General features: G+C 61.5%; 80 protein-coding genes (1 of these 80 cut by a window edge). 31 read left to right on the top strand and 49 right to left on the bottom strand.

Annotated features, from left to right (window positions below; translation table 11 throughout):
- Nucleotides 1-17 precede the first annotated feature (17 nt).
- The 5 genes from AC1DX3_RS19310 to ppc all read right to left on the bottom strand — a co-directional run bounded on the left by AC1DX3_RS19310 (nt 18) and on the right by ppc (nt 5011).
- Nucleotides 18-593: a hypothetical protein gene (locus tag AC1DX3_RS19310; RefSeq protein ID WP_476990966.1), complete on the bottom strand. Its 576-nt coding sequence runs from the start codon at nt 591-593 to the stop codon at nt 18-20.
- A 104-nt stretch (nt 594-697) separates the two neighbouring features.
- On the bottom strand, nt 698-1216 hold the full coding sequence (locus AC1DX3_RS19305) for a hypothetical protein (RefSeq protein ID WP_476990965.1): 519 nt from the start codon (nt 1214-1216) through the stop codon (nt 698-700).
- Nucleotides 1217-1238: 22 nt separating this feature from the next.
- Nucleotides 1239-1847, bottom strand: coding sequence for a DUF6940 family protein (locus AC1DX3_RS19300; RefSeq protein ID WP_476990964.1), 609 nt, complete (start codon nt 1845-1847; stop codon nt 1239-1241).
- A 73-nt stretch (nt 1848-1920) separates the two neighbouring features.
- Nucleotides 1921-2166, bottom strand: a complete 246-nt coding sequence (locus AC1DX3_RS19295) for a hypothetical protein (RefSeq protein ID WP_476990963.1) — start codon at nt 2164-2166, stop codon at nt 1921-1923.
- Between the two features lie 169 nt (nt 2167-2335).
- Complete coding sequence (gene ppc, locus AC1DX3_RS19290; protein WP_476990962.1) at nt 2336-5011, bottom strand: phosphoenolpyruvate carboxylase; 2676 nt, start codon at nt 5009-5011, stop codon at nt 2336-2338.
- Here ppc and AC1DX3_RS19285 point away from each other — a divergent pair.
- The 5 genes from AC1DX3_RS19285 to AC1DX3_RS19265 all read left to right on the top strand — a co-directional run bounded on the left by AC1DX3_RS19285 (nt 5010) and on the right by AC1DX3_RS19265 (nt 11972).
- Nucleotides 5010-5171, top strand: coding sequence for a hypothetical protein (locus tag AC1DX3_RS19285; protein ID WP_476990961.1), 162 nt, complete (start codon nt 5010-5012; stop codon nt 5169-5171). The two genes, ppc and AC1DX3_RS19285, sit on opposite strands and share 2 nt — an antisense overlap.
- A 67-nt stretch (nt 5172-5238) precedes the next feature.
- Nucleotides 5239-5802, top strand: a complete 564-nt coding sequence (locus tag AC1DX3_RS19280; RefSeq protein ID WP_476990960.1) for a hypothetical protein — start codon at nt 5239-5241, stop codon at nt 5800-5802.
- Nucleotides 5803-5919: 117 nt separating this feature from the next.
- Nucleotides 5920-8523, top strand: a complete 2604-nt coding sequence (gene pepN, locus AC1DX3_RS19275) for an aminopeptidase N (protein ID WP_476990959.1) — start codon at nt 5920-5922, stop codon at nt 8521-8523.
- A gap of 93 nt (nt 8524-8616) precedes the next feature.
- The gene (locus AC1DX3_RS19270; RefSeq protein ID WP_476990958.1) at nt 8617-9189 is read left to right on the top strand and encodes a response regulator; all 573 of its coding nucleotides are present in this window, start codon (nt 8617-8619) and stop codon (nt 9187-9189) included.
- A 140-nt stretch (nt 9190-9329) separates the two neighbouring features.
- Nucleotides 9330-11972, top strand: coding sequence for a sensor histidine kinase (locus tag AC1DX3_RS19265; RefSeq protein WP_476990957.1), 2643 nt, complete (start codon nt 9330-9332; stop codon nt 11970-11972).
- A gap of 3 nt (nt 11973-11975) precedes the next feature.
- Here AC1DX3_RS19265 and AC1DX3_RS19260 read toward each other — a convergent pair whose 3' ends face one another.
- From AC1DX3_RS19260 to AC1DX3_RS19170, 19 genes are all read right to left on the bottom strand, one after another.
- Nucleotides 11976-12497: a periplasmic heavy metal sensor gene (locus AC1DX3_RS19260; RefSeq protein ID WP_476990956.1), complete on the bottom strand. Its 522-nt coding sequence runs from the start codon at nt 12495-12497 to the stop codon at nt 11976-11978.
- A gap of 67 nt (nt 12498-12564) precedes the next feature.
- Entirely contained in the window at nt 12565-13002 is a 438-nt protein-coding gene (locus AC1DX3_RS19255; protein ID WP_476990955.1) for a hypothetical protein, read from the bottom strand.
- On the bottom strand, nt 12999-13613 hold the full coding sequence (locus tag AC1DX3_RS19250) for an RNA polymerase sigma factor (protein WP_476990954.1): 615 nt from the start codon (nt 13611-13613) through the stop codon (nt 12999-13001). Before AC1DX3_RS19250 ends, AC1DX3_RS19255 begins: the two co-directional genes overlap by 4 nt.
- A 270-nt stretch (nt 13614-13883) precedes the next feature.
- Nucleotides 13884-16844, bottom strand: a complete 2961-nt coding sequence (locus AC1DX3_RS19245; RefSeq protein WP_476990953.1) for a bifunctional [glutamine synthetase] adenylyltransferase/[glutamine synthetase]-adenylyl-L-tyrosine phosphorylase — start codon at nt 16842-16844, stop codon at nt 13884-13886.
- A 114-nt stretch (nt 16845-16958) separates the two neighbouring features.
- Complete coding sequence (locus AC1DX3_RS19240) at nt 16959-18473, bottom strand: sensor histidine kinase (protein WP_476990952.1); 1515 nt, start codon at nt 18471-18473, stop codon at nt 16959-16961.
- A 197-nt stretch (nt 18474-18670) separates the two neighbouring features.
- On the bottom strand, nt 18671-19342 hold the full coding sequence (locus AC1DX3_RS19235) for a response regulator transcription factor (protein ID WP_476990951.1): 672 nt from the start codon (nt 19340-19342) through the stop codon (nt 18671-18673).
- A 228-nt stretch (nt 19343-19570) separates the two neighbouring features.
- Nucleotides 19571-21133, bottom strand: coding sequence for a Do family serine endopeptidase (locus AC1DX3_RS19230; protein WP_476990950.1), 1563 nt, complete (start codon nt 21131-21133; stop codon nt 19571-19573).
- Between the two features lie 154 nt (nt 21134-21287).
- Nucleotides 21288-21791: a cytochrome c-type biogenesis protein gene (locus tag AC1DX3_RS19225; protein WP_476990949.1), complete on the bottom strand. Its 504-nt coding sequence runs from the start codon at nt 21789-21791 to the stop codon at nt 21288-21290.
- A 6-nt stretch (nt 21792-21797) separates the two neighbouring features.
- Nucleotides 21798-23795 (bottom strand): heme lyase CcmF/NrfE family subunit, encoded by a 1998-nt coding sequence (locus AC1DX3_RS19220; protein WP_476990948.1) that lies wholly within the window; start codon nt 23793-23795, stop codon nt 21798-21800.
- A 10-nt stretch (nt 23796-23805) separates the two neighbouring features.
- Nucleotides 23806-24300, bottom strand: coding sequence for a cytochrome c maturation protein CcmE (gene ccmE, locus AC1DX3_RS19215; protein WP_476990947.1), 495 nt, complete (start codon nt 24298-24300; stop codon nt 23806-23808).
- Nucleotides 24300-25388, bottom strand: coding sequence for a c-type cytochrome biogenesis protein CcmI (ccmI, locus tag AC1DX3_RS19210; RefSeq protein WP_476990946.1), 1089 nt, complete (start codon nt 25386-25388; stop codon nt 24300-24302). The genes ccmE and ccmI overlap by 1 nt, the downstream gene beginning before the upstream one ends.
- 82 nt (nt 25389-25470) lie before the next feature.
- Complete coding sequence (locus AC1DX3_RS19205; protein ID WP_476990945.1) at nt 25471-26808, bottom strand: hypothetical protein; 1338 nt, start codon at nt 26806-26808, stop codon at nt 25471-25473.
- Between the two features lie 231 nt (nt 26809-27039).
- Nucleotides 27040-28473, bottom strand: a complete 1434-nt coding sequence (locus tag AC1DX3_RS19200; RefSeq protein WP_476990944.1) for an ATP-binding protein — start codon at nt 28471-28473, stop codon at nt 27040-27042.
- Nucleotides 28470-29150, bottom strand: a complete 681-nt coding sequence (locus AC1DX3_RS19195; RefSeq protein ID WP_476990943.1) for a response regulator transcription factor — start codon at nt 29148-29150, stop codon at nt 28470-28472. Before AC1DX3_RS19195 ends, AC1DX3_RS19200 begins: the two co-directional genes overlap by 4 nt.
- 93 nt (nt 29151-29243) lie before the next feature.
- Entirely contained in the window at nt 29244-29654 is a 411-nt protein-coding gene (locus tag AC1DX3_RS19190; protein WP_476990942.1) for a hypothetical protein, read from the bottom strand.
- Between the two features lie 70 nt (nt 29655-29724).
- The gene (locus AC1DX3_RS19185) at nt 29725-30726 is read right to left on the bottom strand and encodes a DnaJ C-terminal domain-containing protein (protein ID WP_476990941.1); all 1002 of its coding nucleotides are present in this window, start codon (nt 30724-30726) and stop codon (nt 29725-29727) included.
- A gap of 315 nt (nt 30727-31041) precedes the next feature.
- Complete coding sequence (locus AC1DX3_RS19180; RefSeq protein WP_476990940.1) at nt 31042-32949, bottom strand: S9 family peptidase; 1908 nt, start codon at nt 32947-32949, stop codon at nt 31042-31044.
- A 140-nt stretch (nt 32950-33089) separates the two neighbouring features.
- The gene (locus AC1DX3_RS19175) at nt 33090-33269 is read right to left on the bottom strand and encodes a hypothetical protein (protein ID WP_476990939.1); all 180 of its coding nucleotides are present in this window, start codon (nt 33267-33269) and stop codon (nt 33090-33092) included.
- Nucleotides 33270-33590: 321 nt separating this feature from the next.
- Entirely contained in the window at nt 33591-34070 is a 480-nt protein-coding gene (locus tag AC1DX3_RS19170) for a YcgN family cysteine cluster protein (RefSeq protein ID WP_476990938.1), read from the bottom strand.
- 107 nt (nt 34071-34177) lie between these two features.
- On the opposite strand from AC1DX3_RS19170, the gene AC1DX3_RS19165 reads away from it, so the two are divergent.
- The 4 genes from AC1DX3_RS19165 to AC1DX3_RS19150 all read left to right on the top strand — a co-directional run bounded on the left by AC1DX3_RS19165 (nt 34178) and on the right by AC1DX3_RS19150 (nt 40907).
- Nucleotides 34178-36016 (top strand): ABC-F family ATP-binding cassette domain-containing protein, encoded by a 1839-nt coding sequence (locus AC1DX3_RS19165; protein WP_476990937.1) that lies wholly within the window; start codon nt 34178-34180, stop codon nt 36014-36016.
- A gap of 115 nt (nt 36017-36131) precedes the next feature.
- Complete coding sequence (locus AC1DX3_RS19160; RefSeq protein WP_476990936.1) at nt 36132-37178, top strand: hypothetical protein; 1047 nt, start codon at nt 36132-36134, stop codon at nt 37176-37178.
- Between the two features lie 9 nt (nt 37179-37187).
- Entirely contained in the window at nt 37188-38273 is a 1086-nt protein-coding gene (locus tag AC1DX3_RS19155) for a DUF2336 domain-containing protein (RefSeq protein ID WP_476990935.1), read from the top strand.
- Between the two features lie 606 nt (nt 38274-38879).
- The gene (locus tag AC1DX3_RS19150; protein WP_476990934.1) at nt 38880-40907 is read left to right on the top strand and encodes a hybrid sensor histidine kinase/response regulator; all 2028 of its coding nucleotides are present in this window, start codon (nt 38880-38882) and stop codon (nt 40905-40907) included.
- A gap of 6 nt (nt 40908-40913) precedes the next feature.
- On the opposite strand, the gene AC1DX3_RS19145 is transcribed toward AC1DX3_RS19150, so the two are convergent.
- From AC1DX3_RS19145 to AC1DX3_RS19130, 4 genes are all read right to left on the bottom strand, one after another.
- Nucleotides 40914-42254, bottom strand: a complete 1341-nt coding sequence (locus tag AC1DX3_RS19145; RefSeq protein ID WP_476990933.1) for a hypothetical protein — start codon at nt 42252-42254, stop codon at nt 40914-40916.
- 92 nt (nt 42255-42346) lie between these two features.
- Nucleotides 42347-44236 (bottom strand): sodium:solute symporter family protein, encoded by a 1890-nt coding sequence (locus tag AC1DX3_RS19140; protein WP_476990932.1) that lies wholly within the window; start codon nt 44234-44236, stop codon nt 42347-42349.
- Nucleotides 44237-44270: 34 nt separating this feature from the next.
- Nucleotides 44271-45482 (bottom strand): AGE family epimerase/isomerase, encoded by a 1212-nt coding sequence (locus tag AC1DX3_RS19135; RefSeq protein WP_476990931.1) that lies wholly within the window; start codon nt 45480-45482, stop codon nt 44271-44273.
- Nucleotides 45472-46650 (bottom strand): glycoside hydrolase family 130 protein, encoded by a 1179-nt coding sequence (locus tag AC1DX3_RS19130; RefSeq protein ID WP_476990930.1) that lies wholly within the window; start codon nt 46648-46650, stop codon nt 45472-45474. Before AC1DX3_RS19130 ends, AC1DX3_RS19135 begins: the two co-directional genes overlap by 11 nt.
- Nucleotides 46651-46836: 186 nt before the next feature.
- Between AC1DX3_RS19130 and AC1DX3_RS19125 the strand changes: the two genes are divergently transcribed.
- Genes AC1DX3_RS19125 through AC1DX3_RS19105 form a run of 5 tightly spaced genes read left to right on the top strand, consistent with a single transcriptional unit; the run spans nt 46837 to nt 51706 of the window.
- Nucleotides 46837-47280 carry a MerC domain-containing protein gene (locus AC1DX3_RS19125; RefSeq protein WP_476990929.1) on the top strand — a complete coding sequence of 148 codons (444 nt, stop codon included), beginning with the start codon at nt 46837-46839 and terminating at the stop codon, nt 47278-47280.
- Between the two features lie 31 nt (nt 47281-47311).
- The gene (locus AC1DX3_RS19120; protein WP_476990928.1) at nt 47312-48418 is read left to right on the top strand and encodes a YcxB family protein; all 1107 of its coding nucleotides are present in this window, start codon (nt 47312-47314) and stop codon (nt 48416-48418) included.
- Between the two features lie 52 nt (nt 48419-48470).
- Nucleotides 48471-48785 carry a Dabb family protein gene (locus tag AC1DX3_RS19115; RefSeq protein WP_476990927.1) on the top strand — a complete coding sequence of 105 codons (315 nt, stop codon included), beginning with the start codon at nt 48471-48473 and terminating at the stop codon, nt 48783-48785.
- Nucleotides 48786-48822: 37 nt separating this feature from the next.
- Entirely contained in the window at nt 48823-49680 is an 858-nt protein-coding gene (locus tag AC1DX3_RS19110) for an alpha/beta hydrolase (protein WP_476990926.1), read from the top strand.
- 40 nt (nt 49681-49720) lie between these two features.
- Nucleotides 49721-51706: an ArnT family glycosyltransferase gene (locus tag AC1DX3_RS19105; RefSeq protein WP_476990925.1), complete on the top strand. Its 1986-nt coding sequence runs from the start codon at nt 49721-49723 to the stop codon at nt 51704-51706.
- A 129-nt stretch (nt 51707-51835) separates the two neighbouring features.
- Here AC1DX3_RS19105 and pstB read toward each other — a convergent pair whose 3' ends face one another.
- From pstB to AC1DX3_RS19080, 5 genes are all read right to left on the bottom strand, one after another.
- Nucleotides 51836-52645 carry a phosphate ABC transporter ATP-binding protein PstB gene (pstB, locus tag AC1DX3_RS19100; protein ID WP_476990924.1) on the bottom strand — a complete coding sequence of 270 codons (810 nt, stop codon included), beginning with the start codon at nt 52643-52645 and terminating at the stop codon, nt 51836-51838.
- A 113-nt stretch (nt 52646-52758) separates the two neighbouring features.
- Entirely contained in the window at nt 52759-53670 is a 912-nt protein-coding gene (gene pstA / locus AC1DX3_RS19095) for a phosphate ABC transporter permease PstA (protein WP_476990923.1), read from the bottom strand.
- An 11-nt stretch (nt 53671-53681) separates the two neighbouring features.
- A complete protein-coding gene (pstC, locus tag AC1DX3_RS19090) occupies nt 53682-54659 on the bottom strand; it encodes a phosphate ABC transporter permease subunit PstC (RefSeq protein ID WP_476990922.1) in 978 nt (325 codons plus the stop codon).
- A gap of 228 nt (nt 54660-54887) precedes the next feature.
- Nucleotides 54888-55934, bottom strand: a complete 1047-nt coding sequence (pstS, locus tag AC1DX3_RS19085; protein ID WP_476990921.1) for a phosphate ABC transporter substrate-binding protein PstS — start codon at nt 55932-55934, stop codon at nt 54888-54890.
- A gap of 157 nt (nt 55935-56091) precedes the next feature.
- A complete protein-coding gene (locus tag AC1DX3_RS19080) occupies nt 56092-57288 on the bottom strand; it encodes a porin (protein WP_476990920.1) in 1197 nt (398 codons plus the stop codon).
- Between the two features lie 158 nt (nt 57289-57446).
- On the opposite strand from AC1DX3_RS19080, the gene mtnP reads away from it, so the two are divergent.
- From mtnP to msrA, 3 genes are read left to right on the top strand one after another with little or no spacing between them, the layout of a single operon-like run.
- A complete protein-coding gene (gene mtnP / locus AC1DX3_RS19075) occupies nt 57447-58286 on the top strand; it encodes an S-methyl-5'-thioadenosine phosphorylase (protein WP_476990919.1) in 840 nt (279 codons plus the stop codon).
- Nucleotides 58287-58344: 58 nt separating this feature from the next.
- Nucleotides 58345-58827, top strand: coding sequence for a peptide-methionine (R)-S-oxide reductase MsrB (msrB, locus tag AC1DX3_RS19070; protein ID WP_476990918.1), 483 nt, complete (start codon nt 58345-58347; stop codon nt 58825-58827).
- Nucleotides 58828-58837: 10 nt separating this feature from the next.
- The gene (gene msrA, locus AC1DX3_RS19065) at nt 58838-59434 is read left to right on the top strand and encodes a peptide-methionine (S)-S-oxide reductase MsrA (RefSeq protein ID WP_476990917.1); all 597 of its coding nucleotides are present in this window, start codon (nt 58838-58840) and stop codon (nt 59432-59434) included.
- Between the two features lie 41 nt (nt 59435-59475).
- On the opposite strand, the gene galA is transcribed toward msrA, so the two are convergent.
- From galA to AC1DX3_RS19040, 5 genes are all read right to left on the bottom strand, one after another.
- Entirely contained in the window at nt 59476-61974 is a 2499-nt protein-coding gene (gene galA / locus AC1DX3_RS19060; protein WP_476990916.1) for a beta-galactosidase GalA, read from the bottom strand.
- A gap of 200 nt (nt 61975-62174) precedes the next feature.
- Nucleotides 62175-63836, bottom strand: coding sequence for an EAL domain-containing protein (locus tag AC1DX3_RS19055; RefSeq protein WP_476990915.1), 1662 nt, complete (start codon nt 63834-63836; stop codon nt 62175-62177).
- A gap of 161 nt (nt 63837-63997) precedes the next feature.
- The gene (locus AC1DX3_RS19050) at nt 63998-65869 is read right to left on the bottom strand and encodes a GAF domain-containing sensor histidine kinase (RefSeq protein ID WP_476990914.1); all 1872 of its coding nucleotides are present in this window, start codon (nt 65867-65869) and stop codon (nt 63998-64000) included.
- Between the two features lie 119 nt (nt 65870-65988).
- The gene (locus tag AC1DX3_RS19045) at nt 65989-66363 is read right to left on the bottom strand and encodes a VOC family protein (protein ID WP_476990913.1); all 375 of its coding nucleotides are present in this window, start codon (nt 66361-66363) and stop codon (nt 65989-65991) included.
- Between the two features lie 65 nt (nt 66364-66428).
- The gene (locus tag AC1DX3_RS19040) at nt 66429-67055 is read right to left on the bottom strand and encodes a TetR/AcrR family transcriptional regulator (RefSeq protein WP_476990912.1); all 627 of its coding nucleotides are present in this window, start codon (nt 67053-67055) and stop codon (nt 66429-66431) included.
- A 217-nt stretch (nt 67056-67272) separates the two neighbouring features.
- Here AC1DX3_RS19040 and AC1DX3_RS19035 point away from each other — a divergent pair, with 217 nt between their 5' ends.
- The 5 genes from AC1DX3_RS19035 (at nt 67273) to AC1DX3_RS19015 (ending at nt 75146) form a co-directional block, all read left to right on the top strand.
- Nucleotides 67273-68685, top strand: a complete 1413-nt coding sequence (locus AC1DX3_RS19035) for an efflux transporter outer membrane subunit (protein WP_476990911.1) — start codon at nt 67273-67275, stop codon at nt 68683-68685.
- Nucleotides 68686-68707: 22 nt separating this feature from the next.
- Nucleotides 68708-69850, top strand: a complete 1143-nt coding sequence (locus AC1DX3_RS19030) for an EmrA/EmrK family multidrug efflux transporter periplasmic adaptor subunit (protein ID WP_476990910.1) — start codon at nt 68708-68710, stop codon at nt 69848-69850.
- 193 nt (nt 69851-70043) lie between these two features.
- Nucleotides 70044-71612, top strand: coding sequence for a DHA2 family efflux MFS transporter permease subunit (locus AC1DX3_RS19025; RefSeq protein WP_476990909.1), 1569 nt, complete (start codon nt 70044-70046; stop codon nt 71610-71612).
- A gap of 371 nt (nt 71613-71983) precedes the next feature.
- Nucleotides 71984-73261: a 4-aminobutyrate--2-oxoglutarate transaminase gene (gene gabT / locus AC1DX3_RS19020; protein WP_476990908.1), complete on the top strand. Its 1278-nt coding sequence runs from the start codon at nt 71984-71986 to the stop codon at nt 73259-73261.
- Nucleotides 73262-73541: 280 nt separating this feature from the next.
- On the top strand, nt 73542-75146 hold the full coding sequence (locus AC1DX3_RS19015) for a tryptophan halogenase family protein (protein WP_476990907.1): 1605 nt from the start codon (nt 73542-73544) through the stop codon (nt 75144-75146).
- Nucleotides 75147-75286: 140 nt separating this feature from the next.
- Here the strand turns inward: AC1DX3_RS19015 and AC1DX3_RS19010 are convergent, their stop codons facing one another.
- Nucleotides 75287-75973 (bottom strand): DUF6445 family protein, encoded by a 687-nt coding sequence (locus AC1DX3_RS19010; RefSeq protein ID WP_476990906.1) that lies wholly within the window; start codon nt 75971-75973, stop codon nt 75287-75289.
- Nucleotides 75974-76084: 111 nt separating this feature from the next.
- On the opposite strand from AC1DX3_RS19010, the gene AC1DX3_RS19005 reads away from it, so the two are divergent.
- A complete protein-coding gene (locus tag AC1DX3_RS19005) occupies nt 76085-76795 on the top strand; it encodes a DUF6445 family protein (protein ID WP_476990905.1) in 711 nt (236 codons plus the stop codon).
- On the opposite strand, the gene AC1DX3_RS19000 is transcribed toward AC1DX3_RS19005, so the two are convergent.
- From AC1DX3_RS19000 to AC1DX3_RS18985, 4 genes are all read right to left on the bottom strand, one after another.
- Nucleotides 76792-78336, bottom strand: coding sequence for a tryptophan halogenase family protein (locus AC1DX3_RS19000; protein WP_476990904.1), 1545 nt, complete (start codon nt 78334-78336; stop codon nt 76792-76794). The two genes, AC1DX3_RS19005 and AC1DX3_RS19000, sit on opposite strands and share 4 nt — an antisense overlap.
- 39 nt (nt 78337-78375) lie before the next feature.
- Nucleotides 78376-79884 carry a tryptophan halogenase family protein gene (locus tag AC1DX3_RS18995; protein ID WP_476990903.1) on the bottom strand — a complete coding sequence of 503 codons (1509 nt, stop codon included), beginning with the start codon at nt 79882-79884 and terminating at the stop codon, nt 78376-78378.
- Entirely contained in the window at nt 79881-81452 is a 1572-nt protein-coding gene (locus AC1DX3_RS18990; protein WP_476990902.1) for a tryptophan halogenase family protein, read from the bottom strand. The genes AC1DX3_RS18995 and AC1DX3_RS18990 overlap by 4 nt, the downstream gene beginning before the upstream one ends.
- 182 nt (nt 81453-81634) lie before the next feature.
- Entirely contained in the window at nt 81635-84922 is a 3288-nt protein-coding gene (locus tag AC1DX3_RS18985) for a TonB-dependent receptor (protein ID WP_476990901.1), read from the bottom strand.
- Nucleotides 84923-85659: 737 nt separating this feature from the next.
- Between AC1DX3_RS18985 and AC1DX3_RS18980 the strand changes: the two genes are divergently transcribed.
- Both AC1DX3_RS18980 and AC1DX3_RS18975 read left to right on the top strand, forming a co-directional pair.
- On the top strand, nt 85660-86685 hold the full coding sequence (locus AC1DX3_RS18980; protein ID WP_476990900.1) for a cupin-like domain-containing protein: 1026 nt from the start codon (nt 85660-85662) through the stop codon (nt 86683-86685).
- A complete protein-coding gene (locus AC1DX3_RS18975; protein WP_476990899.1) occupies nt 86682-87695 on the top strand; it encodes a DUF2608 domain-containing protein in 1014 nt (337 codons plus the stop codon). The genes AC1DX3_RS18980 and AC1DX3_RS18975 overlap by 4 nt, the downstream gene beginning before the upstream one ends.
- Before the next feature lie 41 nt (nt 87696-87736).
- Here AC1DX3_RS18975 and AC1DX3_RS18970 read toward each other — a convergent pair whose 3' ends face one another.
- Complete coding sequence (locus AC1DX3_RS18970; protein WP_476990898.1) at nt 87737-90211, bottom strand: glycoside hydrolase family 3 protein; 2475 nt, start codon at nt 90209-90211, stop codon at nt 87737-87739.
- A 238-nt stretch (nt 90212-90449) separates the two neighbouring features.
- Here AC1DX3_RS18970 and AC1DX3_RS18965 point away from each other — a divergent pair, with 238 nt between their 5' ends.
- From AC1DX3_RS18965 to AC1DX3_RS18940, 6 genes are all read left to right on the top strand, one after another.
- Nucleotides 90450-90869 (top strand): GlcG/HbpS family heme-binding protein, encoded by a 420-nt coding sequence (locus tag AC1DX3_RS18965; protein WP_476990897.1) that lies wholly within the window; start codon nt 90450-90452, stop codon nt 90867-90869.
- A 56-nt stretch (nt 90870-90925) separates the two neighbouring features.
- Nucleotides 90926-91966, top strand: coding sequence for an L-glyceraldehyde 3-phosphate reductase (mgrA, locus tag AC1DX3_RS18960; protein ID WP_476990896.1), 1041 nt, complete (start codon nt 90926-90928; stop codon nt 91964-91966).
- 102 nt (nt 91967-92068) lie between these two features.
- A complete protein-coding gene (locus tag AC1DX3_RS18955; RefSeq protein ID WP_476990895.1) occupies nt 92069-93115 on the top strand; it encodes an ABC transporter substrate-binding protein in 1047 nt (348 codons plus the stop codon).
- A 36-nt stretch (nt 93116-93151) separates the two neighbouring features.
- The gene (locus AC1DX3_RS18950) at nt 93152-94294 is read left to right on the top strand and encodes an aminotransferase (RefSeq protein ID WP_476990894.1); all 1143 of its coding nucleotides are present in this window, start codon (nt 93152-93154) and stop codon (nt 94292-94294) included.
- A 102-nt stretch (nt 94295-94396) separates the two neighbouring features.
- Nucleotides 94397-95002, top strand: coding sequence for a response regulator transcription factor (locus tag AC1DX3_RS18945; protein ID WP_476990893.1), 606 nt, complete (start codon nt 94397-94399; stop codon nt 95000-95002).
- A complete protein-coding gene (locus tag AC1DX3_RS18940) occupies nt 94999-96744 on the top strand; it encodes a sensor histidine kinase (protein WP_476990892.1) in 1746 nt (581 codons plus the stop codon). Before AC1DX3_RS18945 ends, AC1DX3_RS18940 begins: the two co-directional genes overlap by 4 nt.
- A 140-nt stretch (nt 96745-96884) precedes the next feature.
- Here AC1DX3_RS18940 and AC1DX3_RS18935 read toward each other — a convergent pair whose 3' ends face one another.
- The 5 genes from AC1DX3_RS18935 to AC1DX3_RS18915 all read right to left on the bottom strand — a co-directional run.
- Entirely contained in the window at nt 96885-97139 is a 255-nt protein-coding gene (locus AC1DX3_RS18935; RefSeq protein ID WP_476990891.1) for a DUF6587 family protein, read from the bottom strand.
- Nucleotides 97136-98962, bottom strand: coding sequence for a ferrous iron transporter B (feoB, locus tag AC1DX3_RS18930; RefSeq protein ID WP_476990890.1), 1827 nt, complete (start codon nt 98960-98962; stop codon nt 97136-97138). The genes AC1DX3_RS18935 and feoB overlap by 4 nt, the downstream gene beginning before the upstream one ends.
- Before the next feature lies 1 nt (nt 98963).
- Nucleotides 98964-99203, bottom strand: coding sequence for a FeoA family protein (locus tag AC1DX3_RS18925; RefSeq protein ID WP_476990889.1), 240 nt, complete (start codon nt 99201-99203; stop codon nt 98964-98966).
- Between the two features lie 135 nt (nt 99204-99338).
- On the bottom strand, nt 99339-99758 hold the full coding sequence (locus AC1DX3_RS18920) for a response regulator transcription factor (protein ID WP_476990888.1): 420 nt from the start codon (nt 99756-99758) through the stop codon (nt 99339-99341).
- Nucleotides 99755-100656, bottom strand: partial view of a PAS domain S-box protein gene (locus AC1DX3_RS18915; RefSeq protein ID WP_476990887.1) — the final stretch only. Its footprint extends 1423 nt past the window's final position; the window shows 902 of its 2325 coding nt (coding positions 1424-2325); its start codon lies off the right edge, out of view — the gene reads right to left on this strand; it ends in the stop codon at nt 99755-99757. The genes AC1DX3_RS18920 and AC1DX3_RS18915 overlap by 4 nt, the downstream gene beginning before the upstream one ends.

Below are 100656 nucleotides of genomic sequence, written 5' to 3'. Positions count from 1 at the left end.
CTTTATCGGATTGCGCTCTAATGGCCGGAAGTCTGGTTATCATCCTGGGCCATCGGCTTCAGCTTGGCCTTGTGCTGCTCAAATTCAGACAAGGTGGATTGATTGATAGCCGGCTGCCCCATCCAAGCGCCCCCCGCACTGATCTGACAACGCACGAGATAGGTCTTGTCCGCGGCCACGGTCATGGCCTGGTCATCTTCCGCGCCATTCGTTACCCAATAGGTGTGGCGCCCAGGCTCGGTGACGTGAACGAAGTAGCGATTGCCGGTTAGTTTTGACAGATTCTGCTGGGCAGCGCCCTTGTGTTCATGCACGGTACAATTAATAGCGGTACCCATGCCGCCTGAGCGATAGAAGACAATCTGTGCCTTGCCCGCCGGCGGCGCCGGGAACATACCGGCGACCAACTCGCCGGGCGGCGCGGAGATTCCGGGGAAAAAATCATAAAGCGTTCCGGCAGGGGGTGCCGGGGGTGACGCGGTAGGCGACGCACTGGTCGAATCCTGGGCCTGAAGGGCAGGCGTTTCCTGGGCGAAAACAGGTGCCGCCGCCAGGGCAGCCATCACAACAAAACTATATAGAATTTTCCTCATCGACTATTCCCCCCTGGATGTGTGAATGGCACGCCCGCAATAAGGCAAAATGCGCCGTGCTGGGTGAATAGACGTGGTACGATATAAATTGTCAAAACAATAGCTTAGATCGGGGGCAGGAATCTCGAAGTTGCCCCCCGCGCCAAATCGTCGCGTATCTCACTCCAGTTATGGACGACGCGCACGCGATCGAGATGGTGGGCGAACCTGCCAACCTCATCCGGACGGGGCTGGAACAGGTAACGGTTTTCGACACTCTTGAGATAACTTAGCACTTCCAGCCGGTCGTCGATAAAATGCGTAATGCCCAACCCTTCGCAGATAGCGGCTTTTTGCGCCCGCTCCCGGCAGAAACGGATATTGCCGCGCGGAACGCCGGAGCGTTGGAAAAAGCGCCGGGCATCCAGCCATGACCGGGTCAGGCCTTCCACCTCGGGTCCGCACTTGGAGATCAGCCATACCTTGTCACCGAACCGCGACGCGGCAATATCCCTTATGGTTTCGATGGCGCCGGCAACCTCCGGCGTGCTCAGAAAATCCTTGTGAAATGAGGTATCGCTATCGCCGTCGATGCGCTGGATGATCACGCCGCCGATATCAATCCCAAGCCTTTGGTCGTGCATGATGTTATCCGGGCTGCCGCTTTCACAACAAACGATATGGGGCATGTGAATAGTATTTGGGGGCTGAATCAAGGCGGATATGCAACCACGCCACGCCCAGCCCCGAACTGCTTATCCAAGAACGATCGCCCCGTTCCAACCCAACCGAAGCGGTCTCGGCGACAAGGCGCCAGACCTCTTGCACCTGATCCTCGGGTGCCGTGCGCAAGAAGGCCGCCAGATGGGCGTAATCAACACCAGTATAACGATCGCATGGCACTACGAGGTCCGCGTCTCCACTGACATTGGCAAACGCGATCACCCTGGACGACGGGTCGGCCGAGCGGAACTGCGGTGCAAACGGCCTCGGATCGGCCGGCCGGAGCGCAAGCGCCGGCGCTGCGATCAGGACACATTCGAACGGCTGGTCGATCGTAGCCGCGGACAAGGGCGGCGTTTCCCAGAAATAAGCGTCCAGCTGTACATTGGCCAAGGCTTTGGAAAATACGGAACAGAAATCCGGGTCAGCGCCCCAGCCCGCATGCACCTGCCGCCACGAAAGCGGGCTGTCTCCACAAGCCGCGTCAGCGAAATGAAGCTTGAACCCTGTCCCTTCGCTACGCTCCAGGACTCCCGAATACCTTTCCGTCACATGCTGCTTTCCTGAAAATATAAGGCACGCCCAGGCAGGTCCATTACCCCAACTGTCTGGGCCATCGGCTTGCTCATCGATTTACCCATTGCCAAATTATGCCGTAAAAAACGAACAATGAGCACATGACGAAAACGATACCGATGATGATCAAAGCTGTTCGGTGAAGGCAACCGCCAAACAAATTGGCATAGATTTTATGCCCCCTGCCATTGTAATTCTTGGCAATTTTATCGCTTTCCGCCTTGGAAGAAACAATCGTGATAAGTCCGGCGAACAGCAAGCCCAAAGCTAGCAGATAGGGACCCAGGTGTTGCATCTGCCATCTCCCACAGGTTCAACAAATACCACCTGTCGTCAGCCCTCGCCAATCGGTTTGGCATGGGAACAATACCGCAAAGACAAGGATACGTCTTGTTGAAATAGCCTCTGTCACTGCCCCTGAGACACCGGCTTCCACGTCTGCACAGCCGCGTCGCCCTGGGCGATCAGCCGGTATTACGCAACGCACTGGCGATGCCGTTGACCGTCAACTGCATCGCCAGCTTGACCAGCTTGTGCTGGTTACCGTGGCGGCGGACGCCCAGCAGCCACACCTGCAACCGATTCAAGGAATTCAACAGCGGGTTCGAGCGCTCGATCTGGGCGCGCAGGCTGTCATGGGTCGACAGCAGGACGCCGGCCTTGCGGATACGCAGGATCAGGGCCACCGTGTCGTTGAACTCGGCCTTGATCTTGGCGAAGATGCGTGTTGCCTCTTCCGGATCGCGGGCCAGTTCGACGTAGGATGCGGCGATCTCCATGTCGCTCTTGGCCAGGGCCATTTCCATATTGGCCAGGAAGACGTCGAAGAAGTCCCACGCCACCATCTCCTGCAGCACGCTGTCCTCGATGCCCAGTTCGCGCACGGCGGCGGCAAAGCCGTACCAGCCCGGCAGGACGAAACGCGACTGCGACCACGAAAACACCCACGGAATCGCCCGCAGATCCTCGATCTTGCCCGATGCCGTGCGCGACGCCGGGCGTGAACCGATCTTGAGATCGCTAATCTCGCCGACCGGCGTCACGGTGCGGAAAAAGTCAAGGAAATGCGGGTCGTCATAGACGAGCGCGCGATAGGCGGCGAACGAGGTGTCGCAGATCCGGTCCATCACGGGCGCGAACTTTTCTTCCAGCTTGGCGTCGTGCGACGGCTTGTGGTCGCGGTGCTTGGGAATGGTCGCCAGGAAGGTCGCGGCGGCAAAGGCGTCCAATGTCTTGTGCGCCGTGATGACATTGCCGAACTTGCGTGCGATCATTTCGCCCTGTTCGGTAACGCGGATCTGGCCGCCGACCGTACCTTCGGGCTGGGCCAGGATGGCGGCGAAGGACGGACCGCCGCCACGACCGACGCTGCCGCCGCGGCCATGGAACAGGCGCAGCTTGACATTGGCCTTGTCGCACACGGCCTTGATGGCCTTCGACGCCTTATGCAGGTGCCAGCGCGAGGCGGTATAGCCGCCGTCCTTGTTGGAGTCGGAATAGCCCAGCATGACTTCCTGGATCGCCGGCCGGCCCATCAGGGAGCGCACGGCGAAATTGCCCAGCCATTTCTTCATGATGTCGGGCGCGGCCTCAAGGTCGCCGATGGTTTCGAACAACGGCGACACGCGGATCATGGTGTGCGGCTGCGGTCCGCCGCGCACCAGACCGGCCTGTTTCATCAGGACCAGCGGTTCCAGGATATCCGAGACCGAGGCAGCCTTGGAGATGACATAGGCGCCGAAGGCCTCGGGACCGAAATTCTTGACCAGGGCGGCGGCGGCGTCGACGATACGCAATTCGCGGAGGGTTTCGTCGCTGTACTTGCCGAACTCCCAGCGCAGGGTCCGGTCATTGGCCAGTTCGGCGAACAGAAGCGAACAACGCTCGCTTTCCGACATGCCGAGATAGTCGACCAATTCCGACGACTGGGTAAACAGCTCGGCGATAACCCGCTCATGGATATCGGAATTTTGCCGCAAATCGAGCGACAACAGGTGGAAGCCGCACGACCGGGCGATGCGGATCAGGGTCTTGAGCGTCCGCCCGACCAGGCGCTTGCCACCGTGGGCGATCAGGCTGTCACAGATGACGGTCAGGTCACGGACGAAGGCCTCGCAGCTGTCATAGGCCGGCGCCACCGAAGCGCCATTGGTCACCGCCTCACCCAGAATGCGGCCACGGGTCCGCGCCAGGCGCAGCTTGATATGGGCAATAGCGCGGCGATAGGGTTCGTCGACGCGGTGGACGTCGGTGTTTTGCGACTTGCGCGCCAGGTCGTTCAAGGCGTCGGTCACCGGCGTCACCTCGTCCGACATGGTCAGTTCGGTGTCGAGCTTGTCGAGCTGGGCCGTATAGAAATCGAAGGCGATGCGCGCCTGTTCCTTGAAGGCATAGTTGAGCGTGACCTCGTCGACATGCGGGTGACCGTCGCGGTCGCCGCCGATCCACGACCCCAGCTTGAGGATGTTCGGCATGGGGCCGTCGTGGGGGATGTCGCGGCCCCATTCGTTCGACAGGGTGACGAGCGCCGGCAGGACCGAGCGCTTGATGGCGCCCAGCAGGTTGTTGATTTCGTCCTGGACCGTGATGCGTTCGGGACGGTTGAGGCGCGTATTCCACAACAGGGCGACCTCGCGATAAAGGTCGTCCTCGATCTGGGCCTTTTCGGCGTTGCTGGGGCCCTTTTCATAGGCCTGCAGCAGACGGGCGATCTCGTATTCGCGCTCGACAATGCTGGCGCGGCGCATTTCGGTCGGGTGGGCGGTGAAAACCGGCGAAGCCAGGATGGCGCTGAGCGTCGCATCGATCTCGGCCTGGCCGAGGCCTTCCTGACGCGCCGAAGCGACGGCATTGGCCAGGCTGATCGGCTGCATGGAGCCGTCGAAGCTCTCGAACGTGTCGATCTTGCCCAGTTGCGACACGTCTTCGGAAATGACGGTCAGCATCGACAGGCAGGTCATGATGCGCGCCGCGTGGGCGGCTTCGGATTCGCTCAGGGATTCGAAGGCTACGGTCCGCGCCGTCAGGGCTTCGATCTTCGACAGGACATCGGAACGGCCGAAATCGTGCACGGCTTCACTTAAAAAACCGTCCAACATGGCGATGTGTTGCTTGACGTGTTCGAGGACAGTGTCGGTCATGGCGAAAGCTCCCATTTTTCGGCACATTAGCGCGATTTTTGTGCAGCGCAAGAAAACAAAATTTTCGCCCATGTCCAGCGCTGTCAATGCGGTTTCACAAGCAACCAAAGGCCTTGCGCGGCAGGCCTTCTCGTCCGGCCGCCATACACCGAAAAATTAACGCCTGTGGGCTATAAAAGGTGCCCGATCCCGACTTGCGATCCTGCCTTAAAACGAGGTCCTCACCCATGGCAAAGGCCACCTATCACCGCCATCAGCGCGTCTATGTCGAGCCCGTCGGCACCTGGGCCGTTATCGACAAGGTCAATCCGGTGTGGGTCAAGGGCTTCGACGAGCCGGTCAGGGTGACCTATGACTGCGGCCTGGGGCGCGATTTCTCGGCCGAGGAACTGATTCCCGAAGGTGAAGCCGCCGAACGCGACACCGATCTCGGCAACTGGCGCCTGATGCGCGCCCGCAACAAATGGCAAACGCCCGAAGAAAGCCGCCACCATCCCTTCCCCGGCACCTACCCGATCGTGGTCACGGACGCCAATGACTGGGGCGGCTGGCGCGTGCCAGGCGCCGAATACGAGCGCGATCCGGCCCTGATCGAAATGCAGGCGCGCCTGATCGCCGCGGCCCCGCGCCTGCTCAAACTCGTCAAGGATCTCAAGGACTATGCCCGCCATAGCGCGGAGGAGGTCGACGAAGACCTGATGGCACTGGCCAAACGCGCTGAAAACCTGCGCCAGCATATCGAAACCGATACTGGCGACACGAAGGTGCAGGCACCCTCGAACCGCAACTGACGGGCGTCGACGTCCGATCACGAGAAACGGCCGGCCGTACACCCCGTATGACAATTTTACTTGCCATTCCGTGCCGAACCTCCCACATCGGAGGCTTAAAGCCGAAGGTAAGATTTCATGCGCACCGACACCGCCCAGCCTATTCGCCTCAGCGACTACAAGGCCCCCGATTTCATCATCGCTGCGACCGAGCTGACCTTTGTCCTCGATCCGACCGCTACGCGGGTCAAGGCCAGGCTGACGATCGACCGCCAGACCCCGGGCGCGCCGCTTGTCCTGATGGGCGAACGGCTGAAATTGATCAGCGTCGCCGTCGACGACCACATCGTCAACGACTACATCCTGAGCGATGAAACCCTGACCCTGACCAACGTCCCGGACCGCTTCACGCTGGAAACCGAGGTCGAGATTAATCCATCCGACAACAAGACGCTGGAAGGCCTCTACATGTCGAGCGGCCGCTACTGCACCCAGTGCGAGGCGGAAGGCTTTCGCAAGATCACCTATTTTCTCGACCGCCCCGACAGCCTCAGCAAGTACCGCGTTCGTATCGAAGCGCCCAAGGACGGCTTCCCGCACCTGCTGTCGAACGGCAATCTGATCGAGCATGGCGACCTGGGCGGCGATGGGCCCAAAGACTGGCACTTCGCTCAGTGGGAAGATCCCTTCTTCAAGCCGTGCTATCTGTTCGCCCTGGTCGCCGGCGAGCTCGACGTCTTCGAGGATAGTTTCACGACCATGTCCGGCCGTACGGTCGAGCTGAAAATCTATGTCGATACCGGCATGCAGGCGCGCGCCGCCTATGCCATGGACGCGCTGAAACGTTCGATGAAGTGGGACGAAGAGGCCTATGGCCGCGAATACGATCTTGATCTTTTCATGATCGTCGCCGTCCGCGACTTCAATTTCGGCGCCATGGAAAACAAGGGGCTGAACGTCTTCAATGCCTCGCTGCTGCTGGCCGACCCGACGACCGCCACCGATCTCGACTATGAGCGCATCGAAGGCGTCATCGCCCACGAATATTTCCACAACTGGTCCGGCAACCGCGTCACCTGCCGCGACTGGTTCCAGCTCTGCCTCAAGGAGGGCCTGACTGTCTTTCGCGACCAGAGTTTCTCTGCCTCGCAACGCGGCGCCGCCGTCCAGCGCATCAAGGATGTCCGCGCCCTGCGGTCGCGCCAGTTTCCGGAGGATTCCGGCCCTCTCGCCCATCCGGTGCGGCCCTCCTCCTATGTCAAGATCGACAATTTCTATACCGCGACCATCTACGAAAAGGGTTCGGAAATCGTCGGCATGCTGAAGACCCTGGTCGGGCCCGACACCTATCGCAAGGCGCTGGACGACTATTTCACCAGCAATGACGGCACGGCGGCGACGCTGGAAGACTTCCTCAGGAGCTTCGAAGCGGTGACCGGTGAATCGTTCGCCCATATGCTCGACTGGTACACCCAGGCCGGCACGCCGCGCGTCCATATCGGTCAAACCTATGATGCCGCCGCCCAGACCCTGACCCTGCATGTCGGCCAGAAGACCCTGCCGACCCCGGGCCAACCCGACAAGAAGGCCCTGCCGATCCCGCTGCGCATCGCCCTGCTCGACGAAGATGGCGAGATGCAAACCGGCGAAAGCCTCCACATCGTCCACAATGAGGCCGAAGACATCGTTATCGCCGACGTCGCCAAACCGCCGGTCCTGTCGGCCCTGCGCCATTTCTCGGCCCCGGTTATCCTGACCGTCGACGAGCCGACGAGCCACGCCTTCGCGCGCCTGAAGGGCGATAGCGACCCGTTCAATCGCTGGGAGGCGGCGCAGGGCCTGGCGCGCGACATCCTGTTGTCGCCGAGCATGGATCCGGCCGCCATCGACGCTTTCGCGGAAGGTCTGCGCGCCTGCCTGACCGACGCCAGACTGGATCCCGCCTTCAAGGCCCTGATCATGGGGCTGCCGACCGAAAGCGACCTGGCCCAGGCGATGAATCCGATCGACCCGGCCTTCATCTACCGCAACCGTAAAGCCTTCAAGATCGGCCTTTCCGAGCGCCTCTACGACACGCTCCTGCCGATGTGGCAAGGCCGCGCCACTGCGACCGAATTCAGCGCGGACGCGTCTGCGGCCGGTCAACGCGCGCTGAACAATGCCGTGCTGGAGTTGATCCTGGCCGGCCATAACCGCGGTGCCGGTAATTCGGTGTCGGTCAATGGCGCCTTCCTGCATTTCCAGAACGCCACGAACATGACCGACATGGTCGGCGGACTGGTAGCCCTGATGCATGTCCAGGGCGCCCCCTATCAGGATGCGCTCGACGCCTTCCATGCCCGCTTCAAGGACGAGCCCCTGGTTATCGACAAGTGGTTCGCCCTGCAGGCCGGTTGCGCTCACCCCGACACCTTACAGCGCGTCAAGGCGCTCAGCCACCATGCCGATTTCGACGCCAAAACGCCTAATCGCTGGCGCGCCCTGGTCCAGGTCTTCGCCAATAACCAAAGCGTTTTCCACGCCAAGGGCGGCGCCGGCTATGGCTTCTTGGTCGAACAGATCCTTATGGTCGACGCTTTTAACCCGATGACGGCGGCGCGCCTGGTCGAGCCCCTGTCGCGTTTCCGCTTCTATGCCGAACCCTATGCCGGCGCCATGCAAAAGGCGCTGGAAACCATAGCCGCCGCACCGAAATTGTCGAAGAACGTGGCCGAGCTTGCGGCAAAAGCGCTCAATGCATAAACCGTTAACCCAATCCTAAGCCAAACGTTCTTTAAACTGTCGGGCAATTGGCGTATGTCCGCCATAGCTTTGTGTTGAGTTCGGGAGAGACGATTGGCAAGCCTGGGACGTGTCCGTTTCCTGGTGGTGGACGACAACGCCCACATGATCAATATCGTCAAGACGATACTGCGTGGCTTCGGCGCGACCCAAATCTATGAGGCGCGCGATGCGACCGAAGCCTTTCACCGGCTGAAACACGACTCGATCGACATCGTCATCACCGATTACCAAATGGAAGTTCTGGACGGCGTCGAATTCGTCCAGCTGGTGCGCAATTCGTCCGACAGCCCCAATCGTTACGTGCCGATCATCATGTTGACGGCGCACTCGGAGCGGTCACGCGTCCTGGCGGCCCGTGACGCCGGCACCAACGAATTCTGCTGCAAGCCGGTAACGGCGCTGGAGTTGCACAAGAAGGTCGTCGCGATCGTCGATCACCCGAGACCCTATATCAAGACCAACGGCTATTTCGGCCCCGACCGCCGCCGCCGCATGGATCCGAAGTATTCGGGCCCGGAACGCCGCGAGGGCTGGAGCGAAGACCACAAACCGCCGCTGAACCATTCCCGCAAAAAGGCTTCCGGCGGCGCGCCCTTCGATCCCAACGACGCGGAAGCCAGCTAAATTCCACCCGCCCCGCGACGCTTGAGCGCTAAAGACCAACACAAAAAAACCGTCCCCCTTTATAAATCCTTAAGACTCTCGACAATAGGTTAACAGGGCGTTTACCCTGCGCCTTGGGCACGAATCAATTGGGACACGAAGTGGCGTCAGAGCGTCAACAATCCGGCACTCAAGCTGGCACCCGGGCGACCCGTGCGGCTTCCGCCGGTGGCGCCGCGCCGCGCGTGCCGGCACCCGCCCCACTCGCTGCCCAGACGCCGCGGGGCGGTTTCAAAGATGCCCTGAAAAATTCCGCTTTTTCGCGCATGGCGACGTCCCAGGTCGCCGCTTCCATGCCGGCCTGGATGCGCATCGGCGCCCTGTGCCTGACCTTCGGCCTGGTCACCTTCATGGGCCTGTCGACCTTCCAGGTGCGCAACAGCCTGTCGGCCGAAAAGGACAGCGAGGGCAAGCCCCTGCTGGCCGCCGCCCAACTCGACTCCGCCCGCCTTGACACCCGCCTGACCGTCGCCCGCACCGCCCTGGAAGCCGCCCAGGCCCAGCTTGGCACCAAGCCGGACGAATCGTTATCGGCCGCCGAGCAGGGCGTGAAACTGTCTCGTGGCGCGCTGAAAAGCCTCGCCGTCGTCCGCGGCGGCACGGTTCTCGCCCAAAGCGGCGATGACGAAGCCGATCTGGTCGTCAAGGTCGCACAACAGGCCGACAACGACTTCGACCTGCTGACCGGCGGTTCGCGCCTGACCGTCACCGCCCGACCCTATATGGTCATCAAGAGCGGTAACGGTGTCAGCCTGGTCGCCCGGCTCGACAACAGCCTGGCCAAGACCGACGGCAGCTCCGGACTATCCGTCCTGGTCGCTCGCGACGGCAGTATTCTCGAGGCCTCGGACCCGAAACTGATCGGTCAGGACGTCAAGACCGCCCTCGCCATTTCCTATGGCGACCTGCATGCCCGCGCCGATTCCGGCGACCTGATCCAGGGTTCGCTGCCGGAAGGCGGTTTCCTGAAGATCGCCGCCGCCCCGCAGGGCAGCGACGGCGCCGTCCTGCTCAATGCCGTTCCGGCCCAGCGCTTCTTCTCACCAACCATGAGCCTGATCAAGGGCATCATCTTCGTCGGCGGCCCGTTGCTGATCGGCGCCCTGTTCGGCGTTCTGTTGATGGTCCAGGCACGCAAAAATCGCGAGGACGCCCGCCTGTTTCAAGCCAATGAACAGCGCTATCGCCTGGCCGTCGAAGCGGCGCGCTGCGGTATCTGGGATTGGGATCTCGATCAGGACCTGATCTACATGTCCGACGTCACCGGCGTCATGCTCGGCTGGGGCGGCGGGGGTGTCGCCTCGACCTCGGAAGTGCTGGGGCGTATCGCGCCCGAGCACCGCAACGACGTCATCAAGGCGTTGGAAACCGCCCGCTTCAAGGGGGCGCTCGACGTCTCGTTCCGCGTGCCCAACGCCAATGGCCAGTCTTTGTGGGTCGATGCCCGCGGCCAGGCTGTCGGCGACCGCACGACCGGCGGCTTCAATCGCCTGAGCGGCGTCGCCCTCGATGTCAGCGAGGAGCGCATCGCCCAATTGCGCGCCCAACGCGCCGAGGCCCGCCTGCTCGACGCCATCAATTCGGTGTCGGACGCCTTTGTGTTGTGGGACCGCCGCCATCGCCTGCTGATGTGGAACACCACTTTCGGCGAGACCTTCGGCATCGACGAACGCTTCCTGCGCGTCGGCACGCCGCGCGAACTGATCGACCAGGTCATGCAGATCGCCATCCGCCGTTCGGCGCCGGCGCCCGACGGCCGCGAAGGCGTGTTCGAAGCCGAACTGAACAACGGCCGCTGGATTCAGGTGTCGGAAAGCCGCACCCTGGAAGGCGGCCGCGTCCTGACCGGCACCGACATCACCGCCGTCAAGATTCAGGAAGAGCTCAGCCGCAATAACGAAGAACAGCTGCAGGCCCTGGTCGAGAAGCTGGAACACAGCCGCCAGCAACAGACGGTCCTGGCGCGCAAGTACGAGGTCGCCAAGATCCGCGCCGAGGCCGCCAACCATGCCAAGAGCGAATTCCTCGCCAACATGTCGCATGAACTGCGCACACCGCTGAACGCCATCAACGGCTTCTCCGAAATCATGTCGTCGGAGATGTTCGGCGCTCTCGGCCATCCGCGCTACAAGGAATATGCCAACGACATCCTCAATTCCGGCCAGCACCTGCTCAGCCTGATCAACGACATTCTCGACATGTCGAAGATCGAAGCCGGCAAGATGACCTTGCGCTTCGAACCGGTCATTATCGACGAGGTCGTCGAGGATACACTGCGCCTGATCCGTCAGCGCGCCGAGAAGGCGGGTTTGAAGGTCCGCATCCACCTGCCCGAACTGCCGGAGATCGAAGCCGATTTCCGCGCCCTCAAGCAGATCCTGCTCAACCTGCTGACCAATGCCGTCAAGTTCACGCCCCAGGGCGGCATGATCACCATTTCGGCCGCGGTCACCGACGACAATGTCCATATCAGCGTTGCCGATACCGGCATCGGCATAGCCGAGACCGACATGCAGCGCCTGGCGCGGCCGTTCGAGCAGATTGAGAACCAATTCTCCAAAACCAAGGAAGGTACGGGCCTGGGCCTGGCCCTGACCAAGTCGCTGATCGAGATGCATAACGGCCGCATCGATATCGACAGCACGATCGGGGTCGGCACGACGGTGCATGTGATCCTGCCGATCCGCCAGTCCGGCAACGCCACCGGGGCTGAACCGTCGGCGCGTGTCGCCAGCGCGGCCTAATCCTTACTTCGAAGCCGATGCGCTCGAAGAAGCCGGCGGCGGGCCGTCCGGGTCCTTGACCTGGGTAAAGCGGTTGAAACGGATACTGGGCCGCAGCAACTGGCCGGTGATGACATTTCGTTCCGCCGGCGACAGATTGGCCATACCCTCGACCAGGGCGTTCTCGATATGACTGCGCGCGTCGTTCTCGTAATTGCGCGCCTGTTCCGACAGGACCGCCATCTTGACGGCATCATAGGACGGTTGCGACGCCAATTCGGCGGCGGCCTTGCGGGTGGCGCGCGCCTTGGCCATATCGTCCTCGCCCGTGAGGGCCGAAGCCTTGATCAGGGCGTACATGCGTTTCCTCTGGTCCGGCGTCAGGGCCTGAGTAGCGTCACGCCACGCCGCTACCATCGGCATGGCCTTGCGGAAATCGCGCATATGTTTGCTGATGACCAGGCTGCCGCCGGTCAGGGCCGCAATCAAAAACAGATTGACAATCAGCGATATGATAAACGCCCATTTCCACTTGCCCGCTGTCATCCGAACGCCCCATTTTTCAATTTTTTTGTCAATTCCGCCAGTTTCTTATCTATATTGTTGGTTCTTATCAATTTTGCACATCGATCATCTGGGCCTGCTCGAGCACGGTCTGCGCGCGCATGTCGTCCAGCGTGGTCATGCTGAAATTAATACCCAGAAGAGCGCCGGCAAGACAAGCGGCAATCCCGATGCCGGTCGCCATGACCATGGGCAGGGGACGGTTGCTGCGGCGGAACGGCAGGATACCGCCGGCTTCCACCGGCATCTGCGCCAGGGTGCGCCACAACAGGCGTTGCGTGTCTTCCGACGAGTCGGCGGTCTTCAGGAGATCGAGCATGGCGTCGGTGACGCGCGCCTCGTCGATCCATATCTCGGCGACAGGCCGGTTTTCGGCCATGAAGGCCGTGGCGCCAGCGCGCTCGGCCTCGGGCCAGCGTTCCGGCGTCGCGCCGTAGGCGTCGACAATGGCTTTGAAGCGTTCTTCGGTAACCATGGGGTTTGTCATTGTTTACCTCCCGTCTTGATTTGGACAGGTTGTGTTGGAGCCGTGGCAGGCCCGTTCGTTGATGCGTTATGGGGGTTGTCTTCACTCATGCTGACGCGCAAGGCACGCCGCGCCCGCGCCAGCAGGCTTTCCAGCGCCTCGACGCTGACTTCCATCAGCTCGGCCGCTTCGATATTCGACATTTCCTGATAGTAGCACAGCGTAATGGCCACACGCTGGCGGTCCGGCAGCATCGCCAGGGCCGTCTGCAGGCGTTGCGCGCTCTGGGCCTGCTCGATCTGCATGGCCGGCCCGATGGCGGTGTCGACGATCTCGACATCGTCGCTGTTGACCGTATCGCGGCGGCGGCGCAGGCGATCATAACAGAGGTTGAGGGCCACGCGGTGCATCCAGGTATCGATGCGCGCCTTGCCCGGTACCCAGCTGTGGGCCTGCTTCCAGGTACGAACCAGGGTCTCCTGGGCGACATCCTCGGCCTCGGTGGCGTCGCCCAGCATGCGGCGCGCCAGAGAGAGCAATTTGGGCAGTTTGCGCGAGACAAGCAGGGTCACCGCGTTGCGATCGCCGCGCACGATTCGTTCCAGCAAGGCTTCGTCAGGATCGGTAGTCAAACTTTTCCCCGAATGGCGGCCCAAAGACAGACTACCGGAATGCGCCGTCGCGCCGGCGGATGCAAGACCCGGCATGGCAAGGGACAACGTATCCGGCATGGAATTTCATTCCTTCTAACACGCAAAAGGCCATTTGACCAAAAGGTCGGCTGCCGCGCCGAAGGGCACATGCCGCCGCCCCTCCGTTCACAGACTTTCACGCGCCAGTCAGGTTTATCCGTCGGTTGGGGCGACCATCTTCTCGCCGAAGCGACGCCGGAACCGCCGGCGTCAAGCCGTCGCGTCCGGCGGAGCGACTATTTTCTCGAACGCGGCACGCGCGCGCTTGCGGATATCCCGGAGCTTTTTCTCCAGGGTGTCGAGGCGGCGGGTATGGACCGCGCGCGCCAGCTTGCGCTGGAAGGCCTCGGGTTCGTTGTGCGGATCGTCCTGGGCGGTCAGCGAGACGCGCATGGCCTGGGCCAGGCTCTGCTGGACCCGCCAGGCGGCACTGAGCGCCTCGATCTCGGCCGCCGGCGCCAGGCCCGCGCGCTGCATGGCCGACAGGGCCTGCAAGGTGCCGACGCGCAGGGGACCGCCGTCGGCGGCGTGGATCAGTTGCAGGTATTGGGCGGCGAATTCGGCGTCGACCTGCCCGCCGATCGCCAGTTTGAAGTCCCAGAAGCCCTTGGCCGGGCGTTCCTTCTCCATCAGGGCGCGCATGTTGAGGACATCGAGCGCTGTGTGCGCCACCGACCTCGGCGTGCGCAAAATGGTTTCGCATTTCAGACGCACCAGGTCGGCGAAATCGGCGGAGCTGGCCCACACCACCCGCGCCCGGGTCAGGGCCTGGAACTCCCAGGTGTCGGCGTCCTTGGTGTAATAGTTCTCGAACGCCGCCAGCGATACCGCCACCGGCCCCTTGGCGCCGGTCGGCCGCAGCTTCATGTCGATTTCGTAGAGAAAGCCTTCGTGAGTCGGCGCCGACAGGGCCGAAATCAATCGTTGCGTAAAGCGTGCGAACCAGGTTTCGGCGGCCCAGCCCTTGACCGTCGAACCGGCACTGGGGTCATCGGGCAGGTAGACGGCCATCAGGTCGAGGTCCGACGTCGCCGTCATTTCCTGAGAGCCCAGTTTGCCAAGCGCCAGGATCGCCACCTGACCGTCCAGACGCCCGGCCAGGCGCGTGATGTCGGCGATGCACAGTGGCGCCAGATGGGTGATGCAGGCGTCGGCCAGGCGGGCATAGGCGGCGCCGGCGGCCTCGGTCGTCAGGCGGCCGCTCAGGATCTGCATGCCGATACGGAACTGCTGCTCGCGCCCCACACGGCGCAGGGCATTCATAACCGCTTCGAGATCGTCGGGGACACGGTCGATTTCGCGGGCGACTTCGCGCGCCACGAGGTGGTCGAGCTCTTCGCCCAGCGGGTCGAAGAAACCGGCATCGAGCATGGCGTCGAACGAGGTCGGGTAACGCGCCAGCATCTGGGCCAGGCGTGGCGAGAAGCCCATGATCTCGACAATAGTGCGGAACAGTTTCGGATTGGCCAGGAACAGGGACTGGATCTGCACGCCGGCATTCAGAGTGGCGAAGAAGGAGGCGAAGCGGTTGAAGGCGATGCTGGGTGTACCGGTCTCGTTCAACGCTTCCAGCAGGCGGGGCACCAGGCGCGTGAACAGCTCGCGGCCGCGTTCGGACCGTGTCGCCGGGATGCGGCCGTGGTGCCACGACCGGATGGTGGCGCTGACCTGCTCCGGGTGATCGAACCCCATGCGCTTCAAGGTCTTGATCGTTTCCGGGTCGTCCTCGATGCCGGTGAAAACCAGGCTGCCGAAGGACGAGGACAGGGTCTCGGCCTCGCTGAACAGCTCGCCATAGTGGGCATTGACCAGGCGCAGGGTGCGCGAAACGGCCAGATCGAAGCGCGACAGGTTCGAGAAGCCGGCCAGGGCCGCCACGTGCATGCGGGCGTCGTCGGCCTCGGGCAGCTCGTGGGTCTGCTCGTCGCGGATCATCTGGATGCGATGTTCCCAGTTGCGCAGGCGGATATAGGCCTGTTTCAGCTCCTTGGCGACGGCGGGCGCCAGGTGACCGGCACGGCGCAGGGCGTCCAGCGCGTCGAGGGTGCGCTTCGAGCGCAGGGAGGGATCGCGGCCACCCAGAATCAATTGTTGAGTTTGGGCGAAAAACTCGATCTCGCGAATGCCGCCGGCACCCAGTTTGAGATTGGCGCCGGCCGCGTCCAGGCGCTCGTCGACCTTATAGACATGGATCTGACGCTTGATAGAATGGACGTCGGCAATGGCCGGATAGTCGAGGCTGCGGCGCCAGATGAAGGGCGATAAATCGTTCATGAAGGCGCGCGCCTCGACCGGATCGCCGGCGACATGACGGGCCTTGATGAAGGCGGCGCGTTCCCAGTTCTGGCCGACCGATTCGTAATAATGCAGGGCGAACGGCACACTGACCACGGTCGGCGTCGACGACGGATCGGGACGCAGACGCAGGTCGACGCGGAAGACATAACCGTCGCCGGTACGTTCGCTGAGCAGGGTCGAGACGCCGCGGGCGACGCGATCGGCGAAGGTCTGCGGATCGACCTGGTCATTGACCGGCAGACGGTCGAGATCGCAGAAAAAGGTGATGTCGATATCGCTGGAATAGTTGAGCTCGCCGGCGCCGTGCTTGCCCATGGCGAGGACGAACATGCCGGGCAGGATACCGCGTTCGCCGCGTTCATAGCCGGCCAGCCGGCCCTTGTCGCGTTCTTCACGCACGACCAGAGCCAGGGCGGCCGAGGTGACGGCGTCGGCGAAGCGCGTCAGGGCGGCGGTAACGTGGTCGAGGCTCCAGACGTCGCCGAGATCGGCCAGGGCGGTCAACAGGTGGGTATCAGCCTTGAGGTGGCGCAGGATCTTCTTGGCGGCCGGAATGTCGAGAACCTCGACGGTAGCGGCCTGGACTTCGAGCGCCTCGGCAGCCAGGAGAATGGCTTTCAGGCGGGCTTCGGGGGCGCTGATCAGGGTTTCACGCAGGCGCTGCGGGTCACGGCGCATCAGGCCGGCGAGATAAGGCGATGCGGCTATGATCGGCAGGATGGCGGTTTCGGCGCGTTGCAGGACATCACGCCAGCCCTCGGCATTGGCGACCTCATAGAGGTTTTCCAGGATATATCCCGCCTGGTCGGCGTGCAGAACCGGCCCGCAGGGATGCAGGCGATCGACCAGGGAAGAAAAAAGAACATCCGCCATTGTTCTGGTAATATCCGTAAAGCGACACCGGGAACACCAAATCTTGATGCCTATTGTCAGGTTTACGGTGATTCAAAGCGATGGCTTAATGAAAAATCCTGTTTAGGCCTTCAATCAGCCCGCTACCGGCGGCAGGACCAGGGCCGTGCGCAGGCCGGGGCCCTTGCCGTCGAAGACGCCCGGACCTTCGTCAATGACCAGCCGGCCCTTGTGCGCCACGGCGACGGCGTCGACCATGGCCAGGCCCAGCCCCACGCCCGGCAGGGTGCGGCTGTTTTCCAGGCGGACGAAACGCTCGGCGATGCGGGCACGATCCTTTTCGGGCACGCCCGGCCCGGTGTCGGTGATCGAAAACTCGATCTCGCGTTGCGAGGTGCGGCGCAGGCGGAAAGTGACGCCGCCGCCTTCGGGGGTGTATTTGATGGCGTTGTCGAGCAGATTGGCCAGGGCCTGGGCGAGGAAGTCGCGATTGCCGTGGCATTTCACGCCCTGCTCGATTTCCGATTCGAACTCCAGCCCCTTGTCCGATGCCACGGCCTCGAACAGTTCCGCCATATCCTCGGCCAGGGGCGTGGCGTCGAACATGACCTGGTCCGGCGCCTGGCCGGCCGCCTGGAGGCGCGAAATGGCGAAGACGGTCTGGAAGGTGCGTAACAGCTGATCGGTCTCTTCCAGCGCCTTGGCGAGGGCATCATGGGCCTGGGACGGATCCTTCTCGACATCGAGCAGGGAGATTTCCAGCTTGGTGCGCAACCGCGACAGGGGCGAACGCAGGTCGTGGGCGATGGCGTCGCCGGCGTATTTGAGATTGCCCATGGTTTTTTCCATGCGCGCCAGGGTCTGATTGATGCGCATGGACAGGGCGTCGAACTCGTCACCGGAATCGCGCACGGCGATGCGCGCCTTGAGATCGCCCTCCTGGACCTGGGTCAGGACATTGGTGACGCGCTGGACCGAGCGCGAGACTTCCTGGTTGATCAGGGTGCCGGCGAACAGACCGAGGATAATGACCAGGACGCCGCCGCCGAGGACCGCCTTGACCTCCTGCTGGAAGCCATGGTCGGCAAACGACATGTCCATGGCGACATAGATATAGAAATTGTCGTCCAGCCGCACGGCGCGACCCTGGAAGCGGCAGCAATTCTTGGGGTCGTTGGGCGATGGCGAGAAGAAGCTCAGCGACACTTCCTTCTGGCCCGAGGTCAGAGGCTTCAGGCTGGCGCGCATGACCGCGTCGGGCAGCGGCTTGCCCTCCATGCGGCCGCGCATGTTTTGCGCCAGGACCTGGCCGGAATTGTCGAAGATGCCCTTGGCAAAGACCCATTCGACGGCGTCGTCATTGAGGATGCGGGCGACGACGGCGGCGTGGCCCTGGTCGGCATCGAGCTGCTGATACATCTTCATGCGGGCGTCGATGGCGACATTGCCCCAGGCCCGCGATTCGGTGCTGGTCGCCAGGTAAACATAGCCGAAGACCAGGGCCGCGACGAAGACATAGACGCACAGAAAGACGAGCGTCAGGCGAAACGGCGTCTGACGGAAAAAGGTCGGCTTGAACACGGCCATGCTCAGCAGGTCGAGCCGGCGGGCCGGTTTTTTACGCGAAGCTTGAACAGCGAGTTTCGCCATGTTCGAAAACTATATCCTCAATGCGCGCGGAATGGAGGTAAGGAAGACACCCCACCACCACGCCCTCCGGGCGCGGTCCCCCTCCCCGGCAAGCGGGGAGGAGCACAATTTTTTTGAACCTCCCCGCTTGCCGGGGAAGGGGACCGCACGACGAAAGCGCAGCTTTCTAGATGCGGTGGTGGGGTGGAGAACATCCCCTATGCCTTTAACTGATAGCCTTCACCGCGGACCGTATGCAGCATCGGGCGATCGAAGCCCTTGTCCAGCTTGGAGCGCAGGCGCGAAATGTGGACGTCGATGACATTGGTCTGCGGATCGAAGTGATAGGCCCAGACCTTCTCCAGCAGCATGGTGCGGGTGACGCTCTGGCCGACATGGCGCATCAGGAATTCGAGAAGCTGGAATTCACGCGGCTGCAGGTCGATCAGGGTGGTCTGGCGCTTCACCTGACGCGAGATCAGGTTCATTTCGAGGTCTCCGACGCGCAAGATGGTTTCGACCTGGTCCTTGTCCTTGCGCCTTGCCAGGGCCTCGACACGCGCCAGCAATTCGGTCAGGGCATAGGGTTTGACGAGATAGTCGTCGGCGCCGGCGCGCAGACCCGACACACGGTCTTCCAGTTCGCCCAGCGCACTCAGGAACAGGACCGGCACGTCGACGCCCTCGCCGCGCAATTGCTGCAGCATGGAGACACCGTCCATGACCGGCATCATGCGGTCGAGGATGATGACGTCGGGCATGTTTTCCTTGACGGCCGCCAGGCCCTGGACGCCGTCGCCGGCGAGCCGCGCCTCGATCCCGGCATCTTTCAAACCACGCTGCATGTTGAGCGCGGCTTCGACATCATCCTCGACGATCAGAACCTGCATGAACGACTCCTCTAAATTCCGATTTTTCTTACCGCCTAAGCCGGTGGGGTGAGTCGAAAAGTGTCGACTTTTAAGACCCGGAGCGGAGCCTACAGAGAGTAGGCGAGCAACGGAAGCTTAAAAGATGGCGCTTTGCAGACCACCCCGGCGCGCTTAGGCGCAAGAAAAAAGGCATAACCTAAGTCATGCCTTCTTTCCCGTTAAATTTTCGCAACCGAATGCGGAAGCTTATTTCGCAGCCTTGTCTTTCAACGGCAAGGGCAGCGGAACATTGCGGCCGTCACGGTTGATCAGCAGCAGGATGCTGGGGCGATTGGCCTTCTTCAGGTCGGCGACGATGCCGGCGAAATCGGCCTGGGTCGAAACCGGACGATTGTCGGCGCGAACGATGACGTCACCGGGCTTCAGGCCGATGTCGGACGCATCCGAATTGTCTTCGATGTCGGTGATAACGACACCGGTGACCGCGGGATCGAGGCCGAAGGCCTTGCGGGCATCCGGGGTGATCGCGCCGACGCTGAGGCCGATGACCGGCGAACCGGCGCTGGAGGAAGAGCTGCTGGACGTGCTACCGCCGCCACCGGCGCCGAGCTTGGCCAAGTCATCTTCCGACGGGCGCAGGGCCGCGGAAATGACCAGCGGCACGATCTTGCCGTTGCGCATGACAGTGATATTGACCTTTTCACCGACCTTGACGTCGGCAATGCGGCGGGTCAGGTCCGTCGGGTTCTTGACATCGGAACCGTTGACCGTCTTGACGATGTCACCGATCTGGACGCCGGCGCTGTCGGCCGGACCGCCCTTGGTGGTATCGGAAATCAGCGCGCCGCTGAGATCGGTGATGTTCAGACTTTCGGCGATATCGTCGGTGACCGGCGAAATGGTGACGCCGATATAGCCGCGCTGGATGGAGACACCCTTCATCAGCTGGGTCGTGATCTTTTCAGCGACATCGGCCGGAATGGCGAAACCGACGCCGGCATTGGCGCCCGAGGGGGTCACAATGGCCGTATTGATGCCAACGACGCGGCCGTAGAGGTCGAACGTCGGACCGCCCGAATTGCCGCGGTTGATGGCGGCGTCGATTTGCAGATAGTCGACATAGTCGGCGCCCGAATCCTTCAGGTCGCGGCCATAGGCCGAAACAATGCCGGCCGTGGCGGTGTTCGAGAAGTTGAAGGGGTTACCGACGGCGATGACCCAGTCACCGACGCGCGGCTTGTGTTCCTGCTCGAACTTGACGAACGGGAAGTCAGTGCCTTCGACCTTGAGCACGGCCAGGTCGGTGGCGACATCGCGCCCGACGACGGTGGCTTTCAGTTCCTTGTCATTGGTCAGCTTGACGATAATGGAATCGGCGCCGTCGATGACGTGGTTGTTGGTGACGACATAGCCGTCGGCCGAGATGAAGAAGCCGGACCCGGCGCCGCGGACTTCCTGTTCCTTGGGGCTGTCGCCGTCATCCTGACCCGGGAAGCTGAAGCCCGGCAGGTTGGGGATGCCGGTATCGATCTTCATCTTGCCCTTGGTCTCGATCGAGACAACGGCCGGCGATACGCGCTCGATCAAGTCGGCGAACGACATCGGTGCGCCGTTGGGCGGCTTCACCGGCGTCAGGTCGGCCGTTTTGATCAGCTGAGCGCCGTCATAACCCTGGCCGATATGACCGACGTGACCGGTAATGGCGGCAGCGGCAACACCCGCGCCCAGGGCCAGACCGGCCACCGCACCGACAACAGCGGAGCGGTTTTTCAACAAAGCCTTGAAATTCCAGTTCCCCCAAGAATTCATATTCCCCATCTGTACTTACCTTTTGCGTCCTAATAAGCGTGTTACGCTGTCAACTCAGACTATCTGAGCGCTTCGGGGTTTGAATACAACTGGAAACCGCGAAGAAATTTTGACCGTTACAAACTAACCAAAGCCCTGAGGCAAAATCGTGACATCAATCGGTGTTCTTCATGATTTCGCGAAGTTTTTTCTCTTCGGCCACATCGAGTTCATAAGATTTTGATTTCGCTTGCCTTTTGGCCATAGCGAAAAAGACGCCCAGGCCCAGAAACACGATCACGGGCGGCAGCAACCACAGAATGAGGTTGCCGGCGGAAAGACGCGGCCGAAAAAGAACATAATCGCCGTAGTGATCGTAGAGGGTTTTGCGAATTTCGGCGTCGCTTTGGCCGGCCTTGATGCTGTCGCGGATTTCGCGGCGCATGTCGCCGGCGATCTGAGCGTCGGAATCGGCGATGTCCTGGCTCTGGCACTGGACGCAGCGCACCTCGGTAAAAAGGTGCTGGGCGCGGGCTTCGTCACGGGCGGGATCGGCGTGGGCAGAAGATGTGCAGAGCAAGGCGAACAGAAGGAGTCCGAGCCCCCTTCTCCCTCTTTGCAAGCCTTTAGGCTCGCAAGGGAGGAGATAGCTAGTGTATCCGTGTTTATCCGTGTTCATCCGTGGCTAAACCTTCTTTTCGCGCAAAGGCTTCGCCGCGCTGGCCTTGACGGCGACACCGAGACGCAGGCGACGGTCGCTCAATGACAAGACACCGCCGAGCGCCATCAGGAGCGGCCCGAAGAAGATCAGGCGCACCCACGGATTATAGAAAAACCGCACTTGCCAGGCCTGAGACCCGTCGGCCGCAACCTGCGGCTCAGCCATCAGGACATAGAGATCGCTGAGTGGCTGGAAACACAGCCAGACCTTGCTCTGGACTTCGCTGGAGGCCGGGTAGAAGCGGCGTTGCGGCCGCGGTTCGCATACCGTCTTGCCGCGGTTATCACTGAGTGTAAATGTCCCACCCTGGGCGTCGTAATTCTTGCCGGCCTGGCTGTAGAGACCGTCGAATCTCAGACTGTAGCCACCCAGCTCGACCGTATCGCCGGGCTTCATCGCCTGCATGACGCTCAGGCGATCGTGGCTTTCGACGACGGCGCCAAGGACGAACAGCCCCATGCCGATATGGGCCAGGATCATGCCCCAGGTCGCCAAGGGCAGCGACCAGATGCGCATGATCTTAAAACCCGCTTTTTCCGCCAGAGTTTTGGCGGTACCCGCAATCAACCAGAAACCGACCAGCAGGCCGATGAAATATTCGACCTCGCTCAGCAGGGACGGTCCCTTGTGCATCAGCAGGGCGACGGCGGCTGCCAGGGCAGCGACACCAAAGGCCAGGGCCAGGCGTTGCAGCACGCCTTTCAGGTCGGCGCGTTTCCACGCCATCAGCCCGGAAATCGGCGCGATTAGCAGGGCCGCCACCATGATCGGGACGAAGACCATCAGATAATAGGGCGCGCCGACCGACATGGTCTTGTTGAACAGGGCCTGCATCAGGATGGGATAGAGGGTGCCGAGAAAGACCGAACACAGGGCCGCAGAAATCAGCAGGTTGTTGAGGACCAGCGAGGCTTCGCGCGACACCGGCGCAAACAGGCCGCCCGGCGCCAGTTCCGGCGCGCGCACGGCAAACAGGGCGAAACCGGCGCCGGCCGTGACGAACAGGATGGTGGCCAGCAGGATGCCGCGTTGCGGGTCGACGGCGAAGGCATGGACCGAGGTCAACAGGCCCGAGCGCACCAGGAAGGCGCCCATCATCGAGAAGGTGAAGGCCAGCAGACCCAGGAACACCGTCCAGGCCTTCAGGCTGTCGCGCTTTTCCATGACGATCGCGCTGTGCAGGAGTGCGGTCGCCGCCAGCCAGGGCATGAAGGAGGCGTTCTCGACCGGGTCCCAGGCCCACCAGCCGCCCCAGCCCAATTCGTAATAGGCCCAGAAGGCGCCGAGCGTAATGCCGACGGTCAGGAAGCTCCAGGCCAGCAGCACCCATGGCCGCACCCAGCGCGCCCAGGCGCGGTCGAGCCGGCCCTCGATCAGGGCCGCTATGGCGAAGGAGAAGACGACGGAAAAGCCGACATAGCCCATATAGAGCATGGGTGGGTGGAAGGCCAAGGCCGGGTCCTGCAGGGCCGGATTGAGCGATTGTCCCTGGACGGGCGCATCGATCAGCCGACCGAGCGGATTGGAGCTGAACAGGGTGAAGCCGACAAAGGCCGCGCCCAGCAAGCCCTGAACCCCCAGGGCCTTATGGCGCAGCGAGGCCGGCAGGCCTTGCCCGCGCAGGGTGATCATGGCGCCGTAAACCAGCAGGATGGTGCACCACAACAGCATCGAGCCTTCGTGCGAGCCCCAGGCGCCGGAGATCTTGTACAATAACGGCTTGTCGGTGTTGGAATGCTCGGCGACATTGACGATCGAAAAATCGGAGCGAATGAAGGCGAAGACCAGAATGGCGAAAGATGCCAAAATGGCGACAGCACCGGCCAGGGACACGCCTTCGCTGTAACGCGCCAGGCCGCGCCAGCCCTTGACCTGACCGGCGGCAACGAGGGCCGCCTGAGCCACGCTCAGGCTGAAAGCCAAAACCGAGCAGAAGGTACCGATTTCGTCGATATGGATCATGCGCGCGCCATCATTGGAACGGCTTTTGCGGTGCGGCGGATTGCGTCATGCCCGATTCCGGGCGCCATTCGCCCTGTTCCTTCAGGGCCTTTTCGACGTTTTTCGGCATGTATTTCTCATCATGTTTGGCCAGGACCTGGGTGGCGCGCACCGTCGTGGCGCCGGTGACATTACCTTCGCACACGACACCCTGGCCTTCGCGGAAGAGATCCGGCAAATCACCGCGATAGCTGACCGCGATTTCCTTGAGCTTGTCCTGAACGACGAATTGCACCGTGCCGTCCGGCGTCTTGACGATGCTGCCGGGCTTGACCAGACCGCCCAGGCGCACCGTCTTGCCAGTGGCGACACGGGCGTCCAAGAACTGAGCCGGCGTATAGAAATAAACGACCGTTCCCTTGAGCGCATAGAGGCTGAGCGCCACCGCGGCGATCAAAACCGGCGCGGCGATCAGGAAGATGGTCAAACGCCGGCGCGCCTTGGCCGATTTCGGCATAAAGCCCATTACTGGCCTCCCACATTTTCAGCGCCGACCGTGGTCTGCGACCTGGTCACGATATCGGCAATGACCTCAGGGCGATTGCGGTAATGCGCCTGAAGAGTCTTCAGGGCCGCGTCCTTGGCCGCGGTGTCCCCCAGAACGTCATAGGAGCGCAGCAGGCGGGCCCAGCCGTCCGGATTGTCCGGATTGGCTTCCAGCTGCGCCGCCAGACTTTGCACCATGCCGCGGATGCGCGACTTGGTCGCCGCGTCGGCGGATTGGGCCATACCGGCCTCTTGCAGCGCCTTTTCGACCTGAGTGCGGCTGGGGTCGTCGGGCGTCATGACATCGAGCGCCGCCTGGTAATGCCCGCGCGCCTCATCATAACGGCCCTGGGCGACGCCCATATTGCCAAGATAGTAGTGGGCCCGCGCGTCTTTCGGATCGAGCGCCAGGGCCTGCTCGAAGGCCTTTTGCGCGTCCGTGCTGCCGTTCCCCTTGGAAACGAAGGTCAAGGCCTCGCCCAGTTCGGACCAGGCGCGGAAGGTCTCGGGCGACAGCTTGCGCGCCGTCTCGTAATCCTTGGCGCCAGCATAACTGTTGCCCGCCATCATGTCGATACGACCGAGGAACTCCCAATAGGCCGGGCTATTGGCGTTTTCCACCGCGCCTTGACGCAAAACAGCCGCCATGGCCTGGGGCGGCAGGCTTTCCGGGTCGGTTTTGGCAATATGTGTCCAGGCCTGCAAACGTTGCTTGTAGGGCTGATCGGCAAGAGACGGGTGGCCGACAAAGAGATAGAGCCCGAAGGTCAGACCGGCGACCAGGACAATGGCGACCATGGCGTAAACGGGTTTCAGCGCGCCGGTCTCGGCGCCGCCGGCTTCGCTGGCCTTCAGCAGGGCGCGCGCCGCCTCGACCTGTTCTTCGTGTGCCGCGTCGGCGTCGATATCGCCGCGCGCCAGCCGGCGTTCGATATCGGCGACAAAGCCGGCATAAAGCGCCTTTTCATGCGCCAGTTCAGCCCGCCGCGGCGCGAACCGCAGCCACAGGGCGGCGATGGCGAGCATGAGAGCGCTGATCAGGACACAGATGACGGTGAGAAACAGCATGGGGCCTCAAATAGACCATTTCGGGCCGATGCCAAGGGTTTATACCAGCTGAAACGGCTGGGCGCCCGTTTGTATTAGCAGCTCAAGCCACGTTCTTCGAGGGCTTCAGCAGGTCCGAAGACGCGACTCTTCGCCGCGCCGTGTGCGCCTTTTCTTCACCCAGCAGGGCTTCCATCATGTCGGTGACCATTTCGAAGAACTGCATCAAGGTGTCGGCGTCGAACGGCTCATCGCCATTGGCCATGCTGAGCAGTTCCTCGAAATAGCTGTCGAGCATGCCTTCGATCGATTGCACCGTGCGGGAATGCAGGGCGGCGAAACCGCCCGCGGTGGCCGTGTTGCGCACCTGTTTGATGAATTTCAGCGTCTGACGGGCGCGCAGGACGACCTCGTCCGACGGCGGCTTGTCGAGGCGCGGTGTTTCCTTCTTGACGCGGCCGTAGACGCGTTCCGATTTCATCGGCAGGGCGTCGTCGATGACACGTTCGGCGCCACGCAGTTGGGCTTCGACCAGTTCGGCGATCAGTTTGTGGGCTTCGCCGACGCGCTTGCCCCATGGCCCTTCACGGGCCAGTTCGATGAAGTGCTCGAACGACTGAAGCTGGCTCAGGCTCTGGCCGACGCGCTCGCTGGCCAGGCCGAGATCGGCGCATTGGCGGTGGCGATTGCCCATGAAGAGCTTGAGGTCCTTCAGATTATCCTCGATATGGTCGAGAATGCGCGTGCCGAAATCGGCCAGTTCCGACTGCGCCAGGAAGCGGTCGTTGGGACGGTCGGACACGGTAGCGACGAACTTGACGATCTGGGAGCCGTCTTCGAGATTGGCGAACAGCAATTCCAGCAGGCGATAACCGCCCTCGACATCGATGGCACAGGCGTCGCCGAACATCAGCCGCATGGCCGCGGCCTTTTCGGCATCGATCCGCCCCATCAGGCTGGGCAGTTTGGCCAGGGCATGGCGTGAAATCCGGTGCAGGTCGAGATAGTTGGCGAATTCAGCCAGGACAACGCCATCTCCCTGGCTCGCCTTGGCCGGAAGAATTTCTTCAGGACATTGGCGAATCAACTGGGCAGCGGCCGTGACCAGGCGAAAAAACACAACCGGCGTCGGGTCTTCTGTGCGCAGGCCGCGCAGCGCGTAACGCGACTGCTTGTAAAGTTCCGGCTCGAAACGTTCCAGCGCGGCCCAGATACGATCGATGACCCACGGCGCGAAGGTAACGCCGCGCAGGCCGTCGGCTCGCGGCTGAAACATGGGCAGGAAGGGCGCGAAGACGGCTTCCTTGACGTGACGGAATTCGAGTTCGACACTGATCAGCTCACGGACCTGGATCAGGGCTTCGTCCTTGGTCAGGCCGAGCGCCAGTTCCAACGAGCGCAGGGACGATTGCGGCAAGGCCTTGGCCAAGCCCCGGATCATATCCAGACGCTTTTCAGACACCACGCCCATGACCGTGTTACGACACCTTTAAACGAACCATACCTCGAATTTGGTATGATTAGGCAATTCTGGTTAATATTCTCTAACGGCCCGTTCCGGCCACTTGCCTGAGGTAGTATGGTACGTGTTTGAATTTTCAGGAAAATATGAACTGATGTCGCCTTGGACAGCGTTCACAGCTTCGTGCTGAAATCGCTTGCAACGCTCAACCTAGATGGTCTGGTTGCCCGGCAGCCGCGCCACGACTTTTAATCCGCCAAGCGCCGACCGTTCGAACCTGAGCAGGCCGCCATAGGCGCGCACCAGCTCGTCGACGATCGACAGGCCCAGGCCCGACCCCGGTACGCTTTCGTCGAGACGGGCTCCGCGTTTCAGGACCTCGTCGAAGCGCGCCTCGTCGAGGCCCGGGCCGTCGTCCTCGATGCTGAGCATCAGGCTTTGGTCGGCGGGGGCGAATTCGGCCAGGATGCGGACCTTGTGCTTGCACCAGATACAGGCGTTTTCGAGCAGATTGCCGGCGATTTCCTGCAAATCCTGGCGCTCGCCGCGGAAGCTGAGGTTTTCCGGCGCCCGCCAGTCGATGATGACATCCTTGTCGCGGAAGACTTGCTCCAGCATGACGGCCAGTTCGTCGAGCACCGGCTCGACCGGCGTGCGCTCGCCCATGGCCTGGGAACGCGCCGCCGCCCGCGCCCGGCGCAGATGGTGATCGACCTGGGCCCGCATGGTCTCGGTCTGTTTGCGCACGGTCTCGGGCAAGGCGCCTTCGGTATCACCGGCCGAAGTCAGGAGGACGGACAGCGGTGTTTTCAGGGCGTGAGCCAGGTTGCCGACATGCATGCGCTGGCGTTCGACCACATCCTGGGCATAGTCGAGAAAGGCGTTGATCTGGGTCGCAACAGGCGTAATTTCCGCCGGATAGGTCTTGAGCAGGCGCTGTTGCTCGCCGCTCTGGATATGAGCGATTTCATCGGTCAGGTCGAACAGGGGGCGCAAGCCGACACGGACCTGGAAATAGATGGCCGCCAGGGAGCCCAGGGCCAGCAGGATCAGGGCGCCGGCCGTCAGCAGGGCGAAGTTCTGTACGTCCTTGTCCATCGAACTGCGGTCTTCGGCGGCCATGAAGACATAGGCGCGGTTGTTGATCATGGAATAGATGACGGCGACGCGTAACGGTTCGTTGGCGGGGCCGTAGCCGTCATAATAGGCGCTGGTGCCGGAATGTTTCCGGGCGTCGTTGAGCATGTCGGGCGGCAGGTTGAGACGTGCATTCCACAACGACCGCGAGGCCGTCACCGGATCGACCATCGCGCCCTTGGCGTCGACCTCGCTGACCTGCCAGTAGAGGCCGGAATGGAAGAGCCGCGAACGCGTATCTACAAAGGCCGAGGTATCGATTGTGCCGTCCGGGTTGACGTCGGTCACCGAGAACAGATTGTCGGCGAACTGACCGACTCCGCTTTCGAAGCGATGCAGGGCTGCCTGATGGAAATAGGCGGTCAGGCCGATGCCGGTGATAACCAGGGCGAAGATGAACCACAGGGACGCCAGGCGGATCAGCCGCCCGACCAGGGAGTTGCCCGATACGATCCGTCGCCAGGCCGCGGCAAGCCCAGACCGCGGCGTCACCGACCGCTGTGTCACAGATCGTCGACCTCGCCATGCAACGGCTTCAGGCGATAGCCCAGGCCACGCACGGTTTCGATCCGGTCATTGCCGATCTTCTTGCGCAACCGGCCCATGAAGACCTCGATGGTGTTGGAGTCGCGGTCGAAATCCTGGTCGTAGAGGTGTTCGACCAGCTCGGTGCGCGAAATGACACGCGCCTGATGCATCATCAGATAGTGCAGCAGGCGGTATTCCAGCGAGGTCAGGCGCAAGGGTTCGCCATTGACGCTGGCCCGGGCGGCACGGGGATCCAGACGCACGCCGCCGCACACCAGCATGGGCTGGGAATGGCCGGCGGCGCGGCGGACCAGGGCGCGCAGGCGCGCCAGCAGTTCTTCGGTGTGAAACGGCTTGGTGAGATAGTCGTCGGCGCCGGCGTCGAAACCCGACACCTTGTCGCTCCAGGCGCCGCGCGCGGTCAGGATCAGGACCGGAGTCGACTTGCCGTCGCGACGCCACTTTTCCAGCACCGATACGCCGTCGATCTTAGGCAGGCCGAGATCGAGAATGATGCAGTCATAGGGCTCAGTGTCGCCGAGGAAGTGGGCTTCCTCGCCATCTGGCGCGTGATCGACGACATAGCCGGCGTCGCTGAGCGAGGCCTTGAGCTGACGCGACAGATCGGGATCGTCTTCGGCTAATAGAATTCGCATAAGCGCTTTCCAAAAAGTGTCCGCACTTTTGGATGAAAAAGCGCGACAAAACAAACAATAAAATTGTGAGCGACCGAAGGTCAGCTCGCGGGTTTATCTTTCTCCGATAATGCGGCCGGAATTGACATCGACGAGCAAATCGACTCGCCCATGGTCAGTCGCGACCCGCACCCAGAAGATAGACCCGCCCTGCGGCCCGGCGTCAAGCACTCGTCCGCGGCTGGAGGCGATGGCGATCGCCTGATTGATGCGGTTATCACGCTGCTCACCGCCGCCACGGCCATTATTGCCCTGGCCGTTATTGCCGCGATTACCCTGATCGTTGCCGTTATCGCGATCGTCACCGCCGTGATGTTTGCGATCCGGACCACCGAAGGCGACCTTCATGATGACAGCTGCCATATCGTGGGCAGGCGGGGCTTCACGAGAAAGCATGGGCTGGGCTTGCGCCCCCAAGGGAAGGGCGATCAAGGCAGCACAGACAAGGGGCAATATCTGTTTCATAACGTCGTTTATAAGGTCCCGGACCTGAACCTTAGCTGAACGGTTCGCTTAGAAAAAGAAATATTGCTGGTTAACGCTTTCGCGCCGATGCGGTCGGCTGATATGGCGCCTTGTCGCGCCAGCGTTCCATCAGACTCATCATATCGGCATATAGATCGGCCGGCATGCCGTCGGGCAACTTGTCCGGCATGGCCAGCACGATGTGGGCAAAGAGATCGCCGCGCGCGCCGTCCTTGCCGTCCAGGGCGCCCCGCCCCTTCAGCCGCAGAATGGCGCCGGAATTGGAGCCCTTGGCCAGGTTGACACTGACCGGCCCGTCGGGCGTCGGCGCCTGGACCTTGCCGCCCAGCATGGCGTCCGGCAGCGAGACATAGAGGTCCATGTGCAGGTCGTTGCCGTCCATGCGGAAGATGGGATGCGGTTTCAGCTTCAGTTCGACCAGGGCATCGCCATGCGGTCCGCGCCCGGACGGCGACGGCGCCCCCTGCCCTTTCAGGCGCAGGGTTTGGCCGTCTTTCGAGCCTTTGGGGATATTGATATCCAGCGTCCGGCCGTCCGACAGGACGACCCGGCGGGTATTGCCGACAATGGTGTCGAGCAGGTCGATCTCGACCTTGATCTTGAGATCGGCGCCCTTGGCCGGCGCGCCGCCGCCAAAACCGCCGAAGCCACCGGAACGGCGCGCCCCGGCACCGGCGCCGCCACCACCGAACATGTCCATGATGTCGTCGATATCCATGCCTTCGAAGCGCGCACTGGCACCACCACCGGCGCCGAAGGGTGAGCCACCGGGGCGGCCGCCGAAGCCTCCGGCACCACCGCCGCCATTGAAGCCACGATAGATTTCGCGCCCGTCGGCATCCATTTCACCGCGGTCGAACTTCTTGCGCTTGTCAGCATCTTTCAGAAAGTCGAAGGCCGCGCTGACACGCTTGAAGCGCTCCTCGGACACCTTGTTGCCGGGGTTCTTGTCGGGGTGCAGCTCTTTGGCCAGCTTGCGGAAAGCCTTCTGGATATCGGCGTCGCTGGCGTCGCGCTTGACGCCCAGTTCCTGATACGGATCACCTGCCACTGATACACAATCCTCCTGAACAAGAGGTGTGCTCTACAAGTAATCGATTCAAGAGGCAAGCGGCGCGGGCGCCGGTTTGGCGGCGCTTAAAAGTCCCGTTCGCGCACGACCACGATGGTGACACCGAAAATGGCCATGGCGACGGCAAGGGTCAGGGCAGTGATGGTCAGGGCGATCATGGCGCGGGCACTCGAAAATGGCGGGAGGACCGTCGCAAACTGCCCACAAAATCATAAGCGCGAAACGGCTAAAAGGTCGCACAAAATCAAAGGACTATAAGGCGATAGGGTTAGCCCCGCGTTTACCTTGCGCCGTTTATCTTCCGCCGACGCCGAGGTACTTGCCGAACCAGGCCGCCGTGCGGTCGCTCAGATCCTTGACGTGTTCGGGCGCGCGGATGCCGTGACCTTCGCCGTCATAGATGACCAGCGACGTCTCGACGCCTATGGCCTTCAGGCCGTGCCAGAATTCCATCGATTGCGGCGCCGGGCATTCGACGTCGCGTTCACCGACATAGATGAAGGTGGGCGTGGTCGCGTCCTTGATCGTGCGGATCGGCGACAGCTTGTCATAGATCGCCGGGTCGTCATAGAAGGAGGCGCCGAAGAACGGAATCATCCATTGATCGATGCCGTTTTCACCGTAATAGCTCGACCAGTTGGCGATACCGGCGCCGGCGACCGCCGCCTTGAAACGATGCGAGTGGGTCACCGTCCACATGGTCATGAAACCCCCGTAGGAATGGCCCATGATGCCGAGGCGCGCTTCATCGACCGTCGCGACCTTTTCCACCGCATCGATGCCCGACATGATGTCGCCCAGATCGGCGCCGCCGAAGTCGCGGATATTGGCGCGTGTGAAGGCTTCGCCCTGACCATAGGAGCCGCGTGGATTGGGCTGGAAGACATAATATCCTGCATTGAGCAGTTCAACGGCGGCGCCTTGCGGAGTAAAGCGCGGTGTCACCGCCGACGCCGGGCCGCCGTGAACGATGGTGACCATGGGATAGGTCTTTTTAGGATCGACGCCGGCTGGAATCATCAGCCACCCCTGGACATCGAAACCGTCGTGCTGCCAGGTCACGCTTTTCGTGCTGTAGGTCAGTTTGACGGCGTCGTTATCGTGGGTGACGGCCGTCATGGCGCCCAATGGGCCAGCCTGGATCTGCTGTGCCGTTGTGAAGCCTTCGACGACGCCGGCCGCGGTCTTGCCATCGGCGCTGACGGCGATGCGCGCGTCGCCGGCCGAGGTCGAGACCTCGCCGTGCGACAGGACGGTGACCTTGCCGTCATTCAGGCTCGCCACACCGGTCTCCCCACCCAGGATAACAGTGGCGACGACGCCGGTTTTGGTGACCGCCAGGCTGCTGAAAGTGCCCTTGTAATCGGGCGTTACATTCACCGGTTCACCACCCGCCAAGGGAACGCTGTAGATATCGCCGCCGACCGGTCCGAAATCGCTCATCAGCCCGCCGATGAACAGGACGGTCTTGCCGTCGGGGGCGACGCGCGGAAAATTCAACTGCATCTTCGGCGCGGCGATAACGCGTTCGGAACCGTCGAGACCGAAGGCTTCCAACTTGGCCGTCCACCAGTTGTTGTCGCCATCGCCCTTGGCCGCCGTGGCGACGAAGCCCGTGCCGTCGGGCATCCAGTCATATTCATAAACCCAGGTATCTTCCGGGGTGACCAGTTTCAAGCCGCCGGTGGTGATATCGACGATCCCGACACGCTGCTCATCGGTGCCTGAAGAGAGGCCGATTTCACCGACCTGACGGGCGCCGGCCTGGGTGGCGCCGACCTGTTTGTGAGCGCCGACCACCACCTGCAAGGCGATCGACTTGCCGTCCGGCGACCAGCGCGGACGGTCGGCAACCCCGGTTACCGTGGTGAGGATACGCGTCTTGCCGTTGGCGGCAAGATAAAGCGTTACGGTACCGGCCTTGGCGTCGGCGGCGATAAAGGCCAACGATTTGCCATCGGGAGACCAGGTCGGGTCACTGTAGCGGCAAGCGCCGCAAGGATCGAGCTGCCCCTGAACGGCGCCGGCAAGATTGCGGACCGTCACGACGCCATGGGGTAGCCCTTGGGAATTAAGGGGGGCACTCGTCTCGACCGTTACCATGGTTGTGCCGTCGTTGGTAAGGCTCAAGCCTTCATATTTGTGCAGGACGACGGGTTGCGCCTGCAGGACAGCGGCGGCAAGAGCGGCGGTAACAAACATGAAAACCTCGGCAAGGAGCGGCGAAATGTGCCGCACCTTTGCCGATTTATCTAAAGGTTACAAGAGATACTTATCTTCAATCCGGGCGGCGCCCCGACGGCGGGCCGTTGCTCTTGCCAGGCGCACCTGGAGATCAAGGATTAGTTGTCGTGGTGACGGTGATGGTGTCCGCCTCCGTCGTGATCGCCATCGCCGTCATGGTCACCGTGGTGCCAGTCGCCGCGATTGTGGTGACCGTGATAATCGTAGTCGTCATAGGCGCAGCCCGCGACCATCAAGAGGGCAGCAGCGGAAACCATCAGTAGGGCCAGCTTTTTCATTACTATGTCTCTTTCTTCCCCGGACGCCACCAATCTCGTCCCATGGACCTGAACGGGCCATGAACGCGTTAAGCTTATGCCGGCAGCCATAAGGAAGGTAGATGGGTGTCAACCACCGGCATCAAGGGCATGTAAGGAAGGTCGGAGCCCCAAAAGGCAAAGCCGGAGCGACCAAACTGCGACATGTGTCGACAGTCAATCATCTCCGGCTTCAATTACCTTTGAGTTTCATCTCGTGGGCAAGCTGAGCATGCGCCTTTGGACATAAGGAACAAACGAGAAAAGCGCGCGGAAATATCAAAATGCGATAAGAGGAAAGGGTTAATCCTCGAACTCTTCCCAATCGCTGCGATCTTCACTCAAGTCCCAGGCGGCGAAGTCGAGCGCCTCTTCGGGCTCGCTGAGCGCCAGTTCGCTGATCGTCTGGCCGCGGATCGAAACGCCGGCCTTGTGCACGCTTTCACGGTCGCCGGTGATCAGGTGATGCCATTGCGGCAGGGTCTTGCCTTCATGCAGCCGGCGATAGGCGCATGACAACGGCATCCATTCCAGAGCCTCGATATTGTGCGGCGTCAGCTTGATGCAGTCCGGCACGGTCTTCTTGCGATTGGCATAGTCCGAGCAAGCACATTTGTCCGGATCGAACAGCTTGCAATGGACGCGCGTCGGGATGACCTCCATCGTCTCCTCGTCCTCGAAGCGGATCAAACAGCACAGGCCACAGCCGTCGCACAGGCTTTCCCATTCCTGTTCGTTCATCTGTTCGAGAGTCTTGGTTTCCCAGAAAGGCCTGGCCGTCATTGTCGTCTTTCGTCGCTGTCTCGCTTAGTTATCCCTACGCCCCTTAAAATCAACCCTTTTCCAAAAATCACTTTGCATTTGCGAACAAGACGGGCAAAACCCCCGCCATGGCCAAACCCCAAAAAACCACAGCGTCTAAAGCTCCGCTGCTCGCTCTCAAAGACGTCCGCCTGATGGACGGCATGAACCCGCTGTTCGACGGCGTCGATATCGCGCTCGATCGCGGCGTACGCGCCTGTCTGGTCGGCAAGAACGGCGCCGGCAAATCGACCCTGATGCGGTTGATGGCTGGGTTGATCGACGCCGATTCCGGCGATCGTGTCGTCAATTCCGGCGTGCGCTATTCCTTCGTGCTGCAGGAGCCGGAACCGACGGGCGCCACCATCCTCGATTGGGTCATGACCGGCGGCGCCGAACACTACACCGCCGAGGCCGAACTGTGGGCCTTCCAGATCGATCCGCAAACCGCCTGCACCTCGCTGTCGGGTGGGGAAAAGCGCCGCGCCGCGCTGGCCAAAGCCTTTGCCGAAGATCCCGACCTGCTGTTCCTCGACGAACCGACCAACCACTTAGATATTTTCGCCATCGAAACCCTGGAGGATCGGTTGCGCTCGTTCCGCGGCGGGGCGCTGATCGTCTCCCACGACCGGACCTTCCTGGAGCGCACGACCCAGCGCTGCTTCTGGCTCTATGACCGCAAGGTGCTGAAGCTCGACCAGGGCTATGCCGGCTTCGAGCCGTGGTCGGAATCGGTCATCAAGGACGCCGAGGAATCGCTATCGCGCCTGCAAAAGGCCATCGAACGCGAAACCAAGACCTTCTATTCGTCGATAACCGCCCGCCGCACGCGTAACGAAGGCCGCGCCGCACGGCTGAACGCGATGCGCGCCGATGCCGCCTCGCGTCTGCGCGGCCGCGACAAGATGCTGGAAATGTCGATCGATTCCGGCGGCACCTCCGGGCGCCTGGTCGCCGAACTGAAGGGCGTCTCCAAGGCCTTCGGCGACAAGACCCTGCTGACCAAGTTTTCGACCCGCATCATGCGCGGCGACCGGCTGGCCATTGTCGGGCCCAACGGCGCCGGCAAGTCGACCCTGGTCAAGCTGCTTCTGGGTCAGATCCCGGCCGACAGCGGCGAAATCAAGCTCGGGACCAATCTCGAGGTCGCCTATCTCGACCAGGGCCGCGACGCCTTGAAGGGCGACGAGACCCTGTGGGACGTGCTGGCCAATTCAGGTTCCGACTCGATCATGGTCCAGGGCACGCCGCGCCACGTCGCCGCCTATGCCAAGGACTTTCTGTTCCGCGACAACCAGCTGCGCCAGCCGGTCAAGTCGCTGAGCGGCGGCGAGCGCAACCGCCTGCAATTGGCCCGCGCCCTGGCCAAGGCCACCAATATGCTGGTGCTCGACGAACCGACCAACGATCTCGACATGGATACGCTCGACCTGCTGGAAGACATGCTGGCCGACTATGACGGTACGCTCATCCTTGTGTCCCACGATCGCGACTTTATCGACCGCCTGGCAACCTCGACCCTGGCGCTGAACGGCGCCGGCCGTGCCGCCGAAACGCCCGGCGGCTGGCAGGACTTCATCCGCCAAAACCCGGATTTCTTCGCCGAGATTTCGCGCAGCGAGTCGCGCAAGATCGCCGCCGAACCGGTGGCGCCGCCGCCGCCGCCGCCGCCGGCACCCAAGCCGCCGAAAGCCAAGCTCAGCTACAAGGACCAGAAGCGCCTCGACGACCTGGAAAAGCTGATGCCGCAATGGCAGGCCGAGATCAAGGATCTGGAAAAGACGCTTTCGGACCCCAACCTCTATGCTCGGGCGCCCAAGGCCTTCGAGACGACCATGCGGCAATTGGATGCCACGCGGGCGGCCCTGGAAAGCGGCGAGTTGGAATGGCTGGAACTGGAAGACAAGCGCGTCACCCTGGCCGGGTGATGCGGCTTCCGGCCGCATGCAATTTCCACGTGCCTATTAGGTAATATTTAAACCCAATGCCTTAGGATCAAACGGTTGCAACTCGAAAACCGTGCCCGGAACCGTGCCTGAACCTATGTCCTTGCCCCCACGTCGCACCCTGTGCCTGACCGTCAGCGCCCTCGCCTTGCTGGCTGTGGCCTCGCACGCCGGCGCCAGTTCGCCGACCGGCTACCTGACCTGGCAAGGCAAGGCCAATGCCCCACAGCAACAGACTTCCACACCTGTTCCGTCCAACCCGGTACCGCCGTCGCCCTATGGTCAAGTGGGCGATCCGTTCGTCCAGACCCTGAACTGGCCAACCAAATCGCGACCCAATGCGCCATCGCCGCAAGCTCCGGAACAGGCCCAGCAAACTCAGACACAACAGCATCAGACCCTGGCCTCGGTATCCGTCCCTGTGCCTTTGTCGCAGCCGGCGCCCGTCGCCGTCATGCAATTGCCGCCGCCCCCACCACGCGTAACCGTGCCGGCACCGCAGCCGTCCCAGCAGCGCCCCATCGCCCCTGAGCCAGCCGCAGCCCAGCCGGCCGCACCTCAGCCCATGCAACAGCCGGCGCCACGCCAGCAAGCCCCGGCCCAGCCGCAGCCGCGTCCCGTCGCTGTTCAGCCCGCACCCGCGCCGGCGCCCGCACCCGTCGTTGCCGCCGCGCCGGTTCAGCAGCCCCCCCATGCCGATGCTGGTTACCAGGTTCCGGCGACCAGCAAATACGCCGCCCGTATCGCAGCCGCCCGCGCCAACGCCCTGCCGGCGCCGCAGGCCGCTGCGACACCTGTCCCGGCGCCCGCCGCGGCTCAAGCGCCCGCCCCCTCCGTCGCCACCGCGCCCGAACCTGGCGCTTCCATGGCGTCGGAAGAGACCGATCACGTCTTTATCCCGGGCGAACACTATACCGATGCGTCCGACGAACCGCGCTATTACAGCCTGCACCGCCAGTACGGCATCAAACCCGACCCGATCACCGTCGATCATAACGCCACCGGCGCCCTGCTCGACACGACCCATCTCGACGCTCAAGAAAGCAAAGATGACGACTCGTCGTCAGACGACGATTCTGATGCTTCCGATAAATCCGATTCTTCCGACTCCTCTTCATCTGACGACAGCCAGCCGGCCAATTAAGGGTACCGCATGTCTTCTTCCCTCACCCATCTGATCGACCTGGCCAAGGAACCGTCCAGCGCCAAACGCCGCGAGTTGCTACGTGAGGTGACCGGCATTTTCATGGCACGACCGGACGAGGTCACGGGACCGGAAATGGCGCTCTACGACACCGTCATGACCCAGTTGTCGACCGACATGGAAACCGTCGTCCGCGCCGAAATCTCGCAGACCATCGCTTCGGCCCGCAATGCCCCTCTGGGTCTGCTGCGGAAGCTGGCGGTCGACGATATCGAGGTCGCCGAACCCATCCTGACACGCTCCAAGGCGCTGAGCGAAAGCGACCTGATGCATGTCGTCTCGACCAAGGGCCAGGACCATATGCGCGCCGTTTCCAAGCGCGATTCCGTTCCCGAAGCCGTGTCCGGCGTCATCGTCCAGCGCGGCGACGACACCACCTTGCATGCCCTGCTGAGCAATGACGGCGCCCGCCTGTCGCGTGCGTCCAATGAGCAGGTCGTCACCCGCGCCCAGGCCAATCCCGCCCTCCACGAAGTCGTCGTCAACCGGCCGGACATGCCGGTCGATTTGATGAACGACATGTATTTTGTCGTCGAAGCTCGCCTGCGCGAACGCATCATCGCCGAGAACGCCAAGCTCGACCCGGCCATGGTCGAAAGCGCGCTCAGCAAGGGCCGCAACAAGATCGCCATCGCCTATGGCAGCTTCCCGGAAGACTATGAGCGCATCTCCAAGGACGTCGAAGCCCTTCGCAATAACGGCAAACTGACGCCGCAGCTTCTGGCCAAATATATGCGCGACCCGAACCCGACCTGGTTCCTGGTCGCTTTGGCGCAAATGGCGGATATCGACTTCCTGACCGCCAAGCACCTGGTCGAAAAGCGCGAGATCGACGCCCTGGCCATCGCCTGCAAGGCGGCCGGCCTCGACAAGGCGCTGTTCCTGACCTACGCCATGATCATGCTGTCGGATTCGGAAAACGCCATGGGCCGGGCCTCGGAATATGCCCGTCTCTATACCGAACTGCCCCAGGATACCGCCTTGCGCACCATCCGCTTCTGGCGCCTGCGCCGCGCCGAAGGGCACGCCGCTTAATCGCGAATTTGCGTCGCAAATTGCGACTAAGCTTTTTACATAAGCGATACGCGCAAACGTGCGCGGCGGCCGGGCGGCCTTGCCAAAGTTCACGATGAACTTTGGAGATGTCGTCGCAAGCAAGAGAACTCTGCCATATCGCGCCAATCGGAGCGCTCCGAAAGGCCCGCTTGGGATCAGCACAGACGCGGCCTTGCCTTGCGAAAACAGGGTTTAGGGGCCGGTGACCGACGAGGACGGGCAAGTCTTCGGAGCGGTTCAGCCCCCTTTGGCACCCGGCACTTCGAATCAAGCTTTTTAAACTCAAGCGACTGGGCGTTCCCAGTGTGCACATGCTTTGCCATCGCTTTTCATAGCATTATTATACCGTTTACGATCAACCATCCGCCCATTCGGAGTGCGGGTTTTCATTGAAAAAGGCCTCCGCTACTCCGAATCCCCCCATCGGCAAGACCGTCGTCCCCGCCGGTATGCAAAACCCTTCATCATTGATCCTTTATGTCCGACCTCTTTTAATTACGGTGCATCGCCCCGGCGTGGTGCGGGCATAAGGGTGTGCTGACATGGTCATGGCTGGATCTCAGATGACACGTTTGGCGCGCCGCCATGCCTGACTCCGCCGCCGCCTGCGCCTTTGTCACCAGCCTGAAATCGAACGGCGGCGAAACCGGCAAACTGATCGCCGTGCACGAATGGTCGCAAACCACGGCCGGCGCTATCGATACCTGGTCACAGAGCCTGCGTACGGCCGTGGGCATCATGTTGCGCTCGCCCGTGCCGATCGTCATGCTGTGGGGCGAAGACGGCGTCATGCTCTATAACGACGCCTATTCGGTTTTCGCTGGCGGCCGCCACCCCTATCTGCTCGGCTCGAAAGTGCGCGAGGGCTGGCCGGAAGTCGCCGACTTCAACGATCATGTCATGAAGACCTGCCTGGCCGGCGGCACTCTGGCCTATGTCGACCAGGAACTCACACTGCATCGCTCCGGTGTGCCCGAACAGGTCTGGATGAATCTCGACTATTCCCCGATTCCCGATGAGAACGGCCGGCCCGCCGGCGTCATCGCCATCGTTGTCGAAACAACCCGGCGCGTCCTGGCCGAACGCCGCCAACGCGCCGAACTCGACCGGCTGTGGACCCTGTCCGAGGACATGCTAGCGCGCGCCGACTACGATGGCGCTATGTCGGCGGTCAATCCGGCCTGGACCCAGGTGCTGGGCTGGAGCGAACGGGAACTGTTGACCAATCCTTATGCCGACATCATCCATCCCGACAATGTAGCTGCGACTGTCGCTGCCCTGACCCGCATGTCCGAAACCGGCCAACCGACGCGCTTCGAGAACCTGATCCTGGCGAAGGACGGCCAATGGAAGCCGATCGGCTGGACCGTTTCGCCCGAGCCCGACGGCATCAACTTCATTGCTGTGGGGCGCGACCTGACGGAGTACAAGGCGCGTGAAAACGAGCTGATCCACGCCCAGGAGGCCCTGCGCCAGGCGCAGAAAATGGAAGCGGTCGGTCAACTGACGGGCGGCATCGCCCACGATTTCAACAATATGCTGGCCGTTGTCCTGGGCTCGCTGGAACTGCTGGGCCGTCGCGTCGATCCGGATGATGCCCGCGCCAGGCACTATGTCCAGGCAGCGACCGACAGCGCTAAGCGTGCTGCCAACCTGACCCAGCGTCTGCTCGCTTTTTCACGCCAGCAGCCGCTCCAACCCGAGCAGATCGACGCCAATAAACTCGTTGCCGGCATGTCCGATATGTTGCGCCATTCGATCGGCGTCGACGTGCGGCTGGAAACGATCCTCGCCGACGAGCTGTGGCCCGTCGAGGTCGATCCGAACCAGTTGGAAAGCGTCATCCTCAATCTCAGCGTCAATGCCCGGGACGCCATGCCGGGCGGCGGCAAGTTGATTATCGAGACACAGAACGCCGATCTCGACTCACGCTATACCGCTTCTGAACTGGGCGTGCCGGCCGGACAATATGTCCTGATCGCCATCACCGATACCGGCGCCGGCATGACACCCGAGGTCATCGCCAAGGCCTTCGATCCCTTCTTTACCACCAAGGCGGTCGGCAAGGGCACCGGGCTCGGTCTCAGCCAGGTCTATGGGTTCGTCAAGCAGTCCGGCGGCCATATCAAGATCTATTCCGAGGTCGGCCAGGGTTCCAGCATCAGAATCTACCTGCCGCGCAGTATCACTGCCGCCGCCGCGCCCGGGACGGCCGAAGCGACTGAGGATTTGCCAACGAGCCAGCAGCAAGAGGTGATCCTGGTCGTCGACGACGAGCCGGCGGTGCGTCAGTTCAGCGCCGACGCCCTGACCGAGTTGGGTTATCGCGTATTCGACGCCGATAACGCGACGGTGGCGCTCACCATCCTGCGAGCCCACCCTGAAATCGCCATGCTGTTCACTGATATAGTCATGCCCGACGCCAACGGTCGCGTTCTGGCCGATCGGGCGCAGCAGATCCGCCCGGATTTGAAGGTGTTGTATACGACGGGCTATACCCGCGATGCCGTGGTCCATAACGGCGTGGTCGACAAGGGCGTACACCTGATCGGCAAGCCGTTCTCCATCGACGAACTGGCCTCCCGGGTCCGCGAAGTGCTGGACATGGCTTAAGGGCTTTTATCCCTGCTCGCGCACGCGATCGAGATGCGATTGCGCCGTATCGGCCAGACCGCGCAGGCCGTGCTCGACGAAAATCTCATGCGCCGCTTCTAGGGCGTAGGCAGCCTCGGTGCGTTCCATCATGAAGCCGGTGATGTCACCGCGCGCTACATAAAGCCGCGCCAGATTGGTTTGCAGGATCGCCCAATTGACCGGATCGTCCTGCGGCTTGGTGGCACGCAGTTCACTTTTGAAGGCCACTTCGGCGGCATCGAGGGAGCGCAGGTCACCCTTCAGCTCGGCATGCTTGGCCAGGCAGGCGGCGCGATTGTTCATCAATTGCCCGCGTAGGCTCAGGCCCTTTTGCAGGGGCCGCTTCAGCGCCAGGTCATAGATCTGCATCGCCTTTTGGTAAATCTCTTCGTTGAGGGTCAGTTCCGCCAGGGCCTGGAGGCCGAGCGCCAGGGTCTGCTTGTGTTCGACCCAGTCGAGCGGCGCATGTTCATAATCGACGGCCTCGTCCTGGGTGCTGAGAAGCGCAATGCCTTCGCTGATAATTTCCGGCCGGCCTTCGATCTCGCCCTTGCGGATATAGGCCTGCGCCAGGCGCAGCACGACGCGGCCATAGGTCACCGGCTCATAGGCCGGGTCGAGGCGTTGTTGCAGAGCTTCGAAGTCCTTGATCACGGCCAGCATCAGCGACGAATCGCAACGATCGACACCCACCAGCATCAGCAGGTCGCCGCGTTCGAAACGCGCCTGGGCGGCGTCGATCTTGTCGCTGGCGGCGCCGGTCTGGCGGACGCGCTGATCGGCGCGTTCGATGGCGCGATCGATATGCGACATGGCCAAAAGGGCCAGTTCGAGATCGCCGCCGACACCGTCCTTGGCGGCATAACGCGCGGCCAACTGGCCTTCGACGCGATTGAAACGGGCGCGCAGGGCTTCGTCGTCCTGGACAGCGGCGCGGCCGCCGGCCAGCAGGTCTTCGGCCGATTTCAGCAGGTCGTAGGTTTCGAACAGGTCGACGCTGAGCAGGCAGGTCTGGGCCTGTTCCAGCACGGCCACGGCGGCGTCATTGACCGACTTGGCGGCCTTGCCGGCGTTTTCCGCGGCGGCGGCGGCGCGACGGACGGCGACGGGATCGCCGGTGCGCCGGGCATATTCGCGCCAGATCTGCGCCGCTTCGAGATAGGGGGTGAAGCGATTCTTGGTCGAGACGCGGCCGCCTTCGATATCGGCATTGCGCCCCTGGGTGATCAGCAATTGCAAGTTCAGCAGCTCATACAGGCTGGAATCGGTCTCGGCCCGCCCCTGGTTACGGAAAATGCGACCCAATTCACGACCGAATTCAAACATGGCAGCCTTGTTGGCCCTTAAAGTCCAAAAGCGTATCAGGACGATACGCCCCGCTTAAGGTTCCAGCCATATTTGCAAACCGGAGGCCGCGATCAGGCAGGTTCGTCGCGCAGACGGTCCCACCAGGTGAATTTCATGATGACCATGCATAACGCCACCAGGCCGATCGTCAGGTAGAACTTGTCCATTTCGCGGATGACCAGGAAAATGGCCGAAGCGGTCAGCGCCGTCTGCCAGATCACCCCAACCACGGCGTTGAACATGTCGCGGGCGAAGTCCTTATTGGGTTGGGCGTCGAGTTCATCGGCGCGTAAAGCGGCCAGGACTGGGCCCCAGAAGCCCCATGGCCGCGTCTTTTTGTAGAACGTTTTCAGCACAGCCATATCGGTCGGCTTGGTGAGGTAAGAGCCGAGGACGGCGGCGACCAGGCAAGCGACGAATAGGTATGGAAAAGCCGCCAAAGCGTCGAAAGTGACACCGGTGATGCTTTTGGGGAGGACCATGTAGACCGACGCCAGGACGCCCAAACCCATGCTGGCGGCATAGCCCGTACCGTTGAGCCGCCACCAGTACCATTTGACGACATTGGCGACTGTATAGCCGCCCCATAGACCCGTTGTAATCCATGTGACGACTTCGTTGATCGATTTCAGCTGCCAGCCGATTAGCGCGCCTAGCACCGCAAAGGTGAGCGACGTCGCATAGCTTAGGTTGACATAGCTTTGCTCCGGGGCGTCGGGGCGGATATATTTCTTGTAGATATCGTTGACGACATAGGCCGGCGCCGCATTCAGCGACGCCGAATAGGTCGCCATAAAGGCCGACAACATGCCGGCCAGCGCCAAGCCCAGCAGACCCGGCGGCATATAGTTGCGGATGACCCAAGGCAGGATGGCGTCGATATCGCCGGTGAACGGCTTGCCGGCCGCCGTGGCCTCGGCCTGCAGGTGCGTCCAGGCGGGACCGATGAAGACAAGCGCCAGGATGGCCATGCCGGCGATCATCAGGTAGCGCGGAAACAGCAGGGCGAGATTGACGAAGCCGGAGATCTTGGCGGCCTCGGTCGGCGACTTGGCCGACAGCAGGCGTTGCATATCGTAATTAGGCGCCGGACCGGCCATGGCCTTGAAAAAACCCTGGAACAGCATCAGGCCGAAGAAGATACCGAAGGCCGAACGCCCTTCACTGGCGATGACGGCCATGGCCGAGGTAGCGACGACCTTGTTTTCGGGCTTGGCCGTATTGGCGACCGCCTGCCAGTCGAGATTGAGGTTCCAGCCGAACAGCACCTCGTTCCAGCCGTGCGGCACAGCGGCGTGCAACATGGCGGGCGTCACGGTCGATATAGCGATCCAGCCGATGGCGATACAGACGACGAGCTTGATGAAGAATTGCAGGACCTCGGTCATGACGACGGAATACATGCCGCCCTTGATCGAATAGACGGTCGTCAGGGCGACGACGATCAGGCCATAGATCTTGTCATTGATTTCGGGGTCGGCGCTAAAATGCCAGGGGATAAATTCGGCCGCCAGCTTGCCGATGCCGAGGAAGCCGAAGGCCAGCATGCCGACGACCATGATCAAGGCGAAGACGACATTGATCAGGTGCGAGGCGCGGGCGCCGAGATCCTCGCCGAAGCGAAAACTGATCCATTCAGCGCCGGTCAACTTGCCCGAGCGGCGCAGCCACACCGCCAGGAAGACCATGAGGAATATCTGGTTGAAAACCGGCCACAGCCACGGGATGAAGACGCTTTTGAGGCCGTAGACGACCAACAGCCCGACCATCCACATGGTGCCGGCGACGTCGAACATCCCCGAGGCGTTGGAAAGCCCCAGCACGTACCACGGCAGCTTGTTGCCGGCGAGGAAGTAGCTGGCCAGCGATTTCGACGAGAGCTTCGCCACCCAAAAGCCGAGGCCGATGGTGAGGACGATATAACCGGCGACAATGGCCAGGTCGATGGGTGTCAGCGTCATGTTTCCTACCCTGTTTTGGGTCGTGTTATTATGTTCAGGCTTTTAGTCTCACGCGTCTTAGTCTGTGGTCGAGTTCGATCATGGCCCGGCCATTATGGTAAGGACATTTCCATGTCCCTGCCTTGTATTTGGGTTCACGGCCGGCATTGGCGGCATACCAAGTCCATTCGTCGCGCCCACCGGCGCCGAACTGACTTTTCAGATGCACCCACAAGGCTTCGACGGCATCGAGATAGGCGGTATCGCCCGTCAATTGCCAGGCATTGACGAAGCCCACCATGCCCTCGGCCTGGCCCCACCATTCGCCGGCCGGGTCGAGGTGGCCGTCGAAACCCCGCTCATAACTTAAGCCCCCGTCGCCATTGAGACCGGCCTTCAGCGTGGCTTTGGCCAAGCCGAGAGTCAACGGCCGGACGTGCGCCATCATCTCCTTGTCGCCCAGTACGGTTGCGGCCTCCCACATCAGCCAGCTGGCTTCGATATCGTGGCCGTAGGACACCGCCTGGGTCCGGTCGGTCCAGTCGAAATCGTAGAACAGACGCAGATGATGGGTGGCGCGATCGACAAAGCGGGCCGCGAAGATATCGAGCGCGCGATAAAGCGCTGCGTGCGAGACCTCATCCGGCGCCACCCGGTGCAGATTGGTATAGGCCTCGAGGATATGGAGGTGGGTGTTCATCGTCTTCGGACAATCGGCGTCCTTTTCCGACAGGCGCTGGTCCTTCGGGTCGTACCAAAAAGCGCTCATCGCTTCGATATATCCGCCTGACTCGCTGTCCCAGAAACGTTCCTCGATGTCGCGCTGGATCTGGCGAGCGATCTGCAGACACGCACGGTCCTGGGTGACCTTATGATATTCCGCGAAGGCATAGATGGCGAACGCCTGGGCATAGGCCTGCTTCTTGGCATCGATGACCTGGCCCTTGGCATCGAGCATCCAGTAGACGCCGCCGTGATCCGGATCCAGAAAATAGCTGCGGATATAGTTGGCGGCGCGGTGCGCCAACAACAGGGCATCATTCGAGCCAAGATAGGTCGCCATGGCGCTGAAAAACCACAGCATCCGCGTATTGAGGATGACGCTTTTCGGCGCATCGGCCACCGGCCGGTCATTGTCATCGACTTCACCCCAAAATCCGCCGTCCTGGTCGTCGGGCATTCGGCGCGCCCACCAGCGCAGCAGGTGCTTGGCCTCGACGCGAGCCTCATGGCGCAGGGCTTTGGTGAAAGCGGTATCAGCGGTCATTCACATAGGCTTCATTGCGCGAAATCAGGTCGAGCCGTTGCTGGACGCACGCCGCTGAGGTCAGCGGGTCCTCCGGCGTATGGAGACAATAGTCGATCAACTGTGCCACACTCGACGTCGCGACATGCAGTCGGGTATCCGACGAGGCGTAGTAGATGAAGACCTTGCCGTCGTCCTCGATCCAGCCGTTGGAGAAGGCAACGTTTGATACATCGCCGACACGCTCCGGGCCTTGTGGCGCGATGAAATGGCCGCCGGGTGCACGGGTGATGATCCACGGCTTGGCGAGGTCGGTCATGAACATGTAAAGGACGTAGCGCAGACCGGCTGCGGTATTGCGCACGCCGTGGGCCAGGTGCAGCCAGCCCTGGGGCGTCTTGATCGGCGCCGGCCCCTGGCCGTTCTTGATTTCCTTGATGGTGTGATAGGCCTTGTTGTCGACAATGACCTCGCTGTCGACCACCGCGTTTGTCATGTCGTCGCACAGGCCCCAACCGATACCACCGCCGGAGCCTACGCTGATAAAGCCATCCTGAGGCCGGGTATAAAGGGCATACTTTCCGTCGACAAACTCCGGGTGGAGGACGACATTGCGTTGTTGGCCGGAACGGGTCACCAGGTCCGGCAGGCGTTCCCAGGTGACCAGGTCCTTCGTCCGGGCTATGCCGCATTGCGCCGTCGCCGCCGACAGGTCGTGGGGTAGGCTCAAGTCCTTGCGCTCGGTGCAGAACAGGCCGTAGATCCAGCCGTCTTCGTGCTGCGTCAAACGCATATCATAGACATTGGTGTCGGGGACTTCGGTCTGCGGCAGGAGGATGGGCCGCGGCCAGAAGCGGAAGCCGTCGATGCCGTTGCCGCTTTCGGCGATGGCGAAAAAGGACTTGCGGTCGTCGCCTTCGACGCGGACGACAACAACATACTTCCCCTGCCACTTCATCGCGCCGGCATTGAAGGTGGCATTGATGCCCATGCGCTCCATCATGAAGGGGTTGGTCGCCGGGTTGAAATCGTAGCGCCACTCAAGCGGGGCATGGTCCGCAGTGATGACCGGTAAGATATAGCGCTGGTAAATACCATTGTTCGGCACCTGAGGGGCATTGCGCCGGGCAATCAAGGCCTCATATTCGGCCTGCAAGTCCGCCAATCGCTGTCGCGCGTCCACCGTCATAAGTGTCTCCCAAACATGCCCGCTTTCCCGCCGGGCTTAGCTTCGATTAATTAAATTTGATTTATTAAATGAGCAAGCGATATCTCGCAGAATAATTACCGTTCAGCCATATTCGCACTTGCATAAAGTTACAGTATAACATATTTAAGTAATACGGCAGATTTACCGCGGAGATTACCACCGACCATGGGGCATCCCCACAACAATTCGAAGGATGGCAAGCGGATCAAGTCGAAATGGCTGGATTTCGCGTCTATGGGCTTGTCCGGCCTGTGCGTCGTCCATTGTCTGGCCCTGCCCTTCGTCGTCGCGCTCCTGCCCGTCGCCGGCGTCTTTGCCGGCAACAGCTGGGTGCATCCGATTCTGGTCATGTTGGCGGCCCCTCTCAGCCTGTGGGCCATCATTGCCTCCAACGCCTGGCGTAAATGGCGCGTATCGGCCCTGATCGTCGTCGGGCTGGCCATGCTGGGCCTGGCCGCCTTCGTCGAGGCCCTCGAGCCGATCGAAGTCGCCATGAGCGTGATCGGCGCGTCGTGCATCGCCGCCGCCCATTTGCTCAACTACCTGACCAACCGGCCGCTGCATATTCATACCCACACCGCGGATTGCGGCCATACGTCCGGGGATTGATCGGCGCCCCGCTTATGCTAAGCGTGAAAGCATGAGCACTACGATCACCACGCGATCCTTTTCCCTAAGTTTCGGCGATTACTGCCGATTCTATTTCGCCTCCTATTACCGCGCCTATCTGAATCCGTTGCGCGGCGTCCTGCTGGCTGTTGTGTGTCTCGCGCTTCCGGCCCTCATGGCATGGCGCAGCCTGTCCCAAGGCCACATTCAGCCGCTTTTGACATACCTGGTCGGGTCCTGGGTCCTGTGGCTCGGCATACTGCCCCTAGTGGGGCTGATCAGCTGGGTGAGTACGGTCGGCAAGAATGCAACGCTGAAAGGACCCCGCGTCGCCGAACTGAGTCCGGCCGGATTCACGGTGATCGGCGACAGTTTCGAAACTCGCCAGCAGTGGGGACAGTTCACCTCCGTCGGCCAGGCCGGCCGGATCATCTATCTGATGACCAATGCCCGCTCCGGCATGATCGTGCGCAAGGATGCCTTCACCTCGGATCACGATCGGCAAAACTTTGTCGCCGAAGCGAAACGCCACATCGCCGCAGCCAAGGACAAGCACGCCCAGGTCTTTTACGACGAGCCGATCGTCGCCGCGCCGGCGGAAGGCCTGCGGACCCCGCCTTTCCATCTCACCTTTGGCATCTTCTACCCCTACTATCTGCGCATTCTCTATGGCACGTTCGTGCGTCCCGGCACCTTGATTGTGCTCTTGCTGGGATTTGCCGTCGTGCCGTTGTGGCTGCAGCGCCAGGCGCTCTTGGCGGGAGACTGGTCGGGCCTGCCGTCCCTCCTGGCGCCGTTACTGACCTTCCTCGCCCTGTTTCCACCCTTGATGGCCTTGCTCGCCTGGCCCGCCACGCGCAAGACGCCGGCCGCCAAGGGGCCGCGCACAGTTACCCTCACGGTGGAACGGATCGTCGCCAAGGGTGATGCCTACGACGTCAGCATCGCCTGGGGAGACATGAGCAAGATAACGCACGATTTCGGCCAGCTGATCGCCTGGACCGGCACGCAGGGCGGCGTATTGGTGCCCGACTCTGCCTTTGCCGACACGGCCGCCGCCAGGGCTTTTCATGCCGAAGCCGTGCGTTTGTTCAAGGCCGCCAAATCCACTGCGGCAAAATCGACCCTTGACGGATAGGCCACAGGCTTTAAGGAACGGCGGCAGTTGTCGCACCAGAAACGAAGTCTCCATGATCCGCCACATTGTTATGTTCAGTTGCAAGAACCCGGCCGATCGCGACACCATTTACCGCGGCCTTTCTGTCCTGACCCAGATCGAGCACGCCGCCTTGCTTGAAGTCTCCTACAACGAAAAGATCGACCAGATCGCCAACGATATCGACGTCATCGTCTATGGCGAATTCGCCAGCCTGGAAGACTTTCGCGCCTATAAGGCCCATCCACTGTATCAGGAATCCATCCGACAGGTCCGCCACCTGCGCGATGTCCGCGTCGCTGCCGATTACACGGTCGGCAATGCCACGCGGGAACTGGTCAAGGCCTGAGCAATAGGCTAGCCTCCCGCAAAACAGGGAGGACTCCATGCGTCTGATTGCCATTTTCGCCGCCGCCATGTGCGTCGCTTTGCCCGCAGTGGCGCAAGACACGGCGCCGCCGGTCGTTTCGCTATGGGCTAACGGCCAACCGGGCTTCGAAGCGCGCAAGGACATCTCCGAACAGCACGCGGAGTGGTGGTGGCGCAGCATCAACAATCCGTCCCTCACGGTCTACAAGCCCGATCCCGCCAACAATACCCGCACAGCCGTCATCGTCGTACCCGGCGGAGGCCACCAGAACCTGGTCTTCAATGCGGAAGGCATGCAGCCGGCGCAATTTCTGCAAGGCCTCGGCGTCACGGCCTTTGCGCTGAAATATGTCCTGGCCCGCGAGGAAGGCTCGCCCTACTCCATAGAAGGCGACGCCCAGGCCGACCTGACCCGCGCCGTGCGTTGGGTCCGCGCCCATGCGGCGGAATACAATATCGACCCCAACCGTATCGGCGTGATGGGCTTTTCCGCCGGTGGCGAATTGACCTCCATGGTCGCCTTTAACCCCAAGACTCCCGATCCCAAGGCCGCCGATCCGATCGATCGCTTAAGCGCGCGGCCAGATTTCCTGATCGAGATCTATCCCGGCCCGCTCGGCATTCCGCCGATCGTTGACCATGCCCCGCCGCCGGCCTTCCTGCTCAATGCCAATGACGACAAGATGGCGGTCGCCGATACCGACGTCATCGCGCGCATGTATCAAGCCTGGCCCGACGTGCCTTTGGAACGCCACGTGCTGTCGGGCGGCAAGCATGGCTTCAATATGGGTGATCGCTCGGACCTCAAGGCCGTGCGCGGCTGGCCGCAACGCCTGGCTGACTGGCTGTCCGACAGCGGTTTGCTCAAGAAGTAGGCTTTGACCGGCGCAGACCTTCTTGCCTATAACGGAGCCCATGTCACAATTCTACGAACTCGGCGCCGAGCGCCCGGCGCTTGAGCCGCAAAAGCCGTTCCTCGGCGACGACCGTACCCTGATCCGCGCCACCTTTATCCTGGGCGCCCTCCTGGTGGTGTGGAAGCTGTATGTCGCCCTGATCAGCCATGTCATCTGGGAAGAGGGCCATTTCGTCATGTCGGGCGAATATCTGGCGCTCGGCTATCCCGATATTCCGCCAGGTTTCCCATGGCTGGCGCGGATCGTGACCGCGATCGCCGGCTGGCATGTCCTGCCGTTGCGCCTGGTGTCGCTGGCGATTGCCACGGCTATCCCGTTCGCCATCTACTTTCTTGCTACCCCGATCACCAGCCACCGCAACGCCTTATGGGCGGCGATGATCGCTATCCTGATGCCGCCGCTGAGCATGAACGGCACGGTCTTCTATCCCGAAGGCTCGTTGCAGCTGTGCATGGCCTTGATGCTGGGGTGTTTGATACGCGCCATCCAGCAGGACCGGTTGAAATGGTGGGTGTTGACGGGGGTATGCGCCGCGCTCGGCCTGTTGATCCACTTCCGTTTCCTGGCGGCCGGCCTGGCGGTCGTCGTCTACATGCTGGTCAACCGCGAAGGCCGTGCGTTGTGGCGTCGGCCGGGCGTGTGGATCACCGCCGGCGTCGCGGTTCTCGGGCTTCTGCCGTCCCTGATCTATAATGCGATCAACCATTGGCCGGCCATCCAGTTCCATGTCCTCAACCGGCCGAAATTCGTCCCTAATGTGGGGCGCATCCTGGGCTATGTCGAGAACCAGCTGGGCCTGTGCACGCCGGTGTTTTTCGTCGCCATGGTGGTGGCGGTGAAGAACCTGGTGACAAAGGATCGCGACAAGCCGGAAGCGCTTTTGGCCTGGCAGGCAATCGTCATCTTCCTGGTCTACGGCCTGCAAACCATCGTCAATAAAAAGGTCATGCCGCACTGGCCGTTCATGGCCGATGTGCCTTTGGTGCCGCTCATCCCCGCCTTGCTGGAAAGTTTTATCGCCAAGGCCAGGACGGTGAACGGTCATCGTCTGCGGGTGGCCCTGGTCGCCACCGGGCCGATCCTGGCCGTGGCGGTTGGCATTGCCGGCACGGCCTATCAGTGGGGATGGCAGCATTCGGCCACCCTGCCCTATGAGCTGCGCGAGCGTAACTCATTGAAGAATGAGGACTGGAGTCTGCTGGAGCCGGATCTGGCCGCGGCGGATGCGCGGGCGAAGGCGCGGTTCGGGCCGGATGTCGTGTGGGCGACCAACAGTCATATGAGCGCGGTGCATCTGGAGTTCCCGGCGTCGAAGGTGAAGGGCCGGCGGTTGTTTACGCTGGATGATCCGAATGATGAGCTGACGCGGTTCGTGGTGGCGCGGCAGCAGTGGGGGCTGGACATCGATACCCTGGCGAAAACCCATGCCGGCAAAGGTGTGATGATCGCCGTGCTGGAGCCGGCCTACCTCTATCACGAGCCCGAGCAGGTGGCGATGTATGAGCGGCTGTGCGAGACCTTCGATCAGGTCGAGCCGTTCAAGGTGACGAGCCTGCCGCCGTACAAGATGGCGATCGATTTTTATACGGCGCGGGTAAGGGAGAAGCCTCTGGCGGCGATGGCGGCGGGTGCGTGTCCGTTCTTCCCGCCGGTCTATATCGCCCATCCGGAGCGCGGCGACTTTATCGGCAAGCATGACCAGTCGCAGTTCTTCGGTGTGGCGGCGGATCCGCAGGGTATCAAGTCGGTCGATATTTTGCTGGACGGCAAGGTGGCGGTGGCGGCGAAATATGGCGTCGATGATGTCAATTATCACGTGCCGGCTTTGTTGAAGTACGATCCCAACTGGCCGAAGCTGCAATATACCTTTACATTTCCCGAAGGGTCGCTGGTGCCGGGAGAGCATGTTTTGACGGCGCGGGCGACGCGGACGGACGGGACGACGGTGGAGAGTTTGCCGCGGACGCTTTACGTCAAAAAGTAATGGGGTTTGGGGGCTGTGCCCCCAAGCCTTTCCTTACTCCATAAAAAGAGCCTGGGGCCAAGGGCCCCAGGCTCTTTTTATGGAATGAAGAGAAGACCTGGGGTCGCGGACCCCAGACCCCGGCCCTTTTTAGCCGAAACGGCCACCGATATAATCACCCGTCTTGTCGACCTTCGGCTTGACGAACAGCTCGTCCGTCGGGCCGAACTCGATCATCTTGCCCAGGAACATGAAGCCGGTATAGTCCGACAGACGCGCCGCCTGCTGCAGGTTGTGCGTCACGATCACGATCGTATAGTCGCGCTTCAACTCCTCCAGCGTATCCTCCAGCTTGGCCGTCGAAATCGGATCCAAAGCCGAGGCCGGCTCATCGAGCAACAGGATTTCCGGATCGACCGCAATACCGCGCGCCACGCATAGACGCTGCTGCTGGCCGCCCGACAAACCCAGGCCCGACTTGTGCAGCTTGTCCTTCACTTCGTCCCACAAGGCCGCGCGCTTGATCGAACGCTCGACGATCTCGTCCAACTCAGCCTTCGATTTGTTGCTGTGCAGACGGACACCAAAAGCGACATTGTCATAGATCGACATCGGGAACGGCGTCGGCTTCTGAAACACCATGCCGATGCGAGCGCGCAAGGCCGTCACATCGACGCCCGGACCCACGATGTTTTCGCCTTCGAACAGGATCTCACCCTCGGCGCGCTGGCCCGGATAAAGGTCGTAGATACGGTTGATCACGCGCAGCAGGGTCGACTTGCCGCAGCCCGAAGGCCCGATCAAGGCGGTGATGGCGTTCTTCTTCACCGGCAGGTCGACGCCATACAGCGCCTGATGCTGACCGTAAAAGAAGTTGAGCTTCTTCGCTTCCAGCACCAGACTATCGGCGGGAGGCGGGGTGATGACGCTCTGGAAATCGGCGGACGTTGTGTCGGTCATAAGAGGTCTCTATCAGAGCGCAATCCATAAAAATGACTCCCATTTTTTGGATAAATTGCGCGTTAAAACATAAATTTAGAGCGAAATGACGAGTCTACTTAAGTCTTTTCGCTCTAATGGGTTTGCTTTTCGCGGGCGAGCCAGCGGCCGAGGATATTGATGACCAGAACCGCCACGGCAACCAGCAGGGCGCCGGCCCAGGCCAGCTTGTTAAGGTCGGCATACGGAGTCAAGGCGAAGACGTACATGGCATGCGGGAGGCTTTCGGTCGCCTGCCCCATGTCGGCATTGAAAAACTGGTTGCCCAGGGCGGTGAACAACAAAGGCGCCGTCTCACCCGAAATACGGGCAAAGCCGAGCAGACCGCCGGTTAACAAGCCGGCGCCGGCCGCCTTCCAGATGATCTGGCGAATAGTGGTGAATTGCGAGGCCCCCAAGGCCATGCCGGCTTCGCGTAGCGCATTGGGTTGCAGGTTGAGGATGTCCTCGGTCGTCCGCGTCACGATCGGCGTCGCCAGGATGGCCAGGGCGACCGCGCCGGCCCAGCCGGAGAAGTGACCGAGCGCGATCGGCGATCCCGACACCAAGACCTGATAGACGAACAGGCCGATAAGGATCGACGGCGCCGACAACAGGACGTCGTTGAGGAAGCGGACGACGTGGCCATAGGCCGTGTCGCCGCCGATTTCCGCCAGCCAGGTCCCGGACAGAATGCCGACAACCAAGGCGATGATCATGGCGACGCCACACATCAGGATCGAGCCGACGATAGCATTACGCAAGCCGCCCTCGGAACCGGCCGCCGGCGTGTCCATGGTGAATATCTGCAGGTTCATCCCGCCGATACCCTGGCTGAACAAGGACCACAGGATCAGGCCGAGCGCCGTCAGGGCGACCAGGGTGCCGAGAATACACAGGGTGATGAAGACATAGTTGGCGACCTTGCGGCGCGCGGCGCGGCCACTGGAGGTCTTGCGGGTCTTTGTGCCTTGACCCGGGGCGCCTTTTCTGAGTGCACTGTCCATGACGATAACTCCTAGTAACGCTGCGACGACAGCAGCCAGCGCGCAATCGCCAGCACCGTGAAGGTGATCAGGAAGAGGACGAGGCCGAGCGCGATCAGGGCGGAACGGTGCATATCGGCGGCTTCGGCGAATTCGTTGGCGATGGTCGAAGCCAGAGTCGACGAGGAGTCGAACAGGGACTTCGGGAACTTGTGCGAATTCCCGATGATGAAGGTCACTGCCATGGTTTCACCGAGAGCGCGGCCCAGGCCCAGCATGACGACACCGATCATGCCCTTTTGCACGTAGGGAATAATGACATTCGTCGTGACTTCGAAGGGCGTGGCGCCAATGCCGTAGGCGGCTTCGCGCACCTGCGGCGGAATCGAGCGGAACAATTCGCGAAAGACGGCGGCCATATAGGGCAGGATCATGATGGCCAGGACAACCGAGGCCGTAAAGATATTGGCGCCGTTAGGCACGCCGGCGACCAGCTTGGCCAGCCATGAGTCAGAATGCTGCGACGCGGCGATGATCAGAGGCGTCTGGATCGTAGAGGCGAAAAAGGGTGCGAAAACGAACAGCCCCCACATGCCATAGACGATCGAGGGAATGCCGGCCAGCAGCTCGACCGCGGTCGACAGGGGCTGGGCGATGCTGCGCGGGCAGAATTGGGTGAGGAAGACGGCGATGCCGATGGCGATGGGCAGGGCGAAGGCCAGGGCCAGGAAGGACGAGATGATGGTGCCGAGGATCGGTGCGGTGGCGCTGTAGACATCGGTCACCGGGTTCCACGGTGTCGCCAGGCACATGCCCGAACCGGTCTTGCAGGCCTGAAATTTGAGGAAGAAGCCAAAGCCGAACTTCGACAGGGCGGGCCAGCCGCCAACAATCAAGGTGCCGATCAGCGAGGCCAGGACCACCAGCAGCAGGGTGGCGGCGCCGAACGATACCCAACGGAAGATCGGATCGGTCGGATCGAAACGAGGTGATTTGGCGGCGACAGACATGCGTTCTTTTGTCCTGATTCTCGTTTTCGGTTGCGATTGAGCCTATAGTGACAACAGGCTCCAGACACAAGTCAGGCGAGGTAAACCGTGTAGGCCACCTCGCCTGGGATAGTCCCTCCAAATCTCATGGAGATTTGGCAAGGGCAAGGCCCGCCGCTGCCCATGAAGCGTGCTAACGCTTCGCTTCTTGAGCACAGTGCAGCGAGCCTCGCGGCGCTTGAGCGATAGTTAAGGGTTCGGCGAGATGTAGACCGGCTGGCCGTTCGACTTGACGTTGGCAGCCCATTGCTTGCGGACCATGGACTTCACGGCGGCGGGGAGCGGCACGTAGAAGAGGTCGTTGGCGTTGAAGTCGCCGGACTTGTAGCCGTAGTCGAAGAATTTCAGGACGGCGGCAGCCTTGGCGGCGTTCGGTTGATCCTTGTAGACCAGGATGAAGGTGGCGCCGGTGATCGGCCAGGCATTGGCGCCCGGTTGGTTCAGGACCAGCAGGTAGTTGCCGGGAGCATGGGCCCAATCGGCGTTGGCAGTGGCGGCGGCGAAGGCAGCGGCCTTCGGTTGCGGCCAGGTAGCGTCGTGCGAAGCCACCAGAGCGTAGTTGATGCCGGTCTTCATGACGTAGGCGTATTCGACATAACCGATCGAACCGGCCGTACCGCGAACCAGGGCGGCAACGCCGTCGTTCTTGGCGCCGCCAACACCGGTCGGCCATTCAACGGCGTCCGAAGCGCCAACCGAAGACTTCCACTCGGCCGAAGCGATCGACAGATAGGAGGTGAACAGGAAGGTAGTGCCCGACCCGTCGGAACGGTGAACGACGGTGATCGGCAGGGCGGGGAGAGCCATGCCCGGGTTGTACTTCTGGATGGCCGGATCGTTCCAGATGGTGATCTTGCCGAGGAAGATGTCGGCGAGCGTAGCGCCCGACAGCTTCAGCTTGCCGGCGGGAACGCCCGGGACGTTGATCGCCGGCACGACACCGCCGATGACGGTGGGGAATTGGAACAGACCGTATTGGTCTTGCTCGGCTTGCGTCAACGGCTTGTCGGTAGCGCCGAAATCGACCGTCTTGGCTTCGATTTGCTTGATGCCGCCGCCGGAACCGATGGCTTGATAGTTCAGCTGGTTGCCGGTCGTGCGCTTATAACCTTCAGCCCACTTGGCGTAGAGCGGGGCGGGGAAGGTCGCGCCGGCGCCCGAAATCGAGTCGGCGGCGTGAGCCACCGAGGTCGTCATCAACAGCGCGGCAAGAGCGGCGCTCAGAAACTTCATCATAATTCCATCTCCATGGAAGGTCTGTGGGACCGGCATGCTTTGTCGCGCTCTGTATCGGTTTTCGATGACAGTTCCGTGACAGCCGGCAAATTCAATAATTTACGATAGCCGCGGAACGTCACAGCGATGTGACACTCCGCGGCAGGCGCCGTGATTTTTAGTAACGAAGCTCGGTAAAGATGCCGATTTCGCTGAATTCCGTACGGGTCAAAGCACCCTTGACGGCGCCGCCGGCATAGGCATCGAGCTTATTGTGCTTGGCAACCAACGAGAGGGTAATGCCCTTCATCGGAACGGTCTGAATGCCGAAGTTATAATAGGCGTCCTTGTTGAAGGGGCTCAGCTTCTTCGACGGCTTGACGTCGTCATAGCGACCGAACAGCGTAAACATCGGCGTGATGCGGTACGAACCAAACACCGACTCACCCTCAGCCTTGTCACCCTTGGCGTGGTTGACAGTCAGGTCGGTGATAGCCGAGGTTGCCCAATCGGTGGCGGTGAAATATTCAACGCCGAGCTTGCCGCGGTCGCCGACAAAGGCGGCCAGGGCATTCAGACGCGTGGCATCATGCGGGGTTGCGACCAGGGTGGTGCCGTTATAGACGCTGGCGCCACGCTTGCCGGTGTAACCGCCAACCGCGAAATTCCATTGGTCCAGCTTGGCGCTCAGGCGACCTTCGAAATCGACCGTCTTGGAGCGCGACGAGTCACGGTAGCCCTTACCGTTGATCATCGAGACCTGGTAGGAGAAGACGTCGTTGAGCTTGCCGGCAACGTGGACACCCCAGTCGGCCGAGGTGCCGAAGGTGCCGCGACCGCCGTCATTGTTTTGTTCGAGGACAGTGTTTTCCAGGTAACGGTTGCCGTAGATGCTTTCAGCGTAAGGAATCCAGGGCAGTTCGTTCGAACCGATGCTGACTTCCAGCATGGGCGAGAAAGACGCCTTGAAAAAAGCCTTCTTCAGGTAGAGGCCTTGACCCGCCAGGGTGTTGCTGTTGGCCGTCGTACAGGTGATGACACCGATGGTGGCCGGCGCGACCGGAGCCGCCTGGGTACAGGTCGTGGTGCTAGCGACGCTTTGCGGGACCGGGGACACGTCGGTCTGCACTTGCAGCGAATAGGTGTCATTGAACTTCTTGTCGACCTGGAGGTAAACGCGCTTGACGTCGAAGCCATAGCCATTCTTGGCGCTGGACTTAGCGCCATTGACTTCGAACGAGTTGTTGCTGAAGTCGAGGTACATGCGACCACCGACGGTGATCGAATCGGTCCAGCTTTGGGCGGAGGCGCCGTAAGCGGCGGCCATCATCAGCGAGGCAGCGGCCGCGCCGGCGAGGAGAGAAGACAATTTCATGGTGGAAGCCCCTTTGGGTGTTTCGTGCGATTTTTGAGGCCTTAATGTGGCCACGTAGGGCGCTATAGGGACCCCATGTGACGGTCGCGTGTAGCTTGGGTGACAGTTGTGTGACACAGGGTGTACGCGGACGATTGTGTGATATTTGGGAGACTCTGATGTTGGGCATTATTGGCGGTACGGGTCTCTATGCGCTCGACCATCTGAAGATCGTTGGCGAGCACGCGGTTTCGACGCCATACGGCGCCCCGTCGGCGCCGGTTCTCGAAGCGGCCTATGCCGGCCGCACGGTCCTCTTCCTGCCGCGCCACGGCCGAAACCATGAGTTTTTACCGCACGAGGTCAATTACCGCGCCAATATCTATGCGTTGAAAATCCTGGGCGTCCGCCAGGTGCTGGGCGTCTCCGCCGTCGGCTCCCTGCGCGAAGCCATCCAGCCCGGCCAGTTCGCCGTCGCCTCGCAATATATAGATCTGGTCAAGGGTCCGCGCGACAAGACCTTCCTCGGCGGCGGCCTTTCGGCCCACATCTCGACGGCCGAACCCGTCTGTCCGGCGATGCGGTCATGGGTCGCAACGGCGGCGCGGGACCTCGGCCACACCATCCATGACGACGTGACCTATGCCTGTGTCGATGGCCCGCGCCTGGGCACTCGGGCCGAAAGCCACATGTTGCGCACGATCGGCGCCGACCTGGTCGGCATGACCAATGTGCCGGAGGTCTTTTTGGCGCGCGAGGCCCAGATGGCCTACGCCACACTGGCAATTGTGACAGATTATGATTGCTGGCGCGACGGCGATCAGGTCAGCGTCGCCGCCATCATGCAACGCTTCGGCGAAAGCCTGGGTGCGGCCAAAGCCATCCTGGCGCGCCTGCTCGACGGCCCTCTTCCCGCCACGGATGACGATTATCGTCAGGCCTTGAAGGGATCATTGATGGTCAAACTGGACAGCCTGCCGCCCGAGAAGCGCGCCCTGTTGGAAGTATTGCTGCGTTGATGTAACCCAATCGAGGATTAACGCGTATAAAGGTGAGTAAGTTCCCACGAGGTGCCCCATGTTACGCCGCAATTTCCTCTCCATGATCAGCCTGAGCGCGCTCGGCGCCGCCGTCGGCTGCAGCCAGGCGCCCAGCGCCGCCGCCGGTTCCATCCCGCCGCTTAATCTCAGCGACGACGAATGGAAGCGCCGCCTGCCGCCCGCGTCGTATGACGTGCTGCGCCATGAGGGTACGGAACGTCCGTTCACCTCGCCGCTGTTGGACGAGCACCGCAAGGGCGTCTTCGCCTGCCTGGGCTGCGACCTGACCCTGTTCAATTCCGACACCAAGTTCGATAGCGGCACCGGCTGGCCCAGCTTCTTCCGCGCCATCCCCGGCCACATCGGCACCAAGAGCGACTTCAAGCTGATCTCCGAGCGCACCGAGTATCACTGCGCCAAGTGCGGCGGCCACCAGGGCCACGTCTTCAATGACGGCCCGGCCCCAACCCACCTGCGCTACTGCAACAACGGCGTCGCTTTAAAGTTTATACCAGCCTAAGGATCCAACCATGTTGAAAAAGCTTTTCGCCACCACCGCCTTGTGCCTCGCGGCCTTAGCCAGCGCCGCCAATGCCGATACCGCCGTTTTCGCCGGCGGCTGCTTCTGGTCGATGCAAAAGGCCTTCGATCATGTAACCGGCGTCACCAATACCCGCGCCGGCTTCATGGGCGGCCATGTCAAGAACCCGAGCTATCGCGACGTCACCGGCGAACAAACCGGCCATGTCGAGGCCGTCGAAGTCACCTACGACCCCGCCAAGGTAACCTATCAGCAACTGCTCGACACCTATTGGCACCACACCGACCCGACCAATCCGGACGGCGTCATCTGCGATTTCGGCCCCAGCTACCACACTGCCATCTTTACTTATAACGACGCCCAGTACGCTGCCGCCAATGCCTCCAAGGCCGCCGTCGGCAAGCAGCTGAACAAGCCGATCTATACCCTGATCGTCAAGTCGACCGGCACGGGTCTGCCGTTCTACCCGGCCGAAGACTATCATCAGCACTACTGGAAGACCCACCAGATCGCCTATGACGCCTATGCCGCCGGCTGCGGACGATCGCCGGCCCTGCACAAGATCTGGGGCAACCTGGCGGACTAAATAAGAGCCTCCGGCGGCAGGGGCCACAGGCCCTTGACCCGTTAGATGGCCTTGAGCACAACCTTGCCGCTGGTCAAACCATCGGCCGAAGCCGTGACCGTGACGGCCCCGGCGCCGGTCGTCTGCACGATCGCACAGCATAACCCGTTGAAGGCCATGCGTTGCGACGCCTTGTCGGCCTCGTGGCTGTTGGGATTGCCGTTGCCGACACCGATCACAGCGCCCGGCCCGGTCACCGCGAACTTGACCAGGTTGTCGGCCTTCGGCACCGGCCGGCCATAGACGTCGAACACCTCGGCGCGGAGGACGGCGCAATCCATGCCGTCGCCCTTCAGCGACACACGATCCGCCGTCAGCACCACCTTGGCCGCAGCCCCGGCCGTCATGCGCTTGTCCTTCAGCACCACCGTGCCATTTTTATAGGCAAAGGCCTCGATCTTGCCCCGCGCATAAGGCACGCTCCATTCGACGTGCATATCCTTGACCATGGCCTTCTTGCCCACGGACTTGCCATTGACGAACAGCTCGACCTCATCGCAGTTCGAATGCGCCCACACCGATACCGGCTGCCCCTCCTTGCCTTCCCAGTTCCAGTGCGGGAACAGGTGCAACAAGGGCTCCGACCGCCACCAGGCGCTATAATAGTAGTAATTGTCCTTCGGAAATCCGCACAGATCGATAACGCCGAACTGCGATGAGACGCTGGGCCAGGTGCTGTAAGGCGTCGGCTCGCCGCGATAATCGAATCCGGTCCAGATAAAGCCGCCGGCAATAAACGCCCGCGAATTAAAGTGCGGCCACCACACCTCGGCCGTCGTCGCCCACGACGGCGCCGTCGTATCATAGGCCGGCACGATGTGGTCGGCGGCGCTGTCGACATATTCGCCGCGCGTCGAGACCGTCGAGGCGGTTTCGGTGCCGATGATCGGTATGCCCGGGAAATCGGCGTGGAACTGGTCGATCTTGCCGTCGCGATAGTTGAAGCCCATGACGTCGATCACCGAGGTGATGCCATAGCCATAGCCATTGTCCATGGCCGCCGTCACCAACCGCGTCGGATCCAGTTGATTGACCAGCCGCTTCATCGTCTTGCCGACATGGGCGCCACGGTCGGTGCCCTGTTGCGGTTCCTCATTGCCGATCGACCACAACATGACCGAAGGCCGGTTGCGGTCGCGCAGGACCAGGGTCTTCAACTGCGCCAGGCCCTCGTCGCTCGACGTCATCAGCCGCGTCTCGTCGATGACTAGCATGCCCAGGCGGTCGCACGCGTCGAGCAGTTCCGGCGTCGGCGGATTATGCGAGGTGCGATAGGCGTTGCAACCCATCTCCTTCAACACCTTGATACGGTAAACCTGGATGGCGTCCGGCAAGGCGGCGCCGACCCCTGCATGGTCCTGATGGTTGCAGGTGCCCTTGATCTTGACCGGTTTGCCGTTGACGAAGAAGCCTTCATTCGGATCAAAGCGGAAATCGCGCAGGCCGAACCGCGTCACCACCTTGTCCGCCACGGCACCGTTACGCGACAGCGAGGTCGTCAGGACATATTGCTGCGGCGTCTCCAGCGACCACAACAACGGAGCGTCGATCTTGACCGGTTGGAACAGTTCGATCTCCTGCCACGGCTGCAGCGTGACGGTAATGTCCTTGACCGAGAAGGTCTTGCCGTCGGGCGCCGTAAAGGCCGAGTTCAGGGTCACCGGCTGGGCATCGTCGGAATCGTTGCGCAGGGTCGTCGTTACCTGGACCGTGCCGTCAGTCTTGGAGCGCACCAGAACGCCATATTGCGGCACATGGACAGGATCGGTCTTGACCAGCCAGACATGGCGGTAAATGCCCGCGCCTTCGTAGAACCAGCCCTCGCCCAGCGACGCGTCGACCCGCACCAGGATGGTATTGGGCTTGTCGTCGGTATTGAGGAAGTCGTTCAGCTCGACCCGGAACGGCGAATAGCCGCTGTCATTGATCTTGACGATATAGCCGTTGATGATGACCATGGCGTTGCGGAAAATGCCGTCGAACTCCAGGCTGATGCGCTTGCCGGCATCGGCGGCGTCCAGTTTCAGCGTCTTACGGTACCAACCGACACTGGTCTCGGGATAGTCGCGCCCCAGCGGCTTGTAACCGTGATTGGCGGCCGGATCCCAGCCCTCCCACGGCTTGGCGGGATCGATATTGGCCGGCGGCTGGAAATGGCTGTCGACGAAGGGCAGTTCGACTGCCCAGTCGTGCGGCAGGTTGACCTGGCGCCAGGCCGAGTCGTCGTAATCGAAGGCCGCGGCGGGCGTCGAATCCGGTCCCTGCTTGGCATAGGTGCGCAAATCCGTACCAAACTCGAAATCCTTGTGCTCGTCATAAAGATGGCCGAAGGCGAAGCGCCAGCCCGTATCGAAGCGTTGGCGCACGCGTGGCGCCAGATCGTCGTCGGCGGGGACGGCACCCACGGGCACAGCCGGCACGGCTGCCTGAGCGTTGAACACCGGCAAGGCGGCGACAGTCGCGGCGGTGACAAGCAGATGACGGCGGTTGAGATGGGTCATGGCGGGTCCCTGAACGTTTCTGAGTATGACGAAAGAAGACCGGAACCTGGCCGAGGTCAAGTCGAGTCGATCGCAGAATGACACGCGTCGAGGCTGGCCGGCCTGACACGCAGGCCGGCATATTGTCATACAATATCAGGATGGCAAGGAAAATTGTCGTACAATTTTGGCCCTGCCCAACGGCGATGAGCCGAGTAAAGCTAGCCCCAGCTTTCGCTGAAGCCCTTGCGCTTGCCGACAATATGCTCTGGCTGCGACATCATCAACGGCTTGGGTTTGCCGAGATGGTAACCCTGGCCATATCCGATACCCATCTCGATACAAAGTTTCGCCGTCGCCTCGTCCTCGATCATCTCGGCGATGACGTGTGAGTTCAATTCCTTGCACAGCACGGCGATCGAGCGAATCAAGGCGCGCTGGCGCGGATTTTCGCGGGCTTCCTTGAGGAACGGGCCGTCGATCTTGACGAAATCGACGTCAAAATTGCGCAGATAGGCATAGGCCGCGGCGCCGGCGCCGAAATCATCGAGACACACCTGGAACCCGGCACGGCGCAACCAGCGCAGGAAGGCGCCGGCGGCATCGAGGTCCTTGATCTCGCTCGACTCGGTCAATTCGAACATCAACCGGTTTTGCAGTTCGCGGTACGGCATCACCAGCACGCGCAGCTTTTCACGGAACTCTTCGTTCTCGATCGAACCGCCCGACAGGTTGACGGCGATAGACACGTCCGGCCGCGCTTCCAGCATGTCGATAGCCTTGCGGCACACCGCCAGATCGAAGTCCTGGACCAGGCCCAGTTGCTCGCTCATGCGGATCGTGTCGTAGGGTTTACGGCCGTCGGAAAAGCGCATCAGCGCTTCGTAATGATGGATACTGCGGTCCTGCAGATCGACAACCGGTTGATAGAACAGGGTAAAATCGCTCTTGTCGATCAGGGCGCGGATCTGGTCGAAGTGATTGACTGTTTCGGCCATGGCCGATTTCAGCCCCTGCTCCAGCGAGCTGATATTGGCTTTGCTGCCCGAACTGAAATTGGTCAGGGCATAGCTTAAGGCGCGCGCCACGCTGTCGTGATCGAGATTGCCGGTCGACAGTTCCAGGCTCATCACGGTCGGCGTAAAGCTGTTGTCGGCTAGGCCGGCGGCCATGGCGACCGCCTTGAAATCGCGCGTCAGGCTTTCCGGTGTCGCCGTGTCGCCCTTGGCCGGCGGAATATAGCTGAATTCCTCGTCCGACAACCGCGCCGCCGACGTGCCGCCCATGGATTGGGCGCGCAGGACCGAGCCGATTTCACCGAGCAGCATCTGTGCCTGTTCGTCGGGCATGCCACGCACCGCCCGGCTCAGCCCCTTCAGGCGCACCATCTTCATTTCGCGCGGCGCCTTGCCGTCTTCCAGCGCCTTTTGCGCCAAATTCTTGTAATCTGCCGCGGCCAGCAGGCCCGTCGTGGCATCGCGTGCCTCGGTCGACGTGGCGGCGGAGGACAGCACGGTCAGGCTGATATAGGTGTTGTTGCGAGTCGGCAGGAAACAGGCGCCCATATTGACCAGCAGCGGTTTGTCGCTGTCCTGGTCGAGGTGCAAACTGCACGGCTCGATGCGACCGATGGCCTTGGCCTTGGCCAGCAGGCGCTGGGCGAATGAGCGATCGGAGGTTTTGAAGACCTCGCAGACGTCGCGTCCCACCATGTCGGCCGGCGCCTCACTGAGCAAAGCCTGGGTGGCGCCGATGGTCTTGATAATGCGAAACTGGTCGTCGACCTCGATCAGCAGATCGGCGGCAGCCAGCGAAAAGGCGATATAGCGGTCGCGTTGCGACTTGTAATCGTCGCCGGCCGTCTTGCCCTGGTTTGAGATCATTGTTCCGCCCGCCTCCGGGCGCTTCTGCACCCGCCAAACCCTACCGTAGCAAACAAGATTTAAAATACGGTAATCCCGACAAAAATACGCCCGGGCATGAACCCGGGCGTAAAAAGTCTGATGGTGATGGTGGTACGCTTAGGCTTTACTGCAATTACGCCTTACTGAACGTCAAGCTTCATATCCTGAAGCAATGCCTTGAGATATTCGCGATTGATGCGGTCTTCGTCGGGAACCTGACGCTGCGGCGCCACCGGCGTATAGGCCGTCGGGCGCATCGGATCGGCCGGTGCCCGCATGACGGGGCGCGAAGCGATCATCGGCGCGGCCAGGGGCTGCGAGGCGAAGTTCTGGGACGCGAAGTCGAGCGTCGCACGTGCCGGCGCTTCGACCCACTGAACCGGGATTTCGAACCAGAAGTTGGAGCCTTCGCCATGGCGCGAGACGACGCCGATGTGGCCGCCCAGGATATCGACAATGGCTTTCGAGATCGACAGGCCGAGGCCGGCCGAGCCGAACTTGCGGTTAATATTGGCGTCGTCCTTCTGGCCGTTGAACAGGCCGAGGCTTTGCTCTTCGCTCATACCGATGCCGGTATCGCGGACGCTGATGCGCAGCCAGTTGGCGTTATCGACATTGACCTGGCTGGCCGTAACATTGATCAGGCCGCCCTTGGTGAACTTGCAGGCATTGCTGATCAGGTTCTGGATGACCTGGCGCAGGCGCATCGAATCGAGCTGGGCATAGGCATTGTCCATGTCGACGAAATGGGCGGTCAGCTTGGTTTGGCTGGCCTGAGCGGTGGCGGCGAACTGATTGACGCAATCCTTGACCAGGTTGACGACGCTGACGGCGTCTTCGTTGAGTTCGCCGTCGCGCGACACCGCGTCAAAACCCTGGGTGTCGACCGTGTCCTTGACCAGGGATTGCAGCGCCTTGGCGGACTTCAGCAGGTTGGAGGTATAGCCGGCGACATCGGGATTTTCGAAGCGCTGCTCGCTCAGCAGGCGGGCATAGCCCAGGATGTTGTTGAGCGGGGTCTTCAATTCGTTGGTGATGTGGCTGAGGAATTCGTTGCGCGCTTCGTTGCTGTCTTCGGCGGCGATGCGGGCGCGAATCAGTTCTTCCTGGTCCGTGGCGCCTTCGGTGATGTCGCGAACGACGCCGCACAGGCGCACAGGCGTACCGGCATCGTCATATTCGACACCGCCCTTGGTGCGGATGGTACGGTTGATCTTGTCCTTGCGGCGCAGGATTTCGACGTTGAAATCGAAGTCTTCGCCATAGTTCACGGCACGCTGGAACTTGTCGATAATGATCGCCTGGTCCTGCGGTTCGTAGATGTCGAGCTGGGTGGCGACCCGCGGCTTGTACGACTTGGACGACAGGCCATAGACGGCATAGAGGCCCTTGGACCAGGTGACTTCGCGGGTCTTCAGGTCGATCGCCCAATGGCCGATGCCGGTCATTTCCTGGGCCAGGTCGAAACGGATCTGGTTCGATTTCAGCTCGAACAGGATGTCATTACGCTCGGTCGTGCCTTGCGCCAGGGCGATGGTCGTCGCGGCATTGTTGGCGAACTGACGGAAAAGATTGAGCTTATGGCCGGTGAAGTCATGACGCGGCTGACGCTCGGTCAGGATCAGCACACCCAGGACGACGCCGTCGCTGACCAGGGGCACATCGATATAGAAGCGCAGCTTCGGCGCGTTCAGCACGGCGGCTTCGAGGAAGTAGCGTGCATCGGCCGTGGCGTCGGGGATGATCAGGCTTTCACCGGGGATCAACTTGCGCTGGCAAAAGGAAATGTCGTCAAGATTGGCCTCACTGGCGAACCCGGCGGTGCCCTTGACCACCAATTGGCTGCCTTCGTAGATCTTGACGATGGCCAACGGCGTGTCGAACAGGCCCGCGGCCAGTTCACAAACCGATTTGCAGATACGGCCGAATTCAAGCTCGCGTTCGTGCGCTTTGGCCTCGGCCTTGTGCGAAACGGCGTGGGCGATCGTGGTGTCTTCGGCAAATTGGGGCATGGTACAACCTTCTTGGATCAGGCCAAGTTAACCAAAAAGGTTTACCCATTTGTAAATAAACTTCTTAACCAAGGCCCGCACTTAACGATTATTAAGAACGGTGCCTTGGAGCGCCGAATTCAGGTCGGATCCGCGCTCAAAGCAAAGACGCGCAGACGGTGGCCATCGCGATCGGCGGCGACAAAGGTAAAGCCGAAATCCATCTGCGTCGGTTCCTGGACAATATCCAGACCCAGGCCTCGCCATGTGGCGCAGGTGGCGCGAACGGCCTCGGCATCGGGCTCGCTGAAAGACAATTCAACCCCGCCAGGCGCCCTGGGCGACGGCTCGACGCCGCTCTTGATCCACAGGCCCAGCTTGAGCCCAGACGGCAAGACATAAAGGACGAAGGTCGGAGAATTTTCAACCGGCCGGACGCCGAGTATCCGGCTATAGGTCTCGGCGCTGACCGTAGGGTTGTCGACGGCAAGCAAAATATAGTTGAGTTCGGTCATGGTCGCCTCCTGTAATGACAGGTCAACGACTAGATGCTCCTGCTGCCAAATTTTGTCAGCATGGATCAGGATTTGGCAGATTCGCGCCCGTAATAGGTCATGAAGACATCGACGGCCAGATCGATCTTGCGGAACAGTTGCGCCTGGTCGGGCTCCGGCGCGATATTCATAATGCGCTTGAAATGGCTGTCACCCAGCAACAGGCTCTTCAGCACCGAGGTGGCTTCCTCGATATTGGGGGCATCGATCTGCCCCTTGTCATGCGCCGCCTGTAACAGGCCGTGCATGCTGGACGCGCCCTGGCTCTGCATGACATTATGGAACATCTGCGCCAGGTGCGGATTGCGGTGGCTTTCCTCGACGACCAGCTGGATAGTGCGGATGGTCGGATCCGACATGACCGCGCCCATCAGCGCCCGTGCCATCGCCGTCAGACTCTGGCGCAGGTCGTCGCTGCCGATATGGGCCTCGAACAGTTCCGCCATGCCGGCGCACTGTTCGCGGATGATCGCCTCGAACAACTCTTCCTTACTGTTGAAATAGGCATAGAGTGTCGCTTTCGAACCGCCGAGGCGGGCCGAAATCATCGACATGCTGGCGCCGGCATAACCGACTTCGTAAAAGACCGAACGCGCCACTTGAATAATGCGCTCGCGGCGCTGGTCGCGGAAGTTGACGGCGGGTGCGTCCATTTATTCCCTTAGGTACACTACTGACACTTTCCGGCATTTCCCTGCCGGAAAGGGCTTGTGAAAAAACTGTACCATACTGTACAGTTCAGGCTTGACATGAGTCGTACTCTAGCGCATTTAAATCAAACTGTACAGTACGGTTCACCTTTTTGTGTTGCAGGACCTCCCCCCTATGCACGCGCATCGCTATCCTTTTCCCCGCCCTGCAACCAGGGCCGTGCGATTTTTGTCATTCGCCGCCATCACCGCCCTGGTCGCCGGCTGCGCCAGCGTGCCGCCGTCGACTACGGTCGCGCCCTTGGCCGCCACGGATCTCGCCAGCACCGAGACCCTGGCCAGCCAGAATGGCGCCTGGCCGGCCACCAGCTGGTGGCAGGGTTTCAATGACCCGCAATTGAACGGCCTGATGGATGAGGCCCTTGCCCATTCGCCCAGCCTGCTGGCGGCCAAGGCGCGCCTCGACAAGGCCCAGGCACTCGAGGACCAGGTCCACGCCGCGCTGAAACCGACCCTGACGCTGAACGGCTCGGTGGTCGAAACCAAGCAGAGCCTTAATATGGGCTTCCCGCCGGCCTTCAAGGATTTCCTGCCGGGCGGCTACCTGCCCGAAGGCCGTTTCACCGTCGACGCCAATTACGATATCGATCTCTGGGGCAAGAGCCGCGCCGCCATCAAGGGGGCCGGCAGTCAGGCGCGCGCCGCCGAACTCGATACGGTCGTCGTGCGTCAGAATATCGCCACCGCCGTCGTCAATGCCTATGTCGAACTCAATCGTCTTTATGAGACGCGCGACGAACTGGCCCTGCTGAAGCAAGGCTCGGACATCAAGCTCGACCTCTATCAATCGCGCGCCGATCACAAGCTCGATGCCAAGGACGTACTGTTGGCCGCCCAAGACGATCAGGCCCAGATCGCCCAGCGTATCGCCGCCACCGACGGCGCCATCCGCATGCAGGCCAATGCCATCGCCGCCCTGGTCGGCGCCGGCCCCGATCGCGGCCTGACCATTGCGCGTCCGCAATTGGCGCCCGTCGATGTCAACACCCTGCCCGACAATGTGCCGCTCGATCTGATCGGGCGCCGCGCCGACATCGCCGCCGCCCGGCTGCGTATCGAAGCGCAAGGACAGAACATCAAATATACCCGCGCCGACTTTTATCCCAACCTGAAGCTCAACGCCTATTGGGGCATCCAGTCCCTGGGCCTGCAATATCTCGGTTCGCCGGATTCGCAGATCGGCTCGATCGGCCCGGCCATCAGCCTGCCGATCTTCAATGGTGGCCGTCTGCGCGCCGCCTATCGCGGCGCCGAAGCCGACTATAACGACGCCGTCGCCACCTATGACGACGCCCTGACCAAGGCCCTGCAACAGGTCGCCGACGCCGCCAGTGCGACGCAATCAACCGCCGGCGAACTGACAGCCGCGCAGGGACGCCGCGACAGCGCCGAAACCGCCTATGAATTGACCAAGGCGCGCTTTGCCAAGGGTCTCACCACCAAGATGGACGTCCTGACCGCCCACGCCAAGGTCGTCGCCATCGACTCATCCCTTACCGACCTTCGGGCGCAGGCTTATCGCGACCGCGTCACCTTCATCGCCGCCCTGGGCGGCGGCTTCCAATATCAGTAAATTCAGATCGAAAAGTACGACCATGGCCGATCAAAACGACACGAACGCTGCGCAAGAGCAATATAGCCCGCCCGTTTCCGGAGGCGGTAACGGCCCGACGCCACCACCCAAGCCCGTCAATTCGCCCAACCGCGGCCCGCTCTTCATGATCTTCGGCGGGGTAATCCTGCTGGCCGGCCTGTCCTACGGCGCCTATGTCATGATCGAAGGCGGCAAGACGGTCTCGACCGACAATGCCTATGTCGACGCCAGTTCGGCCGCCGTCACGCCGCTGATCTCGGCGCCGGTCAAGCAAGCCAACATAACCGACACCAAGCCGGTCCAACAGGGCGACATCCTGGTCGTCCTCGACGACACCGACGCGCAATTGGCCCTGGCCAGCGCCCAGGCCCAGCTCGACCAGGTGTCGCGCCAGGTCGGCACCTATTACAGCAATGACGCCACCTTGGGCGCCCAGGCCGACGCCGCCGGCGCCGGCGTCGCCAACGCCCAGGCCGCCCTCGACCACGCTCAGCAGGTCTATAACGACCGTCAGTCCCTGGTCGCTTCCGGCGCCGTGTCCGGTGAAGACGCGGCCGCCGCCAAGACTGCCGTCGATCAGGCCCAGGCCGCCCTCAACAACGCCGTAGCCAACGCCCAGGCCGCCAAGGCCCAGCGCGCCTCCAACGCCGCCCTGATCGCCGGCGTCGGCGTCCAGGACAATCCGACCGTCGTCGCGGCCCGCGTCAAGGTTCAACAGGCCCAGCTGGATCTCGACCGCACCGTCATCCGCGCGCCGATCTCCGGCGTCGTCGCCAAGAACACGGTCGAGATCGGCCAACGCGTTCAGGTCGGCCAACCCCTGATGAGCATCGTCCCGATCGACAATGCCTATGTCAACGCCAACTTCAAGGAAGTCCAGCTGAAGAAGGTGCGCATCGGCCAGCCCGTCATCCTGACCGCCGACACCTACGGCTCGTCGGTCAAGTATCACGGCAAGGTCGTCGGCCTGTCGTCCGGCACCGGTTCGTCCCAGGCGGTCATCCCGGCCCAGAACGCCACCGGCAACTGGATCAAGGTGGTGCAACGCCTGCCTGTGCGCATCTCGCTCGACCCCAAGGAACTGAAACAACACCCGCTGCGCGTCGGCATGAGCATGTCCGCCAAGATCGACGTCGCCAACTAGGCTACCCCACCACCGCATCCAGAAAGCTGCGCTTTCTTCGTGCGGTCCTCCTCCCCGGCAAGCGGGAGGCACAGGAAGAGACGCTCACCTGACGTGAACCTCCCCGCTTGCCGGGGAGGGGGACCGCCGCGCCTGCGCGGTGGTGGTGGGGTGACTTGCTTCTCTGACGCTTATTCGAAGAAGGACGATTGCGATGTCCAGCTCAGCCGCCACCGCCGATACGACCTATAAAGAACCCGTCCCCCTGACCGGCCTGACCCTGTGGCTGTGCGGCATCCTGCTCGCTATGGCCAATTTCGTCGCCATTCTCGACGTCTCGATCGCCAATGTCTCGGTACCCAATATCGCCGGCGCGCTCGGCGTGTCGACATCGCAGGGCACCTGGGTCATCACCTCCTACGCCGTCGCCGAAGCCATTTCGGTGCCGCTGACCGGCTGGCTGGCCTCGCGCTTCGGCACGGTCCGCGTCTTCTCCGTCGCCCTGATCGGCTTCGGCATCGCCTCCCTGCTGTGCGGCCTGTCGCCGACGCTCAACCTTCTGATCGTCGCCCGTATCATCCAGGGCTTCTGCGGCGGCCCCTTGATGCCGCTATCGCAAACCCTGTTGCTGACCATCTTCCCCAAGAAATTGCAGCCGGCCGCCATGGGCATCTGGGCCATCACCACCCTGGTGGCGCCGGTCGCCGGTCCGATGCTGGGCGGCGCCCTGTGCGACAGCTTCGGCTGGGGCTCGATCTTCCTCGTCAACGTCCCCGTCGCCATCGGCGCCGGCTTCCTGGTCTGGCGCTTCCTGTTCAGTCAGGAAACCCAGAAGACCAAGGCGCGCGTCGATACGGTCGGCCTGGCGTTGCTGGTCCTGTGGGTCGGCGCCTTGCAAATCATGCTCGATCTCGGCAAGGAAAACGACTGGTTCGAATCCCCCTTGATCATCGGCCTCGGCCTGACCGCCCTCGTCGGCTTTGTCGCCTTCCTGATCTGGGAGTTGACCGACGCCAATCCGATCGTCGATCTGAAAGTCTTCCGTCACCGTGGCTACAGCATCGCCATGCTATGTTTGGCCCTGATGATCGGCTCCTTCTTCGCCATCAATGTCATCGGACCGCTATGGCTGCAGAACAATCTCGGCTGGACGGCGACATGGGCGGGCAACGCCACCGGCATGGTCGGGGTCCTGGCCATCTTCGCCGCGCCGATCGCTGCCCAACTGGCGGTGAAATACGACCCGCGCAAGCTGATCTTCCTCGGCGTTATCTGGCTGGCCTTCGTCACCTTCCTGCGCAGCCAGGCCACGCCGGATATGAGTTTCGGCCAGATCGCCTTCCTGATCTTCCTGACCGGCGCCGGCATGCCCTTCTTCTTCATGCCGCTGATCCAGGTGTCGATGGGTTCGGTCGACCCGAGTGAAACCGCCAACGCCGCCGGCCTGCAAAACTTCATCCGCACCATGGCCGGTGCCGTCGCCACCTCGTTTGTCGCCACGATCTGGGAAAACAATGCCAATTCCAACCATGCCGACCTGGTTGCCGCGATTGCCGGCAGTAGCGCGGCCGGCGGTCAGGCGACGATCGACCAATTCACCCAAAGCGGCATGTCGCAAGAGGTCGCCACCTCAATGTTCGACCGCATGGTCAGCGGCCAGGCCCTGATGCTGTCGACCAACCAGGTCTTCCTCGGCGCCGCCTGCGTCTTCCTGGCCTGCGCTCTGGTGGTATGGATCATCCCGCGCCCCAAGGGTCCGGTCGATATGTCGAACGTCCACTAGGAACGGTTGAAGGCGCGACAATTATGCGTCCGCCTTTGCCACCTCCGACTACGGCGCGAAGCGCACAAAGTAGTATCCACAGATAAGCCAGATAAGCCAGATGGCGCTAGGCGCCTAAAGTTTGCCTGCGGCGCTAAGAAATTACCCTGAAATCTGTGCTGATCTGGCTTATCTGTGGATCCGGCCTTACTTCCATTTTGCGCGCCATATCCGCGAACCGAAACCCATGGCAATCCGTCGTTCAAATCCCGCCCGTTGCACAATCTTCCAACACGCGAAAAATCATTGCGTAAATTTCCCGCGCGATGCACTGGCAAATTGTGATCACAATGATAGGCTCCGGGCACACGTTTCGCCATGGACCTATTTAGATGACCCACAATAGCGATCTTGCCGCCCGCCGTTCCGCCGCCGTCGCGCGCGGCGTCGGCCACGCCACCACCCTCTATGCCGGCCGCGCCGAAAACGCCGAGCTGTGGGATGCCGACGGCAATCGCTTCATCGACTTCGCCGGAGGCATCGCCGTGCTCAATACCGGCCACCGCCACCCCAAGGTCCAGGCTGCGGCGCTCAACCAAATGAACGCCTTCACCCACACCGCCTTCCAGGTCGTGCCCTACGAGGCCTATATCGCGCTCGCCGAACGCATCAACGCCCTGGCGCCGATCGACGGCCCGGCCAAGTCGGTCTTCCTCACCACCGGCTCCGAAGCCGTCGAAAACGCCGTCAAGATCGCCCGCGCCTATATCAAGCGTGACGGCATTATCGCCTTCACCGGTGGCTTCCACGGCCGTACCGCCCTGACCTCGGCCCTGACCGGCAAGGTCGTGCCGTACAAGAAGGATCTGGGGCCGCAACAGCCCGGCGTCTATCACCTGCCTTTTCCGGTCGAGGCCCACGGCATCGACACCGACGATACCCTGAAAATGCTCGACTACCTGTTCAAGGCCGATATCGCGCCCGACGCCGTCGCCGCCATCATCATCGAGCCGGTCCAGGGCGAAGGCGGATTTCTCATCACGCCGCCGGAACTGATGCGGGCCTTGCGCCAACGCTGCGACGAACACGGCATCCTGTTGATCGCCGACGAGGTCCAGACCGGCTTCGGCCGCACCGGCAAGATGTTCGCCATGGAAAATTACGACGTCAAGCCCGACCTGATGACCATGGCCAAGTCCCTGGCCGGCGGCTACCCGCTGTCGGGCGTGGTCGGCCGCGCCGATGTCATGGACGCGCCCGTCGTCGGTGGCCTGGGCGGCACCTATGGCGGCAATCCGGTCGCCTGCGCCGCGGCCTTGGCCGTCCTCGATGTCATCGCCGAGGAAAACTTGCTCGATGCCGCCAACCGCCAGGGCGCCAGGATGAAGGCGCGCATCGAGGCGCTGAGCCAGCGCAACGACATCGTGCCGATCAGAGCCTTGCGCGGCCTGGGCGCCATGATTGCCTTCGATATCGTCACCGAACGCGGCGCCGATACGCCGGACGCCGTGACGACCAAGGCCGTCACCACCAAGGCCCAGGCCGAAGGCCTGATCCTGCTGTCGTGCGGCATCTATGGCAACACGATCCGCCTGCTGGCGCCGCTGACGGCGTCCGACGCCATCCTCGACGAAGGCCTCGACAAGCTGGAGGCCGCGCTCACGCTCTAACCCCTCACCAGGCCATGCGGTATCTTATTACCGCAAACTAGGGCACTGCATTAATGTCTGAAAACCTATTATTTTCAATGTAGTAACAGTTTTATTTAGCGCCATGACTACTGCATAAGGCCCCGGAAACACATGCGGCCGAAGCGGCCGCCGCAAGCCAAAAGAAACGCTTCCGTCTATAAAATGGATGGACATTGCCCTGTACCTGAACGCGTGTTAGCGTTATCCCCAATGGGCGGCCTCAAGGCCGCAGCGCTCTTCTGGGGAGATTCAGAGCCACATGTCCGCGTCCGAAGTTCGCGATGGCGCGCCGTCGCGTCGTATCCTTGTCGTTGGCGGTGGCACCGCCGGCTGGCTGACCGCCTGCTACCTGGCCAAGGTCCTGGGGTCGGACACCTGCGGCGGCCCCAGCATCACCCTGATCGAAAGCGCCGAGATCGGCGCCATCGGTGTCGGTGAAGGCACCTTCCCCACCATCCGCAACACCCTGCGCACCCTCGGCATCGATGAAGCGGCCTTCCTGCGCGGCGCCTCGGCGACCTTCAAGCAAGGCATCCATTTCGCCGACTGGCGCGTGACGCCCACGGATGGCCGGCACGAACATTACCTGCACCCCTTCGAGTCCCCCTATCATCTCGACAATATCGACCTAGTGCCCTACTGGCTGATGCAGGACGAGGCGACGCGCGACGCCTTCGCCGCCACCGTGACCTTCCAGAAGCGGGTCGCCGACGCCCAACGCGCTCCCAAGCGCCTGTTCGAGGGCGATTACAGCTCGCGCCTCAGCTACGCCTACCATTTCGACGCCACCCATTTCGCCCGCGTCCTGGCGACCCGGGCTCGCGAACTGGGCGTCGTCCACCTGACCGGCGAAATTTCCGATGTCCATCTCGACGATACCGGCGCCATCGGCTCCCTGACATCGCCCCAGCATGGCGAACTGACCGCCGACCTCTACGTCGATTGCACCGGCTTTGCTTCCCTGCTGATCGGCAAAACCCTGAACTCACCCTTTGTCTCCGTCCGCTCCAACCTGTTCGCCGACCGCGCCGTCGCCTGTCAGGTGCCCTATGCCGAGCCCGACGCACCGATCAACAGCTTTACCGTGTCGACGGCCCATGAAGCCGGCTGGACCTGGGATATCGGCCTCAACAGCCGCCGCGGCATCGGCTATGTCTATTCCAGCGACCACACGACCGACGACCGCGCCGAAGAGGTCCTGCGCGGCTATGTCGGTCCGGCGGCCGACGGCGTTACCCCCCGCTGCATCAAATTCAACGCCGGCTACCGCGAAAGCCAGTGGATCAAGAACTGCGTCGCCGTCGGCCTGTCGGCCAGCTTCCTCGAACCCCTGGAATCGACCGGGATCGTGCTGATCGAGATCGCCGCCGGCTATATCGCCGAATTCCTGCCGCCGGCCGGCCCCGTCGACGTGCCGGCGCCCCATTTCAACCGGCTGATGAAGACGCGCTGCGAGAAGATCGTTAACTTCCTCAAGCTGCACTACTGCCTGAGCCAGCGCACCGAGCCTTTCTGGCGCGACAATGCCGATGCGCGGTCCGTGCCCGAGGAACTGACCTATATGCTGGAAATGTGGAAACAGCGGCCGCCGGCCCGCTTCGACTTCCTGCTTGACGTCGAAAGCTTTGCCCACTTCAACTATCAATACATCCTCTACGGCATGGGCTTCCGCACCGACCTCAGCGCCGCCCATTCCACCTATCGCGAGACCGAAGCCGCCGCCAAGACCTTTGCCAAGCTGACGCATTTCGGTGAACTGGCCACCCGCGATTTGCCGTCGCATCGTGAGATGGTCGACCAGGTCTATGCCCACGGCTTCAGCCCGCGCCCGGCCGACCGCTTTGTCGGCATGAATCGGCGATAGCTTTTAAACCAACGGACAATGATCTTGGCTCATTTGCCGTTGGCAGCGGGCAAGCGCCCGCCCGAGCCGTTGCGAGGAGCCATGCGGCGCTTGAGCTGAAAAAACCGGACACCTTTGGGCATCTTCAATGACCAAAGGTATCAGGTCGCCTGAAGGAAGAGATTCCCCGTCAGCCGGCCCTTGCGCGGGTCGGGGTTGAAATCAAAGCCCGCCGGAATCTGCCCGGAATGCAGCAGGGCGCCCTGATAGATCAGCATGCGGTTGAAATGGCCTTCGAAATTGGCGATCCGTTCGAAGGCCTCAGTCGAGTCGTCGATATAGGCGACCGCGGGCGGGCCGTAGGCGCGGGCGTCCTCGTCGAGGCCGTCGCGGAAGGTCGGATGGCGCTCGGCCGTGATCATTTCAAAGCCGGTGCGGCGGTGGCGGTAAAAGCCCGTGCCGCCCTTATTCGGGCGGCTGAGATAGTGCAGTACGGCGAAATTGCTCAGGTCGAAGGTATCGAAATGCGGCACGCGCTGGATCATCTGGATATTTTCCGGACGCTGGGTCACCATGGAAAATCCGGCTTCGGTGATGCGGAAACGCGGGACGCCGAAAAGCTGGTTCAGCATCGGCGCGATCACATCGCAGATATAGTCGAAATATTGGAATGCCACTTCGTCCGGCGTCACCAGACGACGGCGCCCAGGATAATAGTGATTGGCGACCTCAGGAAACGGCGCCAGGGACGCCGCCATATCGACCACCTGTCCGGCATTGGCCATGAAATCGTCGATGACGACGACACGACTGCGCTCGGCGCCGATGTCATGGCTGGTAACTTTCATGGCAGAATCCACAGACCAAATTACAGACTGCCGAGGCTTAGCGCAAAGATCGCCAAATGCCTATAGGCGCCCCTATGGACAAAGACCGCTCGATCTGGTGTATCGGGAGGCATGTCCGCCCCCGACCTGACCTTTAATCCCAAAGCTCGCATAGAGGTGCGCCGTCCCGGCCGGGAAAACATGCCGGTCCTCATCATCGACGACGTGCTCCTGCACCCGGAACAGATGGTGGCCTATGCTGTCGCCGACGGCCGGTTCGAAGCGCCGCCCGAAGGTTCCTACTACCCCGGCCTCAATGGCAAACTGCCCCCCACCTACGGTCCGGCCCTGATCTCGGCCTTGCGGCCGGCCCTGCAAGGCCTTTTCGCTATCGGCACGCAAGAACGCCTGGAATATGAAGGCTTTTTCGGCTTGAGCACCTTCGGCGCCGAACAGCTGGCGCCGTTGCAAACCATTCCGCATTTCGATTCCAACAATCCGAAACGCCTGGCCATGGTGCATTATTTCTGCGGCCCGCCCTTCGAAGGCACGGCCTTTTACCGCCATGAAGCCACCGGCTTCGAATCGGTCAATGGCGGGCGGGTCGATCGCTACCGCACCGTCGTTTTCGAGGAGTTAGAGGCGCGGCCGCGTCACGACTATATCGGCGACGGCAGCGAGCATTACAGCCGGATCGACCAGGTCGACGCCCGTTTCAACCGTCTGGTCCTCTACAGCACGACCATGCTCCATTCGGGCCTTCTGGCCAACGCGCCCCTCAGCGCCGACCCGGCCAAGGGCCGCCTGACCGCCAACGGTTTCGTTGAAATCTACCGCCCTTAAACTTTTTCCATGGCCGGCGCAGCGCAGTGGCTGGCGATAAAGGCATTGTGGGCGGGCAGGCTATCGACCCGGCTGGTGATCTGGGTGCGCAGGCGCGACAACCGCAGCTTCAGTTCGTCGCTGGAAATGACGTCGGCGACCGGATGATGGTCGCGCGGCACCAAGCCCTGGCCCAGCAGGACCGCGAACCAGCTCGGTTCCTTGAACAGCTCCGTCATGGCGACATTGGCGTGGCCCTGGCTGGCGAAGATTTCCAGGCGGGTCTTCAGGCTGTCGGGGATGTCCATATATTTGCACTGTTTCCAGAACGGCGTGTCCTCGCGTTCGGTCACCTTGTAGTGGGCAATCAGGAAGTCCTTGACGTTGACATAGTCGGCCACGACGATACGGTTATATTCCGCGATGACGGCGTCGTTGAATTCCTGCCGCGGCATCATGGCGATGAACCGCGTCAGGCAGGATTGCACCAGGTGGATCGAGGTCGATTCCAACGGCTCCAGGAAGCCGCTGGCCAAGCCCAAGGCCACGACATTCTTGTTCCACACCTTGCGGCGGTGACCGGTGACGAAGCGCAGGACCTTGGGGTCCTTCAACGGCTTGCCGTCCAGCCGCGTCAGTAGTTTTTCGCAGGCCTCGTCCTCGCTGATGAAATCGTTGCAGAAAACGTAACCATTGCCGGTCCGGTGCTGGAGCGGAATACGCCACTGCCAGCCGGCCTCACGCGAGGTTGAGCGCGTATAGGGGGTGATGGGCGCATCCTCGGAGGTGCCGGGGATCTTGGCCTTCTCGCACGGTACCGCGGCGGCGCGATTGCACGGCAGCCACTGACTCCAGTCCTCGTAACCGCTCTTCAGGGTCTGTTCGATCAGCAGACCACGGAAGCCCGAGCAATCGAAAAACAAATCGCCGGCGATGACGCGACCGTCCTCGGTCGCCACCGACTGGATGAAGCCGCTCTCGCTGTCCTGACGGACTTCGCTGATTTTGCCTTCGATGCGTACGACACCGCGCTTTTCGCTGTAACGGCGCAAAAAGGCGGCATATTGCGAGGCATCGAACTGGAAAGCGTAATTGATCTTGGGCAGGGGCGAGGCATCGTTCTTGGGCGTCCGTCCGAACTTGAATTCCCGCGCCGCCATGGTTTCGGCGTTGAAACGGCCGAAATCGGCATTGCCGCCCATGCGCGCCATGCGCAGCCAGTAGGCATTGAAGCCAATGCCGTCCATATCCTGGCCGTACATGCCGAAGGGGTGGAAGTAGGTCTCGCCGACGCGGCGCCAATCGACGAACTCGATACCCAGCTTGAAGGTGGCATTGGTTTCGCGGATGAACTCGTCCTCGTCCAGTCCCAACACGTCATTGAACAGCATGATCGGCGGAATGGTCGCTTCACCGACCCCGACCGTCCCGATTTCCTCGGATTCGATCAGGGTGATATCGAAATTTTGCGTGCCGAGCGTTTTCGACAACATGGCTGCCGTCATCCAACCCGCGGTGCCGCCGCCGACGATTACGATTTTGCGTATGGGACCAGATGTCATGCGGGCAGGCTTTCAAACAGGGAACAAGGGAGGTGTTACTCAGGCAAAATCGCGGCTGGCGAACATTTCGATATAGGCGTCATGTGAGCTCATATCTTCGACCTTTTGCCGGATGAATCCAAGTATCTGCTGGACGTGGCGGATAGCCGCATCCTGGTCCGTCAGATCGACCAGAGGATCGTAGACGCGCGGAATGCAGCCATGGCCGATAAAGACCGACAGCCAGTCATCCGACTGGAAGGTCTCGTCGTCATACAGCACGACCGTGCCACGCGCCTTGAACTGCTCGATCTTGTAATCGAGCATCTCCGGCACGGCCATGTCGCGCAACATGTCCCACCGGCGGCTGCCCGGAACCTTGTTGAGCTTGAAATGAGTGATCTGGAAGTCGCGCAGGCGTTCCAGCGAACTGCGTATGACGCGATTATAGTCCTTGGCCTCGACAGCGCAGTCGCTATCGAGCGGAAAAAGGGTAATCAGGTGGGCGAGGCCCATCTGCAGGCTGTGCAGGCCGAGATTGTCGATCGGGTCGAAGACGCACACCGCTTCACCGACGGCGACGCAATTACCGACCCAAGCCGAAGTTCGCCGGCCCGGGCTCAGCGGCGTAACCGTCGCATCCGGCGCCACGCGCGTCCCTGCCGTCACTGCGACGGCCTGAAAGGCCTCATCGTCGCTCATGTCGCGGCCGCCATAGGCATAGACCAGGCCCAGCATATCCTGGGTCGGGGTGACATGCAGGCACCCGCCCTGGACGGCACGGACTTGTGAGAAGGACGGCAAGCTACGCAGACGCTCGCCGGCCACCGCCAACAGCCGGTCGGCCGGAAACCAGTGCGCCCAGCTGTCGACCGGCGTCTCCAGGGCTCCGCCCAGCAACAGACTATCGGCGCCGGTGGCATCGATGAACAGGTCACCTTCGACCCGCCGACCGTCGCCCAGGGTCAGGGCCTGGATATGACCGGTTTGTGCATCGTGCTCGATGCCCAGATGGCGCGCCGTCGTCACGACCGCGCCGCGACGCAGGGCGTGTGCCTTGAGATAGCGGACATAGGCCGCCGCATTGAGATGATAGGCGTAATCACAGCGCGCAAAACTGCTGATGTCGGAATCGGCGGCGAAGAACTTGCCTTGCTTGGCGGCGACGGCGACCAGGGAGAAGTCTTCGAAGGCCACATTCATCCCGGCCTGGCGCGCCTTGACCCAGACCTGATGGAAGGCGACCTTGCCCAGCGAAGCGCCATGGCTGCCGTAAGGGTGCAGGAAAGGCGGCGCGGCGCCTGAGAAGTTGGCGAAGCTCTGGCCCAGGCTATAGATGCCGGCTGTGGCTTTAAGGACCTCGTGCTCGTCGAAACCCAGCAAGCGATGAAACGCCTCAAGGGCTGGTTGACTGGCCACGACATCCTGGACGCGCAGCAGGGTCGGAAGCTCCACTACCTCGACCTTCAGACCGCTGGCCTGGAAGGCTTTCAACAAGGCGTTGGCGGACAGCCAGGCCGCGGCATCGCGACCGGCGATGACGACTTTTTTGATGGAGGCCGCCGTCATTGCGCCTGCTCCAACTTGCCAGCCACAATGTCCGACTTCACGGCGCAATAGTCGTGGATAAAGGCGGCGTGCGATTGCATCAGGTCAACACCGCTGTTGATGCGGTTTTTCATTTCGCCAAGCTTGTCGACAACGGTACTGTCATCGAAATTGTCGCCGAGACGATCATAACCGGCAGGCAGGACATCCTGACCGGTAAAGACCGCCAGCCAACTGGCTGGTGAAAACAGCCCGTCCTTATAGCGAACGATATGCCCGCGGCGTTTGAACTGCTCGATCTTGGCCGTCAAACTGTCCGGCACCGGCATGTTGCGCGTATAGGCCCACAACTCGCCATCGTCGCGGCTGTTGGCGTGATAATGCAGGATGAGGAAGTCGCGCACCCGGTCATATTCGTTGTCGACAAGACGGTTGAACTCATCGCGCAGGTGCGGATCGATCACCTTCTGCGGCCATAATTGCAGGAGGTTGGTGACGGCGATCTGCGCCAGATAGATGCTGGTCGATTCCAGCGGCTCGAGGAAACCGCTGGCCAGCCCCATCGCGATACAATTCTTCGTCCACGACTTTTCCCGGCGTCCGGCCCGGAAGCGCAACGGCCTCGGATCGGCGAGCGCCTTGCCGTCGAGATTTCCGACCAGACGACGGGCTGCGTCTTCGTCGCTAATGAAGGCGCTGCTGTAGACATAGCCGTTACCCGTGCGGTGTTGAAGCGGGATACGCCATTGCCAGCCGGCTTCCAGGGCCGTCGAGCGCGTATAGGGCGTCAGGCTGAAATCTTCGTCCGTCCCCGAAGACGGAACCGCTTCACACGGGACGGCCATGGCGCGATCGCACGGCAGCCATTGGGCCCAATCCTGCCAGCCGACGTTCAGTGCGCCGCCGGTCAGCAGGCTGCGGAAACCAGAGCAGTCGATGAACAGGTCGCCCGTGACCACTTCCCCCGAATCGAGGACGACGGCCGCGATATTGCCGCTGCCGGCATCGACGCGGACATCGACGACCTTGCCATCGGTCCGCCGCAGGCCGCGTGCTTCGGCAAAGCGGCGCAAAAAGGGAGCATAAAGGCCAGCGTCGAAATGGTAGGCGTACGAATAGGTCGACTTGATCGAGGCGATATCTTCGGAAGGGAAATCGAACTTCTGCCGGCGCGCCGCGACAATGGCGTAAGAATAGTCGTCCAGCGGCGCCGTAATGCCCAATTGACGGCCCCGCGTCCAGACGTGATGAAACTCTGTCCCCGATAAAGGCTGCCCGAAGGCGCCGAAGGGGTGAACATAGCTGTTGCCGATCTTTCCCCAATCGACGAATTCGATCCCCAGCTTGAAGGTCGCGCGCGTCTCGCGCATGAATTCCGCTTCGTTGATGCCGAGCAGGTCGTTGAAATCCTTGATATGAGGCAGGGTAGCTTCGCCGACACCGACTATGCCGATGTCGCTCGATTCAATCAGCCGGACCGTCGCCATGGCGCCGTCACGGCCCACCTTCATGATATGAGCCAAGGCGGCACCGCACATCCATCCGGATGTTCCGCCACCGACAATGACCACGTTCAAAGGAGCGTTCATGCGTCTCTCAACCTGTGCGGACCGCCGACCCCGGCCGCCCGTCTTCTATTTACCCGCTTCAATTTGCAAGGGCCGCGCGGGTTTACAAGTGAAATGTGCATCACTCTGTTATCAAGCCCCCAAAATAACAAACGCGCCGCGGTTACCCGCAGCGCGTCTGCCGTTAGTAAGTCTGGGCCGCCTTAGTACTTGAGGCGGATACCGACCTGGACGCGACGGTCGTTCTTGAAGGCACCGTTCGGCATCAGCTTGCGCGGGGCATTCGGCGTAGCGCCAGCGATGTCACCTTCAACCTGTTCGAACAGAACCGTATCGGTGCCCGTGAGGTTGTTGCCTTCCAGGCTGACTTCGATGTTGTCGTTGATCTTGTAACGGACCGAACCATCGAGGAAGCCCTGGCTACCTTGCCAGACCGGCAGACCGACGCAGCAGTCGGCGGCCGTGACGAGGTACTTTTCACGCCAGTTGTAAGCCAGGCGCAATGCCCACGGACCCTTTTCGTACATACCGATCAGGTTGTAGGAATTGTCCGACAGGCCTTCCAGAGCGTGCGGGTTGATCGCGGTTTGAGCCTGCGGAATACCACCGGCGCCCGTGTTCGTACCACCGTCACCCGACACATTGGAGATGTTGGTGTTGGTGATGCCCGAATTGCTCAGGTGGGTGTAGTTGGCTTGAATACCGAAGCCGTCGAACGGAGCCGGCAGGAAGTCGAAGAAGCGTTGATAAGCGACTTCGAAGCCCTTGATCTTGGCGCCATCGGCATTGATCGGACCATTGACCTTGATGGTCTCGGTGACACCGTTATTGGTGAAGTTGGTCGTGTAGTTACCGAACTGGATGTAGTTGTCGAACTTCTTGTAGAACAGGTCGAAGCTGAACGAACCCACGGACGCGAAGTAATTTTCCAGCACGATATCGAACTGGTCGGCCGTCGTCGACTTCAGGTACGGGTTACCCGCCGAAGCCGTCAACAAAGGCTTGTAGTCGACATTCTTACCCGACGAGTCCTTGATACAACGCTCAGGGCTGGTCGTACAGGTCAGATCTATCTGCGGGCTGCCGATTGCGATGAAGTTCTTCAGGTAGCCCATGTCGGGACGCGACATGGCACGCGAAGCCGCAAAGCGCAGAATCCAGGTGTCGCTCAGATTGAACTTCACGTTGAAGCTCGGCAAGAAGTTGATATGCGTCTTGTCCGAAGTCTGGGCCTTGCCGGTACCGGTCGAGAACAGTACGGCATTATTGATATTGGTCGCGCCCGGAGTACCGATCAAGCAGCCGAGCTGGCGGTCTGCCGGTTGCGGGTTAGGACCACCGATGACGCAGGTCAGAGAGCTCAACCATTGCTGGGTCGGATAGGTGATATAACCATCGGTCTGGTCGGTCGTTTGAACCCAGCGCAGGCCCACATTTCCGGAGACCGTTTTGCCGAACAGCATCTTGTCGCCGCCGCCGAACTTCAGCATCAGATAAGCCGCCTGGGTCTTTTCAGACACCGAGCTGGTTTCCTGTTGCAGGTAGCAGGTGTTGGCAACGCGGTTGGCACGCATACACAGAGGCGTCCAGCCGGGGAAGCCGAGCGCACCGGCATTCATCGCCTTGGCAAAGCCCTCGCGGTCCTTGATGGCGTCCATCTTGGTGAAGACGAACTCTTGCTTGTTCATCAGGCCGCCGCCGAGGAGATCTTCGCCGAAGCTGTGGGTCTCATAGACCTTCGGATAGCAGTGAACGCTGCCATTGTTATAGTTCGCGTTGACCGAGTAGCACGAGTCGATCGACGGGCTGCTGTTCCACGGCTGGGTGATGCTCTGCCAGTTATAGGTCGACCAGCGAATGGTTTGTTCGCGGTCGGCGTAACGGACGCCGGCCTTCAGGGAGTCGAGCCAGCCGCCGCCTTCGAAGGAATATTGGCCTTCGAGCTTGGTGGCGATTTCGTGGCCTTCGCTGGTTTCAGCGTGGTCCATCAAATCGTTGGTGTGGTAGTTCTGCTGGTTCGACAAGAAACCCGACGAAGCGGCAAAGTTGTCGCTGGCATCCGGCTGAGTGAAGGTCAGGTGCGGATATTTGCCGGTGAAGTCGAACTTGGTGCGGGCATAGCTGGCCGTATCGGCAGTCATGTCATAGTTATCGACCGTCGAATGGACATACTGGACGTCGAAGTTGATCTTCAGCTTTTCGGTCGGATCCCACTTGAAGTTGAAGGACGTATCTTCCGTGCCTTCCTCGGTCGTCGCATAACGCGTACCGGTTCCGACGCTGGCTGCCTGACGGCATTGCGCATCGGTCTTGCCGGCCCAGTCATAGCAACCCGAGAAGAAGGGCTGACCCTGGTCGTTCATGCCGAACGGACCATTGGCCGAGCTGTCGAGCAGCTTGGATGTCATGGTGCCGGTCTGGAAGAAGCCGTTTTCGTCGAAAGTGAACGAGGTGCCAGCCAGGGGCTCGACAATCGTCTTGTCGGTATAGACGTTCGACGGAACGACTTGCCACATACCGAAGGCGCCGGCCGAGAGATAGTGTTCTTCCCAGCTATTGTCGTACTTCGAGTTGTTATATTGCAAGGTCGCGACCATGGTGTGGTCGTGGTTCTGCCATTGGGCCGCGGCCGCAATACCCTTACGGGTCCGTGTATAGAGGTTGTCGTGGAACGTCAGGTTGGTCGGAATATAGACCTTGCCTGGCGTATTGAAGACGCTCTTGTCGAAAATGCCGATGCGGCCGTACTGAACGCCCTGCGAATCAGTCTTGACCAACGAATAGGCGGCATTCAGCATGATGCCGAATTCACCGACTTCCGTATCCCAGCGGTTGGAATAGATACCGGAGATGGCCGGCGTCGTTTGCTTCGACAAATCGTTATAAACGGCATCGGCCGACAGAGCTATCAACCGGCCCTTGGAATCGAAAGGCACGCGTGTGCGCAGATCGATCGAGCCGGCGATGCCGCCTTCGATCAGGTCAGCCGTCTGGTTCTTATAGGTGTCGACACGAGCCATCAATTCGGGCGAAACGTCACCCCAAGACAGACCGCGCGACGAGTTGGCCGAGAAGGTGTCGCGGCCATTGAATTCCGAACGCACCTGCGACAGGCCGCGGACGAGAACGCCAGACGGTTCGGCCGAGAAGTGGGCCGTGTCGCCCGTGGCGGCAAAGCGGGAAACCGTGATACCGGCGACGCGTTGCAGCGCTTCGGCGACGGACTTGTCCGGGAAGGCCCCGATATCGTTGGCAGTGATCGAATCGACAACCGTATCGGCATCGCGCTTGATCTGCTGCGCAGTCTTCAGAGAGCGGCGTACCCCTACGACCACAACCTCTTGCGCATCACTTGCTGCCGGCTCAGTCGCCGCCGGCGCGGCGTCTTGCGCGAAAGCGGGACCCGCCAGCGTCGCCGCCATCGCGGTTAGCGCTACCACCGATACGCCGCCTTTAAGCATCAGCCCGAACTGGGCCTTGGAACTTTTCATACTTCTTCTCCCTAATTGTCTTTACGACAGGCCCGAGATCCTGCCGGTGAGACCGTTGTTACAAAACAGCAACCCTGACGATGGTAAAGCGCTTTGGTAAACAGGTCCTGACTGGGCGTAATTTTTTTAAACGCTCAGCTCCCGCCTCCCTTTCGTGACATTTTTTGACTCATTGGTCAAAAATTTGCCGTGACACATGGGGGTAGCGACAGTGTGGAATCCGGTGTGAACTTTGTGACGCTTCTCGACCTGATTAATTATTTCGTCTTTATTTGTTATATAAAACCTCTGCAAATATCCAGCAGCTTTATGAACTTTTCGCCACAATCGCCGCGCATAATGGCACGAATGCAACACCTGCAACACCATCAGGCGCTATTTTCGGACAACCAAGTCCACAGCTGGATCGCCGAGCAAAACAACCACCACCTGTATATGTTATGTTATAGATGATGTAATCTTGGGCTGTTGAAATTATCCGGTCGCGCAAAATACCTTTAAATTAAAGGGCTTTTCCTTCCCGCCCAGCAATCATCGTCGTGGATGCAGGGACACAGATGTCGTTGCATCCATGCACCTATGCAAATCTTTCGATTGTATTTCACCCTTCGGCCCAACCAACCGGCCTTGGATTGGTCTGTTGCCATAATTCGCCGCAATTTGGCCGCCGAGACCCGGCCTTGTCATCCTTGATACCATGATTTACGACAAAACTCCCACGCGACGAGGTTCTTGATATGTCCGGCCTGCCCCCGATTCCCACCGTCAAGGCATTGGAAGCGCTCTCTGCACAATCGTTTGCGGCCGAGATTTTGCCAGCCGCCCAACCGATCCTGATCAAGGGATTGGTCGCGAAATGGCCGGCGGTCGCCGCAGCGCGGCATGGTGCCCGCGATATTGCCGCCTACATCAAGGCTATGGATAACGGCCAACCGACGACCGTCCTCGAAGCCACATCTGCCGTCAAAGGCCGCTTCGCCTACGCAGCCGATATGCACGAATTCAATTTCAACAAGCGTTTCAAGTCGATTTCCGCCGGGATCGACCAGATCCTCGCCGTCGTCGATCATCCGAACCCGCCTTATACCTATATCCAGTCAAGCATCATTCGCGACTTCCTGCCGCGCTTTGCCGGCGAAAATCCCAATCCCATCCTGCCACCAACGATCGCTCCGCGTATCTGGATCAGCAATGCCACACGGGCGCAAACCCATAACGATAACGACCACAATATCGCCTGCGTCGTTGCGGGACACCGCCGCTTCACGCTTTTTCCGCCGGAGCAAGTGGCCAACCTCTATATCGGCCCCATGGACCACACGCCATCTGGCCGCGCTATATCCCTGGCCAGTCTCGAAGAGTCCGATTTCGAACGCTACCCCAAACTGGCTGAAGCTTTGAAATACGCCCAGGTCGCCGATATGGAGCCGGGCGATGCCCTCTATGTCCCGAAATACTGGTGGCATCACGTCCAGTCACTCGACACCTTCAACATCCTGGTCAATTATTGGTGGGGCAATAGCGCCAACACCGCGGACAATCCGATGTCAGCCTTCCTGGCCGCCCTGATCGCGCTCAAGGACATTTCGCCGGCCGACAAGGTCTATTGGAAGGCCATGTTCGATAACTACATCTTTCAGATCCACGGCGATCCCGTTGCTCATATCCCACGCGACCATCAGGGCGGATTGGGTCCGCTCTCAGCGCGTACGCGCGCCGAGTTGCTCAAGAGCTTGCAACAAATCGTCAATGGCAAGGGGTGAAGGTTTCATTTGTCATCGCTTTTGCCTGTGCTATTCTGAAGCGCCGTGTACGGACGATCCAGTTGCACCGCTATCTTGCCCTTTTTATTCTCGCCCTTCTGGCCCTGACATCGCCCGCCGACGCCCAGACGCACCGGGCGCGCTTCCATCCGCATGCCATCCCCAACTACCAATCGGTCAACGACCTCGGCATTCCGGTCCAGGCCGCCATCGCTGCCGCCCGCCAAGGTAAGCGTGTCCTTGTCGTCTTCGACATCGATAACACCCTGCTGACCATGCCGCAGGACCTCGGCAGCGACACATGGTTCAACTGGCAAAAGTCGCTCGACGATCCCAGTACACCGCAAGGCAAGGCCGCGTTTCAAAAACTGATCACCGATAACGCCGCCCTGCTGCAACTCGGCCAGATGGTACCGACCCAGCCCGACACCGCCGTCCTGATCGATAGTCTCCAGGCCGCCCATATCCCCATCTATGCCCTGAGCGCTCGCGGTTCCGATCTGCGCGGCGCCACCGAAGGCGCCCTGGCCAGGGCCGGCATCGATCTCAGTTCGGCACCCGAATGCGGGCCGCCGCTGTGCGTCCGCCGTGGCAAGCTGAGCGACGCCCAAATCCGCGCCGCCGCCCGCCGTCTGCATCTCAAGGTCCAAGCCCAGCCCTTCTACCCCGTTACCGTATCCGACGGCGTCATGATGGCGTCCGGTCAGGACAAGGGCTTTCTCCTGCACCTGCTGCTGAGTTCCTTGCCGGCGCGTTACACCGACGTCTATTTTGTCGACGACACCTTCCATAATATTACAGACGTCCAGGCTGCCGCACCGCTGATTTCGGCGAGGATCCATCCCTATAGCTATGAACGCTTCTGGCCGGACGCGGCCGATTTTATGAAAGACCAGGCGCGCCAGATTAAGGCGACCGAGGATTTTTCGCACGTTAAGGAGACGCTGTGCTCGGCTATGCAGGCAGCCCTATGTATCACACCCTTTGAAGGCGCAGGCGAAGAAAAGTAAGCGCCTCCGGCGGCGAGGGCCACAGGCCCTCGACCCATAACTTAAGTGGGACAGGCGGCGCCGGGCTGGGTTTCGATCAGGCGGACATCATAGACGGTCACGTCGAGCGTTCCGGGGGTCGCGAGATGGGCGACGCTTGGAGTCTTGGACAGGTCCTGGCCGGCAGCGAAGCACGACAAGGGTACGTTCACCGTGACCTCGCCCGGCGTCAGCAGCTTGGTCACCGGAACAGTACCGGCGCCGGCTCCTAACACCACACCAGCCGAAGGGGCCGAATTGACCTTCATCCGCACACTGAGCATCATGGCGCCGTTGGCCTCGCGCGCAATGTCCGAAGGCGCGTCCGCTGCCACCTCGAACCAGGCGTCCTTTTTGCCGCCCCACACGACGTTGACGCCGCCGTCAGCCGGCTGCATCACGATCGCTGCAGATCCGTACAGCACCGTTTTCGTTCCGACATAGGCCATGCGCGGTACATTGGCGTCGCCGATGAACAGCTGATAGCCGTTCCACACATCGCCCCCAATACTTCCCTTCTTACCAGTCACATAGACATTCTTCTCGCCGTATTTGACTTTGCCGGCCACCTCGGCCAACTCGCCCGTGACCGCCGGCGCGGCATAGCTTAAGCCGAAACCATAGGCGAACTGCGGGTCATAATTAGCGTCGCCGACATTGAGCGGAGTCTGATCCGGCCGCTTCGGCCACGAAAAGCTGAGCTTGCCGGTGAAGTCCTGTTTGCCCAACAGGACATCGGCGACGCCCTCGCCTTCCGATCCCGGCAGCCAGGCGGCGACAAAGGCATCGGCCGCATTGATCTGCGGATTGACGTAGAGCGGGCGGCCGGACAACATCACCGCCACGGTCGGAATACCTTGCGCTTTCAGGCGCTTCAGCATTTCCAGGCTTTCGACATTGTCATGGTGCAGGGCGACGTCGGACTGGTCGCCCATGAATTCGGCATAGGGCGTTTCGCCGAAGACGACGATGGCCACGTCAGGCTTTTGCGGACTGGTGCCGTCCGGGCTATACAGGGCCTGGCCGCCGGAGGCTTCGATCTGCGCCTTCAAGCCTTCATAGATCGATGTGGCGCCGGGAAAATCGGCCGGGCCGTTGTCGGCGCCTTGCCAGCTCAGGGTCCAGCCGCCCGACTGCATGGCGACATTGTTGGCGCCGTCACCGGCGATCAATACGGTAGCACTGGCCTTGATCGGCAAAACGCCATTGTTCTTCAGCAGGACCAGCGATTCCGCCACCGCTTGCCGCGCAATGGCCCGATGCTCCGGCGTGCCGATGGGCCTGAACGTATTCGGCCGCAGATTCGGCGCTGGCTCGTCGAACACGCCCATGCGGTATTTCACGCGCAGGATCCGTCGCACAGCGTCATCGAGGCGCGCTTTCGGGATGGTGCCGTCATTCACTTCGCGGATCAGATTGGCGTACAATTCCTTCCAGCCCTGGGGCTCATTAAAAATATCGAGCCCGGCGTTGAAGGCGGTAGCGCAGTCGGTATTGCTGCAACCCGGAATTTGACCGTGCGCCAGCCAGTCGCCCATGATGAAGCCGTCAAAGCCCATTTGGTCCTTCAGGATGGTCGTCATCAACGCCTTGTTGGCGTGCATCTTGACGCCGTGCCAGCTATTATAAGACGCCATGATCGACTGCGTGCCGGCATCGATCGCGGATTTGTAACCAATGCCGTGGATGGTCGCCAGTTCCTGCTCGCTGACCAGGGAATCGCCCTGGTCGCGCCCGCCCGAGGTCGAGCCGTCGCCCAGGAAATGCTTAGCTGTCGAAATAACATGGTCCTTGTCGAGGAAGGTCGCGCCCTGGCCTTCCAGTCCGGCGACCATGGCAGCGGCATATTCGGAGACGATCTTCGGATCCTCGGAATAGCTTTCGTAACTGCGGCCCCAGCGATCGTCGCGCGCCACGGCGATGGTCGGGGCAAACGACCAGTCCATGCCTGTCGAGCGCACTTCGGCTGCGGTCGCTTCGCCGATCTTCCGGATCAGGGCCGGGTCGTGGGCGGCGCCCAGGCCGACATTATGCGGAAAAAGCGTGGCGCCATAGACATTGTTATGGCCGTGGACGGCGTCGGAAGCCCAGATCAGCGGGATCGTGACATTCTGGCCAGGCGCCATGGACGCATCGTAATAGGGCTCGATCAAATCGACCCAATCCTTGACGGTGGAATGTTTGTTGCCGCCCGGCACGGCGCCGCCGCCGTTTTCGATCGAGCCGATGTGATACTGCGTCACCTCTTCCGGCTTGATCGACTTCCATTCCGGCTGGATGACCTGGCCGACCTTTTCCTCGACCGTCATCTTTTTCAACAGAGCATCGATCTTCGCCTCGATAGCCGGATCGAGCCCTATCGGCGATTTACCAACTGGCCACAGTTTGGGATGCACGACATTGGGATCGATGGGCTTGGCCGCCTGGGCCATCTGCGTTGAGGCGATCAGCAGGGCGGCAAGCGAGATCGCGCCCCTAAAAATGCGGGAGGATTTCATAGTCGGCTCCTTGGACGTGTCTTCTCTGATAAGTTTTGTTTTTTGTCAGATAGCCACGTTGACAGCGCTGTCGTCAAGCGCTTTGATGGCTTGACAGTCAGGCGGCACGCTCCTTATTCAGGTCACCACATAAAAGAATTTCCGGCCTAGCCGGCAAGCACACGCGTGCGCCCGAGCCTTGCGAGGAGCCCCGGGGGGACGCCTAGTCCGGCGCTTGAGCCACAAAAAGAGGAACGCCATGCAAAACCAACTCAATCTCGGCGAGGCCGAAGCCCGTTTGGCCATAGACGCCTGCGTTGCCGAGCTGAAACGCCGCGGCAAGGCCGGTGTCGTCGCGGTCGGCGATAGTCATGGCGAAATCCTCGCCCTGTGGCGCACCGACGGCTGCGCGTTGCCGCCCATAGTTATCGCTCAGAACAAGGTCTATACCGCCGCCCGCGTGCGCGGCCTGTCCGGCGACCTGGGCCGCGCCGCCCAGGCAGACGGCTCCGACGTCCATTATCACGGCGATTCGCGCTATGTCGGCTGGGACGGCGGCGCGCCGGTCATGGTCGACGGTCAATGCGTCGGCGCCGTTGCCGTCAGTGGCCTGTCGGGCGTTGAAGACGTCGAAATCGCCCAACTCGGCGTCACAGCTATTCTAACCAGCTTACCTTAAGAGCCTCCGGCGGCAAGGGCCACAGGCCCTTGACCCATAACCAAAGAGACAATCACATGGCCTTTCCCGTTCCCTATGCCGCCGCGCCGACGCGCTACGACACCATGCCCTATCGCCGTTGCGGCCGTTCCGGCTTGAAACTGCCGGCGATCAGCCTGGGGCTTTGGCAGAATTTCGGCGGTGACGACGTCTTCGAAACCGGCCGCGACATGCTGCGTTATGGCTTCGATCACGGTATCACTCATTTTGACCTGGCCAACAACTACGGCCCGCCTTACGGGTCGGCCGAGGAAAATTTCGGCCGCGTCATGGCGACCGATTTCAAGGCCCACCGCGACGAGCTGGTCGTCTCGACAAAGGCCGGCTGGGACATGTGGCCGGGGCCTTACGGTGATGTCGGCGGTTCGCGCAAATACCTGATCGCCAGTTGCGACCAAAGCTTGAAGCGCATGGGTCTCAACTATGTCGACATCTTCTATTCGCACCGCGTCGATCCGGAAACGCCTATGGAAGAAACCATGGGGGCGCTGGCCACCCTGCACCGTCAAGGCAAGGCGCTCTATGTCGGCATCTCGTCCTATTCGCCCGAACTGACGCAAAAGGCCGCTGAAATTCTGAAGTCCGAAGGCGTGCCGCTACTGATCCACCAACCGTCCTACTCCATGCTCAACCGCTGGATCGAAGACGGCCTGCTCGATACGCTGGAAGCTCTCGGCACCGGTTGCATCGCCTTCTCGCCCCTGGCCCAGGGCCTGCTCAGCACGAAATATCTGGGGGGCATTCCGGCCGACGCCCGCGCCGCCAAGGGCGGTTCCTTCCGCACCAGCCTGATCACCGATGACAATATCCGCCGGATCGGCGAGCTCAACAAGATCGCCCAATCGCGCGGCCAGACCCTGGCCCAGATGGCGATTGCCTGGGTGCTGCGCGATCCACGCGTAACCTCTGCCCTTGTCGGCGCCCGCACGGTCGAACAACTGGCCGATACGTTGAAGAGCCTCGACAATCTCGCCTTCAGCAAGGAAGAGCTGGTGGCCATCGACAGCTTCGCCACCGAAGGCGGGATTGATCTTTGGAAGGTGTCATCTACGCTCTAACGGCACTTTAGAAATCGTCGCCTGAGCAACCAAAATTTCTGGCGCGCCAAATCTACACTGAAATGATAGGCTTTCCACCTGCCGCAAGTTGGAGACCCTGCCATGTCCGTATTCCGCCCGCCCGTCACGCCGTCAAAGACCCCGGCGACGCCGCAAAGCCTATGGTATGCGCGCTGCCCAACCTTGACGGCCATGGGCCTAGTGGCCAATCGCGGTGTGTTGCAGCGCGAGTTCCTTCGCGAAAATGTCTATATCGTCTCGGTGCGCGAAAACTCGACACCCAGCGTCCGCCAGGGCCATCTCGATCACAGCCTGCCCAACCTGATCCGCGAGGCGGACGCGGCGACGGCTCTGTGGGCGCACGGATTAAACGGTCGCTCGCGCCTGCTGGCTGTCGGCCAGACCTGGCATGCCATCAGCATCGTGACGCGCCCCAGCCAGGGCATCACGAACCTGCGCGAGCTTGTCGGGCGTCGTCTGTCCCTACCGAAGGAAGCCGGCAACTTCTCCCCGGCTCAGGTGCGTTCTCTGCGCGCCTGGGAAGCCGTGTTGGCCTATGCCGGTGTGCCGACCCAGGACATCGAATTCGCACCGGTCGTCGCCGATCACCCCAGTGTGCCGTTCGGCGATGTGGCGCGGCGCGAGGTTGAAGCCCTGCTCAGCGGCCAGACCGATGTCGCCATCCTCTATGGCGCCAAGGGTATCGAGCTGGCGCGCTCGGCGCATCTGAAAGTCGTCAAGCGTTTCTCACCGGAGGATATCAAGGGTGATGCCCGCCTCGCCGGCCTGGTCGAACTGCGCGCCCTGACAGTCGATCAAACCTTGCTCGAGTTCAGTCCCGACATCGTCACCCGCCTGACCGGTAATTTGTTGCAAGCGGCCCATTGGGCGCGCGACTTCCCGCGTGAAGCGCTGAAACAGGCGGCGCTGGAAGGCAAGGTCGAATACGGCGATGCCGAAGCGGCCTATGGCACACTGCTGGTCGACGGCGCCGGACTGGGTCTAGAGCCCGAACGCCTGGCGGCTTTGGAAACCCTGCAAACCTGGTTGCAAAGCCATCATCTCTTGCCTCGCGACCATGCGATCGGTGCGTGGATCAATGCCGACGTCCTGTCCGCGGCGCAGGCGCGCATTCACGAAGACGCCTAAGTGGGTTAAGACAGGTTCGTAACCCGAGGGAGCCCGATGAATCCTGTCTTTGCCGAATTAAAAACCAGCATTTTCGAGACCATGTCGTTGGAGGCCAAGGCGCGCGGCGCCATCAATCTCGGCCAGGGTTTTCCCGAAGACGACGGCTTCCCCGACGTGCGCGAAGCCGCCGCCCGCGCTTTGCGCGACCGGTCCAACCAATACGCCCCGATGCGCGGCCTTCCCGTTCTGCGCGAGGCGGTTGCGCAGTTTTACGGCGCTCATCAAGGTATCAAACTGGATGCCGATCGCGAGGTTCTGATTACCTCCGGCGCCACCGAAGCGATCTGCGCCGCCCTGCTGACCGTGATCTCGCCGGGTGACGAGGTCGTGGTCTTCGAGCCGGTTTACGATGCCTATGTGCCGTTGATCCGGCGCGCCGGCGGCATCCCGCGTATCGTCTCTCTGTCGCCGCCCCATTGGCGCTTTTCAGACGACGACCTGAAGGCGGTGTTCAATGACAAGACGCGCGCCGTCATGATCACCACGCCGAACAACCCGACGACCCACTGTTTCGACCATGAGCAACTGAGCTTGCTGGCCGGCTATTGTGAACGCTTCAACACAGTCGTCATCAGCGACGAGGTCTGGGAACAGGTCGTTTTCGACAAGCCGCACCTCAGCGTGCTGCACGTGCCGGCCTTGGCCAAACGCTCGATCAAGATCGGCTCAGCCGGCAAGATGTTTTCCCTCACGGGCTGGAAGGTCGGTTTTGTCGTCGCGGCGCCGGAGTTGGTCGACGCCGTCGTCCGCGCCCATCAATTCATCACCTTTGCCACGGCGCCTGCCTTGCAACACGGCGTCGCCTATGGCCTCGGCCTGCCGAAGGCACGATTCGACGAAGCCCTGGCGGACCTGCGAGCACAACGCGACTATCTGGCCGGCCTGCTGAGCGAAGCCGGTTTCGCGCTGCTGCCCAGTGAAGGCACCTATTTCGTCAATATCGACCTGCCGGCATCAAACATTGCCGGTTCGGGCCTCGCCTATGCCCGGACCCTGGTCGAGCATCACGGCGTCGCTTCGATACCGCTACAGGCCTTTTGCGACAGCGGCCGCGACCTGCCGGTCCTGAGATTGTGCTTCGCCAAGTCGTTTGCCAGCTTGACAGCCGGCGCCAAGGCCCTGGCCGCCAGCCGGTAAGGGGCGGACGCGGGAAACGGCTATTCAGGCATATTTGCACTGCCCAAAGTGAAAATAAGCGTTATAACAGAGTTCTTTAGCATCCCTGTGCGCGCGGCCTGAATGACCCACATCCTGCTGATCGACGATCATCCCCTGTTCTGCGGTGGGTTCGTCGCGACCTGCCAGGGACAGAGACCGTCGTTCCAGGTATCCCTGGCCGCCACCATCGCCGAGGCGACCGAGTTCCTGGCATCCGCTCAGCCGGTCAGTTGCATCCTCATCGACATCATGCTGCCCGACGGCTCGGGCTTCGACGCCTTGCTAACCCTGGCGCGGCTGGATCCGTTGACGCCTCGGGTGATGATCTCCGGCCGCGACGACCGGGCGGCGCGGTTGCGGGCGCGACATCTCGGCGCCTCGGGCTTCATCTCGAAGAGCCTCAACCCCATCGCCATCATGGCGGCGCTCGACGATATCCTGGCGGGCGGCATCCATTTCGACGATCCGGATGAAGCCGAAGACGGCGACGACGATGCCCTGACGCCGCGCCAGCTTGAAGTGCTTGACCTGTTGGGCAAGGGTTGCGCCAACAAGGAGATCGAGGACCGCCTAGGCCTGGCCGACCGCACCGTGCGCGCCCACCTCACCGTCATCTTCAAGCATCTCGGTGTCCAGAGCCGCATCCGGGCGGTCATGGAAGCGCGTTCCCGCGGACTGATCGCGTGAAGACGCGAGCCATCGACCCGGTCACGGTCCAGGCCATTCTGACCCTGTATAAACAGGTCCCAAACTCTTTCGCCGCCGCCATCACGGTCACCGTCTTTATGGGCTTCACCGCCTGGCCCTATTCGCCGCACGGCCTGGTCATCGCCTGGCTGGTCGTGCAGGCGCTCAGCCAGGTGGTGCGACTGGTTCTGTTGCTGGTCTATCGTCGGAGGCAACCGACAGATGCCGAACTGGCCCTGTGGGCGCATGCCTATACCGGCTATATGCTGGTGGCGGGTCTGATCTGGGGCGCCACGGTCTTCTTGTTCACCCATCCGACAGAACCTATAACCCTGGCTTTGACCCTGTGCGGCCTCTATGGCATCTCAGCCGGCAGCGTGCCCGGCAATGCCTATAACCTGCCGGGCTGCTACGCCTTTGTTGGCACCATTTTCGTCATGGTCCTGGTCAAGATGCTGATGGTCGGCGATTTCGGCCATATTGTCCTGGGCCTGGCTTCGGCCCTGTTCGCCTTGATCATGATCCTGTTTTCACGCGTCCAAAGCCGGGCTTTGCGCGAAGGTTTCGCCATCCGCTTCGAGAACATCGAATTGCTGGAAGAGACGCGGCTGGCGCGAGAACGCGCCGAAGCCGCCTGGCGCCAGGCAGAAGCCGCCAACCTCGCCAAGTCTCAGTTCCTGGCGGCCGCCAGCCACGATCTGCGCCAGCCGCTCTATGCGCTGAGTCTGTTTTCCGGCTCGTTGAAAAGCTTTGCCCTGGATACCGACGGCCATGAGCTGGTACGTAAGATCCAGGACAATATCGGCGCCATGGAGACTCTGTTCAACGGCCTGCTCGACCTGTCGCGCCTGGAGGCCGGCGCGGTGAGCAAGGACATGACCGCCTTTGCCGTCCAGCCTTTGTTCGACCGGCTGGAGCACTATTTCGCTCCGATCGCGCGGGCGCAGAACCTGACGCTGCGGCTGCGCCCGACTTCGTTATGGGTGTGCGGTGACGAGATGTTGAGCGAGCAGATCCTGATGAACCTGATCGCTAATGCCCTGCGCTATACGGCGGCCGGCGGGGTGCTGATCGCGGCACGGCGACGCGGCTCTCACGTCAGCTTGCAGGTCACCGATTCCGGCCAGGGCATCGACGACGCCGACCAGGTCCGCATCTTCGAAGAGTTCGTCCAGATCGGCAATACCGAGCGCGACCGCCGCAAGGGGCTGGGTCTGGGGCTAGCCATCGCGGCGCGCACGGCGGTGCTGATGGACAGCCATATTGAATTGGTGTCAAAACTGGGCAGCGGCTCGCGATTTTCGTTCGACCTGAAGCGCGAGACGCCCGGGGCTACAGTGGCCAAGGCGCCGCAATCGACGATCGCCGACCTGACCGCCGGCTTGCGCGTGCTGATCGTCGACGACGACCAGGCGGTGCGCGAGGCGCTCGATCTGCTGTTGACAGGGTGGGGTTTGGATTTCGCCGTCGCCGGTACGTTGGATGAGGCGCGAACGGCATTACAGGGCGCGCCGTTCCAGGTGGTGCTGTGCGATTATCGCCTGCGCGAAGGCCATGTCGGACTGGACTTTCTGACGGGCCTGAAAGAGGCCGGCACGACAGCGGGCCTGGCTCTGATCACCGGCGACGTCGATTCAGATCTGATGCGGCGGGCGCAAACCGGGGGTGTTTTTCTGATCCACAAGCCGGTCGATCCGGCGCGCCTGCGAGCGCTATTGAACCATTTGGCCAGTCAGGGATAAGTCTCGAAACCGGTAAAATGTGGAGATTCGGAGTAGATGTGGGCCTTTTGGGGCACTCCATTACAACGAACGCTCCGAATAGGTTAAGTTTGCGTCGCATTCGCACAGATCGATGATGAAAACTGTAGCCGCCTACGCTGTTAAACCTTCTTGAAACTGGCGCAGGCCTTACAGGTGTCACAACCGCTGCCGCAGCCCGTGGCTGGCGCGGTGGACGGTTGCAGGGATTTACCGACCGCCTGGACGACCACCGGCATATCGGCGCGGTTCAGGACTTCCGAACCTTTGACCTGCAAGGCATGGACGCTTTTCGGCATGACCTTGCGCGCCACCTGCCAAAGACTGAAGGCGACGACGGCGGAGATAATGACGGCCTGGACAATAGCGTAAATCATAGTCGTACCGCGATCTGATAGGTGATGAAGGAGGCGATATAGGCCAGGGCGAACAGGTAGCCCGCGGTGATGCCGACCATCTTCCACGAATTGGTTTCGCGGCGGATGACCGCCAGGGTCGACATGCATTGCGGGGCGAAAACGTACCAGGCGATCAGGGACAGCGCCGTCGCCAGCGACCATTGCGCTCCGATTATGTGACTGAGCGCCGTGGTGGCGCTATCGTCGCTGCCGGCGACGGAATAGACCGTGCCCAGCGACGAGACGGCGACTTCGCGCGCCGTCAGGCCGGGGATCAGGGCAACGCATATCTGCCAGTTGAAACCGACCGGCGCGAACACCGGCTGCAGGGCGTGGCCGACTATGCCGGCGAACGAATAATCGATGTCCGGTCCGGTGGCGCCGGCCGGCTTGCCCGGGAAACTGGTCAGTACCCACAATATGGTGTTGGCGGCGAAGATGGTGCCGGTGATGCGCCGCATAAAGATGCGCGCGCGTTCCCACAGACCGATGGCCAGGTTGCGTGCGGTTGGCAGGCGATAGGACGGCAATTCCATCATCAGGGGATGTTCGCTTTTGTCGCTGCGGAACAGCTTCATGACGAAGGCGACCAGCAGGCCGCCAACGATACCGATCACATACATGCCGAACAGGATCAGGGCGCGGAAACTCAGGAAGCCGAATAGGGTCTGTTCGGGAATGAAGGTGCCGATCAGCAGGAAATAGACCGGCAGGCGCGCCGAACAGGTCATGAGCGGCGCGATCAGGATAGTCGTCATGCGATCGCGCGTATCGTGGATCGATCGCGTCGCCATGATGCCGGGGATGGCGCAGGCATGGCTGGACAGCAGCGGAATGAAGGAACGCCCGGTCAGGCCGGCCTTCGACATCAGGTTATCGAGCAGGAAGGCGGCGCGTGGCAGGTAGCCGGATTCTTCCAGCGACAGGATGAAGAAAAACAGGATCAGAATCTGCGGCAGGAAGACAATGACGGATCCGACGCCGCCAATCACCGCATCGGCGATGAAGCTTTTCAGCAGCCCGTCCGGCATCCCCGCGCGCACCAGATTGCCGAGCCAGTCGAAACCCGCCGTAATCAGATCCATGACCGGCGTGGCGCCGGTGAAAACGGCCTGGAAGACGACGAACATGACGGCCAGCAGGATCAACACGCCGTAAACCGGGTGCAGCAACACGCGATCCAGCCTGTCGTCGATACCGGAGGTACGCGTCGGCATAACGACGGCGGTCTGCAGGATATCGCGAACCTGGGCGTGCAGGTCATCCTGGTCGTCGACAGTCGGGATGTGGGCCGCGACATTGCGGTCGAGATGGGCGACAAGGTCGGCGGTGCCGCCGGCCTTGACGGCGACGGTTTCGATGACCGGGACGCCGAGCGCCTTTTCCAGCAGATCGCGATCGATGCGGATACCGCGGGCGCGCGCGGCATCCATCATGTTGAGCGCCAGGATCATCGGGCGGCCCAGGCGCTTGACTTCGAGCACGAAACGCAGGTGCAGGCGCAGATTGGTGGCATCGGCGACGCAGACGATAAGGTCCGGCATTTGCTCGCCCGGTCGGCGGCCCAGGCAGACGTCGCGGGTAATGATTTCGTCGGGGCCCATGGCCTCCAGGCTATAGGTACCGGGCAGATCCAGCACCTGGACCTTGCGGCCGCTGGGCGCGGTGAACTGACCTTCCTTGCGCTCGACCGTGACACCGGCATAGTTGGCCACCTTCTGCTTGGCGCCGGTCAGCTGGTTGAACAGGGCCGTCTTCCCGCAGTTGGGATTGCCGACAAGGGCGATGGTCAGGGCATCCATCTTATGCTGCCTGCTCGACAGTCACGCGCGCCGCCTCGGCGCGACGCAGGGCAAAGCGCGTGAAACCGATCTGAACCAGCAACGGATCGGCGCCGATAGGCCCACGCCCCACCACGGTTACCGGCTCGCCATCGACAAAGCCCAGCTCGCGCAGGCGGTTGGCGATGGAGTCGCCTTCGGTTACGTCACGCACGCCGGTTACAAGGGCCGGAGCAAAAGCAGGCAGGTCAGTCAGTTTCATTGCGAATGATTATCATTTCACGACCCCGGGGGTCAAGCGAATGATTTGCAGTCTTAATGCGTTGTCATGTCGCAGGCGGTTGAGTTTGCAAGAAGGGCGTGAAACACGAATGTTTCAAAACGTCTTACTTCCGCCCTACCTGTAGAGCGTCTGTTCCTTGACAAGCTTTGGGATCGGCAGGCCCAGCAAACGCGCCACGCGCTGCAACAGCTTTTGGTCGTCGAATGGCTTGGTGACGTAATCCTGGGCGCCCAGGGCCAGGGCGCGCTGGATATCGCTCATGGCCTGACGCGCCGTCAGCATCAAGACCGGTATATCGCGCGTCTTGGCGCCCACTTTCAGCGCTTTCAGCACGGCAAATCCGTCACCGTCGGGCAGGCCGATATCGAGCAGGATGCCGGCCGGCTTGAAGCTGAAGACCTGCGACAGGGCGCCGTCGACATTACGCGCCACGCTGGTCATATAGCCCGCCAGCTCAAGCCGGATGACCAGCAGTTCGGCGATATCGTGATTGTCTTCGACGATCAGGATCCGGCGCTTGTCACTCATGGTCATCGCGCTGTCTCCTTGCGCAAAGCGTTGTCGGTTTCGCCATCGCGGAGCCACGATGACACGGTCAGCAGAAGCGTCGCCGGCAAGATCGGCTTGGCCACCAGGTCGCACATACCCGCCGCCAGACAGTCGAGACGACGGTCGCCACCGCCGGCGGTCAGGCCAATAATGGGCGTGCGGGCATTCAATTCACTGCTGGATCGGATACCGCGGGCGGCCAGCAGACCATCCATGACAGGCATGGCGACATCCATCAGGATCAGGTCGTAGCGGCGCTCGATACAGGCTTGCAGAGCCTCGGCGCCATTGTGCGCCGTATCGACGCTGTAGCCTTGCGAACGCAGCAGCACGCTGACGACATCGAGACTGGCGGCGTGGTCGTCGGCGACGAGAACCTGGCCCAGGCGAGCATCCTCACCCAGCCAGTCCGGGGTGGCGGCTACGGTTTGAACGCAGGATGCGACCGGTATTTCGAACCAGAATTCCGAGCCTTCGCCCGGCCGGCTGGCGACGGCGATACGACCGCCCATCAGTTCGACCAGTTGCTTACAGATGAGCAGGCCCAGGCCCGTGCCGCCGACGCTGTGATCGACCTGGCTGAAGCGCTGGAACAGGGCCTTTTGACCCTCGGGCGATATACCGACGCCGGTGTCCTTGACCGAGACGCGCAAGTGGCTCTTACCCTTGGCGGAGCCTTGATTGAGCGCGACGGTAACGCTGCCCGATTCGGTGAATTTGACGGCATTGCCGATAAGGTTGAGCAGTATCTGGCGCATGCGCACCTCGTCCAGCATCAGTTCGCCGGAGAGGTCGCCCGTCAAACGCAGGGCAATGCCCTTGGCCTCGGCCTGAATGCTCAGCAGGTCGACCACGTCCCTGGCCAGTTCGCCGACCGCGCACG

Source organism: Asticcacaulis sp. P2_B1, from assembly GCF_056404915.1.
The sequence above is the reverse complement of the archived record's forward strand: the minus strand, read 5'-3'. Positions and strand labels throughout refer to the sequence as shown.

Coding starts and splice junctions, on each gene's coding strand:
- pepN (WP_476990959.1), top strand. CDS start 5,920: ATGCGCACCGACACCGCCCAGCCTATTCGCCTCAGCGACTACAAGGCC.
- ccmI (WP_476990946.1), bottom strand. CDS start 25,388: ATGCTGTTTCTCACCGTCATCTGTGTCCTGATCAGCGCTCTCATGCTC.
- AC1DX3_RS18935 (WP_476990891.1), bottom strand. CDS start 97,139: ATGATTTACGCTATTGTCCAGGCCGTCATTATCTCCGCCGTCGTCGCC.
- pstB (WP_476990924.1), bottom strand. CDS start 52,645: ATGACCGACACAACGTCCGCCGATTTCCAGAGCGTCATCACCCCGCCT.
- AC1DX3_RS19105 (WP_476990925.1), top strand. CDS start 49,721: ATGTCACAATTCTACGAACTCGGCGCCGAGCGCCCGGCGCTTGAGCCG.
- AC1DX3_RS19055 (WP_476990915.1), bottom strand. CDS start 63,836: ATGATCTCAAACCAGGGCAAGACGGCCGGCGACGATTACAAGTCGCAA.
- AC1DX3_RS18990 (WP_476990902.1), bottom strand. CDS start 81,452: ATGAACGCTCCTTTGAACGTGGTCATTGTCGGTGGCGGAACATCCGGA.
- AC1DX3_RS19025 (WP_476990909.1), top strand. CDS start 70,044: ATGTCCAGCTCAGCCGCCACCGCCGATACGACCTATAAAGAACCCGTC.
- AC1DX3_RS18955 (WP_476990895.1), top strand. CDS start 92,069: ATGTCCGTATTCCGCCCGCCCGTCACGCCGTCAAAGACCCCGGCGACG.
- AC1DX3_RS19180 (WP_476990940.1), bottom strand. CDS start 32,949: ATGTTTGTTACCGCCGCTCTTGCCGCCGCTGTCCTGCAGGCGCAACCC.
- AC1DX3_RS18965 (WP_476990897.1), top strand. CDS start 90,450: ATGCAAAACCAACTCAATCTCGGCGAGGCCGAAGCCCGTTTGGCCATA.
- AC1DX3_RS19205 (WP_476990945.1), bottom strand. CDS start 26,808: ATGATCCGGGGCTTGGCCAAGGCCTTGCCGCAATCGTCCCTGCGCTCG.
- galA (WP_476990916.1), bottom strand. CDS start 61,974: ATGACCCATCTCAACCGCCGTCATCTGCTTGTCACCGCCGCGACTGTC.
- AC1DX3_RS18995 (WP_476990903.1), bottom strand. CDS start 79,884: ATGACGGCGGCCTCCATCAAAAAAGTCGTCATCGCCGGTCGCGATGCC.
- AC1DX3_RS19260 (WP_476990956.1), bottom strand. CDS start 12,497: ATGACAGCGGGCAAGTGGAAATGGGCGTTTATCATATCGCTGATTGTC.
- AC1DX3_RS19240 (WP_476990952.1), bottom strand. CDS start 18,473: ATGGCGAAACTCGCTGTTCAAGCTTCGCGTAAAAAACCGGCCCGCCGG.
- pstS (WP_476990921.1), bottom strand. CDS start 55,934: ATGATGAAGTTTCTGAGCGCCGCTCTTGCCGCGCTGTTGATGACGACC.
- AC1DX3_RS19295 (WP_476990963.1), bottom strand. CDS start 2,166: ATGCAACACCTGGGTCCCTATCTGCTAGCTTTGGGCTTGCTGTTCGCC.
- ppc (WP_476990962.1), bottom strand. CDS start 5,011: ATGACCGACACTGTCCTCGAACACGTCAAGCAACACATCGCCATGTTG.
- mgrA (WP_476990896.1), top strand. CDS start 90,926: ATGGCCTTTCCCGTTCCCTATGCCGCCGCGCCGACGCGCTACGACACC.
- AC1DX3_RS19120 (WP_476990928.1), top strand. CDS start 47,312: ATGAGCACTACGATCACCACGCGATCCTTTTCCCTAAGTTTCGGCGAT.
- AC1DX3_RS19130 (WP_476990930.1), bottom strand. CDS start 46,650: ATGACGGTGGACGCGCGACAGCGATTGGCGGACTTGCAGGCCGAATAT.
- AC1DX3_RS19080 (WP_476990920.1), bottom strand. CDS start 57,288: ATGAAATTGTCTTCTCTCCTCGCCGGCGCGGCCGCTGCCTCGCTGATG.
- AC1DX3_RS19045 (WP_476990913.1), bottom strand. CDS start 66,363: ATGACCGAACTCAACTATATTTTGCTTGCCGTCGACAACCCTACGGTC.
- AC1DX3_RS19050 (WP_476990914.1), bottom strand. CDS start 65,869: ATGCCCCAATTTGCCGAAGACACCACGATCGCCCACGCCGTTTCGCAC.
- AC1DX3_RS19255 (WP_476990955.1), bottom strand. CDS start 13,002: ATGACAAACCCCATGGTTACCGAAGAACGCTTCAAAGCCATTGTCGAC.
- AC1DX3_RS19235 (WP_476990951.1), bottom strand. CDS start 19,342: ATGCAGGTTCTGATCGTCGAGGATGATGTCGAAGCCGCGCTCAACATG.
- AC1DX3_RS19140 (WP_476990932.1), bottom strand. CDS start 44,236: ATGACGCTGACACCCATCGACCTGGCCATTGTCGCCGGTTATATCGTC.
- AC1DX3_RS19115 (WP_476990927.1), top strand. CDS start 48,471: ATGATCCGCCACATTGTTATGTTCAGTTGCAAGAACCCGGCCGATCGC.
- AC1DX3_RS19030 (WP_476990910.1), top strand. CDS start 68,708: ATGGCCGATCAAAACGACACGAACGCTGCGCAAGAGCAATATAGCCCG.
- ccmE (WP_476990947.1), bottom strand. CDS start 24,300: ATGGGCTTTATGCCGAAATCGGCCAAGGCGCGCCGGCGTTTGACCATC.
- AC1DX3_RS18920 (WP_476990888.1), bottom strand. CDS start 99,758: ATGACCATGAGTGACAAGCGCCGGATCCTGATCGTCGAAGACAATCAC.
- AC1DX3_RS19125 (WP_476990929.1), top strand. CDS start 46,837: ATGGGGCATCCCCACAACAATTCGAAGGATGGCAAGCGGATCAAGTCG.
- AC1DX3_RS19170 (WP_476990938.1), bottom strand. CDS start 34,070: ATGACGGCCAGGCCTTTCTGGGAAACCAAGACTCTCGAACAGATGAAC.
- AC1DX3_RS19195 (WP_476990943.1), bottom strand. CDS start 29,150: ATGCGAATTCTATTAGCCGAAGACGATCCCGATCTGTCGCGTCAGCTC.
- AC1DX3_RS19305 (WP_476990965.1), bottom strand. CDS start 1,216: ATGCACGACCAAAGGCTTGGGATTGATATCGGCGGCGTGATCATCCAG.
- feoB (WP_476990890.1), bottom strand. CDS start 98,962: ATGGATGCCCTGACCATCGCCCTTGTCGGCAATCCCAACTGCGGGAAG.
- AC1DX3_RS18970 (WP_476990898.1), bottom strand. CDS start 90,211: ATGAAATCCTCCCGCATTTTTAGGGGCGCGATCTCGCTTGCCGCCCTG.
- AC1DX3_RS19000 (WP_476990904.1), bottom strand. CDS start 78,336: ATGACATCTGGTCCCATACGCAAAATCGTAATCGTCGGCGGCGGCACC.
- AC1DX3_RS19175 (WP_476990939.1), bottom strand. CDS start 33,269: ATGAAAAAGCTGGCCCTACTGATGGTTTCCGCTGCTGCCCTCTTGATG.
- pstA (WP_476990923.1), bottom strand. CDS start 53,670: ATGGACAGTGCACTCAGAAAAGGCGCCCCGGGTCAAGGCACAAAGACC.
- AC1DX3_RS19145 (WP_476990933.1), bottom strand. CDS start 42,254: ATGTTTGAATTCGGTCGTGAATTGGGTCGCATTTTCCGTAACCAGGGG.
- AC1DX3_RS19245 (WP_476990953.1), bottom strand. CDS start 16,844: ATGGCGGATGTTCTTTTTTCTTCCCTGGTCGATCGCCTGCATCCCTGC.
- AC1DX3_RS19015 (WP_476990907.1), top strand. CDS start 73,542: ATGTCCGCGTCCGAAGTTCGCGATGGCGCGCCGTCGCGTCGTATCCTT.
- AC1DX3_RS19165 (WP_476990937.1), top strand. CDS start 34,178: ATGGCCAAACCCCAAAAAACCACAGCGTCTAAAGCTCCGCTGCTCGCT.
- AC1DX3_RS19230 (WP_476990950.1), bottom strand. CDS start 21,133: ATGAATTCTTGGGGGAACTGGAATTTCAAGGCTTTGTTGAAAAACCGC.
- gabT (WP_476990908.1), top strand. CDS start 71,984: ATGACCCACAATAGCGATCTTGCCGCCCGCCGTTCCGCCGCCGTCGCG.
- msrB (WP_476990918.1), top strand. CDS start 58,345: ATGTTACGCCGCAATTTCCTCTCCATGATCAGCCTGAGCGCGCTCGGC.
- AC1DX3_RS19155 (WP_476990935.1), top strand. CDS start 37,188: ATGTCTTCTTCCCTCACCCATCTGATCGACCTGGCCAAGGAACCGTCC.
- AC1DX3_RS19225 (WP_476990949.1), bottom strand. CDS start 21,791: ATGAACACGGATAAACACGGATACACTAGCTATCTCCTCCCTTGCGAG.
- AC1DX3_RS18950 (WP_476990894.1), top strand. CDS start 93,152: ATGAATCCTGTCTTTGCCGAATTAAAAACCAGCATTTTCGAGACCATG.
- msrA (WP_476990917.1), top strand. CDS start 58,838: ATGTTGAAAAAGCTTTTCGCCACCACCGCCTTGTGCCTCGCGGCCTTA.
- AC1DX3_RS18945 (WP_476990893.1), top strand. CDS start 94,397: ATGACCCACATCCTGCTGATCGACGATCATCCCCTGTTCTGCGGTGGG.
- AC1DX3_RS19310 (WP_476990966.1), bottom strand. CDS start 593: ATGAGGAAAATTCTATATAGTTTTGTTGTGATGGCTGCCCTGGCGGCG.
- AC1DX3_RS19005 (WP_476990905.1), top strand. CDS start 76,085: ATGTCCGCCCCCGACCTGACCTTTAATCCCAAAGCTCGCATAGAGGTG.
- AC1DX3_RS19160 (WP_476990936.1), top strand. CDS start 36,132: ATGTCCTTGCCCCCACGTCGCACCCTGTGCCTGACCGTCAGCGCCCTC.
- AC1DX3_RS19220 (WP_476990948.1), bottom strand. CDS start 23,795: ATGATCCATATCGACGAAATCGGTACCTTCTGCTCGGTTTTGGCTTTC.
- AC1DX3_RS18980 (WP_476990900.1), top strand. CDS start 85,660: ATGTCCGGCCTGCCCCCGATTCCCACCGTCAAGGCATTGGAAGCGCTC.
- AC1DX3_RS19280 (WP_476990960.1), top strand. CDS start 5,239: ATGGCAAAGGCCACCTATCACCGCCATCAGCGCGTCTATGTCGAGCCC.
- AC1DX3_RS19110 (WP_476990926.1), top strand. CDS start 48,823: ATGCGTCTGATTGCCATTTTCGCCGCCGCCATGTGCGTCGCTTTGCCC.
- mtnP (WP_476990919.1), top strand. CDS start 57,447: ATGTTGGGCATTATTGGCGGTACGGGTCTCTATGCGCTCGACCATCTG.
- AC1DX3_RS19285 (WP_476990961.1), top strand. CDS start 5,010: ATGGCGAAAGCTCCCATTTTTCGGCACATTAGCGCGATTTTTGTGCAG.
- AC1DX3_RS19190 (WP_476990942.1), bottom strand. CDS start 29,654: ATGAAACAGATATTGCCCCTTGTCTGTGCTGCCTTGATCGCCCTTCCC.
- AC1DX3_RS19010 (WP_476990906.1), bottom strand. CDS start 75,973: ATGAAAGTTACCAGCCATGACATCGGCGCCGAGCGCAGTCGTGTCGTC.
- AC1DX3_RS19040 (WP_476990912.1), bottom strand. CDS start 67,055: ATGGACGCACCCGCCGTCAACTTCCGCGACCAGCGCCGCGAGCGCATT.
- AC1DX3_RS19150 (WP_476990934.1), top strand. CDS start 38,880: ATGCCTGACTCCGCCGCCGCCTGCGCCTTTGTCACCAGCCTGAAATCG.
- AC1DX3_RS19135 (WP_476990931.1), bottom strand. CDS start 45,482: ATGACCGCTGATACCGCTTTCACCAAAGCCCTGCGCCATGAGGCTCGC.
- AC1DX3_RS18985 (WP_476990901.1), bottom strand. CDS start 84,922: ATGAAAAGTTCCAAGGCCCAGTTCGGGCTGATGCTTAAAGGCGGCGTA.
- AC1DX3_RS18925 (WP_476990889.1), bottom strand. CDS start 99,203: ATGAAACTGACTGACCTGCCTGCTTTTGCTCCGGCCCTTGTAACCGGC.
- pstC (WP_476990922.1), bottom strand. CDS start 54,659: ATGTCTGTCGCCGCCAAATCACCTCGTTTCGATCCGACCGATCCGATC.